Origin of the sequence: Nonomuraea roseola, assembly GCF_039535395.1 — a bacterium.
GTDB classification, from domain to species: domain Bacteria; phylum Actinomycetota; class Actinomycetes; order Streptosporangiales; family Streptosporangiaceae; genus Nonomuraea; species Nonomuraea roseola.
The window spans coordinates 54,872-166,614 of record NZ_BAAAXC010000012.1 but is presented as its reverse complement, the minus strand read 5'-3'; the positions used below and the strand labels follow the sequence as shown (position 1 = coordinate 166,614).

The following is a 111,743-nucleotide window of genomic DNA, read 5'->3' as shown; positions in this document are numbered from 1 at the left end:
CACATGAGCGGCTCGTCGAGCGCCTTGCGGACGGGCAGCTCGGCCTCGGGGCCCAGCTCCTCCAGGATGGTGCCGACCGCGCCGCGCTGCCCCGCGGTGCCCGAGGCGGCGACCTGGACCAGCTCGTGGGCGGCCGACTCGGGTGAACGGCGCTCCAACCAGTAGGCGACCACGCTGGGCGTGACCGCACCCGTGATCATCGCCTCGACCAGCTCGCCGGCGGCGTAGTCGGAGTAGACCTCGACCTCGGCGGCCGTCGGCGCGTCGTGTCCCTCGCGCAGCAGGTCGCGCCTGACCGCCCAGACACCGAGCGGGGTGAGCCTGAAGTGGCCCGTGGCGGTCTGCTCGACCAGGCCGCAGTACTCGAGCACCGCCAGCGCCTCGTAGAGCTCGGCGGGCAGCACGGCGGCCAGGCGGCGCAGCTCCACCACGCCGGGGGCGCAGGCCACCTCGTGGGAGTGCAGGATGCCCTTGGCCAGGGTGGCGGCGGCCACGCCCGTGCGGACGGAGTAGATGGTGGCCAGCGTCTCGGCCAGGTGCTCGTCGATCACCTTCGACCCGGTCAGGCCAGGCTCCTCGGCGTTGGCGTCGGCCCTGTCGAGGACGTCCATCACCACGCCGTCCCAGAACTCCAGCGTCGCCTCGACCGGCAGCTGCGACGAGAGCGGGCCGCGGCCGGCCGTGCCCCTCATGATCTGCAGCAGCCCCGTGTTGACCGCGACGATCCACAGCAGGCGCAGGCGCGAGGGCGCCAGGCCGAGCTCGGCGACGGCGGCCTCGGCGTCAGCCGCGCGCAGCAGGCCGTGCTCGGTGACCGGACGGGTGCCCGTCCACGCGGTCAGACGCATGGCGTCGGCGACCAGCGGCACCCGTGGCACCGCCCTGGCCAGGTCGGCGTCGGGCGCGAGCGCGACCGGCGGGAAGACCAGGCCTTCGACGTGCTTGTCCTCGAGCGGAGGAGGCTTACGCAGCTCGGTGAGGTCGAAGACGTTGTTTGCCACCCACGAAACTTACTGCACACGCGTCACAGGGACGTACCGATCGCGCGGGAGCGTGCCTTGAACGCGGCTTTCCTGGCGGCCTTCGCCAGGGTGCCGTCGGGGATGGATCTGCCGAGAAGTTCGAGGACGTCGACCACGTCGGGGTGGTCGACCCGCCACATCTCCTCGATCAGGTAGGCGGGCGGTCCCGAGGCGGCGATGTTCTCGGCGAAGATCTCCGGGTCCTCCTCGGCCGCGGGCATCGCGAGGGCGAGCATGTCGACGCTCACCCAGAGCAGCTCCTCCTGCGTCAGGGGAGGCGCAGGCAGGCCACGGGAGGTCAGCCAGTGGATGGCGTGCGGGCGCAGCTCCTGGTCGTCCAGGCAGGCGCGTACCGCGCTCTCGGCGGCCGAGTCGAGTCTGTCGACGATGGTGACCGCGATGCCGCGCGCCACGGCGGGCGCGCCGCCCGCCGCCGACAGCAGTTCGGCGGCTGCCTCGGCGGCGCTCCTGCGCTCCAGCCAGCGCTGGATGTCCTCCTCGGCCAGCTCCGTCGGCATGCCCGACAGCAGCCCTTCGATCAGGCCCATGGCGTCGGCGGCGGCCAGGTCCTCGGCTTCCGGAGCCTCCAGGCCGTGACCGAGGTAGAGGCGGCGCAGGCCGTAGCAGGCCAGCGGGGTCAGCGTGACGGTGTCGCCCGAGCGCGACACCAGGCCGCAGTGGGCCAGGCGGCCGAGCGCGGCGTCGACGTCGGGCCGCTCGTACTCGAGCAGCTCGTCGAGGTACTCGCCGACCACGGTCACGGGAACGGGCGACTGCAGGCGGTAGAGCATGTCGAACAGGTCGTAGAGCTCCTCGTCGAGCTCGGCGCAGCCGGTGACCTGACCGGCGGTGTCCTTCTCGACGAGGAACTCGACCATCGAGGCCCACGCGTCCATGGGCGCGCCCCGCTCGCGCAGGCGGCCGAGGTCCCACAGCAGGCTCGGGGTCGGCAGCGGCGCGGCCGCCGCGTCCTTGACGCGCAGGCGTCCCCTGGCGGTGGGCGTGGAGCCGCGCTCGGCCAGCCACTCGCGCAGCGCGCTCGCCTCGCCGAGGACGGGGACGGCCTCGAGCGCCGCCTCCAGCTCGTGCTCGGGCGCCAGCCGTACGGCCGGCAGCGGCGCGCAGGCGGGGCAGTCGCACGGCGCCTCCCCCAGGTCGGGCACCTCGCCCGCCGGAATGGCGATCGACTGCTCGAGCGACTCGGGCCCGATCGAGCTGAACAGGCTCTTGGCCATGCCGAAGTTGGCCGGGTCGGCCAGCGCGGTGGCCATCTCCGGTTCGATCTCGGTGAGCGCGCCGCGCATCAGCGCGGCCCGCTCCTCGGAGATCTCACCCAGGTCGAGGAGGAAGTCGACCAGCGTGCGTGCGGCCGCGACGGTCTCGGACGCGCTCTCGGGTGGCGCGATGACCTTGCGGGGATAGATCGACAGGAGCAGCTCTTCGAAGGTGGCAGGGGTGAACTCGCCGAGCTCGGTCACGTTCAGGTAGTCACTGGCGTAGTCGCAGAGCAGCCGGACCTCGTCCGCGTCCACGTCGACTTCGTGCGCCCGCCCCCAGGCGCGCAGATCGTCGATGGCTCGGTTCACCCATTCGATCGACACAGGGTGACGCTAACGGAGTACTTACGCCCGCGCGAATCGGGGAAAGGGGCTATATCAGGTCGAGAGGGTCAACACTTACCCTCACGACATCCTGCGCCTTACGCGCCGCACGCACCCCCGTGGCCCCTTTCAGCGCCAGAGCCAACTCCGGCCCCACCGACCTGGGCACGCGGATCATGGCACGTTCCTGCTCGCCGTCGCTCCTTCTCGTCTCCACGGGGACGGGCCCGAGCACCTGCGCCTCCGAGGGCAGCCTGACCTCCCCGAGCATCTCCCTGACGGCCGAGGGCGAGCCGGTCAGCGTCGCCATCCGCACCGCGGGAGGGAAGCCCAGCTCCCTCCTGTCGGCCAGCTCGCGCTCGGCGTGCGTGATCGGGTCCCAGCGCAGCAGCGCCTGGACGGCGGGCATCGCGGCGTCGGCCAGCACCACCAGCTCGGCCGAGGGCCTGAGTAGGGCGGCGGCGTTCATCCAGCGGCGCACCGCCTCCTCCCCCGCCCTCAGATCGGCCCTGCCCAGCATCGCCCACCCGTCGAGCAGCACCGCCGCCGTGTAGCCTCCCGCCGCGACAGGCTCGGCGCCGGGCGTGGCCACCACCAGCGCCCGCCCCTCCCCGACCGTGGCCAGCACGCCGTCGCGGCCCGAGGTCTTCACGGGCACCGAAGGGAAGGCGCGCCCCAGTTCCTCCGCCGTACGGCGGGCGCCCACCACGGAGGCGCGGATCCTTCCGTCGCCGCAGGACGGGCAGCGCCAGTCGCCCGCGATGCGCCCGCACCACCGGCAGTAGGGGGCGGCGTGCCCGCCCCTCAGCGCCAGCGGCCCGTGACACAGCACCTGCTCGGTGAGCGTCGCGCGTGTCGGCGGGTGCGCGCACCGCGCCGGAGCCCTGCACGTACGGCAGGCGAGCGAAGGCAGGTAGCCGCGGCGCGGGACCTGCACGAGCACCGGCCCGTCCTCCAGGCCCAGCCTCAGCGCCCGCCAGGCCACACTGGGCAGCCGGGCGGCGCGGGCCGCCTGGTCCTTGGCGAGCTCGCCGTCCTCTCCCGCGGGTTTCACCCTCGGCGCGACGGCTCTGACGGTCGCCCTGTCGGCCACGATCGGGCCCGCCCAGCCGGAGGCCAGCAGCTGCGTGGCCTCGGCCGTACGGGAGTAGCCGCCGATCAGCATGCCCGCGCCCGCCCTGTGCGCGCGCAGGGCCAGCACCTCCCTGGCGTGCGGGTAGGGGGAGAGGCGTTCGGCGTGCAGATCGTCGCCGTCGTCCCAGATGACGACCAGGCCCAGCTTCTCGACGGGGGCGAACATCGCCGCCCTCGTGCCCACGACCGCCCGCACCTGACCGCGCAGCGCCCGCAGCCACCTGCGGTAGCGCTCGGCGGGCCCGAGGTCGGCCGTGATGGCCACATGCCTGCCCTCGCCCAGCGCCCCGGTCAGCGCCTCGTCCACCATGACGACGTCCTTGCCGTCCGGCACGACGACCACCGCCGCCCTGCCGCCCTCGAGCGTCGCGCGCACGGCCTCGGCGACGGGGACCGCCCAGCCGGTGTTGCCCGGCAGCGCGCTCCACACGGCTCTCGGGTGCCTGCCGTCTCTCAGCGCCTCGAGGAAGGAGGGCCCCATGGGGTAGGCCTTCCACGCGCCTGAGTCCTCGCCGGTCCGCCCTGGCCGGCCCTCGTCCGCCTCCGCGCCGCCCCGCTCCGCGCCGCCCTGCTCCGTACTGCCGGGCTCGGTACTGCCGGGCTCGGTACTGCCGGGCTCGGTCTGGGCGGGCTCCGTCTGGGCGGGCTCCGTCTGGGCGAGGGCGCTCTTGTCCGACTCGGCGCGGGCGTGCCTGGGGGGCACCGCCAGCCGCAGGACGTCGGCCATGGTCCCCGCGTAGCGGTCGGCGACCGCGCGGGTCAGCCCCGCGATCTCGGGGGTGAGCACGGGCTCGGGCGAGACCACCCGCTCCAGCGCCGCCAGCCTGCCGCCGTGGTCGCTGCCCGCCACCCGCTCCAGCAGGAAGCCGTCGACGAGCTTGCCTGCGAAGCGGACCCTCACCCGCACGCCAGGACGCGCCTCCGCGTCCATCCGCTCGGGCACCAGATAGTCGAAGGGCCTGTCGAGGTGCGGGAGGGGGTTGTCGACGACGACCCTGGCCACCGGCAGGTCGGCGGCGGCCACGGGGGCGCCGAGGGTCTTGGCCTTCTCCGCGGGCCTTACGGCCTCCAGTGGCAGCAGGGCATCGTCGGAGTCGGTCACAGACTACGTCTACCAGATGCCGGGCACCGGCCGGTCAGGCCAGAGCCGCCGGGCACGTTCTCTGACGGGCAGCCGGTGCGTGGTGATGCCGGCCATGTCGCGCGGCCCGCTGACGTGGACCTCCGTCAGGTGTGGAGCTCTTCCCTCCACGGTGGACCAGCGGGCGGCCTCGAGCGGCGGGACGCACGGCAAGCGCTTCCGCCTGCCGGGCGACGCAGGGATTGCCGCCGCGGACCGCTCGGCCGCCCGCCGGCATCACCAGCATGGACAGCGTCGGCGGGCGCCGCATCGGGAGAAGTGCCTAGAGCCGCACCGAGGTGCCCTCGGTGATCACCCAGGCGGCCACGTGGGTGCGGGAGGCCAGGTTGCTCTTGGCGAGGATGTTGCGAACATGGGCGTCCACCGTGCGCTTGGAGATCACGAGCCTGTTGGCGATCTGCAGATTGGTCAGCCCCTCGGCGATGAGGGTGGCGACCTGCGCCTCCCTCGGGCTGAGCGGGGCCGCGCGCGGCGCGGGAGCCGTCCGCGGGGGTGGCGGCGGAGGAGGCGTCCAGTCGAGGGGGGCTCGCTCCCTGCTGTCGAGGCGGGCCAGGCCCACGCGCCGGTAGAGGCCGAGCAGCCGGTAGCGCATGCCGTCGGCCGTGGGCTCCCTCAGCACGACCGAGTGGTCGACCAGGTCGCACAGCACGGCGGCGACGTCCGCCTCCGGCAGGCCTGCCGCCGCGCCCGCCGCCTCGGCGACCTCCAGGGGGAAGCTCCCGCTGAGCACCGACAGCGCCTCCCACAGCACCCGCTGCTCCGCGCCGCACAGGACGTGGCTCCACTCCACCAGCGAGCGCAGGTCGCGCTGGCGGGCCAGGACGTTCGTGCTGGAGCCCGCCAGATCGGGCCAGCGGTCGTCCATCCGCTCCAGCAGTTCGGCCAGCGGCAGCGAGCGCAGGCAGCCGGCGGCCAGCTCGATGGCCAGGGGCACCCCCTCCAGGCTTCTGCAGATCTCCTCTGCGAAGGGGCGGGTGGCCTCGGTCAGCTCGAACCCCTGGTCGACGGCGCGTGCCCGTTCGACGAACAGCGCGAGCGCCTCGTGTTCCGGCAGCGGGCCGACGGTCAGGACCCGCTGGCCCGGCACGGTCAACAGCAGGCGGCTGACGGCCAGCACCTTCGTCCTGCCCGTCCCCCGCAGCACCGCCTCGACCAGCCTCGACACCGGGCCCATCAGGTGCTCGCAGGTGTCGAGGACCAGCAGGGCCCGCCATCCCGCGAAGGCGTCGGCCACCTCCTCCGCCGTCGTCAGCTCCGGCCTGCCCATGGTCGCCGCCACCGCGGCGACCAAGGAGCGCTCGTCGGCCACGTGGGAGAGCTCGGCGTACCACACCCCGTCGGGAAAGCGCCTGCGCGCCCCGTGGGCGATCCTGGTCGCCACCCTGGTCTTGCCGACCCCGCCAGGCCCTGTCACGGTGAGCAGCCGCGAGTCAGACAGGCCGAGCAACCCCTCGGCGATCTCCTCCGCCCGCCCTGCGAGGCTGGTGTACTCGACAGGCAGGTTCCCCTTCCCCGCTGTGGTCATCTCGGTCACTCCTTCGGCGAACCCTGGGGCCCGGCAGGCCGGCACCCCCGTAGCCGCCCGCCGGGCCGTCCGTCTCGCGAACGTCCTGGTTCGCGATCGACGCGAACCGCCCCCGCGGCCCCGAGGTACGGACACGACGAGTATTCAGGGCATCACGCTTGGCAACATCGGGAGAAGTGCCTATTCCCATCACGATGTTCGGGCTCATGACCGCCCGCGCTCCTTGATCACCCAGGCGGCGATCTGGCTGCGCCCTGCGAAGCCGAGCTTCTTGAGGATGTTCTCCACGTGGGTGTCGACGGTCCTGGTGGCGATCACCAGGCGCTGGGAGATGGCGCGGTTGGTCAGCCCGTCGGCCACCAGCCTGGCCACGTCGGTCTCCCGCGGCGTGAGCAGCGCCTGCCCATGGCCCTTCTCCTGCCGGGAGGAGCCGTGGCACAGCGTCAGGGCGCACGCGACCACCTCCGCCGCCGACATGGCCTTCCCCGCGGCCGCCGCCCTGTCGTAGTGCGGTCCGAGCGCGGCGCGCAGCCGCTCCTCACAGGCCGAGTGCTCCCTGGCCAGCTGGCGCGAGCCGAAGAAGGCGCTCACCTCGATCTTCCACAGGCCGCCTGTGGCGCTCAGCAGCATGGCGGCGCGGGTGTGCTCGTCGAGGTCGGTGGCCAGCCAGCCCACCACCTCGACGGCGAAGGCGGTGGCGTGGTTGGTGCGCATGCGCGCGTGGGCGCGCACCGCGGAGGTGGCCAGGCGCATGGCCTCGGCGTACTCGCCCCTGCCACGCAGCGCGAGCGCCAGGATGAGGTCGGCCCAGGCGCCGATGACGTCCTCGCGCTGCTCGGCGCAGAGCCGGCGGGCCCTGCGCAGCACGTCCACGGCCTCGTCGAAGCGCAGCTGCGCCACGTGGACCAGCCCGAGGGTGACGATCCCCTCGGCCGCGGCGACGCTGCGGCTGCCCGTCATGGTCTTCAGCGCCCGTCTCAGCCCCTGCTCCGCCGTGTCGAGCTCGCCCATCACGAAGTGGTACATCCCTCGCACGATCTCCAGGTAACGGCTGCCGGGGTGCTCCCATGGCTCGTCGGCTCCCTCGAGGGCGGCGACCAGGTCGTCGGCCTCGACCAGGCTGAGCCGCGCGGCTTCGAGGTCGCCCTGCCCGACCCTGATGTGGGTGAGCGTCATCAGGGCCGCGAGCCGGAGGAAACCCTCGATGCCGCTGGTGGCCAGGAAGCGTTCGAGATAGCTCCTGCCCTCCCTCGACATCCCCGCGTACAGCCAGAGGAACCACAGCCCCACCAGCATCCGCGCGCAGTTGTCCACCTGTCCTTCGGCGGCGGCGTACGACTCGATCGCCGCGCGGAAGTTGGGCCACTCCCCGCGGGCCGTGCTCCAGGTCGCCAGACGGCTGACGGAGTTCTGCTCGCACCCGAGCCTGACGGCCATGGCCAGGTAGTGCTCCCTGTGCCGGCGCCGCAGCTCCCCGAGCTCGCCGGCCGACATCCTGGCCAGCGCGAACTGCCTGACACCGCCGAGCATCCTGTAGGCGACGCGGCCCTCGTCCCGCTCGGTGATGACGACCGACCTGTCGACCAGCGCGGCGAGCGCGGGGTAGACCTCCTCCTCGGCCAGCCCCTCGCCCGAGCACACCGCCTCCGCCGCCGCGAGGTCGAAGGGCCCGGCGAAGACGGCGAGCCGCCGCCACAGCAGCCGCTCCTCGGGTCCGCACAGATCGTGGCTCCAGCCGACGGCCGCCTCCATGACCGAGCCGCCGGGCTGCCCTCCCATCGTGCGCAGGATCTCCTCCAGCGGCATGGCCCGCGCCCGCACCGCGGCCAGCTCGATGGCCAGCGGGACGCCCTCCAGCCTGCGGCACAGCCCCGAGACCAGCGCCGTGTTCTGCTCGGTCAGCCTGAAGGAGGGATCGGCCGTCCGCTCGACGAGCAGCGCGTACGACTCGGTGGCCGCCACCTCCGCCAGCGAGGCGCCCGCGCAGGGCACGCTCATCGGGCGCACCTCCACGGTGTGCTCGCCCGGCGCGCGCAGCACCTGCCTGCTGGTGAGCAGCATGTGCAGCCCTGGCGCCGCCGCCAGCAGCGCCTGGGCCAGCGCGGACACCTCCTCCGGCAGGTGCTCGCAGCCGTCGAGCACCAGCAGTGTCCTGCGCGGCCGCAGGTGGCCCGCCAGCAGGCGCACCCCGCTGTGCGAGAGCAGCTCGTGGATCCCCATCGCCTGGGCGAGCGCGTGCTCAAGGCTCTCGGCCGAGGTGAGGCCCGACAGGCTGACGAAGACGACGCCGTCGGCGAAGGCCCTGCGCGTCAGTCTGGCCGCCCTGATCGCCACCCTGGTCTTGCCCACGCCCGCGACGCCCGTCAGCGTGACGAGCCTGCCGCGCTGCAGGGCGCGCCGTACGGCCCCGACCTCCGCCCTGCGTCCGACGAGGGTGGTGGTCTCCTGTGGCAGGGCGGGCCTGAACGTCACGGACCCGTCCCCGCTCGGCGTGACGACGGCACACCCGTGCCGTCGACGAGTAAAAGGCTCACGGTCAAAGATCTTGCCCATCCGGCGAGCTGCCTATACGCGATCTCACCTACGGGCGGCCTCCCCGGCTGGCTGGAGACCGCCTGGAAGCCACGCTATAGAGATCACCGCGATTCCTCCCGCCGAACGCGACAATGCCGCACTCCACAGGAGTGCGGCATCGTCGTGGACGCGAAGGGGTCAGAGACCGGCGGCGGTGCGCAGCGCCTCGGCGCGGTCGGTCGACTCCCACGAGAAGCCCTCACGGCCGAAGTGGCCGTAGGCGGCGGTCTCGGAGTAGATCGGGCGCAGCAGGTCGAGGTCGCGGATGATCGCGGCGGGACGCAGGTCGAACACCTGGGTCACGGCCTCCTGGATCTTCTCCACGGTGACCTTCTCGGTGCCGAAGGTCTCGACGAACACGCCGACAGGGTGCGCCTTGCCGATGGCGTAGGCGACCTGGACCTCGGCGCGGTCGGCCAGACCGGCGGCGACGATGTTCTTGGCGACCCAGCGCATCGCGTAGGCGGCCGAGCGGTCGACCTTGGACGGGTCCTTGCCGGAGAAGGCGCCGCCACCGTGGCGGGCCATGCCGCCGTAGGTGTCGACGATGATCTTGCGTCCGGTGAGGCCGGCGTCGCCCATGGGGCCGCCGATCTCGAAGCGGCCCGTCGGGTTGACCAGCAGGCGGTAGCCGTCGGTGTCGATGTCGAGCCCGGCGAGCACGTGGTCGACCACGTGCTCCTTGATGTCGGGGGTCAGCATCTCCTTGAGGTCGATCTCCGCGGCGTGCTGCGTGGAGACGACGACCGTGTCGAGGCGGACGGGCTGGTCACCGTCGTACTCGATGGTGACCTGGGTCTTGCCGTCGGGACGCAGGTAGGGCACCAGGCCCGACTTGCGCACCTCGGACAGGCGGCGGGCCAGCCGGTGCGCCAGCGTGATCGGCAGCGGCATCAGCTCGGGCGTCTCGCGGCAGGCGTAGCCGAACATCAGGCCCTGGTCGCCCGCGCCCTGACGGTCAAGCTCGTCGATGTCACCGTCGACGCGGTGCTCGTAGGCGTCGTCGACGCCCTGGGCGATGTCGGGCGACTGCGCGCCGATGGAGGCCGACACGCCGCAGGAGGCGCCGTCGAACCCCTTGTGGGAGGCGTCGTAGCCGATCTCAAGGATCTTCTCGCGGATGACGCCGGCGATGTCGACGTAGGTCTCGGTCGTCACCTCGCCTGCGACGTGGACCTGGCCGGTAGTGATCAGCGTCTCGACGGCGACCCTGCTCTTGGGGTCGTCCTTGAGCATGGCGTCGAGAATCGCGTCACTGATCTGGTCGGCGATCTTGTCCGGGTGGCCTTCTGTGACCGACTCGGAGGTGAACAGGCGACGTGACAACTCAGTGGCTCCTCATGCAGCGGCTGCTGACGGATGTGCGGCTCGGGCGGGTAGGACACGCCAGGGCCATCGCCGAAGTGTAGCCCTACATGCCTGCGCGCCGCGAAACTGCTCTCATTGTGCCCCTTGTCAGAGCTCAGGGAGCGGATCCAGGGGCAGCGACTCGGGGTCGAACACCTCCGTGTCGGCCGCGGCCACGACGGCCGCGTACTCCTCGTCGAACTCGAAGAACATCTCCCCCACCTGGATGACGGGGCTCGGCGCCATGGTGATCGGGCCCAGCCTGGTCGCCCTGGGAAAGGCGGCGTAGAGCGAGACGGGACGGTCGTTCCTCAGCATCCTGGTGGCCAGGACGGAGACGGACCTGTCGGTCACGACGATCAAAAAGTTCGCCACGCCCGGCGGGCCTATCGACAGCGCGGGAAAGACATAGCGGATCTCCTCCCCCCGACGCAACAGAGCCCGGCAGCGATCTCTGACAGCCGACGTCACCGGCATCGCATCCCCCCTCGCCGACCCTCAGTATCCGCAGGCAGACGGGGTGCCGCAACGGTTGATCAGGTAACCGCCCATGCCGAAAGCGCGCTTGCCGGAACGGTCGCGGCGGGCGCCTCAGGCGAGGCGGGCGGCCACCAGGCCCCACACGATGTCGGCGAGATCCTCCTTGGGACCGCGCGGCACCTCCACAGGGGAGCCGCCCGCGACGAGCACGGTGGCGGCGTTGTCGGGCGTGCCGAACGCGAGCCCCTCGCCGACCTGGTTGACGACCAGCAGGTCGCATCCCTTTCGGGCCAGCTTGGCCTGGCCGTTGGCCAGCACGTCGTCGGTCTCGGCCGCGAACCCCACGATCACCGACGGGTACGGCCCTCCGCCCGAGGAGGCGCCAGGGCCCGAGGCGGGGCCCACGCCCGCCGCCTGCCTGGCCGCGCGCCTGCGCTCGCCGAGCTCGGCGAGGATGTCGGGGTTCTTGACCAGCTCGATCGGCTCGGGCTCGCCGTCGCGCTTCTTGATCTTGGACTCACGCCGCACCGCGGGCCTGAAGTCGGCCACGGCCGCCGCCATGACGACGGTGTCGGCGTCAGCCGAGGCGGCCAGCACGGCCTCGCGCAGTTCGAGCGCGGACTCGACCCTGACGACCTTGGCGCCCGCCGGATCGGGCAGCGACACGTTGGCGGCGACGAGGGTGACCTCGGCCCCCCGCGCGACGGCCGTGCGGGCGAGGGCGTAGCCCTGCAGCCCCGAGGAGCGGTTGCCGAGGAAGCGGACCGGGTCGAGGGCCTCGCGAGTGCCGCCGGCCGAGATGACGACCTTGCGCCCCTCGAGGTCGCGCGGACGGCCCGCCATGACGGTGCGGCAGATCTCGAAGATCTCCGCGGGGTCGGGCAGCCGTCCTGGCCCCGTGTCGGCGCCCGTGAGGCGCCCGACCGCGGGGTCGATGACGATGGAGCCCCGCTCGCGGAGGGTGGCCACGTTGGCCACGGTCGCGGGGTGCTCCCACATCTCGGTGTGCATCGCGGGCGCGAACACCACGGGGCACCGAGCGGTGAGCAGGGTGGTGGTCAGCAGGTCGCCGGCGAGCCCGTGGGCCGCCTTGGCCAGCACGTCGGCGGTCGCGGGCGCCACCACGACGAGGTCGGCCTGCTGGCCGAGCCGCACATGGGGCACCTCGTGCACGCCGTCCCAGACGTCGACGGTCACCGGGTTGCCCGACAGCGCCGCCCACGTGGGCTCGCCCACGAACCGCAGCGCGTCGCGGGTCGGAACGACCCGCACCTCGTGACCCGACTCGGTGAACAGGCGCAGGAGCTCGCAGGCCTTGTAGGCGGCGATGCCCGCGCTGACGCCCAGGACGACCCTCATGGAAGGGTCAGACCGCGCCTTCGATGGGCTCGGCGTTGAGCAGGCCCTCGGAGACCTCGCGAAGCGCGATGGACAGGGGCTTCTCCTGGGCGTGGGTCTCGACCAGGGGACCGACGTACTCCAGCAGGCCCTCGCCGAGCTGGGAGTAGTAGGCGTTGATCTGGCGGGCCCGCTTGGCGCCCATGATCACCAGTGAGTACTTGCTGTCGACGATGTCGAGCAGCGAGTCGATCGAGGGGTTGGTGATGCCCTCGGTCGTGGGGGCGATGCCTGCCACGTTGTCAGACCTCTCGTCGGAATGCTATGCAGTCATCAAGGCTATCAGCCTGTGGCATACGTCCTGGACGTTCGTGTTGACCAGCGTGGTATCGAACTCCTTCTCGGCCGCCATCTCGACCCTGCCCGCCTCGAGGCGGCGGGCGATGACGTCCTCGGGTTCGGTTCCGCGGCCTCGCAGGCGCTTCTCCAGCTCCTCCCACGAGGGAGGGGCGAGGAAGACCAGCAACGCCTCGGGCATGCTCTCCCGCACCTGCCTGGCGCCCTGGAGGTCGATCTCCAGCACCGTGGGCACGTTCTGGGCGAGCTTGTCGATGACGGCCTGCCGTGGTGTGCCGTACCTGTTCCCCGCGAACTCGGCCCACTCCAGCAGTTCGCCGGAGGAGATGAGCCTGTCGAAGCCCTCGTCGTCGACGAAGAAGTACTCAACGCCGTGGCTCTCGCCCGGACGGGGCTTCCTGGTGGTCACCGAGACCGACAGCCACACCTCTGGGTGTGCCCGCCGGAGCTCGGCGACGACCGTGGACTTGCCGACGCCCGACGGCCCCGAAAGGACCGTCAGCCGCCGGGTGGCGCGCTCGTGAGAGCCGCCACCCGGGGGAACGAAACCACCGCGATCCGTGCCATCACCATCGGACCAGGACCTGTCGGTCACTTCGTTACCCCCGTCGAACCTGCGCTTTTCTGTGGTACCGAGGTTAGCCCTCGTTGCCACCGAACTCGCGCTCGAGGGCAGCCCTCTGGTTCGCACCGAGACCCCGCACGCGGCGGGACTCGGCAATAGCGTGCCGCTCCATCAGCTGCTTGGCGCGGACCTTGCCCACGCCGGGGAGCGACTCCAACAGAGCCGACACCTTCATCTTGCCGATGACGTCGTCTGTCTGCCCATCCTTGAGCACCTCAGCCAGAGAAACCGCGCCGTGCTTGAGCCGGTTCTTGACCTCGGCACGCTCCTTACGGGCCTTGGCAGCCTTCTCCAGGGCTGCGGCGCGCTGCTCAGGGGTCAGGGGAGGAAGAGCCACGCCGGGTCACCTCGAATTTCTGTCGATGTACTCGGACGGGAAGGGAAACTAGCTGGTCAACGCGTCCTTAGCAACGTCAAGCGCAGTTTCTGTGGTGACAAAGTCCTGTTCAGCACTTTCCGTGATCACAAAACCACTCTGTGTAGATCAAATTGCCCTCACTTCCCGGTTCTCGCCGTTCGTCAAGCGAGATCACCGGAATGCGATCATGATCACAGAACTGCGTCCGAAGGGGTGGGAACGGGCGGCCGAAAGCCTGCTGGGGAGGGGCTTCGAGCGCGCCCGCCGTACCGGACGAACGGTCACGAACGCCGTAGAGAGGCGGCAATGGAGGCAGCGGTCGCACCGGGGTCGGGAGAGGCCGTGATGGGGCGGCCGATGACGAGCAGGTCCGCGCCGTCGGCAAGCGCCTGCTCGGGTGTGGCCACCCGCGCCTGGTCCTGGCTGTCGGCCCCCGCGGGGCGCACTCCCGGAGTGATCAGAGTGATGGAGGGCCCCACGGCCGCCCGCACCGCGGCGACCTCGTGGGGCGAGCACACCAGAGCCGTCGCGCCCGCCTCGACCGACATCGCCGCCATCCGCCGCACGGCGTCCTCGGGGGAGCCCTCGACGCCGATGGCGGCCAGATCGGCCGCCGACAGCGACGTGAGGACGGTCACCGCCGCGATCTTGGTGTGTGGAGCGGCCTCCACGGCCGCCTGGATCATCGCGGGGCCCCCCGCCGCGTGCACGGTCAGGATGGCCGGCCGCAGGCGCGCTACGGCCCTTGTGGCCCCTGCGACGGTGTTCGGGATGTCGTGCAGCTTGAGGTCGAGGAAGACCTGCACCCCGCTGGCACCGCGCACGGAGGCGATCACGTCGGGTCCGTAGCGCAGGTACAGCTCCAGGCCGACCTTGACGGTGCTCACGTGCGGGGTCACCAGCGAAGCCCAGCGGGCCGCGGTCTCCAGATCAGGTGCGTCCAGGGCGACGGCGATGGGTGCGGGCGTCACAGGGAACTCTCCTCCGAGTCGACGAGCAGATGTCTTGCGGTGGGCCGGTGGGCCAGGCCGACGGCGTCGGCCAGGCGGTGGAAGCCCTTGGCCTGCAGCAGCTCCTCGAGCTCGCGCTCGATGCGCAGGCAGGCGTAGGGGTCGTGGAAGAGCGCGGTGCCCACCCCGACGACGCAGGCGCCCGCCAGGATGAGCTGGAGCGCGTCGTGCCCGCTCATCACGCCGCCGACGCCCACGATGGGCACGCCGGGGATGGCGGCGTGGACCTGCCAGACGCACCTGACCGCCAGCGGCAGGATGGCGGGCCCTGACAGGCCGCCGGTGCCCGCGGCGAGGGTGGGCCTGAGCGCGTCCACGTCGATGCTCATGCCGAGCGGATTGTTGATCATGGACAGGGCGTCGGCTCCCGCGTCCACGCAGGCGCGGGCGACGGCCACGACGTCGGCCACGTCGGGTGAGAGCTTGGCGACGACAGGCACGTCGTAGCGCATGACCGAGCGCACCGAGGCGATCACCTCGGCCGCCGCTCCCCCGTCGCGGGCGAAGACGCGGCCTCTGTCCTCGATGTTGGGGCAGGCGAGGTTGACCTCGACGGCGGTCACGCCCGGCGCGTCGGTCAGACGGCGGGCCAGCGCGGAGTACTCGGCGACGGTGCCGCCGCCGACGGAGACGACGGTCCTGATGCCGCGCTGGGCCAGCCACGGCAGCTCGCGTTCGAGGAAGGCGTCGATGCCGGGCCCCTGGAGGCCGACCGCGTTGAGCATCCCCGAGGGCGTCTCGGCCATCCTGGGCGTCGGCCTGCCCGCGCGCGGGGCCATGGTGATCGACCTGGTCACCAGCGCGCCGAGGCGGTGCAGGTCGAAGAACTGGGCCAGCTCGCGTCCCGAGCCCGCGCACCCGGCCGCCGTGGTGACGGGGTTGGCCAGCTCGACATGGGCGAGGAAGGTGCGCATGTCAACCGACATTGCGCGCTCCGCCGCCCGGGGCCCCGAGCGCGTCGAACGGGATCGTTCCGACGTCCTCGAACCGCACTCGTTCCCCCCTGAAGACAGGACCCTCCGCGCAGGCGCGCACCATCCTGGTCACGCCGTCGTCGCCGATGACGGGCAGCACGCAGGTCATGCAGACCCCGATGCCGCAGGCCATCGACTCCTCCACCGCCACCTGGACGGGGATGTCGAACTCGATCGCCACCGCGGTGACCGCGCGCAGCGTTTCCATCGGCCCACAGGCGTAGATGACGTCGGCGCGCGTGTCGGCGATGACGGAGGGCAGCACGTCGGTCACGCTGCCGCGCAGGCCGAGCGAGCCGTCCTCGGTGGTGAGCGTGGTCGTCTCGGCCATCCTGCGGGCCCGCATCGCGCCGAAGACCCTGTCGGCCGAGGCCGCGCCGAGTGCGAAGTCGATGCGGCAGCCGCGTTCCATCAGCGCGTCGGCGAGAGGGAACAGGGCGGCCGCGCCGTACTCGGCGCCGACCAGGACGCAGCTGGCCGGGTCGCGGGGCAGCGGGAAGGGCCGCCCCAGCGGCCCCACCAGGTCGAGGGTGTCGCGGGCGCGCCGCTCGGCCAGCCATGACGTGCCGGGGCCCTTGGCGGTGAAGACCAGCTCCACCGTGCCGCCGTAGTCGGGCTTGACGTCATGGATGGACAGGGCGCGCCTGGTCACCATCGAGGTGCGCGGGCCCCCGACGGCGACCGAGACGAAGTGGCCTGGCCTGAACCTCTCGGCGACGCCGGGCGCCACGACGGTCAGCGCATGGTAGGCGTCGACCCGGCGCGTCGTCAGCACCGTGCCCGTCACCTGCACCGGAGTCCCGGCCAGACTCGATCACCCCCGCAGGGCTCGTGCGTGCTCCTGAAGGGACCGTACGCCCACATCGCCCCGCACGATGGCCTGGATGCCCGCCGCCGCCGCGGCGAGTCCCTGGACCGTCGTGATGCACGGGATGCCGCGCAGCACGGCCGCGGTGCGGATGTCGTAGCCGTCGAGGCGCGGCCCGGACTGGCCGGGGCTGCCGAACGGCGTGTTGACGATCAGGTCCACCTCGCCGTCCAGGATGCGCTGCACGATCGTCGGCTCACCGTCGGGTCCCGTTCCCTCGCTCTGCTTTCGCACGATCTTGGCATGGACTCCGTTGCGGCGCAGCACCTCCGCGGTGCCCTCCGTGGCGAGAATCTCGAAGCCGAGATCGGCGAGCGCGCGCACCGGGAAGATCATCGAGCGTTTGTCCCTGTTGGCCACCGAGACGAAGGCCCTGCCCTTGGTGGGCAGTTCGCCGTAGGCGCCCGCCTGGGACTTGGCGTAGGCGATGCCGAAGAACTCGTCGATGCCCATGACCTCGCCCGTCGAGCGCATCTCGGGGCCGAGCACGATGTCGACGCCGCGGAAGCGGTTGAACGGCAGCACCGCCTCCTTGACCGCGATCGAGGCGTCGAGCGGCAGCGTGCCGCCGTCGCCCGTCGCGGGCAGCATGCCCTCCGCCCTCAGCTCGGCGACCGTGGCGCCCATCATGACGCGGGCCGCCGCCTTCGCCAGCGGCACCGCCGTCGCCTTGGAGACGAAGGGCACCGTACGGCTGGCCCTCGGGTTGGCCTCCAGGACGTACAGCACGCCCGCCGCCATCGCGTACTGCACGTTGAGCAGGCCGCGGACGCCGACGCCCCTGGCGATGCCCTCGGTGGCGGCGCGGATGCGCTTGATGTCGTTGCCGCCGAGGGTGATCGGCGGCAGCGCGCAGGCCGAGTCGCCCGAGTGGATGCCCGCCTCCTCGATGTGCTCCATCACGCCGCCGAGGTAGAGCTCCTCGCCGTCGAACAGGGCGTCGACGTCGATCTCGATGGCCTCGTCGAGGAACTTGTCGACCAGGACGGGGTGCCCGCCCACCTGGGCCGCCATGTAGGTGGTGAGCGTCTCGTCGTCGTAGACGATGGCCATGCCGGCGCCGCCGAGGACGTAGGAGGGGCGCACCAGGACCGGGTAGCCGATCTCGTCGGCGATGGCCAGCGCCTCGGCGACGGTCAGCGCCGTGCCGTGCTTGGGCGCGGGCAGCCCGGCCTCCGCCAGCACGCGGCCGAACGCGCCGCGCTCCTCCGCGAGGTGGATGGACTCGGGCGAGGTGCCGACCACGGGCACCCCCGCGTCCTTCAGCGCCTGGGCCAGGCCGAGGGGCGTCTGGCCGCCGAGCTGCACGATGACGCCCGCGATGGGGCCCGTCTGCTGCTCGGCGTGGACAACCTCGAGGACGTCCTCGAGCGTGAGCGGCTCGAAGTAGAGCCGGTCGGAGGTGTCGTAGTCGGTCGAGACCGTCTCGGGGTTGCAGTTGACCATGACGGTCTCGAACCCGGCCCTGGACAGCTCGAAGGAGGCGTGCACGCAGGCGTAGTCGAACTCGATGCCCTGGCCGATGCGGTTGGGCCCGCTGCCGAGGATGAGGACCTTGGGCCTGTCGCCGTAGGGGACCTCGCTCTCCTCGTCGTAGGTGGAGTAGAGGTAGGGCGTCTTGGCCGCGAACTCCGCCGCGCAGGTGTCGACGGTGTTGTAGACGGGGCGCAGGCCGAGCGCGTGGCGCAGGTCGCGCACCCGGGTCTCGTCCATGCTGCGGATCTCGCCGATCTGGGCGTCGGAGAAGCCGAGGTGCTTGGCCCGCTCCAGCGCCTCGCGGGTCAGCTCGGGCGCCTCGCCGAGCGCGCGGGCCTCCTCGTCGAGCAGCATGAGCTGGTCGATGAACCACGGGTCGATGTTGGTCGAGTCGAACAGCTCCTCGGCCGTGGCGCCCGCCCTGATGGCCTGCTGCATCGTGCGCAGCCTGCCGTCGTGGGGGGTGCGGCAGTCGTCGAGCAGCTCCTGCTTGGGCGCGACGTGCCCTGCCCACGAGAAGGACGAGCCCTTCTTCTCCAGCGACCGCAGTGCCTTCTGCAGCGCCTCGGGGAAGGAGCGGCCGATCGCCATGGCCTCGCCCACCGACTTCATGTGCGTGGTGAGCGTCTGGTCGGCGCCGCGGAACTTCTCGAAGGCGAACCTCGGCACCTTGACCACGATGTAGTCGAGGGTCGGCTCGAAGGAGGCGGGGGTCTCCTTCGTGATGTCGTTCGGGATCTCGTCGAGCGTGTAGCCGATCGCCAGCTTGGCCGCGATCTTGGCGATGGGGAAGCCCGTCGCCTTGGAGGCCAGCGCCGAGGAGCGCGACACGCGCGGGTTCATCTCGATGACGATCATGCGGCCCGAGCTCGGGTTGACCGCGAACTGGATGTTGCAGCCGCCGGTGTCGACTCCGACCTCGCGGATGACCGCGATGGCCACGTCGCGCATGTTCTGGTACTCGCGGTCGGTCAGGGTGAGCGCGGGGGCCACGGTCACGCTGTCGCCGGTGTGCACGCCCATCGGGTCGATGTTCTCGATGGAGCAGACGATGACGACGTTGTCGGCCTTGTCGCGCATGACCTCGAGCTCGTACTCCTTCCAGCCGAGGATCGACTCCTCGAGGAGCACCTCGGTGGTCGGCGAGGCGTCGAGGCCGGCGCCCGCGATGCGGCGCAGGTCGTCCTCGTCGTACGCGAAGCCCGAGCCGACGCCGCCCATGGTGAAGGAGGGGCGCACGACCAGCGGGTAGCCCAGCTCGCCGGCCGCCGCCACGCACTCGTCCATGGTGTGGCACACCACGGACCTGGCCGACTCGGCGTTGAGGCCCTGCTCGCGCGCGACCTTGGCGACGATCTCCTTGAAGCGCTCGCGGTTCTCGCCCGCCTGGATGGCGTCGAAGTCGGCGCCGATCAGCTCGACGTCGTAGCGCTCGAGCACGCCCGCCTCGTGCAGGGCGACCGCGGTGTTCAGCGCGGTCTGCCCGCCCAGGGTGGGCAGCAGCGCGTCGGGGCGCTCCTTGGCGATGATCTTCTCGACGAACTCGGGGGTGATCGGCTCGACGTAGGTGGCGTCGGCGAACTCGGGGTCGGTCATGATCGTGGCAGGGTTGCTGTTGACCAGGATCACCTTGAAGCCCTCGGCACGCAGCACGCGGCAGGCCTGGGTGCCCGAGTAGTCGAACTCGCACGCCTGCCCGATGACGATCGGTCCTGAGCCGATGACCAGGATCGACCTGATGTCCTCACGCTTGGGCACGGCTCATGACCTCACAGAACTCGTCAAAAAGGTAGGCGGCGTCGTGCGGGCCGGCGGCCGCCTCGGGGTGGTACTGCACGCTGAAGGCGCGCCCGTCGAGCAGCCGCAGCCCCTCGACGCACTGGTCGTTGAGGTTGACGTGGCTGACCTCCGCACGGCCGTACGGCGTGTCGAAGGGCTCGCCGAGCGGCGCCTGGACGGCGAAGCCGTGGTTGTGCGCCGAGATCTCGACCTTGCCCGTGCGGACGTCCTGGACGGGCTGGTTGACGCCGCGGTGGCCGTAGCGCAGCTTGTAGGTCGGCAGGCCGAGGGCGCGGCCGAACAGCTGGTTGCCGAAGCAGATGCCGAAGAACGGGATCCCCGCCCCGAGCACCTCGCGCAGCGTCGTGACGTCGGCGGTGGCGGGGTCGCCCGGGCCGTTGGAGAAGAAGACGCCGTCGGGCGCGACGGCCATGACGTCCTCGAAGCTCGCGGTGGCGGGCAGGACGTGCACCTCGCAGCCGCGCTCGGCCATGCGGTGCGGGGTCATGCCCTTGATGCCCAGGTCGACCGCGGCGACGGTGAAGCGCTTCTCGCCGATCGCGGGCACCACGTAGGGCTCACGCGTGGCGACCTCGGCGGCCAGGTCGGCTCCCTCCATGGCCGGTGAGCGCCGCACGCGCTCGACGAGGGCCTCCACCGGCTCGGAGGGAGCGGTGAAGATGCCCGCGCGCATGGCGCCACGCTCGCGCAGGTGGCGGGTCAGCGCGCGGGTGCCGGTGATCGCGATGCCGACGACCCCCTGCTCCTTGAGGTAGTCGTCAAGGGAGCGGTTGGCCCGCCAGTTGGAGACCACCCTGGACGGCTCGCGCACGACGTATCCGGCGACCCAGACCTTCGAGGACTCGGGGTCCTCGTCGTTGACGCCGGTGTTGCCGATGTGCGGGGCGGTCATGGCGACGATCTGGCGATGGTAGGACGGGTCGGTGAGGGTCTCCTGGTAGCCGGTCATGCCGGTGTTGAAGACCATCTCACCGAACGTCTCGCCCTCGGCGCCGTACGGGATTCCGTGGAAGACACGGCCGTCTTCCAAGACAAGGACGGCGTTACTCAAGCGAGCTTCCCTTCGAGAACGGTTGGCCTGCCACGCAGGAACGTCGCCAACACCCTGCCGGGGAGGGTCATGCCCTCGTAGGGGGTGTTGCGGCTCTTGGAGGCGAAGGAGGAGGGATCCACCTCGGCGCGCGCGGTGGGGTCGTAGAGCACGATGTTGGCGGGGGCGCCGACCTCGAGCGGCCGGCCGTGCCCCGGCAGGCGGCCGATGCGCGCGGGGGCGGCGGACATGCGCTCGGCGACGCCCGCCCAGTCGAGCAGGCCGGTGTCGACCATGGCCTCCTGGACGACGCTGAGCGCGGTCTCGAGGCCGACCATGCCCATGGCCGCCGCGGCCCACTCGGTCTCCTTGTCCTCGACCGGGTGCGGCGCGTGGTCGGTGGCCACCACGTCGATCGTGCCGTCGGCCAGGGCCGAGCGCAGCGCCTCGACGTCGGCGCGGGTGCGCAGCGGCGGGTTGACCTTGTAGATCGGGTTGTAGGAGCCGTTGGGCGACTCCTCGACGAGCTCGTCGGTGAGCAGCAGGTGGTGAGGAGTCACCTCGGCGGTGACGTTCCAGCCCTTGGACTTGGCCCAGCGGATGATCTCCACCGAGCCCGCCGTGGAGACGTGGCAGACGTGCAGGCGCGAGCCGACGTGCGCGGCCAGCAGGCAGTCGCGGGCGATGATCGCCTCCTCGGCCACCGCGGGCCAGCCGGACAGGCCGAGCCTGCCGGAGATGACGCCCTCGTTCATCTGGGCGTCCTTGGTGAGCTTGGGCTCCTGGGCGTGCTGGGCGACGACGCCGTCGAAGGCCTTGACGTACTCGAGCGCCCTGCGCATGAGCACGGCGTCGTCGACGCACCTGCCGTCGTCGGAGAAGACGCGCACGCGGGCAGCCGAGTCGGCCATCGCGCCGAGCTCGGCCAGCTGCTTGCCCTCCAGCCCGACGGTGACGGCGCCGACCGGCTGCACGTCGCAGTGGCCGAACTCCTGGCCGAGCCGCCAGACCTGCTCGACGACGCCCGCGGTGTCGGCGACCGGCATGGTGTTGGCCATGGCGTGGACGGCGGTGTAGCCGCCGCGGGCGGCCGACTGGGTGCCGGTCTGCACGGTCTCGGCGTCTTCGCGGCCCGGCTCGCGCAGGTGGGTGTGCAGGTCGACCAGGCCGGGCAGGGCGATCGCGCCCCGCCCTTCGACGACCTCGGGAAGCCCCGCCTCGGCCGCGCCTTCGCCGTCCTGCCGGGGGCCCGCGGACCCGGCGGGACGGATCTCCGCGATGAGGCCGTTGACCACGGCGATGTCGACGGGCTCGCCGCCCAGGATGCGAACGTTCTTGATCAGCATCAGATCTCTCCCCCGAGCAGCAGGTACAGGACGGCCATGCGGATGGTCACACCGTTGGCGACCTGCTCGACGATCGTCGAGCGCGGCGAGTCCGCCACCTCGGCGGCGATCTCCATGCCCCTGTTCATCGGGCCCGGGTGCATGACGATGGCGTCGTCGGGCATCTTGGCGAACCTGTCGCGGTCGAGCCCGTAGCGGCGGGAGTACTCGCGCTCGCTGGGGAAGTAGGCGGCGTTCATCCGCTCCTTCTGCACCCGCAGCATCATCACGACGTCGGACTTGGGCAGCACCGAGTCGAGGTCGTAGGAGACCTCGCACGGCCAGGTGCCGATCGAGACCGGCAGCAGCGTCGGCGGCGCGACCAGGGTCACGTCGGCGCCGAGCGTGGCCAGCAGCAGCACGTTGGACCGGGCGACGCGGCTGTGCAGCACGTCGCCGACGATGGTGACCTTGCGCCCCTCGAGGTTGCCCAGGCGGCGGCGCATGGAGAAGGCGTCGAGCAGCGCCTGCGTGGGGTGCTCGTGGGTGCCGTCGCCCGCGTTGACGACGCTGCCGCGCACCCAGTTGGCCAGGCGGTGCGGAGCGCCCGAGGCGCCGTGGCGGATGACGACGGCGTCGGCGCCCATCGCCTCGAGGGTCAGGGCGGTGTCCTTGAGCGACTCGCCCTTGGAGACGCTCGAGCCCTTGGCGGAGAAGTTGATGACGTCGGCCGACAGGCGCTTGGCCGCGGCCTCGAAGGAGATGCGGGTGCGGGTGGAGTCCTCGAAGAACAGGTTGACCACCGTACGGCCGCGCAGCGTCGGCAGCTTCTTGATGGAGCGTTCCGAGACGCGGGCCAGTTCCTCGGCGGTGTCGAGGATCAGCAGCGCGTCGTCCTTGGTGAGGTCGGCCGCCGAGATGAGATGCCTGTTCACTTGATCAGCTCCACTGCGTCGCGCCCGTCGGTCTCCTCCAGGTAGACCTTGACCTTCTCGCTCTTGGAGGTCGGGAGGTTCTTGCCCACGTAGTCGGCCCTGATGGGCAGCTCACGGTGGCCCCTGTCGACCAGGATGGCCAGTTGCACGGCCGTGGGCCTGCCGAGGTCGTTGAGCGCGTCGAGCGCGGCGCGGACCGAGCGTCCCGAGAAGAGCACGTCGTCGACGAGGACGACGGTCCTGCCGTCGACGCCGTCGGCCGGCAGGTCTGTACGGCCGAGCGGGCGCGCGGGGCGCAGCCTGAGGTCGTCGCGGTACATCGTGATGTCGATCGAGCCGACGGGGACCTTCACGTCTTCGAACTGCTCGATCCGCTCGGCGAGCCTGGCGGCGAGAGTGGCGCCGCGGGTCGGGATGCCGAGGAGGACGACGCCGTCGGCGCCCTTGGTGCGCTCGAGGATCTCGTGCGCGATGCGGGTCAGCGCCCGGTGGATGTCCGGGCCTTCGAGAACGGCCCTTGGTTCGGACATGGGTGTAGCTCACCACCTTTCCCGCCTCACAGGACGGGTCTTAAAGGGTGTTGGGTCGCAGTCACATTACCAGCAGCTACCAGCAGCGATATGCCGGGGGCACTCCGGCGTCACGCTGGACGGAGCGGTCTCCGCGCTCGTCAGCCACCACCTGCGGATGAACCACGCGCTGCACCCGCGAGGGCGGCGTGGCGAGGTACACGTGGTCTCCACGCACTTCCTGTCGAAGCACGGCTGAGCGATTTTGAAAAAGCGGACAAAGGAGATAAAAACTCCTCCAAGTCTTTTTTGGGGAGGTTTGCAGCATGGCCCTGTCCGAGCGCGAGCACCAGGTCCTCGACAGCATCGCGCGCCAGTTCGCCGCGGACGATCCGGCGCTCGCGCGCAGCTTCTCCGAGCACGGCACGGGGCCTGTGACAGCCGAGCGCATCGCGGGTCGATGGGACGCGTGGCCCGCGGCTCTGATCGCGGTCTGCCTCGCGCTGTTCGCCGTCGTGCTGATCCTCTCCGGCTCGCCACAGGCCTGAACGGCGTTTTGGCACTCTCCGCGTAGGGGAAGTCACCCGATGTCGTATGACTCGGGGGATTTCTGCGTCGGGGGGCGCTATGGGGGAACCGCGACGGCCGGCTGACGTCGGCCTCGACAGCGCCGAATCCGAAATCGCGGGGGTCGTCCCCGTCCAGGGCCGCAGCCTCGGCCTCGGCTCGGCCATCGCGCTCGTCATCGGCAACGTCGTCGGCACGGGCATCTTCCTGCTGCCCGCCTCGCTCGCCGCGTTCGGCACGGTCAGCCTGGTGGCGATGGCGGCGGTGACCGTCGGCGCCATCGCGATGGCGATGGTCTTCGGCAAGCTGGGCGCCAGGATCCCCGCCGGCGGCGGACCCTACGCCTACGCCCGCAACGCCTTCGGCGAGTTCGCCGGCTTCTGGAACGCCTGGTCGTTCTGGCTGACGGCGTGGATCGGCAACGCCGCCATCGCGGTGGCGTGGGTCGGCTACGTGCAGTACTTCGCCCAGCAGGTCTTCGGCCTCGACTGGCGCAGCACCGCCGCCGCGATCGTCATCGCGCTGATCGGCCTCTGGATCCCCGCAGTGGTCAACATGCTCGGCGCCAGGAACATGGCGGCCTTCCAGCTGGTCACCACGATCCTGAAGTTCGCGCCGCTGCTGTTCGTCGCCGTGGTGGGCCTGTTCTTCGTCCAGAGCGCCAACTTCGGCCCCTTCAACGCCACCGACGGCAACTGGGTCGGGGCGCTCTCCCTGGCCGGCGCGGTCGCGCTGTTCATCTACTCCGGCGTGGAGAGCGTCTCCATCGCCGCCGAGAAGATCAAGGACCCGGCCCGCAACATCGGCAGGGCCAGCATCATCGGCGTCCTCGCCTGCGCGGCCCTGTACATGCTGAGCACCGTCGCGGTCATGGGCACCGTCCCGCACGCGCGGCTGCTGGAGTCCTCGGCGCCGTTCGCCGACGCGCTCAACAACATGTTCGGCGGCTCGGCTGGGGGCGTGCTCATGGCCGCCTGCGCCATCGTCTCCGGCATCGGCGCGCTCAACGGCTGGACCATGCTGGTGGCCGAGATGCCGATGGCCGCGGCCAGGGACGGGATGTTCCCCGCGATGTTCGCCAGGGAGTCGCGGCGCGGCGCGCCCCTCGCGGGCATCCTCGCCGGGACGATCCTGACCTCGGTGATGCTGCTGGTGGCCTACGCCTCGGAGAACGCCTTCAACACGATCGTGCTGCTGGCCTCCTTCACCACCGTCATCCCCTACTTCTTCTCCGCCGCCGCCCAGCTGTACTGGCTGGTCACGGGGGCTCGCGCGGTCGACAGGAGGCGGCTGACGCGCGACATCGTCATCAGCGTGATCGCGCTGGTGTTCGCGTTCTGGATGGCATACGGCTCCGGCGCCGACGCGGTGCTCGGAGGCACCCTGATGCTCCTGGTGGGCGTGCCCGTCTACATCTGGGTGAAGGCCAAGCGAGGCGAGTACGGCCCGCAGGTCTAGGAAAGGAAGACTGGTTATGACCTTTCATGTCGATTCCGAAGTGGGCAAGCTCTCCAAGGTCCTGCTGCACAAGCCCGAACTGGCGCTGAAGCGGCTCACGCCGACGAACAAGGACGACTTCCTCTTCGACGACGTGCTGTGGGTGCAGCGCGCGGTGGAGGAGCACGAGGAGTGGCAGCAGACCCTCAGGGACCGGGGCATCACCGTCTACATGCTGGCCGACCTGCTGCGTGAGACGCTCGACATCCCCGAGGCGCGCAAGCACATCCTCGACCACGTCGTCGACGAGCGCTGGCACGGCCCGCTGGCCACCGACGCCGTCCGCAACACGCTCGACGCGCTCCCTTCCAGGGACCTGCAGCAGTTCCTCACCGGCGGCATCACCAAGGCCGAGATCATGGAGCGGGGCGCCGACCCCAAGAGCGTCGCCTTCCACGTGCTCGACGACCACGACTTCGTCCTGCCGCCGCTGCCCAACCACCTGTTCACCCGCGACACCTCCTGCTGGATCTACGGCGGGGTGTCCATCAACGCGATGAAGAAGAAGGCCAGGCAGGCCGAGACGGTCAACTTCGAGGCGATCTACACCTACCACCCGATGTTCGCGGCCGAGGCCGGCAGATTCGAGGTGTGGCTGCCCGGCACCAAGGTCGCGCCCGCCACCATGGAGGGCGGCGACGTCCTGGTCATCGGGCGCGGCTCGGTGCTGATCGGGATGAGCGAGCGCACCCAGCCGCAGGCGGTGGAGATGCTCGCGCGCAACCTGTTCGCCAAGGGCGCGGCCAAGAAGATCGTGGCGCTCAACATGCCGAAGGCGCGCGCCTTCATGCACCTCGACACCGTCATGACCATGGTCGACGTCGGCGTGTTCACCAAGTACGCGGGCCTCGGCATGCTGCCCTCGTACACCATCGAGCCAGGTGACAACGAGAAGGAGCTCAAGGTCACCGACCACCCCGCCGAGGACATGCACAAGGCGATCGCCAGGTCACTCGACCTCGACGACATCAAGGTGCTGACCGCCACGCAGGACGTCTACGCCGCCGAGCGGGAGCAGTGGGACGACGGCTGCAACGTGCTGGCCGTCGAGCCCGGCGTCGTCGTCGCCTACGAGCGCAACACCACCACGAACAACTTCCTGCGCGACAACGGCATCGAGGTCATCACCATCCGCGGCAGCGAGCTCGGCCGCGGCAGGGGCGGCCCTCGCTGCATGAGCTGCCCGTTCGAGAGAGAGGGCATCTGAGCATGGGCTTCAACCTCCGCAACAGGAGCTTCCTGAAGGAGCTCGACTTCACGCCCGAGGAGTTCGCCTTCCTGCTCAAGCTGTCGGCCGACCTCAAGCAGGCCAAGTACGCCGGCGTCGAGCGGCAGCGGCTCAAGGGCAAGAACATCGCGCTCATCTTCGAGAAGACCTCCACGCGCACCCGCTGCGCCTTCGAGGTGGCCGCCCACGACCAGGGCGCGCACGTCACCTACCTCGACCCGAGCGGCTCACAGATGGGCCACAAGGAGTCGGTCAAGGACACCGCGCGCGTGCTCGGCAGGATGTTCGACGGCATCGAGTACCGCGGCTCCAAGCAGGAGTACGTCGAGGAGCTGGCCGCCTACTCGGGCGTGCCGGTGTGGAACGGCCTGACCGACGAGTGGCACCCGACCCAGATGCTCGCCGACATGCTCACCATGCAGGAGCACAGCGACAAGCCGCTGCACGAGATCTCCTTCGCCTACCTCGGCGACGCCCGCAACAACATGGGCAACTCACTGCTGGTCACGGGGGCGATGTTCGGCATGGACGTACGCCTGGTGGCGCCCAAGGCGCTGCAGCCCGACCCCAAGCTGGTCGTCAAGCCCGCCAAGGACCTGGCCAAGCAGACCGGCGCGACGGTGACGATCACCGACGACGTGGGCAAGGGGGTCAGGGGCGTCGACTACCTCTACACCGACGTGTGGGTGTCGATGGGCGAGCCGAAGGAGGTCTGGGACGAGCGGATCAGGCTGCTGAAGCCGTACCAGATCAACGACAAGGTCGTGAAGGCGACGGGGAACGCCAAGGTCAAGGTGATGCACTGCCTGCCCGCCTTCCACAACAGGGAGACGAAGGTCGGCGAGGACATCTACGAGAAGACCGGGCTGGACGCGCTGGAGATCACCGAGAGCGTCTTCGAGTCGCCACGCTCCATCGTCTTCGACGAGGCCGAGAACCGCCTGCACACCATCAAGGCCATCATGGTCGCAACCCTCGGAGACTGACATGCGCACATTCCGCGCCCTCCGGGCGAACACCAACAAGGCACCTGCACACTTCGCAACCCCCCGGAGACTGACATGCGCACATTCCGCGCCCTCCGGGCGAACACCATCAAGGCACCTGCACACTTCGCAACCCCCGGAGACTGAGCGATGCGGGTACTGGTCGCCCTCGGGGGAAACGCGCTCATGAAGCGCGGCGAGAAGCCGGACGCCGACACGCAGCGGGCGAACGTGGCCGTGGCGCTCAAGACGCTGTCGAAGGTCGCCGAGCGGCACGAGCTGATCATCACGCACGGGAACGGCCCGCAAGTGGGCGTGCTGGCGCTGGAGAGCACGTCGGACCCCAACCTGACCAAGCCCTACCCGTTCGACACCCTGGTCGCCGAGACGCAGGGCATGATCGGCTACTGGATGCTGCAGGCGCTGCAGAACGCTCTGCCGGGCCGTCAGGTGATCTCGATCATCTCCCAGACCCTGGTGTCGGCGGTCGACCCCGCCTTCGACGACCCGACCAAGTTCGTCGGCGAGGTCTACGACGAGGAGGAGGCGCGGAAGCTGGCCGAGGAGTACGGCTGGACGATCAAGCCCGACGGCCAGTACTGGCGCCGCGTCGTCCCCTCGCCCAAGCCGCAGCGCGTCGTCGAGACCAGGCTGATCCGCAAGCTGGTGCGTGACGGCGTCACGGTGGTGTGCGCGGGAGGCGGCGGCATCCCCGTCATCCGCGACGAGAACGGCCGGCTGTCGGGCGTGGAGGCCGTCATCGACAAGGACCTGACCGGCTCGTTGCTGGCCGAGTCGCTGGAGTGCGACGCGTTCCTGATCCTGACCGACGTCCCGCGCGTCATGAGGGACTTCGGCACGCCCCGGCAGAGCGAGATCAGTCACACCACTCCGCACGAACTGCGCTCGATCGACTTCCCCGCGGGCTCCATGGGGCCGAAGGTGGAGGCGGTCTGCAGGTTCGTGGAGACCACGGGCGACATGGCCGCGATCGGCAAGCTCGACGAGGCCATGTCGATCCTGGAGGGCACGGCGGGGACGATCATCACTCCGAACGCCACCTGGCCGTTGTCCAGCACCCTGTAAGGAGGCTCCGCGTGGCGCTCGTCGAACGGCTGTTCCGCACCAAGCCCACCGACCAGATCGTGGCGGAGGGCGGACACGGAGAGGGCGGCGAACTGCGCCGCACCATGTCCCTGTGGCAGCTGACGCTGTTCAGCGTCGGCGCCACGCTGGGCACGGGGATCTTCGTCATCCTCGGCCAGGCCGTCCCGAAGGCGGGGCCCGCGGTCGTGCTGGCCTTCGTGCTGGCCGCCATCACCGCGCTGTTCTCCGCGCTGTCCTACGCCGAGCTTGCGGGGACGATCCCGGTGTCCGGCTCGTCCTACTCCTACGCCTACGCCACGCTCGGCGAGATCGTCGCGTGGGTGTGCGGGTGGTGCCTCATGCTGGAGTACGCGGTCTCGGTGGCGGCCGTCGCCGTGGGCTGGGGCGAGTACCTCAACACCTTCCTCCAGGGCGCCTTCGGCTGGACGCTGCCTGCGGCGATCACCCACTCCCCCGGCGACCAGGGCGGCGTGGTCAACCTGACCGCCATCCTGATCGTGGTGCTGGCCACCTGGCTGCTGCTGCGCGGCACCTCGGAGTCGGCCACGGCCAACTCGATCTTCGTGCTGATCAAGGTCGCGGTGCTCGCCTTCTTCTGCGTGGTGGCCTTCACCGCCTTCGAGTCGGGCAACTTCGCCGACTTCGCTCCCATGGGCGCCGCCGGCATCACCGCCGCCGCCGCCCAGGTCTTCTTCTCCTACATCGGCTTCGACGCCGCGTCCACGGCGGGCGAGGAGGCCAAGAACCCGAGGCGCGACCTGCCGCTGGCGATCATCCTCTCGCTCGCCATCGTCACGGTGATCTACGTCCTGGTCGCGCTGGCGGCGATCGGCGCCATGCCGTGGACCGACTTCGACCCCGACTCCACCGAGGCCAGCCTCGCGCTCATCGTCGACCTGGCCACCGGCGCCACCTGGGCCGGGCTCATCGTCTCCTTCGGCGCGGTCATCGCGATCGCCAGCGTGGTCATCACGGTCCTGTACGGCCAGACCCGCATCCTGTTCGCGATGTCGCGCGACGGGCTGATCCCCAAGGTCTTCCAGAAGGTCAACCCGCACCGCCAGGTGCCGGTCGCCAACACGCTCATCGTGTGCGTGTTCGTCGCCGTGCTGGCCGGGCTCGTACCGCTCGGGCAGCTGGCCGAGGCCACCAGCATCGGCACGCTGTTCGCCTTCACCATCGTCAACATCGGGGTGCTCGTGCTCCGCCGTACCAGGCCCGACCTGCCGCGCACCTTCCGCACGCCGCTGTTCCCTGTCACACCGATCCTTGGCGTGATCTTCTGTGTGCTCCTCATGTACGAGCTGGCCTGGGTCACCTGGGTGGCCTTCCTGCTGTGGACCGCCGTGGGCCTGGTGGCCTACTTCCTGTACGGCTTCGGCCACTCGCGCCTCAACGAAGGGAGCGTCCGATGAAGATCGAGCATGTCCTCGCCGGCTTTCTGCCCGACTCCCGCGGCCATGACGGGCTGGCGCTCGCCGTCCTGCTGGCACGCCAGGCGGAGGCGAAGCTGACGGTCGCGACCATCCAGCCCCCTCCGTGGGCCTCGCCCGGCCCCGGCAGGGCCGACGAGAGCGCGTGGCGGGCCTATCTCAAGGAGCAGGCCACCGTGGGGTTCGACCAGGCGCGCCGGGTGGCGGGCGAGCAGGCGGACTACATCACCCGCTTCAACAGGGGCAGCGGACGCGGTCTCGTGGAGCTGGCCCGCACCTCCGACGTCGACGCCGTGGTGATCGGCTCGGGCCCGCGCGGGTCGAAGGGGCGCATCTCGCTGGGCAGCACGGCCGACCAGTTGCTGCACGCCTCACCCGTGCCGGTGCTGCTGACGCCCAAGGGCTACGCCGAGGACCTGCCCTCGCGCGTCGACAGGCTGACCGTCGCCTACCGGCGAGGGCCCGGCTGCGACTCCGCGGTCAGCGTCGCTGCCGGCGTGGCCTCCGTGCTGGACGTGCCGCTGCGCCTGGTCACGCTGGTGGTGGGCGCGAACAGGGCCAGGATCGAGCAGCAGATGCTCGGGAACCTGCGCGAGCAGGCCACGGCCGACCTCGAACGGGCCGTCGAGGGCCGCCGCCGCGAGGTCGAGGTGGAGACGCTCGAGGGCAGGAACGTCACGGCCGCGTTGGCGGAGACCGAATGGCGGCAGGGCGAACTGATCATCCTCGCCTCCAGCGAGTCGGGGCCGCTGCGGCGGGTCTTCCTCGGCGACACATCGGTCAAGATCATACGGGCGGCGCCGCGTCCGGTGTTCGTCCTCACCCGAGAGCCGTTCGGCTCTCGGCAAACACTGACGAAGTAGTGTTACTCACGGGACAACAGTGACGTTTGAGGCGGACCCCCCCGGACCGGATTCGGCATCTTTTTTCCAATCAGCTTGACCTTCGGCTCCCACAGCTTTACCGTCACTGTCCGTAACCACACCTCGCGGCGTTCTGGGGTAAAACCCCAAAGCCACGGCTACCGAAGGTGCCCGTTCGGGCGTCAACCCCCCGGTGGTCCAGGCACAAGCCGCAAGGGAGCACAATCTACTGAGAGCTGTACATAACGAGCCGGGGGGCCACACGATGCCGTCTGAGTACGCCAAGTCGCTGGGTGCACGACTCCGCGCCATCCGCACCCAGCAGGGGCTGTCCCTGCACGGAGTCGAAGAGAAGTCGCGCGGACGCTGGAAGGCGGTCGTCGTGGGTTCCTACGAACGCGGCGACAGAGCGGTCACGGTGCAGAAGCTTGCCGAGCTTGCCGACTTCTACGGCGTGCCGGTCTCCGAACTGCTGCCCGGCGGCGCGGCGCCCAGCCCGCTCGGGCCGACGCCGAAGCTTGTGATCGACCTTGAGCGCCTGGCGACGCTGCCCAAGGAGAAGGCCGGGGCGCTGGCGCGCTACGCGGCCACCATCCAGAGCCAGCGTGGCGACTACAACGGCAAGGTGCTGTCCATCCGCCAGGAGGACCTGCGCTCGCTTGCCGTCATCTACGACAAGTCGCCCAGTGAGCTGACCGAGGAGCTGATCAGCTGGGGCGTGCTCGACGCGGAGGCCCGCCGCGCCGTCGAGTCCTTCTGACCCCTCACGCCCGGACGAAGGGGCGCCTCCGGAACCTCCGGGGCGCCCCTTCGCCGTCCCCCGCCCTTCACCGTCCACCCCGCGTCGCAGGGGCCCCTGTCGAGGGCCTGCCCCAGAGTTCAGGCCCGTGCCTGGTTCAGTCCTGCCCCGGGGCTCAGGCCCGCTGAGTGAATCGGGCGAACTCCCACGGGTCGTGCGCGGAGAAGACGCTCACCTCGTCCGCGTGCTCGCTCGCCAGCTCCCGCAGCCTGCCCTGGTTGGCGATGCGCAGCTCGGCGTCCACCTGCGAGTCGAGCTGCACGATGTCCAGCAGCGGGTGCGACTCGGGGCCGCCCGCGTCCAGTTCCCGGTGGTAGAAGTAGGCGTCGCCCGCGTGCACGAGCCACTCCTTCCCCGCCCGTACGGCGACCGCCGCGTGGCCGACCGTGTGCCCGCCCAGCGGCACCAGCAGGAACTCCTCAGGTAGCCCGCGCAGCGCCTGGACGCCCGCGAAGCCGTACCACTCCTGGCCATGGCCCGTGCCGTACGTCTCCCAGCGCGGCCCGTGCGCCCAGTGCGCGGGACGGTAGCGGCGGCTCGGCCCCTCGGCCATCGCCGCCTCGTACTCCGCCGCCATGACGTGCACCCGCGCCTCGGGGAAGTCGGGAAGCCCGCCCGCGTGATCGACGTCGAGATGGGTCAGCACGATGTGCCGGACGTCGGCGGGGTCGTAGCCCAGCTCGGCCACCCGGCTCAGCGCGGTCTCGCCCCTGTCGAGCCGCGGCGAGACCAGCTCCACCCACTCGGGGTCGAGGACCTCTCCTGGCCTGTCCACGGAGTCGAGGCCCAGACCGCTCTCGACCAGCACCAGCCCGTGCGCGTCGGTCTCGACCAGCAGCGCGTGGCACACAGCGGCCGCGGACTCGAGGCCTTCGTAGGTGGGGTCGAGGACGCGCATGGACCCCAGGTTCAAATGGTGAACTCTTGTCATGCGCCCTACACTGCTACTTGAAGCGCGGTTCAAGTCAAGGAGGCTCCCAGATGCTGCTCGACATCGGCGAGGTGGCGCAGCGGTCCGGGCTGGCCGCCTCCGCGCTGCGGTTCTACGAGCGCAAGGGGTTGATCAGCGCCGTCGGCCGCAACGGGATCAGAAGGGCCTACGAGCCTGAGACGCTCAGCCGCCTGGCGCTGATCGCCTGCGCCAGGAGCGCGGGGTTCACCCTGACCGAGATCGCCACCCTGCTGCACGCCAGGCCGTCCGACGAGGCGCTGCGCGAGCGCGTGGCGCAGAAGGCCGACGAGCTCGACGGGCGCATCGCCCAGCTGACCCGCATGCGCGACAGCCTGCGCCACGCGGCCTCCTGCACCCATGACCCGCTCGTGTCCTGCCCCGAGTTCAAACAGGTCGTGCGCGGCGAGACACCCGACCCCGCGACCTGACCTCTTCGGAAGCCTTTCCGTTCGAGCCCCCTGCGCCCCTCCTGCCTGATCGCCCTCCGGCGTCAGGCTTCCGGGGCAGCGTCCTCAGGGGCCGTCGCGAGGGCCCGCAGGGCGCGGGTCAGACTCCGCGCGCCCTCCTCCCCCAGTGGGGCCAGGAAGCGCCGCTCCAGCTCGTCGCGCGCCCTCTCAGCCTTCTCCAGCCGGTCGCGCCCCTCGTCGGTGAGCTCCACGATGTTCTTGCGGCGGTCCTCGGAGCTGCGGCGGCGCGCGACGAGCCCCTTGGCCTCCAGCGTGTCGAGGATCGCCACCATCGAGGTGCGGTCGACGCCGAGCCGTCCGGCCGCCTCCAGTTGCGAGAGCGGGTACGCGGCCGACAGGACGGCCAGCACGGCCAGCTCCCTGCCGTCGATGCCGTACGGCTCGAGCGCCGCCGCCGACTCCTCGGCGAAACGCAGGTAGGCGTGCTTGAGCAGGTAGCCCAGACGCTCGCCCAGTGGCTCCGAAGACTGCTCCATACCGTTACCGTATCGTAGACTGATCGTCAGCTTGCTAAATCATCAGTCGCGCTGATTATATGTGCCCGAAGGCGAAAGAGGAGATCAGCCATGCGGGTGCGTTTCGGCATCAAGACCACTCCGATGCACGTCGACTACGCAGACATCCTCCGCGTCTGGAAGGAGGCCGACGCGATCGAGGAGATCGAGGACGCCTGGCTCTGGGACCACCTCCTGCCACTGGCGGGGCCCAGGAACGGGCCCGTCCACGAGGGCTGGACACTGCTGAGCGCTCTGGCCGCCCAGACCCGGCGGCTGCGCCTCGGGCTGCTCGTGACCGGCAACAGGATCCGCGAGCCGCCGTCCTCGGGAAGATCGCCACCACCGTGGACGTGATCGCGGAGGGGCGGCTCTGCGCGGGACCGTGAACTCCCCCAAACCCGCGCAGCGGCCCGGTCCGCCGATCCTGATCGGCGGATGGGGCGACAGGATGCTCAGGCTGGTGGCCGAGCAGGCCGACATCTGGAACGTCCCAGGGCCGCCGCACAACTCGGTCGAGTGGATCGCCGAGCGAGGCAAGGTGCTGGACGATCACTGCGCGGCGATCGGACGCGATCCGCGCGAGATCGTCAGGTCGGTCCAGACGATCGTGTCGTACGACGACGCCGCGCGGTGCCGGGAGACGGTGTGGCAGTTGGTGGAGGCGGGGATGACGCACATCGTGCTGAGCCTGCCCACGCCGTACCCGGAGGGCGTGGCCCGCCGGCTCACCGACGAGATCATCGCCCCGGTGCGGGCGGAGCTCTGAACGCCGGCCTCCTCGGTGGGTCCGGCGGGTGCGGGGTCAGCCGGCGAGGGGGATGGTGACCGGCAGCACGGGCTGGCCGGGGACGCCGAGGATCTGCTCGACCGTGGAGACGAATGTCTCGGCCTCGGCCAGCAGCTCGTCGGCGTCGGCGAGGGTCACGCCGCGCACCATGCCGGCCTCGGCCGCGGCACGCTTGGCGGCGCTGATCGAGAAGTAGCCTGCCCACTCGGCGAGCTCGGGCTCGGCCTCGGGCAGCAGCTCCCACGCGCTGCGCAGGCGGCGCCTGCGGCCCTCCATCGGACGGGGACGGGCGGCGAGGATCGCCGCCGCCGCACGCAGTGCCGCCAGGTGGGCGGCCACATATCGGGACGCGGGGGTGCGGGCCGTCGCGGCCTCGGCCAGGCAGCCGCGTGAATCGGTGAGATGTGCCCTGACCGCAGGCGACAGCCTGGGCCCGTGCGTGTCACTGAGCCGTGTCGTCATGCCAGCCTCCTTTGAGGGGTCTTGGCGGCTCCCGGCGTTCGCGCCGATGAAGTCAACAGTTGCAGACCCCACCGACATTTCCGCCGGGCGGCCGGACGAGGAGCTTCCCCTCTCCCCGTCCGGCCAGGGCACGCCCACTCGTCTCCGCCGACGACGAGGACGAGCCCTTCGCCCGGGGACCCGACCGCGGGCTCCGCCTGGGGGTGGCGACGCCCGCGACCAGGTCCTTCGACGTGAGCCGCGAGCCTCACGTCGTCATCGAACATAATTTCGATGACGGAGGATGTCAACCGATTCCGCGAACACAGGTTCGATCAAAGAGCCGCCAGCGCGCCCGAGGGACAGAGGGTGAGCGCCCGCCTGACCGACTGCTCCAGACCCGCGGGCACCTCGCTCCTGAGCACCACGACCACGCCCTCCTCCTCGCTCTGGTCGAACACGGCCGGCACGGTCAGCGCGCACATGCCGGCCCCGACGCACACCCCCGTGTCGGCCGTGACCCTCACCAGGTCACCCGCAGGCTGTGCACGCCGTAGATGCTCATGTCCGCCCGCATCGGCACCTCCTCGGCGGGGACCGCCAGCCGCAGCGAGGGGAAGCGTCGCAGCAGCGCGGGGTAGGCGACCCGCATCTCGATCCTGGCCAGCTGCTGGCCGAGGCACTGATGGATCCCGTGGCCGAAGGACAGGTGGCTGCCCGCGGGCTGCCGTACGTCCAGCGCGGAGGGGTCGGCGAAGCGGGAGGGGTCGCGGTTGGCGGCCGGGATGGACAGCGCGACGCACTCCCCTGCCCTGATGGTCGTGCCCTCGATGACGACGTCCTCGACGGCGGTCCTCGTGGGGCCGACATGGATGATCGACAGGTAACGGAGCAGCTCCTCCACCGCGTTGTCGATCACGGTGGGGTCGTCGCGGACGAGCGCGAGCTGCTCGGGGTGCTCCAGCAGCGCGAACGTGCCGAGCGCGAGCATGTTGGCGGTCGTCTCGTGCCCTGCCACCAGCAGCAGGAAGCCCATGCCCGCGATCTCGTCGTCCTCCAGCTCTCCGCCTCCGATCAGCGCGGTGAGCAGGTCGTTGCCGGGCTCGACGCGCTTGCGGGCGATGAGCGTGTAGAAGTACTTGATCAAATCGTTGATCGCCGACTCCATCTCTCCAGGAGAGCTGTCCAGGCGCAGCAGCCTGGCCGACTCGTTCTGGAAGTTCTCCCTGTCCTCGTACGGCACGCCGAGCAGCTCGCAGATGACCAGCGAAGGGATCGGCAGCGCGAAGTCGCGTACCAGGTCGGCGGGCGGCCCCGCGCGCTCCATGTCGTCGAGGCAGCTCGCGGCGATCTCCTCGATGCGCGGCTGGAGCTGGTTCATCCTGCGCACGGTGAAGTGCCCGGTGAGCAGCCGCCGGTAGCGCGTGTGATCGGGCGCGTCCATGCGGAGGAAGAACCCCGGCGGCACGCGCCCCTTCGGCAGGTGCCTGGAGGCGACGAGCGGATGCTGGCGATCCGGCTCGGCGCTGAACCTCGGATCGGCCAGCACGGCACGGCCGGCCGCGTGCCCGCGCACCAGCCAGCCGACGTGCCCGTCGGCGAACGTCAGCGGCCGCACGGGCGCCGGATCGCCGAACAACTCGTCCGGCGGATCGAGCCTGCGCTGCCGGCTCATCGGGTAGGTCATACCGCACTCCTTCGTGAGATCGACTCCCTCCCAGAAAACATCATCGGATGCAAAGTTTCAATCAGTGCAGTATCTTGGTTGCATGAAGGTCGAAACGGGACTTCGAGCGCGTAAGAAGGCCCGCACCAGACGCGCGCTGGTGGAGGGCGCGATGCGGCTGTTCACGCAGAAGGGCTACGAGCAGACCACGCTGGCCGAGATCGCCGCCTCGGCGGACGTCTCGACGCGCACGTTCTTCAGCTACTTCGCGGGCAAGGAGGACGTGGTCTTCTTCGACGCCGAGGACCGCCTGCGCGAGGCCCTGGCCATGATCGGCGGACGACTGCCGGGCGAGTCGGTCGCCGCCCTGCTGGCCCGGGTGGTGGAGGCGGGCGCACGGTGGGAGGACGACCTCACGGGCAGGCTCGCCACCGAGCGCTTCCACCTGATGATGGCCGTGCCCGTGCTCCAGGCGAGAGCGCTCCACCTGCTGTTCGACAGCCAGCGGCGGCTTGCCGAGGCGCTGTGCTCGGCCTACCCCGACGAGGTGGATCCCGTGACGGCCGCGGCCGCCGTCGGCTCCTTGGTGGGAGCGGCGAAGCTGGCGGCCGTCATGAGCCTGACGAGGGGCGAGACTCACGAGCAGGCGTGGACGGCGGCGCGCAGGGCGGCGGAGATCGCCGCGGGAGGTCTCCAGTCGCTCGGCCGCACGCCCTGACAGACCGGCCAGAAGCCCCCAGGGCTTCCTGGAGCTCCTGATACGGCCCCCGGCCACTTGGAATGACCGGGCCGCCCGGTGAGTGCCCTGCGTGGACGTGAAGGCCCACTGGACCCACGACAGCGGCCGGCGCGACCGCCCACGGCCTCCCTCGGGAGAAGGGCGGCCTCGTGAAAGCCGAAGAAGTCACGGTGCGCGACGACGCGAGGTGGTCAGGCCGGTCCAGACGCCCGCCGAGCCCCCAGATCTCGACAGGGGCACAGGCCCCCATGCCGCCGATCGTGATCCTCTACCTCGTGGTGTAAGACACCTTTGTCCGCGATGTCACCCCTGACCCGCATCGCGGAAGGCAACCGACCCGGATAGGAACGATGTGAACCACGATCGCCAGCCGTACCGCAGATGTGGCCGCAGCGGGCTGCTGCTGCCCGCGATCTCCCTCGGGCTGTGGCACAACTTCGGCGACGGCAGAACTCTGGAGAGCCAGCGGGAGATCCTGCACAAGGCGCTCGACCTCGGCATCACCCACTTCGACCTGGCCGACCGCTACGGCCCGCCGTTCGGCGCGGCCGAGCACACCTTCGGCGCGGTCTACCGGCGCGACCTGCGCCCGCTGCGCGACCACATCGTGGTCACGACCAAGGGCAGCAACCCCATGTGGGACGGCCCGTACGGCAAGGGCAACTCCCGCAAGCACCTGCTGGCCACGCTCGACCGCTCCCTCGACAGGCTCGGCCTCGACTTCGTCGACATCTTCTACCTGCACAGGCAGGACCCCGAGACACCGCTGGAGGAGCAGGCGGCCACGCTCGACCACATGGTCCGCACCGGCAGGACGCTCTACGTCGGCGTCTCCAACTTCAGCCCCGAGGCCACGACCGAGATCGCCGCCCTGCTGCGCGGGATGGGCACGCCGCTCCTGGTCCACCAGCCCCGCTACTCGATGATCAGGCGCGGCATCGAGGCGGAGCTGCTGCCCGTGCTGGAGCGCGAAGGGGTCGGCTGCGTCGTCTACTCGCCGCTGGCGCAGGGCCTGCTGACCGACCGCTACCTCGACGGCATCCCCGACGACTCGCGCGCCGCCGAGGGCCGCTTCCTCGGCAGGAGCGACGTCACGCCCGAGGTGGTCGGCTTCGTCCGCGCGATCGGCTCCATCGCCGCCGAGCGGGGGCAGACGGTGGCGCAGATGTCGCTGGCATGGGCGCTGCGCGATCCGCGCGTGACCTCGGTGCTGGTGGGCGCCTCCAGCGCCGCCCAGCTGGAGTCGAACGTCGCGGCCGTCGACAGGCTCGACTTCACCGAGGACGAGCTGGCCGCGCTCGACCGGGCCGCGAAGGAGGCGAACGTCCTCGCGTAGGAGCACCGGCCTGCTCCACCCAGACGGGCGCTCGCAGGGCCTTGCCCTTCGGGCGCCCGCCGGTGCGCTCGATCGTGGCCGGCGCCCGCACGCCCTGCCAGGTCACGTCCGGCCCCGCCGGCTTCCACCCTCACATGGCGGCGGGGCGCCCGAGGCGTGATGGCGTGGCCTGGAGTGCCGGCCTCATCGCTGGAAGCGGCCGCGGACGTGCACGGGAACCCCCTTGCCGAGGAGCCCGGGGAGCACCCCCGCCACGTTCATCGGCAGCCGCACGCACCCGTGCGAGGCGGGGTACAGCGGCACCGACAGCGCGCCGTGGAAGGCGATGCCGCCGTTGAAGAAGATCGGGTTGTAGAGCTGGCCCAGGTAGGACCTGTGCCAGCCGGAGGCGCGCCAGGTCGTCTTGAAGTTGCCCGTCGGCGTGGTCGCCGAGCCGCAGAAGCGCTGCGACTTGCCCTGCCACACGGCCGTCTCGCAGTACGGCACGCCGCTGCCCGAGGAGATGTGGGTGATGAGCTTCACCTGGCCGTCGACGTAGAGGACCATGACCTGCTTGGCCAGGTTGACCTCCGCCCTGGTGGGCTTTCCGCCGGGAACCAGGATCTTCGGGCTCTTCGGGCTCTCCAGCGCCGCCCACGTCCGCTTGCCGACGGTGCTGCTCGGCCTGATGCCGTTGACCTTCTGGAAGGCCCACACCGCGGCGAGCGTGCTGCCGCCGTACCTGCCGTCGACCCTGCCTGGCAGGTAACGCAGGTCCTTGAGGCGCTGCTGGAGCCACTTGACCGCCGAGCCCTTGGAGCCGAGCTTGAGCGGCTTGTCAGGCGCGGTGACCGCGCCCGCCTTCACCGCCGCGCCCGCCTTCACCGCCGGGCCGGCCTGCACGGGCGCGACCTGCGTGGCCCCCGCCACGGGTCGCACTTCCACGGCGGCGGCCGCCGAGGCGCCCGCTGAGAGAATGACGGTCCCAGCCGTCATGAGCGCGGCCAGACCGAGCTGACGTCGTGCCCACATGCCAACCATCCCCTCATATCATTAACAATTGAATCAACGGACCCTAGCGCACCACCATGCGTCGGCAATCCGTTGGTCAATCTGTTTAGAGTGGGCGCATGCCCGAAAAGTTGCACCCCAACGCCGTCCGCGTGGCATCGGCCCTGCGTGAGCTGGGTGCCACAGGTGAGATCGTGGTCCTGCCCGACTCGGCGCGCACCGCCGCCGAGGCGGCCGCCGCGGTGGGCGTGGACGTCGGCGCCATCGTCAAGAGCATGCTCTTCGACGCCGACGGCGCTCCCCTGCTGGTGCTGACCAGCGGCGCGCACAACGTGGACGTGAACCTGATCGCCCGCACGGTCGGCGCCGAGAAGGTGCGCAGGGCCGCGCCCGAGTTCGTCCGCGCGGCCACGGGGCAGCCCATCGGCGGCGTCGGCCCCGTCGGCCACCCCGCGCCCATCCGCACGCTGGTCGACAGCTGGCTGGGCAAGCACGAGGCGATCTGGGCCGCGGGCGGCCACCCGCACGCGGTCTTCCCGACCACCTTCGACGAACTGCTGCGCATCACCGGCGGCACGGTGGTCGAGGTCGAGTGATCGAGATCCGCGGCACGGGACCTGCGGAGTTCACCGACCGTCTCGAGACGGTGATGAGCATCTACACCGCCGCCATGCACCCTCCTGCGGAGCAGATCACCGGGCGGCAGGCGATCATGCGTGGGCACGGCGCCCACCCTGACTTCCGCTGCCTGTTCGCCGAGCTGCCCGACGGCAGGACGGCGGGCTTCGCCTACGGCTTCCACGGCCTGCCGGGACAGTGGTGGCACGACGTGGTCTACCAGGCGCTCCAGGAGAGGTCGGGCACGGAGGTGGCCGAGGCGTGGCTGGGCGACTCACTGGAGCTGGCCGAGGTCCACGTGCACCCCGACTACCAGGGCAAGGGCATCGGCAGGGCGCTGGTCCACGCACTGTGCGAGGGACGTCCCGAGCGCTCGGCGGTGCTGTCGACCCACGACCACCCGACCGCGGCCCGCCACCTCTACCGCAGCCTCGGCTTCACCGACCTGCTCACGCAGTTCGTCTTCCCCGGCGGCTACGAGCACTACGCCATCGCGGGCGCGGTCCTGCCGCTCCGCTGAGCGCCGTACGGCACGCCTGCCAGGGCCTGCCGGGGGGCGTGCGTCCCGTACGGGACGCACGCCGGGGTCTGCCGGCGGGCGGACGTGCCGTACGGGACGCTCTCGCGGGTCAGGCGGTCAGCGCGGCGGGGTGCAGGAGCTGGAAGACCTCGCGCGTCGCGCTGGAGCGGTTGAAGGTGATGAAGTGGATGCCGGGCGCGCCTTCGTCGAGCAGCCGCTGGCACAGCTCGGCGCCGTGGTCGATGCCCAGGCGGCGCACCGCGGCGGGGTCGTCGGCGACGGCCTCGAAGCGGGCGGCGACGTCGGGAGGGAACGGCGCCCCCGACAGCTGCTCCGACCTGGCGATCGTGCTCATCCTGGTGACCGGCATGATGCACGGGATGATCGGCGTCTCGCAGCCCTGGGCCGCCACCCTGTCGCGCAGGCGGAGGTAGTCGTCGGCCTGGAAGAACATCTGGGTGATCGCGTAGTCGGCGCCCGCCCTGCACTTCCTGACGAAGTAGTCGGTGTCGGCCTCGATGGAGGGCGAGCGCGGGTGCTTGTAGGGGAAGGCGGCGACGCCGACGCAGAAGTCGCCCGCCTGCCTGATCAGCTTGACCAGGTCCTCGGCGTAGAGGACGCCCTCGGGGTGCTTGACCCACTCGCCGTTGGGGTCGCCGGGCGGGTCGCCGCGCACGGCCAGGATGTTGCGCACGCCCGCGTCGGCGAAGCGGCCGACCAGGTGGCGCAGCTCGCGGATGGAGTGGTTGACCGCGGTGAAGTGGGCCACGGGCGTGAGCGTGGTCTCGTGCGCGATCCGCTCGACGATGTCGACGGTGCGGTCACGGGTGGATCCGCCCGCACCGTAGGTGACGGAGACGAAGGTCGGGCGCAGCGCCTCGAGCTCCCTGATGGATCGCCAGAGCTGGCGCTCACCCTCCTCGTTCTTCGGAGGGAAGAACTCGAAGGAGAAGGAGCGGCCGCCGGAGGCGAGCAGATCGCGGACGGTGGGGACGCGATCGGGAAGGACGGAGGGTCGACCCAGAGCCATAATCCAAGGCTACCGGTACGAAGGCGGGCGGTGCGGCCACGTCCATATGACGGAGCCGGGAGATCGAAACCCCAGCTACAGCCCGTTACTCTCATTGACATGAGCATGGACACCCTCCGCACCGAGGTGGATCGGTCCCTCGGGGAGTTCCTCGACCGGCAACGCCCCATCGTCAACGGCCCGGATCTCGCACCGTTGCTCAACGCGGCCGGAGAACTGCTCTCGGGTGGCAAGCGACTGCGTCCCGCCTTCTGCTACTGGGGCTGGCGAGCGGCGGGAGGCGGCGACGAGCCCGGCATCTTCGTGGCCGCGGCCTCGCTCGAGCTGCTGCAGGCCAGCGCGCTGGTGCACGACGACGTGATGGACAAGAGCGACCTGCGCAGGGGCATGCCCTCCGCGCACCGCCGCTTCCAGCGCCTGCACGAGAAGAGCGACTGGTACGGCTCGGCCGAGCAGTTCGGCGAGGGCGCCGCGGTCCTGCTGGGCAACCTGCTGCTGATCTGGTCCGGTGAGATGTGGCGCTCGAGCGGCCTGCCGAACCTGGAGGCCACCCAGCCCTTCCACGACCACATGCGCACCGAGCTGATGTGCGGGCAGTACCTCGACCTGCTGGAGCAGGCGCACGGCGAGAACACCTTCGAGTCCGCGCTGCGGGTGGCGCTCTACAAGAGCGGCAAGTACTCCGTGGAGCAGCCCCTCAGGCTCGGCCTCACGCTGGCCGCCGGCGGCGGCGCGCCGTGGATCGAGGAGTTGTGCGTCGAGTACGGCAACCGCGTCGGCATCGCCTTCCAGCTGCGCGACGACATCCTCGGGGTGTTCGGCGACCCGGTGGAGACCGGCAAGCCCGCGGGCGACGACCTGCGCGAGGGCAAGCGCACGATGCTCATCGCCCGCACCCTGGCCGCGGCCACCCCCGAGGACGCGGCGACCGTGCGGCGGCTGCTCGGCGACCCCGACCTCGACGCGGAGGGGGTGGACAAGCTGCGCGGCGTCATCGAGGCGAGCGGCGCGCTGGACGAGTGCGAGGAGATGATCGCCAGGTATCTGGAGGAGTCGCTCGCCTCGCTGGACGACGCGCCGATCACCACCGAGGCGCGCTCCGCGCTGGCCGACCTCGCGGTGGCCGCCACCTCCCGCAAGACCTGACCCGCGGCTGAGTCCTCGGCCCCTCCCCTGGACACGACCGCCCGCCCGGGCCCCTCCCCCGGACGCGGCTCGCACGCGGGTCGGCGGCGCATGCCCCGGCCGTGAGTCCTCCGGCCGCCCACGCGTGATCGCCGGCGCGGCCCGCACGCCCGTGACGGGCGTCAGCCGGCCAGGCGCTTGGCGAACTCCGCCGCCGCCGCGCCTGGATCCTCCGCCTCGGTGATCGCCCTGACGACCACGACGCGGCTCACGCCGTACGACCTGACCTCGTCGAGGTTGTCGAGGTCGATGCCGCCGATGCCGAACCACGGCCTGGCCTCTCCGAGCCCCGCCGCGTGCCTGAGCAGGTCGGGGCCCGGCGCGTGCCGTCCCGGCTTGGTCGGGGTCGGCCAGATCGGGCCGCAGCAGAAGTAGTCGACGCCCTCCTCCACGGCGGCCGCCGAGGCCTCCGCCGCCGAGTGGGTGGACCTGCCGATGAGGATGTCGTCGCCGAGTATCTCTCGCGCGACGCGCACAGGCAGGTCGTCCTGGCCGAGGTGGAGCACGTCGGGACGGGCCGCGAAGGCGAGGTCCGCCCTGTCGTTGACCGCCAGCAGCGCGCCGTGGCGGTCGCAGGCGTCGCGGAAGACCTCGAGCAGCGCGAGCTCCTCGCGCGCCTCCAGGCCCTTCTCCCTCAGCTGGACGATGTCGACGCCGTTGCTGAGCACCGCGTCGAGGAAGTCGGCCAGGTCACCCCTGGCACGACGGCCGTCGGTGCAGAGGTAGAGGCGGGCCTCAGAAACCGAGCGCTTGGGCACGCCGCTTGACCTCGGTGTGGCGACCTGCCTTGATCGCGTCGATGGGCGAGCCCGGCAGGGACTCGTCAGGAGTGAACAGCCAGCGCAACGACTCGACGTCGTCGTAGCCGGCGTCGAGCAGGAGCGTGAGCGTGCCCGGCAGGCCCTTCACGACGTCCTTGCCCTCGAGGAAGGCCGCGGGCACCTGCGGGCCCCCGCCGCCTCGCCGTACGCCGACGAGCTTGCGGTCCTTGAGGAGCTGCTTGGCCCTGCCGATCGTCAGGTCGAGGCGCTCGGCCACCTGGGGGAGAGTGAGCCACTCGCCGACGAGCTGGTCGGTCTCCCGATCTATCTGTGCAACAGAAAGCGTCACGAATCCACCACTACCACATCGCGTCCTTGCTCAAACAACACAATCACGGAGAGCCACCTCGGGATCGGCCAGGCGCCCTGGGTCCAGCCGCTGGCCGGCCTCGATGAGCCTACGGCCCTGGACGAGGTCTCGAGGCCTGTTGACGGTCAGCACGGCGGCCAGCCTGTCGTCGTCGTGCAGCCAGCAGACCGACCACCTGCTCACGGGAGCCGCGGCCGACGGGTCGCCACGGCGCACCAGGCGGGCCCCGGGGTGGTGACCCGCGTACTGCACCATGTGGCCGAACTGCTCCGACCAGAAGTACGGAACGGGATCGTACACGGACTCGTCGCCCAGCAGGCTGGCCACGGCGACCTCGGGGGCGTTGAGCGCGGTGTCCCAGTGCTCCACGCGCAGCCTGGTGTGGAAGCGGCGCGACCACCAGGCCGCGCAGTCGCCGACGGCGACGACGTTCGGCAGGGAGGCGCGCAGGTGCTCGTCGGTGACCACGCCGTTGTGCAGGTCGATGTCGGAGCCGGCCAGCCACTCGACCGTGGGCCGCACGCCGATGCCGGTCACCACCACGTCGGCCTCCAGGCTCCCGCCGCCGACCAGGCTCACCCCGCCTGGGTCCACGGAGCCGACCATGGTGTTCAGCCGCAGGTCGATGCCGTCGTACCAGGGGATCGTGCGCGCGCCCACCTCGGCGCCGACCACGTGCGCGAGCGGAGCGGGGCCCGCCTCGAGCACCGTGACCGCGCAGCCCGCCTTCATGGCGGCCGTGGCCACCTCCGCGCCGATCCAGCCCGCGCCGATGATCACCACCCTGGCCCCCTGGACGAGCTCGGCGCGCAGGGCCAGCGCGTCGTCGAGGGTGCGCAGGACGCGCTGGCGGCCCTCGCCAGGCAGCCTGATCGGCTCCGCGCCGGTGGCGATCACCAGGCCGTCGTAGGCCATCTCGCCCTCGGTGGTCTCCACCACGCCCTCGGCCAGGCCCTTGGCCGACACCCCTGCCCTGTGCTCCACCCCCATGCCCTCGAGGTCGGAGTCGACGAAGCTGGAGTCGGCGTCACCCAGCAACACCGCCTTCGACAGGGGTGGCCGGTCGTAGGGCCGGTGCCGCTCCTCCCCCAGCAACGTGATCGTGCCGCCGAATCCGCGCGCCCTGAGAGCTTCGGCGCTGCGTACCCCAGCCAGTCCCGCACCTACCACCACGACATGATTCACGGTCAAGACCATAACCAATGGTTCAAGGGGGACGTCGTGCGTGAGTAGGCTGGTCGGTGGAAGACGCGCGGGAGTCCGGCCACACCGGGCTGAGAGGAAGGCTTGACGGGCCTTCGACCGCAAGACACCTGATCCGGATCATGCCGGCGAAGGGAGCGAGATGAACCTGATCGTGGGCGGCGGCGTGGTGGGCCTGTCCATCGCCTGGCGCCTGGCCCGCGCGGGCCAGGACGTCACGGTGATCGACCCGGCCCCCGCCTCCGGCGCCTCCCATGCGGCCGCGGGCATGCTGGCCCCCGTCAGCGAGGTCGCCTACACCGAGGAGCCGCTGCTCAGGCTGGGCCTGGCCGCACTGGAGCGCTGGCCTGCCTTCGCCGCCGAGTTGGAGGCCGACAGCGGCCTTTCCGTCGACTACCGCGCCCACGGCACGCTCGACGTGGCCTTCGGCGCCGACGACCTGGCGGCGCTCGAGGAGCTCGCGGCCTTCATGGACAAGCTGGGGCTGCCCGTCGAGCGGCTGACGGGGCGCGAGTGCCGCCGCCTGGAGCCGATGCTCTCGCCGTCCGTGCGGGGTGGGGTGCTGGCGGGCGGCGACGCGTGGGTGGATCCCCGCCGCGTCACCGCGGCGCTGCTGGCCGCGCTGGAGACGATGAGGGTCCCCGTCGTCCTGCGCCGCGCCACCGACCTGCTCGACGGCGCGGTACGGCTGGCCGACGGCGAGATCCTGACCGGCGAGCGCGTCGTCCTGGCGGCGGGGGCGTGGAGCGGTGAGCTCGCCGACGTGCCCGTGCGCCCGGTGAAGGGCCAGATCATGCGCCTGCGCTCCCCCCACCCGCTGCTCGGCAGGTGCGTGCGCGGCATGGTGCACGGCTCGCCCGTGTACCTAGTCCCGCGCGGCGACGGCGAGGTGGTGGTCGGCGCGACCCAGGAGGAACTGGGCTTCGACACCAGGGTGACGGCGGGCGGCCTGTACGAGCTGCTGCGCGACGCCAGGGAGCTGGTGCCGGGCGTCACCGAGCTGGAGCTGGCCGACGTGGTGGCGGGCCTGCGCCCCTGCACCCCCGACAACCTGCCGCTGGTCGGCACGGTGCGTCAGGGGCTCGCGCTGGCGACCGGACACCACAGGGGCGGAGTCCTGCTGGCTCCGCTCACCACCGCCCTGCTCCAGGGCGAGGAGCCCGAACTGGCCGCCCTGTGCTCGCCACAGCGGTTCTAGACAAGGAAGTGCTGATGGAAGTGACGATCAACGGGGCCGCGCACGAGGTGCCCGACGGCACCACGGTGGCGCAGGCCGTCCAGCGGCTGACCGAGCAGACGACGGGTGTGGCCGTCGCGGTCAACGACGAGGTGGTCACCAGGGGCACGTGGGCGACCACGGCGCTGGCCGACCGCGACAGGATCGAGATTCTCACGGCGGTGCAGGGTGGATGAACTGATCATCGCGGGAGAGAAGTTCTCCTCGCGGCTCATCATGGGCACAGGGGGCGCACCCTCGCTGGAGGTGCTCGACCAGGCGCTGGCCGCCTCGGGCACCGAGCTGACCACGGTGGCGATGCGCCGTCTCGACCCCGCTGCTCGCGGCAGCGTGCTCGACGTGCTGCGCGAGCGGCGGATCAAGGTGCTGCCCAACACCGCGGGCTGCTTCACCGCGGGCGAGGCGGTGCTGACCGCCAGGCTGGCCCGTGAGGCGCTCGGCACCGCATGGGTGAAGCTCGAGGTCATCAACGACGAGCGGACCCTGCTGCCCGACCCGATCGAGACCTTCGACGCGGCCGAGCGGCTGGTCGCCGAGGGGTTCGTGGTCCTGCCGTACATCGGCGACGACCCGGCGCTGGCACGCCGCCTGGAGCAGACCGGGTGCGCGGCGGTGATGCCGCTCGGCGCGCCGATCGGCTCGGGCCTCGGCATCCGCAACCCGCACAACATCGAGCTGATCGTGGAGTCGGCCTCGGTGCCGGTGATCCTCGACGCCGGCATCGGCACCGCGAGCGACGCGGCGCTGGCGATGGAGCTGGGGTGCGACGCCGTCCTGCTGGCCACGGCGGTGACCAGGGCGCAGCGTCCCGACCTGATGGCCTCGGCGATGCGCCTCGCGGTCCAGGCGGGACGGCTGGCGCGCCAGGCGGGCCGCATCCCCAGGCGGCGCTACGCGGAGGCCTCCTCGCCGATGACCCCGTGACACCCCCCGCACACCATGAGAGTCTTTTCCCCGCCTTGGTGAGCGCGGGCCTGAAGTGGCCGTGGTTCACGTCGAGACCTTCTGGGGCGCCGGCGCGCTTGCCGAGCGGGGGCCGCCCTTCAAGATCATGGAACAAACGGGCATCGGTTTCGGATTGTGCGGCCCTGCCGGTGGCAAATCGCCCGTAAACTCGGCCAGGTGGACACGACGATTGCGGACCCCCTGGTCGGGAGACTCCTCGACGGGCGCTATCGCATCGAGTCCCGGATCGCCCGGGGCGGGATGGCGACGGTCTACCTGGCACTCGACATCAGGCTCGACCGCACGGTCGCGCTCAAGGTGATGCACCGCTCCCTCGCCGAGGATCCCGCGTTCGTGCGCAGGTTCATCGGCGAGGCGAAGTCGGTGGCCAGCCTGTCACACCCCAACGTGGTGCACGTCTTCGACCAGGGCACCGACGGCGACGTGGTGTACCTGTCGATGGAGTACGTACCGGGCAAGACGCTGCGCGACGTGCTGCGCGCGCGGGGCAGGCTGCCCGCCCGCGAGGCTCTCGAGATCATGATCCCGGTGCTGGCCGCGCTCGGCGCCGCCCACCAGCAGGGCATGGTCCACCGCGACATGAAGCCCGAGAACGTCCTGCTGACCGACGACGGCAGGGTCAAGGTCGTCGACTTCGGCCTGGCCAGGGCGATCGAGGCGACCAACCAGACCCGCACCGGCGTGATGATCGGCACGATCGGCTACATGTCGCCCGAGCAGGTCATGACCGGCGGCGCCGACGTGCGCAGCGACGTCTACGCCGCGGGCATCATGCTGTTCGAGCTGGTCACAGGGCAGCAGCCGTACGACGGCGAGACGCCGATGTCGGTCGCCTACCGGCACGTCCACGACACGGTGCCGCCGCCCTCGTCGCTGGTGGACGCCCCACCGCTCATCGACACGCTGGTGGCGCAGGCCACCGCCCGTGAGCCCGACGACCGTCCTGCCGACGCCACGGCGATGCTGGTGGCCGCGGTCGACGCGCACAGGATGCTGCCGAGGGAGTCGAGCCCGCCCTACACCACGGGCCAGCACCACGCCCCTTCGGGCGAGCATCCGCGCTCACGCGTCGCGCCGGCCAACCCGACGCTGATCGCGCCGCGCACCGAGGTGCTGACCGCTCCCGCGGGTCCGGGTGAGCCGCCCGCGCGCAGGCGCGGCTTCAGGCCCAACTGGTTCCTGGTGACGCTGGCCGCACTGATGGTGGTGGCGGTCGGCCTGACCGGCTGGTACTTCTCGCAGACCCAGTACGTCCTGGTGCCCGAGCTGGTCGGCAAGAACGTCGCGAGCGCCAAGAGCGAGGCGGCCAAGATCGGGCTCGTCGTGAAGGTGACCGAGGGCCAGTACGACGAGAAGGTCGGGCAGGGCAAGGTGCTGAGCACCGACCCCGTGGGCCGGAGCGAGGTGGAGGCGGGCGCGACGATCACGATCGTGCCCTCGCTGGGCGCCAAGCGGGTGACGGTCCCCAACATCGAGGGCCTCGACCAGAACGACGCGGCGATCAAGCTGTCGGAGGCGGGCCTCGAGCTGGGCAAGGTGAGCAAGGTCGCCAACCCGAAGGTGCCGCGCGGCCTCGTGACGCAGACCAGGCCGAGCATCGGCGACAAGGTCAAGGAGGGCACCAGCGTCAACCTGGTGCTGAGCGCGGGCCTGGTGATGCCCGACGTCAACGGCATGTCCAAGGACGAGGCCGCGCAGTTCCTGACCGAGCAGGGCTTCCAGGTGCAGGTCAACGAGGTCGACGACGACGCCGAGCCGTGCACGGTCATCGCGCAGAATCCCAGGGCCAGGGCCGAGGTCGATCCGGGGACGATGACCAGCATCACGGTCTCGCGCTGTGGCGGCGGCTGGGAGGACTGGTTCGGCAGGAACAACGGCCAGGACGCCAACGACCAGGACGACTTCAGGATCGTCCCGAACGTGGTGTTCAAGAGCGTGCAGGACGCCACGACCGAGCTGCAGCAGCAGGGCTACAAGGTGAAGGTGCGCAACATCTCGAACGGGGCGCAGGTTCGTTTCCAGAGCCCGCGTGGCGGCGAGGAGCGGCCCGCGAACACCATGGTGACGATCTGGCGCTGACCGCCCGGAACGTGACAGCGCCCGGCGCGGTAGTACGGATGTGAGACTCTTCCTGGCGGTCGCGGCCCTGCTGGCCGCCTCAGCCTGCGCCTCGGCGGAACCTGCCACCGCACCCGCTCCCGTCACGAGCGCCCCTGACACTGTGGGCGGGCGGGGCTCGCGACCCGCGAGCCGCGATCAGCCCATGCCGCCGATCTCGGGCCGGCGGCTCCCCCCGGGCAGCGGGCTGCGGCTGCTGGTCACCGGTGACGGCGGCGCGTTCAGGCTCGACGTCGGCACCGGTGCCCGCACCCCGGTGACCGGTCCGCCGGGCGACCCGCTCGTATGGGGCATGCGCGGGGGCTCGCGCGAGCTGCTCGTGGCGACCCGGCCGGACTCCTCGGCCGCAGGCGGCCTCTACGTGCTGCGTGGCGCGACCGCGCGGCGGCTCGGCGACGCGCTGTTCGCCTTCGCCGCGGCCGACGGCAGGGGCGTGTGGGCGCTGCAGCGGGTGAAGGGCGAGCGGTGCCGCCTGCGCCTGCTCGACTTCGAGGGCGAGGCGCTCCGTCCCGCCCTGCCCTTCGCCTGCGCGGCCGCCCCCTCCCAGGACACGCCGCGCGGCCTGCTGGCACGGGACGACGGAGCGGGGCTGACCAGGCTGCTCGACGGGACCACGGGCGAGGAGGTGTTCAGCGCACGTGACCTGCACGCCGTGACGCGCGACCTGGCACTCGTCTCCGACGCGGAAGGCCCCGCTCTGGTGGACGTCGGCTCGGGGAGCTCCGTGCACCTGGACTGGCCCGCGACCGAGGGGCAGCCGTCCAGGACGGCGGTCAGCCCCGACGGCAGGCGGATCGCGATGTGGTTCGCCGACCCCGCCTGGCCAGGGCCGCGCCAGTATCTCGACGTGCAGGTGCTCGACCTGGCCACGCGGGCGTGGACCAGGCTGCCGTCGATGCCGGTGCCCGCCTCGCTCAAGACCACCTCGATGGCGTGGACCGGCGACGGACGGCTGGTCCTCGCGGGCCGCTTCGTCACCACAAGCGGTGTGCTGCCGGCGGAGTCGGACTACGCCGCTCACCTGGTGGCCTGGCGTCCGGGCGAGGCCGAGCTCTCGCCGACGAGGATCGAGCTGCCACCCGGCGCCCTGGCCACGCTCAGCCCGTGAGCCGCGCGGACTCGGTGGACGCCGGCCGGGGTGCGCGCCCGGCCGGACGCTCCCCCTAGGCCAGCGTGCCGAACAGGCGGACGCGGGCCAGCCCTCCGTCGGGGTAGATGTCGACGCGGACGTAGGCGGCGGCCCGGTCGTCGTCCACGCGGAAGCGGTGCGGTGTGTCGGGCTGCAGGCGGGTCTTCGGCAGCAGCTCGAACCACGTCTCGCCGTCCGCGCTCGCCCGCATGGAGAGCGCGCCCGGCGCGTTGAACAGCAGGTTGGTGGTGTCGACCTCGATCAGCCTGATGACCCCGAGCGCGGCGAGGCGGATCACCAGCCAGTCGTTGCCCCCGTCGCGGCGGCGCGCGGTCTCCCAGCCCTCCGCCTGGTGCCTGGCCAGCCCTGGCGCGAGCGCGTTGTTGGGCGAGGAGTAGAACTCGTTGGAGCAGGAGGTGACGACCGCGCCGTTGGCCAGCGCCGCCAGGTCGAGGCCGAGCCCCTCGTAGACCGACAGGTCGGGGCGCACCTCCCCGTGCACGCGCAGGCGGGCGATGCCGCCGTCGGGGAACATGTTGAGGCGCACGTGGGTGTAGCGGCGCTCGTCGGCCACCTCGAAGTGGTGCTCGGCGTCGCCCTTGAGCTCGCTCTTCGGCACGATCTCCACCCACTCGGCCGCCTCGAGCTCGGCGACGCTCGGGTGGCCCTCCACGGCGCAGGCCTCGACGGAGGCGTGCGGCGGGTAGTTGCCCTTGAACCAGGCGGTGTCGATCACGACGCCGCGGACCACACCGGGCAGGCCGAGCCTGACGATCGCCCAGTCGTGGCCGGGCTCGCGGCGGCGGCGCGTCTCCCAGCCGTCGTAGACCTGGCCCTTGTTGCCGAACGTCTCGGCCTGGAAGCCGGGACGGCCGGGGCGGATCAGGCTCTCCTTCTCGGCGAAGGACTCGTCGTTGGCGGCGACGACCGAGCCGCCGAGCGTGCGGAGGGCCAGGTCGGGAAGGGTGATGAAGCTGGGCATTCGGTGTGCTCTCTCCTGTCAGAGGAAGGTGCCGCGAGGCGGGGCGGTGAGGTCGACGGTCGTGCCGCGCAGCCAGGTGGTGCGAACGACGCCCTTCAGCACGCGGCCGTGGTAGGGCGTGACGGGGTTCTTGTGGTGCAGTCCCGCGGCGTCGACGGGGTTGGCGGCGTCCGGGTCGAAGGCGACGAGGTCGGCGTCGTTGCCTGGGGCCAGGCCGCCCTTGCGCGGGATCCCCGCCAGGGCCGCGGGGTTGGCCGACATCCAGCGCACGACGTCGGGCAGGCCGTGCCCGCGCTTCGACGCCTCGGTCCAGATCGCCGGCAGGCCGAGCTGGAGCGAGGCGATGCCGCCCCACGCGGCGGCGAAGTCGGGGATCTTGAGGTCGGAGGGCGAGGGCGAGTGGTCGGAGACGACGCAGCTCAGCACCCCGCCGGCCAGGCCCTCCCAGAGCAGGTCGCGGTTGGCCTCCGAGCGGATCGGCGGGCAGCACTTGAAGGCGGTGTCGCCCTCGGGCACCTGCTCGGCGGCGAGCGTGAGGTAGTGCGGGCAGGTCTCCGCGGAGACGCGCAGGCCGTCGCGCCTGGCGGCGGCGAGGGGCTCCAGGCAGTCGGCGCTGGAGACGTGCAGGATGTGGACGCGGGCCCCGGTCTGCCTCGCCAGCTCGATCACCTGCTCGACCGCGCGCCGTTCGGAGGCGCCCGGCCTCGACTCCAGGAACTCGGGGTAGGTCGGGCCCGTGGGGTCGAGCAGCAGCGAGGGGTCCTCCGCGTGGACGACCATCAGCCCGTCGAACTCGGCGATGACCTCGAGCGCCTGCCGTACCTCGTCGGGGGTCAGCGGGGGGAACTCCTCCACGCCCGAAGGGGACAGGAAGCACTTGAAACCGTAGACGCCGCGCTCGTGCAGGGGGCGCAGCTCGGCCAGGTTGCCGGGGATCGCGCCGCCCCAGAAGCCGACGTCCACGTGGCACTGGCCGCGCGCGGCCTCCTGCTTGGCGGTGAGGGCGCCGGGATCGACCGTGGGAGGCAGGGAGTTGAGCGGCATGTCGACGATGGTCGTCACGCCGCCCGCCGCGGCGGCGCGGGTGGCCGAGGCGAAGCCCTCCCAGTGCGTACGGCCGGGCTCGTTGACGTGCACGTGGGTGTCGACCAGGCCTGGCAGCAGCGCCAGGTCGCCGAGGTCGGTGTCGAGCGAGGCGTCGAGGGGGGCGTCGTGGGGGTGGATCGCGGCGATCCTGCCGTCCCGCACGGCGACCGCCGCCGGACGCTCGCCGTCGGGGGTGACGGCCCTGCGGGACCGGACCACGAGGTCGTACTCGGTCATCTCCTGCCTTCTCACGGTGGACGATCGGTGACGGTCAGAGGCGTTCCGCGGCGACGCGGGCGGCGAGGCGTTCGAGCAGCGGCCCCGCCTCTGCCATGCAGCGCTCGGTGTCGGGTTCGAGGTCGGTGAGGGCGTAGGCGGCCTCGATGCCGGCCGCGCGCAGCTCCTCGTCCGACAGCGTGCGGCGTCCGCAGACCGCGACCACGGGGACGCCCGCCCTGGCCGCGGCCTGGGCGACGCCGACGGGGGCCTTGCCGCGCAGCGACTGCTCGTCGAGCGAGCCCTCGCCGGTGACGACCAGGCGCGCCCCCTTGACCTGCTCGTCGAAGCCGAGCAGGTCGAGCAGGTAGTCGATGCCCGGGCGGATGTCGGCGTGCAGGAAGGCGAGGGCGGCGAAGCCGACTCCTCCCGCCGCGCCCGCGCCGGGGGCTCCCGCCACGCCCATGGGGCGCGGGGTCCCGTCGTGCTCGACGGCGCCCAGCAGGCCATGGGTCTGGGTGGCGACGGCGGCCAGACGGCCGAGCGCGGAGTCGAGGAGGACGACGTCCTCGGGGGTGGCGCCCTTCTGCGGGCCGTAGACGGCCGCGGCGCCGTGCGGGCCCAGCAGCGGGTTGTCGACGTCGCTCGCGACGACCACCTCGACCCCCGAGACGTCGATGAATCCTGAGATGTCAATCTTGGCGAGCTCGCGCAGGGCCGCCCCTCCCCTGGGCAGCTCCTCGCCGGTGGCGGTCAGCAGCCGCGCACCGAGCGCCTGGACCATGCCGGCCCCTCCGTCGGTGGAGGCGCTGCCACCGAGGCCGAGGACGACCCGGCGGGCGCCGCGCCTTACGGCGTCGGCGATGAGCTCGCCCGTGCCGTGACTGGTGGCGGTCAGCGGCTCGGGGCCGCCTGGAAGGCGGCGCAGACCCGAGGCCTCGGCCAGCTCGACGACGGCGGTGCGCTGCTCGTCGAGCCAGGCGTAGGAGGCCGTGACCGGCAGGCCCGTCGGCCCCGTCACCTCCAGGGTGACGCGGGTGAAGCCGCAGGCCACAGCGGCGTCCACGGTGCCGTCGCCGCCGTCGGCGACGGGCAGCTCGACGGTCGGGACGCCGAGGCCCGCCGACACCCTGCCCGCGACCTCGGCCGCGGACAACGACCCCTTGAACTTGTCCGGCGCGACGAGAACATGTTCAACCACTGCGAAACTCCCCAGCCGATGATGAAGAATGGGCGGACGCGCCTTCCTGCCCGGTGCGAGCGGGCAGGAAGGCGTGCCTGCGATGACCCATCATCACACCTCGGTGGGAAGCGGCTCGAACTCGCGTACCGCGTCGATGGACAGCCCGTGCGGGGTGTTGGCCTCGCGCTCGATCATGACCTCCACGAGCACCGGCCTCGACGTGCGCGCCGCCTCCTTGGTCGCCCACTCCAGCGAGGGGCGGATCTCGGCGGGATCGAAGACGCGCACGCCCGCGCAGCCGTACGCCTCCATGATCTTGACGTTGTCCGTCCCGTACTCGTCGAAGTGGATGTCCACCTGGTAGTTCATCTCGTACGGCAGCGACGCCTGCCTGATCAGCCCCAGGTACTCGTTGTTGAGCATGATGAGCACGAACGGCACGTCGTACTGCGCGGCGACGGCCAGCTCCTCGACCAGGTACTGGAAGCCGTAGTCGCCGACCACCCCCACCACCTGCGCCTCGGGGGCGGCCTTCTTCACCCCGATCGCGGCGGGGATCTCCCACCCGAGCGGCCCCGCCTGGCCGCACACCTGGTAGCGGCGCGGCTTGAAGGCCTTCTGGTGCTGCCCGCCCCAGATCTGGTAGAGCCCGATGGCGGTGACGAAGTAGGTGTCCTCGTCGAAGAAGTCGTTGATCTCCTTGTAGACGCGGGGCGCCTTGACGGGGATGTCGTCGAAGTCCTCGCGCCTGGTGAGCGTGCTGCGCAGCCGCGCCACGCGGGCCGGCCACGCCCCCGCCGTACGGCTGATGCCACGCGCCCTGGCCAGGTCCAGCATCGCCCGCAGGAAGAGCCTGGTGTCGGAGACGATGCCGAGGTCGGGCTCGAAGACCCTGCCGAGCTGGGTGGGCTCGATGTCGACGTGGATGAAGGTGCGCTCGCCCCTGTAGACGTCGAGCGCGCCGGTGTGGCGGTCGCCGAAGCGGGCGCCGAGGGCCAGCACGAGGTCCGACTCGAGGAAGGAGGCGTTGCCGTACCGCTGGGAGGTCTGGATGCCCGTCATGCCGGAGAACAGCGGGTGCCCCTCGTCGATGGAGCCCTTGCCCATGAGCGTGACCTGCACGGGGACCTGCAGCAGTTCGGCCAGCTCGACCAGCTCGGCCGAGGCGTCGGCGATGACGACCCCGCCGCCCGACAGCAGCAGCGGGCGCTCGGCGGCCAGGAGCAGGTCGAGCGCGCGCTCGACGCGCGGCAGGTGCGGCTCGACCCTGGCCACGGGCAGCGGGACGTCGATCGAGGGGTCGTACTCGATGACCTGCTTGGCGATGTCGACGGGGATGTCGATGAGGACGGGACCAGGACGGCCGCTCCTGGCGGTTCTGAACGCCTCGCGGAAGATCCACGGCGCCTGCGCGGCCTCCTTCACCTGCACGGCCCACTTGGTGACCGGCTTGGCGATCTCGACGATGTCGACCGCCTGGAAGGCCTCCTGGTGCAGCTTGGTGGAGGCGGCCTGGCCGGTGACGCAGACGATCGGGATCGAGTCGGCGAAGGCGGTGTAGAGGCCGGTGATCATGTTGGTTCCCGCGGGGCCGCTCGTCCCGATGGCCAGGCCGACCCTGCCGTTGGTGCGGGCCCAGCCGTCGGCCATGTGGGTGGCGCCCTCCTCGTGCCTGACGACGAGGTGCTCGATGCCACCGAGCTCCTCCATCGCCTTGTAGAGGGGCAGGATCGCGGCGCCTGGACAGCCGAAGGCCACGTCGACGCCCTCGGACTTGAGGACCTCCACGACCGCGTTCATCGCCGGCATCTTCATCGGCTGACCCTTTCGTTGGCGGAGAGCCCCTCGACCACCAGCAGGAGCGCGGAGTGGTCGAGCGAGCCGTGCCCCTGGGCGCGGGCGGCGGCGACGAGCTGCGCGGTGAGCGCGGACATGGGCAGCGCGACCTCGGCGGTGCGAGCGGCGTCGAGGATGATGCCCATGTCCTTGTGGTGCAGGTCGATGCGGAAGCCCGGCTGGAAGCTCCTGGCCAGCATCGACTCCCTCTTGAGGTCGAGGATCCTGCTGGCGGCCAGCCCGCCGGCGAGCACGTCGAGCCCCGCTGCGGCGTCCACGCCCGCGGCCTCCATCAGCACGATGGCCTCGGCCACCAGCGCGTAGGTGCCGCCGACGACCAGCTGGTTGGCGGCCTTGACGAACTGTCCCGAGCCGGGCCCGCCGACGAGTTCGTAAGTCTTCCCGACCGCCTCGAAGATCGGCCTGGCGGCCTCGAAGTCGGCCTCGGAACCGCCGACCATGATGGAGAGGACCCCGTCGACCGCCCCCTTCTCGCCGCCGGAGACGGGCGCGTCGAGCGTCCGCTTCCACTGGTCGGCCAGCCTGCGGGAGGTCTGGGGGGTGATGGTGGAGAAGTCGATGTAGAGCGCGTCCTGGGGCGCGTTGGCCGTGATCTCCGGGAACACGGCCTCCACCTGCGGATCGGCGGGCAGCATCGTGATGACGACCTCCGCCTCGCGCACCGCCTCCGCGACGCTCCCCGCGGTGCGGAAGGGCCTGTCGACCACGTCGTGACCGACGACCTCGTGCCCCGCCCTGACCAGGTGCTCGGCCATGGGCAACCCCATGATCCCGAGCCCGATGAAACCGATCCTCACGTCACGAACTCCTGCCTCTTGGTGATCCAGTCGAAGTCGAGCTCCGGGTCCTTGTACTCCAGCCCCACCCACCCCTCGTAGCCGTCGAGCAGTTCGGCCAGCGGCAGCGAGCCGGTTCCCGGGCGTCCGCGGCCGGGGTTGTCGGCGATCTGCACGTGTCCCGTCAGCGGATGCGCGAGCGCGGCGGGCAGGTCCTCCCCCATCCGGGCCAGGTGGTAGAGATCGCACAGGAAGCGCACGTTCGGCTCGCCCACCGCCTCGATCACGTCCGTGGCCGCCTTGACCGACACCAGCGGGTAGGACGGCGACTCGTAGGCGTTGAGCGCCTCGACGAGCACGACCGCGTCGATCGCCGCGGCCTTGCGCGCCGCGAGAGCGAGGTTCTCCAGGGCGAGCTCAGGCTCGCCGTTGTTGCCGTAGAGGGCGTTGAGCGCCCGGCAGCCTAGCCGTCCTGCGATCCCCACCGCGACGTCGAGGTTGTCCCTGAACCTCTTCACGTCGCCAGGGCGCCCGACGAGCCCGCGCCCTCCTTCGGGGATGTCGTCGACGAAGTTGAGACCGACGAGCCGTACGCCCGCGTTCCCGATCGCGTCGACGAAGGCGTCCACCTCCCTGTCTCCGGGAACGGCCGTGTCGAAGGGCCACCAGAACTCCACCGCGTCGAACCCCGCGGCCCTGGCCGCGGCGGGACGTTCGAGCAGCGGGAGCCGGGTGAACAGGATCGAACAGTTCACGTCGAATCTCACGAGAGCCACCTTCCTTGCGCGGTGATGTCGACCAGCGGCACGTGCGAGGTGAGCGGCCTGCGCAGCAGCATGGCCAGCGACGACCCGCCGTCGGCCAGCTCGATCACGCCGAGCTCCAGCTCGGGTGGCTCGGCCGGCAGCAGGCTGTCCCGCAGGAGGTCGAGGTCGAGGTCGTAGAGCTCGCCCGCGATGGCGGCGCCGCCGTGGGCGACGGGCGCCAGCGCCGGGCAGCGCCCGCCGACGGAGTAGAAGCGGTATTTCGGCGCGGTACGCGTCTCGGCCATGAGCGGCGCCCCGCCGAGCAGGTGGTGCAGCGGCCCGCCTCGCATCGCGCCGCCGTTGAGGAACATCAGGGCCATCGCAGGCTCCTCTCGTGGGAGAGGCCCGTAGGTCTGCCGGAGGCAGCGCGGTACCTGGTGTGCCACCCAGTACACACAGCCGCCGCCCGCCCGGTCTACCGGCAGGAAGTCCGAAGCCGGTGACCCGGCCGGAGCGAACGGTTGTGGGTTGGTCCAAAGTGATTTCCGTCGGTGGGAGCGGTTAGCCTCACCCTGTGAGCCGGCCCCCTCGTCCCCAGCGCCCCGTGACACCGCGACCCGAAGGCGGTCGCCGATGAGCGGGTCCCGCCTGGTCACCACGGACGAGCGGCGGGCCAGGCTCGGCCTGCGCCAGGCCCTCGCCGTCCGCGCGGGGTGCGTCGAGGAGGCCGTCGAGTCGGTCGTGGCGCTGCACGGCACCGACCCCGCCACGGTGTTCCTGTCGGCGGGCGCGCGCACCGGCACGCGGGGGCCAGAGCCTGTCGAGAAGGCGCTGTACGAGGACAGGACCCTCGTCAGGATGACGGGGATGCGCCGCACGATCTTCGTGGTGCCGCGTGAGCTGGCCCCCGTCGTCCACCATTCCAGCGCGCTGGCCATCGCGGTGCGCGAGCGCAAGCGGCTCACCCAGCACTTCATGGACGGCGCGGGCTTCGACGAGCGGTGGATCTCCAGGGTCGAGGGTGAGGTGCTCGCCGCGCTGCGCGAGCACGGCGAGCTCACCGCGACGCGGCTCGGCGAGGTGGTGCCCGACCTGCGCACGCAGATCGTCTACGCGCCGGGCACGGCGCACGAGGTCAAGCAGGGCGTGAGCACCAGGCTGCTGTTCGTCATGGCGGCCGAGGGGCTGATCGTCAGGCAGGGCCGCCCCTCCGGCTCGTGGATCAGCGGGCAGCACCGGTGGGCGCCGGCGCCCGAGATGCCGGTGCTGACGGCGGGCGAGGCGCAGGCCGAGCTGGTGCGCAGGTGGCTGGCCGCCTACGGCCCCGGCACCGAGGCCGACCTGAAGTGGTGGACGGGCTGGACCCTCGGCGAGGTCCGCAGGGCCCTGCAGGCGGTGAAGGCGGTGACGGTCGAGCTGGAGGAGAGCGCGCCCGGCTACGTGCTGCCCGCGGACTTCGAGCCCGCCGCGCCCGCCGAGCCGTGGGCGGCGCTGCTGCCCGCGCTCGACCCGACGCCGATGGGCTGGCAGCAGCGCGACTGGTACCTCCCGCAGGCGCACAGGGCCGAGCTGTTCGACAGGTCGGGCAACGTCGGCCCCACGGTCTGGTGGAACGGCGCGGTGGTGGGCGGCTGGGGACAGCGCGCCGACGGCGAGGTGGTGTGGCGGCTGCTGGAGGACGTGGGGGCCGACGCGGTCGCGGCGGTGGAGCGCGAGGCCGCCAGGCTCACGGCGTGGCTGGACGGCGTGACGGTGACCCCCCGCTTCCGCACCCCTCTCGAACGCTCACTCCGCTAGCGACCCACCGCCTCGGGGTGGATCTCGTGGTGGATGGGGCCGCGCGTCTCCGACAGCGGCAGCCCGCAGGCCCCCCGCCGGGAAGCGATGATCTCCGCGACGATCGACACGGCGGTCTCCTCGGGCGTGCGTGCTCCCAGGTCCAGCCCGATGGGCGAGCGGAGCCTGCTCAGCTCCTCCTCGGTGAGCCCCGCCTCCCGCAGCCGCCGCGTCCTGTCCTCGTGCGTACGGCGGGAGCCCATCGCCCCCACGTAGCCCGCGCCGGTCCTCAGCGCCACCTCCAGCAGCGGCACGTCGAACTTGGCGTCGTGGGTGAGGACCGCGACGACCGTGCGGGAGTCCACCTCGGTGCGTGAGAGGTAGCGGTGCGGCCAGTCCACGACCACCTCGTGGGCGTCGGGGAAGCGGCGGCGGGTGGCGAAGACCGGGCGGGCGTCGCACACGGTGACGTGGTAGCCGAGCAGGCGGCCCGCCCTGGTGAGCGCCGCCGCGAAGTCGACGGCGCCGAAGACGAGCATGCGCGGCGCGGAGGCGTGCGACTCGACGAACAACTCGACGCCGCACAGCTCCCGCAGCCCCGTCGTCCCCGATTCGAGCATCGCCCTGGTCTCCGCCACCACGACCGCGTCGAGCGCGCCGTCCCCCATGCTGCCCTCGTGCCGGTCGGGCCACACGAGGACGGCGCCCACCGAGGGCCCGAGCCCCCTGGCGAGTGCCACGGGCTCGCCAGGCCGTACGGACCGGAGGAGACCCTGGCCGGGCCAGACCAGCACCTCGATGACGCCGCCGCAGGTGAGGCCCACGGCGAACGCGTCGTCGTCGCTGTAGCCGAAGGTTCGGCGCGTGGGCACGCCGGTCTCGATGACCTCCATGCACAGCTCGTAGACCGCGCCCTCGACGCATCCGCCCGACACGCTGCCGACGGCCTCCCCTTCGGCCGACACCGCCAGCGCCGCGCCGGCCTGGCGGGGGGCGCTGCCGGTGGTCGAGATGACGGAGGCGACGGCGAACCGCCTGCCCTCGGCGGCCCAGGCCGTCACCTCCTCCAGAAGGTCGAACATCAGCCGATCAGGCCCTCGATGAAACCGATGCCGAAGTACCCGACGAAGATCGCGCTGATGACCCAGAGCAGCCAGTGGATCTCGTCGAACCGGCCCCTGGCCGCCTTGATCACCGTGTAGGCGATGATGCCCGCCCCCACGCCATTGGTGATGGAGTAGGTGAACGGCATCAGCGAGATGGTCAGGAAGGCCGGGATCGCCAAGTCGAGCGAGTCCCATTCGATCTTGCGGACCGCGGTCATCATCAGCGCGCCCACCAGCACCAGCGCGGGCGCGGCCGCCTGGGCGGGCACGACGGCCGCCAGCGGGGTGAGGAACATCGCGGCGGCGAACAGCCCTCCGGTGACCAGGCTGGCGAGGCCGGTGCGAGCGCCCTCCCCCACCCCCGCGGCCGACTCGACGACGACGGTGTTGGCCGAGGCCCCCGTGCCGCCGCCGATGACCGCGCCGAGGCCGTCGATGGTCAGGATCTTGCCGATGCCCTGGATGCGCCCGTCGGAGTCGGTCATGCCCGCCTCCTCGCCGACGCCGAGGATGGTGCCCATCGCGTCGAAGAAGCCGGACAGCACCAGCGTGAACAGCACCACGGTCGCGGTGAGGAAGCCCGCCGAGGCGAAGCCGCCGAACAGGTCCACGTCGAACAGCAGCCCGAAGTCCGGCGTGGCGATGATCTGCGAGGGCATCTCCGGGGTCACGACGCCCCACTTCAGGCCCGGCACCACCGCGTTGACCACGACGGCCAGGACGGTCGCCGCGACGATGCCGATGAGCAGCGCCCCTGGCACCTTCCTGACGAACAGGGCGAAGGTGAGCAGCAGCCCGGCGCAGAACACCACGATCGGCCAGCCCACCAGGTGCCCGCCGACGCCGAGGGTGACGGGCGTGCCCGCGCCCTTGCCGACGAACCCGGCGTCCACCAGGCCGATCAGCGCGATGAACATGCCGATCCCGACCCCGATGGCGTGTTTGACGGGGGTCGGGATGGCGTCCATGATGAGCTGCCTGATGCCGGTCAGGGCGAAGATCACGATGACCACGCCCTCCAGCACGACCAGGCCCATGGCTTGCGCCCAGGTCATGTAGGGCGCGGCCTGGAAGGCGACGACGGGCGCGACCCCGAGACCGGAGGCGAGCGCGAAGGGCGCGTTGCCCACCAGGCCCATGAGGATCGTGGTCAGCGCCGCCGACAGGGTCACGGCGGTGGTGAGCTGCGGGATGCTCATCTGGGCGCCCGTGACGTCCTTGGCGCCGCTCAGGATGATCGGGATGAGCAGGATGATGTAGGCGACCGCGACGAACGTCGTGATTCCGCCGCGCACCTCCCTGCCTACCGTGCTCCCCCTTCCCGCGATGTCGAAGAGGTCGCCGGTGGTGGGTCTGGGCTTCAGCTGGGTCATGGTCGGGCCCTCCTCAGGGCGTGATCGACCTGCGGCGGGGCATGACGGACCCGTCGCGGGGGGGTGTGTGCTCGTCCCTTACTGGCCGGTGATGTGCTCCGGCCGTACCGGCACCCTGGTCAGTGCCAGGCCCGTGGCGTCGCGGATGGCCGCGACGATCGCGGGCGTGGAGGAGAGCGTGGGTGGCTCTCCCGCCCCGCGCAGCCCGTACGGCGCGCGCGGGTCGGCGTTCTCGAGGATCTCCAGCCGCATCGGCGGCATGTCCTGGATGGTGGGGATGAGGTAGTCGGTGAACGACGGGTTGCGCACCACGCCGTCGCGCACCACGATCTCCTCCATCACGGCCAGGCCGAGCCCCTGCGCGCTGCCGCCGTGGATCTGGCCCTCCAGCGAGAGCCTGTTGATGATCCGCCCGACGTCCTGCACCGCCGCGAGCTCGACGACCTTCACCAGGCCGAGCTCCACGTCCACGTCCACGACCGCGCGGTGGACGCACAGGGCGAGCTGGGTGTGCGAGTCGCCCTGCCCGCTCTCCTTGTCCATGCCGGTGGTCGGCTCGTGGTGGTACTCCCTTGTCTCCTCGATGACGTCCTCGCCGAGGACCTCCTCGATCGAGGCGATCACCCCCACGGAGGCGGAGACGATCTTGCCGCCGACGAGCGAGAGGTCGTCGTGGTCGAGGCGCTCGAACAGCCGCTCCCTGACGGCCTCGCATGCCGCCTTGACCGCGCCTCCCGTCATGTACGTCTGGCGGGAGGCCGAGCTCGACCCCGCGTCTCCCACCTGGTTGTCGGCGGGGTGGATGACCACGCGCTCGATGCCCAGCTCGGTGCGAGCGATCTGGGCCTCGACGGTCTCCAGCCCCTGGCCGACCTCGGCCGCCGCGGTGTGGACCAGCGCGGTGGCCTCTCCCCCGATGACCTCCAGGCTGACCCTGGCGGTGGAGTAGTCGTCGTACCCCTCGGAGAAGCAGATGTTCTTCAGCCCCACTCCGTAACCGACACCCCGCCTGACGCCCTCGCCGTGCGTGGTCTGCGACGCGCCACCGGGCAGGTTCCTGATGTCGGTGGCGTCGAGCGGGGCGGGAAGCGGCAGCGTGCGGGCCTGCTCCAGCATCTCGGCCATCGGCAGCGGGGCCCACAGCACCTGACCCGTCGCGAGCCTGGTGCCCTGGGAGGCGGCGTTGATCTGGCGGATCCTCACGGGGTCGATCCCGCAGGCGGCGGCCAGCTTGTCCATCATCGACTCGTAGGCGAAGCACGCCTGCACCGCGCCGAAGCCGCGCATCGCGCCGCACGGCGGGTTGTTGGTGTAGACGCCGTAGGCGTCGATGCTGACGTTGGGGATCTCGTAGGGTCCGACGCCGAGCGAGGCGGCGTTGCCGACCACGTTGAGCGTCGCGGAGGTGTAGGCCCCGCCGTCGAGCAGGATCTCGACGTCGGCGTAGAGGATCTCGCCGGTGCTCAGCGCGCCGTACTCGTAGCGCATCTCGGCGGGGTGCCTGTGCACGTGACCGAAGAACGACTCGCGCCGGTCGTAGACCATCTTGACCGGCCTGCCCGTGCGCATGGCCAGCATCGCCGCGTGGATCTGCATCGACAGGTCCTCGCGCCCGCCGAAGGCGCCGCCGACGCCCGACAGCGTCATCCTGATCTTCTCCTCGGGCAGCCCGAGGCAGGGACCGATCTGCTTGAGGTCGTTGTGCATCCACTGGGTGGCGACGTAGAGGTCCACGCCGCCGTCCTCGGCCGGTACGGCCAGCCCCGACTCGGGACCGAGGAAGGCCTGGTCCTGGATGCCGACCTCGAAGGTGCCGCTGACCACGACCTCGGCCAGCCGCCTGGCCGCCTCGACGTCCCCCACGCGGACGGGCTGGTGCCTGGCCGGGTTCGGCCGCTCCTGCACCTGCGGGTAGGAGGGGTCGAACGCGGCGCGGCGGGCGTCGGTCAGGGGCTCGAGCACCTCCCACTCGATCGCGATCCTCGCCAGCGCCCTGCGGGCCGTCTCCGGGTGGTCGGCGGCGACCAGCGCGATCGGCTCGCCCTGGTGGCGGACCTCGCCGATGGCCAGGACCGGCTGGTCCCATGTGTGGTCGAGCCCGTAGTGCCTGCGTCCTGGCACGTCCTCGTGGGTCAGGACGGCGTGCACGCCCGGCTGGGCGAGCGCCTCGGCGGTGTCGATGGCGACGATGCGCGCCCTGGGGTGCGGGCTGCGCAGCGTGGCGCCCCACAGCATGCCGTCGATCCACAGGTCGGAGGCGTAGGCGAACTCTCCCGTCACCTTCAGGGTGCCGTCGGGCCGCGGCGGGCTGTCGCCCACCCCGCCGGCTCCCCGCACCGTGATGACCTCGGGTGTCCCCCTCATGAGTGAACCTCCTTCGCCGCGCTGAATCCCTGCTCCGCCGCCGTGCGCAGCAGACGGTCGCGGGCGCTCGCGCCCGCCCTGCCCACGGCGTCCTGCGACACCGTGCGCAGCTCGTCGTCCTCGACGACCGTCTCGCCGCCGACCAGCAGCCTGGCCAGCGGCGGCTGCCTGGTGCCGAACACCAGCTGGCACACCGGGTCGGCGACGGCCGAGCCGAAGGCTCCGTCCACCCGCCACAGCGCGAGGTCGGCCAGCTTGCCCGGCTCGATCGAGCCGAGCTCCTCCTGCCTGCCGAGGTTGCGCGCCCCGCCGAGCGTGGCGATCTCCAGCGCCTGCCTGGCGGTGAGCGCGGTGGGGCCGTAGCGGGCGCGCTGGAACAGCAGCGCCTGCCGCATCTCGCCGGCCAGCGTGGTGAGCTCGGAGGAGGCGTTGCCGTCGACGCCGAGCCCGACGTTGGCGCCGCGCTCGAGCATCTCCGACACCCTTGCGATGCCGGCGCCCAGCCGCCCGTTGGAGGAGGGGCAGTGCGCCGAGCCCGTGCCGGTGGCCGCGAACTTCGCGATGTCGCCGTCGCTCAGGTGCACGGCGTGCGCGAACCACACGTCGGGCCCGAGCCAGCCGAGCTTGTCCATGTAGTCGACGGGCCGCATGCCGAACTGCTCGACGCAGTGCTCGTCCTCGTCCAGCGTCTCGGCCAGGTGGGTGTGCAGGCGCACGTTCTCCGCCCTGGCCAGGGCGGCGGCCTCGGTCATGAGCTCGGCGCTCACCGAGAACGGCGAGCACGGCGCGACCGCGACGCGCAGCTTGGAGGAGAAGGAGGGGTCGTGGTAGGCGCGGATGGCCTCGTGGGTGGCGGTGAGGATCTCCTCCAGCGGCTCGACCACCACGTCCGGCGGCAGCCCGCCCTGCGACTCGCCCCTGTCCATCGACCCGCGCGCGGGGTGGAACCTGAGGCCGATCTCGCGGGCCGCCTCGATCTCGGCGGCGAACAGGTCGCCGCGGCCCTTCGGGAAGACGTAGTGGTGGTCGGAGGAGGTCGTGCAGCCCGAGAGTGCCAGCCAGCCGAGCCCTGCCGAGGCCGCGCCGTGCACCACCTCGGCGTCCATCGCCGCCCACACCTGGTAGAGCGACACCAGCCACTCGAACAGCGTGGCGTCCTGGGCCAGGCCCTGGGAGGCCCACTGGTAGAGGTGGTGATGGGTGTTGACCAGTCCAGGCGTGGCCAGGCAGCCGGTGCCGTCGATCCTTTCGCCGCCGCCCTCGGGCGCGGGCCCCGCTCCCAGCGAGACGATCCGGTCCCCTTCGATCCGGATGTATCCGGAGTCGATCTCGGGGCCCACGACCGGAGCGATGTGGACGTTCTCGATGATCACTTCAGGGCCGCCTTGCGGGTGGCCGCCAGCCGTACGGCGTCGAGGATCTTCTCGTAGCCGGTGCACCGGCACAGGTTGCCCGCAAGCGCCTCCCGGATCTCCACGTCGGAGGGGTGCTCGTTGCGCTGGATGAGGTCGTGCGCCTGCACGATCAGACCGGGCGTGCAGAAGCCGCACTGCACGGCGCCCGCCTCGACGAACGCCTCCTGCACGGGGTCGAGCCCCCCGCCGTCGGCCAGTCCCTCGACCGTGCGGACCTCGCGTCCCTCGACCTGGCCCGCCGCCACCAGGCACGAGCAGACCGGCGTGCCGTCCAGGTAGACCGTGCAGGAGCCGCACTCGCCCTGCTCGCAGGCGTTCTTCGAGCCCGGCAGGCCCACCCGCTCGCGCAGCACGTACAGAAGGCTCTCGCCCTCCCACACGTCGTCGACGGCCTCGCTCCTGCCGTTGACGGTGAAGTTGACCCGCATCACGCGGCCCTCGCCTTCCTGTAGTCGTTCCAGGCCCAGGTCAGGGTCCTGCGGGCCATGACCGCGAGCGCGTGCCTGCGGTAGTCGGCCGTGCCGCGCACGTCGTCGATCGGCGAGGCCGCCTGCGCGCACAGCTCCCCGAACCGCTTCAGAACCGCGGGGTCGAGCCGCGCGTCCCAGTCGAGCTCGGCGGCCATGAACGCCTCGGCCTCCAGCGCCCTGCGCGGTGTGGGGGCGGCCGAGCCGATCCCCGTGCCGACCCTGCGCTCGGACGGATGCAGCGCGACCGCGAACGAGCACACGGCGATCACCATCGCGTTGCGGGTGCCGACCTTGGAGAAGTACTGCGGCCCCTCGGCGGGCTTCATGCGGAAGGCCCTGATCAGCTCGTCAGGCTCCAGCGCGCTGCGCTTCACGCCCAGGTAGAACTCGGCGGCGGGGATCAGCCGCACGCCCCTGTCCCGCGACTCCACCTCGATGACCGCGTCACCGGCCAGCAGCGGCGGGTGGCTGTCTCCGGCGGGCGAGGCCGCGCCGAGGTTGCCGCCCACCGAGGCGCGGTTGCGGATCTGCGGCGAGCCGACCGTCCTCGACGCCTGCGCGAGGCCGGGCAGCGCGCCGCCCAGCTCCTCGATGACCCGCACGTACGGCACGCCCGCGCCGACCCGCTGCACCCCGTCGACCAGTTCCACGTCGTGCAGCTCGCGCACCTGGTTGAGGTCGAGCAGCGCGACGGGCCTGCGCACGTCGAAGTTGATCTCCACCATCACGTCGGTGCCGCCCTGGATGGGCACCGCCTCGGGCTGGTCCGCCTTGGCGGCCAGCGCCTCCTCCCACGTCGTGGGCCGAAGAAAGTCCATCGTCACTCCCAAGCGAACGCCGCGTCGGGCGCGTCCTCGCGCAGCACACTGCCCTCGATCAGGCCGTAGGGCCGGTCGGCGGCGTAGAAGACCTCGTTGTCGTTGTCCAGGCCGAACGGCTCCAGATCCACCAGGAAGTGGTGCTTGTTCGGCATCCGCATGCGAACCTCGCACACCTCGGGCCTGCTCTCCAGCACCCGTGTGCCCATGGCGTAGAGCGTCTGCTGCAGCGACAGGCTGTAGGTGCCCGCGAAGGCGTCGAGCAGGCTCTGGCGCACCTCGGCGTACGACTTGCCGAAGTCGGCCTCCGGCGAGGTGTGCCGCCAGTGGGCGGTCACGGCCGTGGCCAGGATGCGGTCGGTGGTGGGCCTGAGCGTCGTGTACTCGTCGACGATGTAGCCGTGGAACTCCGAGTCGGTGGAGTTCAGCACGACCAGGTCCTTCAGGCCCGAGACCACGCTGGTCCGCCCGTCGCGGTCGTGGTGGACCACGCAGGTGCGCACCTCCCTGCCACCGCGCACGAAGGAGTGCCCGCCGCCGATGCGCTCCCAGCCGTACTCGTCGATCTCCACCCTCGCGTGGTGGATCGTGGGCTGGGACTGCACGAAGTGCCTGGCCAGCAGGAGCGCGAAGTCCTCGATCTGGTCGACGCCGTGCTTGCGCGCGAAGGCGTAGGCGGTGTTCTTCTGGGTGTCGGTCGGCAGCACGGCGGCGTTGCTCCCCGTGAGGTGGACCGCCTCCATCTCGCCCGACAGGGAGCTGCTGACGTTGATGTCCTTGAGGTGGTGGACCCCGCCGTCCCGCACGACGCGGACGAGTCTCGTCTCCGCCTTGCCGTAGCGGTTGGGTCCGAGGATGACTGACATCTAGCTCCCTCTGTAGGTGGAGTAGGCGAACGGGCTGAGCAGCAGGGGAACGTGGTGGTGCTCGGCCGGGTCGGCGACGGTGAAGGTGATGACGACCTCGGGATAGAAGGTCTGCTCGAGGTAGGCGCCGGTGTCGAAGACCACCCTGTGCACGCCCGCGCCCGGGTTCCAGCCCTTGATCCTGCCGTCGTCGTCGGTACGGCCCTGCGCCACGACCTGCCCCTCGTGCTCAAGCCGTACCGCGACTCCCACGGCGGGCCTGCCGGTGACCGCGTCCAGCACGTGCGTCGAGAAGCTCATATCCTCGCCAGCCTCAGTCTCGTGATCTTGGCCAGTTCGTCGCGCACCACCGCGCGCTCGGTGGCCTCGTCGTTGTCCAGGCGCCCCTTCAGCCGGGCGAGCATCTCCTCGCCCGACAGCCCGGTGGCGCAGATCAGGTAGACGTGGCCGAAGCGCTCCTCGTAGACGCGGTTGCCCTCGGCCAGCTCCGCGCGCACGTGGTCCTCCACGCCCGACTGCTCCTGCCTGCTCCACTCCGACTCGCGCCCGGCGCCCGCGGCGCGCTCGCCGATCCTCGGGTGGGCGGCCAGCGCCTCCTCGACGTCGGGCCAGGCCAGGGCGCGCACCGCGGCCTCGGCCGCCGCGCCGAGCTCGGCCGGCCCCGCGTACGGCCGGCCCGCCGCCACCTCGCGGGTGAAGGCGCGGGAGGCGCAACAGGCCAGCAGCTCCTTCTCCGCCTCTTCGGGGCTGAGGGCGTTGAGGTTCACCATGTCATGAGTACACACAGCCCTGATGTCCCCGGTCCAGCAGCAAGAACTCCGAAGTGGGAGGGGGGTTGGCCAGGTCTTTTCGTGTCAACCTCCAATGCTCGGGCTGTTCACACTTCGGTTACCCTCCGAGTGCATGCGACTCAACGCGTTGGCGGGCATGCCGGAGCTGGGGCTGTCGGTCGTCACCGGGCACGACGAGCTCGAGCGGCCTGTCCGGTGGGTCGTCACCACCGACCTGCTCGACCCTGGCCGCTACCTCACCGGCGGCGAGCTCGTCCTGACCGGGCTGATCTGGCGGCGCTCTGCCGACGACAGCGAGACCTTCGTCAGAGCGCTGGCCAGGGCGGGGGTGTCGGGGCTCGGCGCCTGCGAGGCGCGCAGCGGCGACCTGCCGCCCGACCTGGTCGAGGCCTGCCGCAGGCACCGGGTGCCGCTGTTCCACGTGCCGCCCGAGCTGTCGTTCGCCGAGGTCACCGAGCACATCGTGCGGCACCTGTCGACGGCTCGCGCCTCCGACGTGACCGCCGTGCTCGACCGGCACCGCCAGCTCGTCGCGGGCGCGGGGCTCGATCCTGTGCTGGAGATGATCGGACGCGACCTCGGCATGCGCTGCTGGGTGCTCACACCCTCGGGCCGCCTGGTGTCGGGCTCCAGCCCGCTCGACCCCGGCACGGCCACCGCCCTGGCCACGACCTTCCTGACCGCCAGGCGGCTGCCGTGCACGCGTGCGGGCTACTCGGTCTTCCCCGTGGACGAGCAGACCACCTCCAGGGTGGCCGACTGGTTCGTCGCCTTCGAGGGCCGCTACTCCGACTGGCCGGAGGAGCGGCGGGCGCTGGCAGGCGAGCTCGCGGCCGTGGCCGCGGTCGAGCGCGTCCGGCTCGACGACAGGCTCAGCCCCGAGGGGCGCATCGCCCAGGAGCTCGTCCGCCTGGTCGTCACCGAGGGCAAGGCCAGCGACATCCTGCCCAGGCTGGAGGTCACGGGACTGGCGGGAGCGCCCGGCTATGTCGCGCTCGCCGCCGCGGCCCACGGCGCCCTGCGCCCCGCCGAGCTGCGCAGCGTCATCAAGGAGCTCCTGCAGGGGCCCGCCGCTCCCGCCGTGGGGGTCGTCGACGACGAGGCGATCGCCCTGGTGCCCGCCGACGACACGGATGTGACCGCCCGGGTGCGCGCCGCCGTCCAGCACCTGTCCCCCGCGCTCACCGACACCCGCCTGACCGTCGGCGTCAGCGGCGCGGCGCCCGTCGAGGGGCTGCGCGGCGCGGTCGAGGAGGCGCGCTTCGCCAGGCGGCTGGCCGAGGGCAGGCCGGGTCAGGGCGCGGTGGTCGGCCACGAGGAGCTGGCCACGCACGTGCTGCTGCTGGCCTCGGTGCCCGACGACGTGCGGCACGTCTTCAAGGTGCGCCTGCTCGACCCGCTGCGCTCCTACGACCAGGTGCACAAGGCCGACCTGGTCCGCACCCTGGAGGCCTTCCTGCAGTGTTCGGGGTCGTGGACGAAGTGCTCGGAGCTGCTCCACGTCCACGTCAACACCCTGCGCTACCGCATCCAGCGCATCCAGGACCTCACGGGCAGGGACCTGTCGCGGCTGGAGGACAGGGTGGACTTCTTCCTGGCGCTGCGCCTGGGCTGAGGGTCTGTGGTATATGTAAAGAAACCTTACTATTGGGAGCGTCCGTTGCCGCACCGCCGCCTTGCCGCGCTCATGACGGTCTCCGCCCTCGCCACCTCGTGCGCCCCCTCCTCCCCCGAGTCGGACGGCCCCGCCCTGGTGCCTGTTCCCGCCTCGCTGCGCGTGACGGAGGGCTCCTTCACCCTGGCCTCGGACGCCAGGATCGGCGTGCGCTCGGCCGAGGGCGCGCCGGTGGCCGAGGAGCTGGCCAGGATGCTGCGCCGCTCCACCGGCTACGCCCTGCCCGTCGTGCGCGAGCCCGCCGAGATCACTCTGGAGGTCTCCGGCGGCCAGGAACTCGGCCGCGAGGGCTACACCCTTGACGTCACCCCCGGCGGCGTACGGCTAGCGGCGGGCACCGCCGAGGGCGTCTTCCGCGGGGTGCAGACGCTGCGCCAGCTCCTGCCCGCCGCGATCGAGAACCCCGCGCCGCAGCCAGGCCCGTGGACCATCGGCGGGGTGAGCATCGAGGACAGGCCGCGCTTCTCCTACCGCGGCGTGATGCTCGACGTGGCGCGCCACTTCTTCACCGTCGAGCAGGTCAAGCGCTACATCGACCTGGCCGCCTCCTACAAGGTCAACGTGCTGCACCTGCACCTGACCGACGACCAGGGCTGGCGCATCGAGATCAAGAGCTGGCCCGAGCTGGCGGGCGACGACTCCTACAGCCAGGAGGACTACCGCGAGATCGTCCGCTACGCCGCCGAGCGCTTCGTCACCGTCGTGCCCGAGATCGACACTCCCGGCCACACCAACGCCGCCCTCGCCGCCTACGCCGAGCTGAACTGCGACGGGGTGGCGCGCGAGCCGTACGAGGGGACCGAGGTGGGGTTCAGCTCCCTGTGCGTGGACAAGGAGGTGACCTACCGCTTCCTCGACGACGTGGTGCGGGAGGTGGCCGCGCTCACGCCCGGGCCGTACCTCAACCTGGGCGGGGACGAGGCGCACAGCACCGACCCCGAGGACTACGAGAAGTTCGTCGCCCGCGCCCAGCAGATCGTCGACACCCACGGCAAGCGGCTCATGGGCTGGGCGGAGATCACCTCCGGCTCGGTCGCCCAGCACTGGAACCCCCGCGAGCCCGACCGCGCCCGCGCCGCCGTGGCGCGCGGGGCCAGGCTCGTCATGTCGCCCGCCGACCACGCCTACCTCGACATGAAGTACACCGACTCCACCGAGTACGGCCTGGACTGGGCCGGACTGGTCGAGGTCAGCGACAGCTACGAGTGGGACCCTGCCACCGTCGTCGAGGGCGTCGGCGAGCGGGACATCCTCGGCGTCGAGGCCCCGCTGTGGACGGAGACGCTGGCGACCTCTGGCGCGCTGGAGTTCATGGCCTATCCGCGCCTGCCCGGGATCGCCGAGATCGGCTGGTCGCCCGCCGCCGCCCGCTCGTGGGAGGGCTACAGGACCAGGCTCGCCGCGCATGGTCCTCGATGGAGCGCCCGCTCGGTGACCTTCTACCGCTCGCCGGAGATCCCGTGGAACTGAGACGCCGAACTCCCTGGTGAACGCCCTCCCGCGCCGGACGGCCTGGCCCGCGGACATCCGGCTCGGACTGTCGGTCAACCGGCCTACACTGGCGGCATCATGAGCCCTACCTCTCTCATCGGCGGACACGTCTCCGTCACCGGCGGCCTGGCGACGGGCGGCCTGAAGTACATGGCCGAGATCGGCGCCGAGATGGCGCAGGTCTTCGTCACCAACCCCAGGGGCTGGGCCCTGGCCGCGGGCAGGCCCGAAGAGGACGCCAAGCTCGCCGAGTCGGGCGTCGTCTCCTTCATCCACACGCCCTACCTGGTGAACTTCGGCTCGCCCAACCCCGAGACGCTCGCCAACTCGATCGCCATCACGCGTCACACGCTGCTGCGCGGAGTGGCCACGGGCAGCAAGGGCGTGGTCGTCCACACCGGCTCCGCGGTCAGTCAGTCCCGCGACGACGCCCTCCGCCAGCTGCACGAGCACCTGCTCCCTTTGCTGGAGGAGATCCCCGACGACGGCCCCGACCTGCTGCTCGAGCCAATGGCGGGGCAGGGCGCGATGCTGTGCGCCACCGTCCAGGACCTCGAGCCCTACCTGGCCGCCCTCGACTGGCACCCCAAGGCCGGCGTCTGCCTCGACACCTGCCACGCCTTCGCCGCCGGCCACGACCTCGCCTCGCCCGACGGGGTGCGCGAGACCTTCGACGCGCTGCACGCCATCGCCCCTGGGCGGCTGAAGCTCGTGCACGCCAACGACTCCAAGGACGTGTGCGGGTCCAAGAAGGACAGGCACGAGAACATCGGCGCGGGTCACATCGGGGCGCAGCCGTTCGGTGAGCTGATGCGGCACCCGGCCGTGGCGGGCGTGCCGATCTGCATCGAGACCCCCGGCAAGGCCGAGCAGAACAGGGCCGACATCGAGCTGCTGAAGAAGCTGCGCGACAGCTGAGCCGCCGCTACCGGTCAGAAGGCCTGGCGGCGGCCCGGCCGTGGCGGCCGCCCCAGGTGTCGGCCGCCCTGTTGGCCACGACGTAGACGAGGTTGACGGTCAGGATGGCGGGAGCGATCACCGCCACGAATCCGGGGAAGTCCCGCTCGAAGGCCAGGGCGAGGATCACCGCCGTGATGCCGTTCTGCTGGGCCAGCCCGAGGTGGATCCGGTCGATCACCGGCAGACCGTGGGTGAGCACCAGCGCGGCGAGCATCTGGGCGGCGAAGGCCGACAGTCCGAGCAGCACCCCCATCATCAGGTTCGCCCCGCCGACCAGCAGCAGCCCCATCAGGAAGGCCGACAGCGCGAACGCCGCGCTGACCGACCTGTTCAGCCAGCGGGCGTCGGGCAGCCGCAGGTACAGTCCCGCCGCTGCGATGCCCAGCATGAGCGAGCTCCACGCGGCGGTGGCGACCGCCCCCGCAGCCGCCAGGTAGCTCAGCACCGGCGGGGCCTTCCTGACCAGCCGCCACACCGCGTAGACGGCGATCGCGAACAGCGCGTTCAGTCCCAGATCGGCCAGGTACGACACCGACAGGCCGCCCTCGACCGGCCGGGTGAGCGACACGGCGTAGAAGGCGAGGATCACCGTCACGGGATCGTCGAAGGAGGACCACGCGCCCAGGATCGTCCTGGCCCTGTCCGACAGCCTGTTGTCGGACATCACCGAGGCCACGGAGAGCGGGTCGATCTGGGCCACCGCCACCGCGAGGATCACCGCGCGCGGATCGCCTGAGACGAGGTAGACCACCCCCGCGACGAAGGCGGCCTTGAGCAGCACGCCGACGGTCACGGCCAGCAGGATCAGCCTGCGGTGCTGCCTGGCCTCGGCTCTGTCGATGCCGTGCGTGCTGCCGTACAGGCCGACCGCCAGCAACAGGCTGCTGAGCAGCAGGTAGGCGCCTGAGTACTGCAGGCCCTCGACGTGACCCAGATCGGCGGTCAGCCAGCCGATCCCGACGAGCAGGATCAGGAGCCCGATTCGGACCAACGTTCACTCCCTGAGATGGGGCGCAGGTGCCCTTTCGGTTCCGGAGGCTTCTCCCGCTGGTTGATCGGCGGCAGCGTGAAGTGCCCGCGGATGGTGTCGACCAGCTTGGCCATCTTGTCGTCGGCGACGTCGACCTTGCGCTGGTCGAGCGTCACCCCGACCAGGTAGCGGCCCGAGTCGATCCAGTAGAGGTAGAGCGCGCCACGCTCGACGTCCAGCACGGTCCTGATGAGGATCCCGCTCTCGATCCTGGCCAGCTGCCTGTCCAGGCGGGTGGTCAGCCACTGCAGCTGCTGTCCGGCCTCCAGGTAGACCCGCCTGCGCTCTTCCTGGCTGGTGTCGTGGAAGAAGTGGGCCAGGTCGGCGTCGTCGAGCACGTCGGTGTAGAACACGCACCGGTCGCCGGTGAAGTAGCCGACGAAGTGGAGGTCCTCCTGATCCAGCATGGCCACGCAGCTGGCGAGCGCCTTCTCGATCGAGGCGCCGGGCTCGGGCGTGGTCCTGATGAGGATTTCCGACTCGCCGATGACCTTCCGTTTGGTGGCGGTGGGCGCGATGCCCGAAGGGGCCGTCATGTGCGGGAGGTACAGGCCCCTGTTGTACAGGTAGAGCAGGTAGCCGCAGGTCGCGACGGTGAAGGCGCTGACGCCCGCGGTGATCAGCCCGAGCAGCTCCGCCGCGACGCCGCCGCCCCACCACACCGGACCGAAGGCGGCGACGAAGCCGAGCAGGCCGCTGCCCGCCGCGGCGACGGTCAGCGCGACGACCAGCAGCACGGGTAAGCGGGCGCGGATCCTGCCGAGCACGAGCGCCATGACGGTCAGCGCGACGATCACCGTCAGCACCGTCATTGCGCGGGAGAAGCTGTAGTCCTCCCTCTCGATGTACCAGGAGAGCATTTCAAGGATCAGCGGGAGCAGGACGAGAGAGGCGATGACGACGGCGAACCTGCCATAACGATCCCTGTCCACGTGGGTACCGGCCTTTCGGTGGGTGACCTCAGGCTCCAGGACGGCCGGTGATCGCGTCAATAACCGGCAACAGGCGCATCCCGTGACAGGAGACGCAAAGGGGCGCCGCTCGCGCGATCCGGCCGCCCCCGTAGGGCCGGATCGCGGTCCAGCTCGCGGCCACAGCGGGCGCCCCTTCACGTCGTCGGTGGGCGGGCCCTACCCCCCGGTAAAGGGCCCGACCACCGTTTCGGTGACCAGATGGTCACCGGAGGATCCGCGCATCAGGCCTGTGAGCCTGGCGGCTCGTCCCCCCCGATGCGACGGAGTGGCTCTCCGATGCGGAAACACTACGGTTGCGATCTTGGACGTGAAACCCCGTTGACGAACAGCTCGCCGAACGGTCAGTAGTCATCGCTATACGGAGCGTGTTCAACCTATGAGCGGTCGTCCACGGGCGACGAGCGGTCTTCCGAGGGGCTCGCGAGATCGTCGGGCAGGTGCATCATGGCCATCATCCGATCCACCTTCAAGGGCACCCGACCTGGCGTGAGCAGAGAAATCACCACCATCACCGCGAAGGAGAGCGGGACGGCGAACGGGGCGGGATACTGCGACACGACCCCCACCTTCACGCCCACCAGGTCGCCCGCGACGAGCGCGACCGTCAGGCCGCCTCCCACGGCGAAGCCGGCCGCGACGCCCGCCGAGGTGAGCCGGCGCCACCAGATGCCGAGCAGCAGCAGCGGGCAGAAGGTGGCCGCCGACAGGCTGAAGCCGAGCAGCACCAGCAGCACGGAGCTGCCCGCCGTGGTGAGCGAGGTCAACGTCAGTGCCGCCCCCGCCGTCCCCGCGACGGCGATCCTGAAGGCCCCCACGCTCGGCCGCGTCACGCAGGCCGACACCGCGCCTCCGACGGCCGCCAGCACCCCGCAGGAGGTCGCGAGGAAGGCGGCGAAGGCCCCGGCGGCCAGCAGCCCCGTCAGCGCGTCGCCGACAGGGCCCGGCAGCATCTTGCCCGGCAGCAGGAGCACGACCTGGTCCGCGTGGGCGCCGGGCGCGTGCACGCGGCCCAGGATCCCGTACAGCGGCGGCAGCAGGAAGAACAGGCCGAGCAGGACCTGACTGGCCACGATCGAGTGGCGCGCGCTGCGCCCGTCGGGGTTGGTGTAGACGCGCACGACGATGTGCGGCAGCCCCATCGTGCCGAGCGCGCACGCCAGCAGCACGGTCAGCACGCCGGGCAGCGACGGGTCGCCCGCCCCAGCGAGGCTGCCGCCCGTGGCGGGCGCGGCGGCCCCCGCCACCTCCGGCGGCCCCCCGACGGCCCCGTAGCGCCACGTGTACCACAGCACCAGCCCGACCCCGGCGAAGACGATGAGCTTGAGCCAGTACTGCACCGCCTGCACGCTCGTCACGCTGCACATGCCGCCGGCGAGGGCGACCACCACGGAGACCAGCGACACGGTCAGCCAGCCGGTCCACGGCGGCAGCCCGGTGAGCAGGTGGAGCACCACCCCCGCCGCGTGCAGCTGCGAGACGAGGTAGAGCAGCCCGATCGCCAGGACGTGGCAGGTGGCGTAGCGCCGCAGGGCGGCCGAGCCGAGCCTCCACTGGGCGAAGTCGGGCAGCGTGTAGGTGCCCGAGCGGCGCAGCGGCGCCACCACCAGCGCCAGGATCACGACATATCCGGCGGCCGATCCCACCGGATACCACAGCATCGGCGCGCCGTGCGTGGCGATCAACCCCGCCAGGCCCAGGCAGGCCGCGGCCGAGGTGAACTCCGAGCTGATCGCCGCCCCGTTCCACCACGGCCGCACCGCCCTGGCCGCCACGTAGAACTCGGCCACCGTGACGTATCGGCGGGGCCTGACCGTGCCGACCGTCACGGCGAGGATGATCACGAAGGCGATACCCGCGGCCGACGCGCCGACGGTGGCGTTCACGGCCGGCGTTCCGCGCGTTCCGCCCGTCTCAGCTGGACCACGGCCAGCGCCACCCACACCGGCTGGAGCGCCAGCGTCACCCAGAGCCAGTCGCCGGGCGCGGTCAGCAGCGGCAGCCCCACGAGCAGGGCCACCACCATCGCGACCGTGGACAGCGCGATCCTGGCCTGCCTGGCCATGAGTTTTCGGGTCTCGTCGGCGCCGTCGGCGTCGTCGAGGCCCAACGCCCTGGCCGCCCGGTGGACGGCGACGGGCCTCCTGGTCACCACCACCCGCCTGCCGTTCACGCGAGCGCCTTGAACTGGCGCACCAGCTGCTCCCTTACCTGTCTGGTGTGGCGGCGGCTGACCGGCAGCGTCTCGGTGCCGACGGTGAGCAGCACCCTGCCGCCGTCGAAGCGCAGCTCGCTGACGTGGCGGGCGGAGACCAGCGTGCTGCGGTGCACGCGGATGAAGCCCGCGCTCGACCAGCGCCGCTCCAGCGCGGCCAGCGACATGCGCACGAGGTAGCTGCCGTCGACGGTGTGCAGGCGGACGTAGTCGCCCTTGGCCTCGGCGAACCAGACCGCCTGCTGCGGCACGAACCTGGTGACCCCGCCCAGCTCCACCGGGATGACGTCGTCGGGGCCCTGCTCGCCCGCCGGCGTGGCCACGGCGCTGAGCCTGCGCACCGCCTCGGCCAGCCGTTCGGCGCGCACCGGCTTGAGAAGGTAGTCGACCGCCTGGAGGTCGAAGGCCTGCACCGCGCAGTCGTCGTGCGCGGTCACGAACACCAGCTTCGGCGGGCTGGGAAAGCCGCCGATCAGCCTGGCCAGGTCGAGGCCGTCGAGACCTGGCATGCGGATGTCGAGGAAGACGCCGTCGAGGCGCTCTCCCGCTCCGATCATCTGGACCATGTCCTGCAGGGCCGAGACACCGTCGGAGGCGGTCGCCACGTGCTCGACCCTGGTGTCCTGGCGGAGCAGGTAGGCCAGCTCCTCCAAGGCGGGCACCTCGTCGTCGACAGCCAGAACGCGTAGCATCCCCCTACGCTGCCTCATGACGCCCCAGGTCACAAGCGACACGCCAGCAGACAGTAAAGATTTGACTACAAAGAGCTATGGCGGGCCTTCGGGACGCGGAGCCGCACCTTGGTGCCCGCGCCCACCGCCGTCTCGACCACCAGGCCGTAGGCCTCGCCGTAGATCTGGCGCATCCTGACGTCCACGTTGGCCAGCCCGATGCCGTTGCCCTGGTTGCGCGGGTCGTCGTCGAGCACCTGGCGCGCCCGCTCGGGCTCCATGCCCATGCCGTCGTCCTCCACCGAGATGTGCGCCTCGGGGCCGGCGTCGCGGACCACCACCCTGACCTCGCCCTTGCCGTCGTGACCGCGCATGCCGTGCTTGATGGCGTTCTCCACCAGCGGCTGCAGGCACAGGAACGGCACGGGCACCGGCAGCACCTCGGGCGCGACCTGCACGCTGAAGCGCAGCCTGTCGCCGAAGCGGGCCCTCTCGAGCAGCAGGTAGCGGTCGACACAGGTGAGCTCGTCGGCCAGGGTGGTGAAGTCGCGGGCCTTGCGCAGCGCGTAGCGGGAGAAGTCGGCGAAGTCGAGGATCAGCTCGCGCGCCCTGTCGGGGTCGGTCCTGACGAACGAGGCGATCGTGGTGAGCGCGTTGTAGACGAAGTGCGGCGAGATCTGCGCGCGCAGCGCCCGCATCTCCGCCTCCATGGCCCGCTTCCTCGAGGAGTCGAGCTCGGCCAGCTCCAGCTGCCCCGACACCCATCTGGCCACCTCGGTGACCGTGCGCACCAGCGCGGCGCTCAGCTCCTCGTCGTAGGCGGCGAGCGCGCCGACCACCGTGCCCTCGACGGTCAGCGGCACCACCACCGCGCCGTACGGCTCGCCGGCGAACACGTGCGGGCGGCCGGAGGCCAAGGCGGCGCGCGCGTGCGTCAGCACCTCGTCGGTGCAGGCGCCGTCCCACGCCAGCGCCGCGTCGGTGGAGGTGATCGCCAGCGCCGAGGTGCCGAGCAGGGCGCGCAGATGCCGTACGGCCCTGCGCGCCGACTCCTTCGTCAGCCCCGCGCGCAGGGACGGCGCCGCCATCGCCGCGATGTGCAGGGTCGTGAAGGTGGCCTCGTCCTTCCAGCCACCCTCGGGTAGCGCGGGACGCCGTCTGGCCAGGACGAACCCTGCGGCGAACGCCACAGCGGCCAGCACCACGCAGGCGGTGGTCGACATGCGCGCAACGGTAGCCAATAACGCGCCGTGTCCGGGCGGGAACGCTAAGGTGGCCCCTCGCCTGGCTCCTCCTGGTAGGAGTAGCGCTGTTCCCTCCACGGATCGGCCACGTTGTGGTAGCCGCGCTCCTCCCAGAAGCCCCGCCTGTCCTCCACCAGGTACTCCACCGCGCGCACCCACTTGACGCTCTTCCACGCGTACAGGTGCGGGACCACGATGCGCAGCGGGAAGCCGCGCTCGGGCGAGAGGGGCTTCTCGTCCAGGTCCGTGGCGAACAGGGTCTCGGGGGCCGAGAAGTCCGACATCCTGATGTTGGCGCTGTAGCCGTACTCGGCCCAGATCATCACGTGGCCGACCCCGTCCGCTGGCGGGGCGGCGGCCATGAGGGCCTGCGCGCTCACCCCCGCCCACTCGTTCCCCATGAGGGAGAACTTCGTGACGCAGTGGAAGTCGGCGATGACCGACGTCCTCGGCAGGCCGCCGAAGTCGGGCCAGGTGAAGCGGTGCTCCTCACCCGAGGCCGTCGCGCCGAAGACGCGGAAGTCCCAGGTGTCCTGCTTGAAGCGCGGAACCCTGCCGTAGTGGATGACGGGTCGGCCGCGTGGAACGTACTGGCCTGGGGGCAGGCGCGACTCCTCCACGATCACTCCCTCGCCGACGGTGTTCATGACCATCCTCCCATCACCCCCACGGCGGCCGGGACCCGGTGCCCGGTTGCCGCGCCTCAGGCATGCGCTACTATTGGCGCACTATGCACATCACGTTCCTGTTTTGGTATGGCGACGGACCCGGTCGGACCGTTCGCCATCTGGTGATGCGCTAGCACACACAGGCGAATCGAAGGCCCCGGGTCCACTGGACCCGGGGCCTTCGTCATTTTCAAGGAGAGAACATGGTCATCGTGATGGGCCCCGAGGCGACGCAGGGCGACATCGAGGCGATCGTCGGCCTCGTGCAGGCGGCAGGGGTGGAGGCGTTCGTCAGCCGTGGCGTGCAGCGCACGATCGTCGGGCTGGTGGGCGATGTGACCCAGCTCAGCGCCGTCAATCTGCGCGGGATGGGCGGGGTGCGCGATGTCATGCGCATAACCGCCCCCTACAAGCTTGTGAGCAGGGAGAACCACCCCGATCGCTCGACGGTGCACGTCGGCGGGGTGCCGATCGGTCCCGACACCGTGACGCTGATCGCGGGGCCGTGCGCGGTGGAGACCCCGCAGCAGACGCTGGAGGCGGCCCAGATGGCCAAGGCGGCGGGCGCGACGCTGCTGCGCGGTGGCGCCTACAAGCCGCGCACCTCGCCGTACGCGTTCCAGGGTCTCGGCGAGGCGGGCCTGCGCATCCTGGCCGACGTGCGCGAGGAGACAGGGCTGCCGATCGTGACCGAGGTCGTGGACGCCCACGACGTGGACCTGGTCGCCTCCTACGCCGACATGCTCCAGGTCGGCACCCGCAACGCGCAGAACTTCGCGCTGCTGCAGGCGGTGGGCGCCGCGGGCAAGCCGGTCATGCTCAAGCGCGGCATGAACGCCACCATCGAGGAGTGGCTGATGGCGGCCGAGTACATCGCCCAGCGCGGCAACCTCGACATCGTGCTGTGCGAGCGCGGCATCCGCACCTTCGAGACCGCCACCCGCAACACGCTCGACGTGTCGGCCGTGCCGGTCGCCCAGCGCCTGTCGCACCTGCCGGTCATCATCGACCCGTCCCACTCGGGCGGCCGCCGCGACCTGGTGCTGCCGCTGACCCGCGCGGCCATCGCGGTCGGCGCCGACGGCGTGATCATCGATGTCCACCCGCACCCCGAGCAGGCGCTCTGCGACGGTCCCCAGGCGCTGGTGAACGGTGACCTGCGGGAGCTCGCCAAGATCATGCACACCTTCCCGCAGCTGATGGGCAAGGGCGTGGTCGGCGACGCGCTGACGGTCTGACCCCTTGGGCCATGGGCTGGTACGGCCGGCGTGTCACGAACCCGCCTGCCGTACTCACGAGTAACTAAGTATTTCTCCGCATGTGTCGGAGTTCGTGGCGATCCATCATCAAGCCATGAACAAACCGATCCAGCCCACCCAGACAGCCGCCTTCTACATCCAGTCGATCCTGTCCTTCGGCCTGTCCCTGTCCGCCGTGGCGATCGGGGTCGCCTACCTGCCGGTCTCCGGCTGGATCAGGGCCTTCCTCACCGTCGGCGTCCTGTACGTGGTCACCTCGGCGTTCACGCTGGCCAAGGTGGTGCGCGACCGCCAGGAGTTCAGCGCGGTCACCACCCGTGTCGACCAGGCCAGGCTGGACAAGCTCCTGGCCGAGCACGACCCCTTCAAGGTCGACGCCTGATCCGCGCGCCGCGGCGCGCGGAGAGCTAGAGCGTGTACTCCTGGATGGAGTCGGCCAGCTGGACCGCCAGCTCCTCGGCGTCGAGGCGCTTCTCGATCAGCTTGAGGTCCTCGATCTTGGCCCTGGTCTCGGCCCGCTTGGGCGCGAGCAGCGTGCAGCAGTCCTCGTCGGGCAGCTCGGAGATCTCCAGCGTGCCGATGCGCCGCGCCTCGGCCATGATCTCCGTCTTGTCCCAGCCGATCAGCGGGCGCAGGATCGGCAGCTCGACCGCGTGGTCCTGGGCGGTGATGTTCTGCAGCGTCTGCGAGGAGACCTGCCCGAGCGCGTCGCCGGTGATGAGCGCGCCCGCCCTGATGCGATGGGCGACCTCCTCGGCCGTCTTCAGCATCAGGCGCCGCTGCGCGATCACCGCGAGCCGGTCCTGGCCGGAGTTCCTGATCGACTGCTGGGCCTTGCCGAACGGCACGACCCACAGCCGCGACCTGCCCTGGAAGCGGTCGAGCCTGCGCACGAGGGCGTAGGCCTTGTAGATCGACTCGGAGGTCGTGAAGGGGATGCCGGAGAAGTGCAGGAAGTCGACGTGGAGACCCCTGCGCATCATCCGGTAGGCGGCCACGGGCGAGTCGATGCCGCCTGACATCAGCACCAGCGCCCTGCCGCTGCTGCCGACCGGCAGCCCGCCCTGGCCCGGCAGGCCGTCGGTGAAGACGAACACCTCGTCGCGGTCGACCTCGACGAAGACGGTCAGCTCGGGACGCTTCAGGTTGACCGGCAGGCCGTAGACGTCGTTGATGTGACCGCCGACCAGGCGGTCGAGCTCGTTGGACTTCAGCGGGAAGCGCTTGTCACGACGGCGGGAGCGCACCGCGAAGGTGGCGCCGCGCTTGACCTCGTCGCGGTCCTTGATCAGCTCGATGGCGGCCTTGACCACGGTGTCGGGGTCCTTGGCCACCCGCCACGCGCGGTGGATCCAGACCAGGCCTGGCACGTCGGTCACCCGCTGGGCGACCTGGTCGGCCATCTCGACACCGGTGCCCGCGGGCAGGAAGATCGCGATCACGCCGTGGCGCTGCCGTACGTCGATCTTGAGGTCGAAGTCCTTCAGGGCGGCGCGGATGTTGCCGACGAGCCTGCGCTCGAACAGCTCGCGGTTCTTGCCTTTCAGGACGATCTCGCCCAGCTTGAGCAGAACGCATGGCTCGCCCAGGGCGGACATCGTCATGGCGGGAACCTCCGGAGGGATGCGGGAACGCGGCGCTGTCTGCAACGCCGCGACCCACCGAGTTTAGTCCGCTCCCGCGCCCGAAAACCCCGCGCGGGGTGGGTCGTCGTCCAGGCCCTGTTCGATGGCGTAGCGGACGAGTTCGACCCGGTTGTGCAGCTGCAGCTTGTTCAGCGTGTTCTGGACGTGGTTCTGCACCGTCCGATGGCTGAGCACGAGCCGGTCGGCGATCTGCCGGTACGACAGCCCCTTGGCCACCAGCCGCAGCACCTCCGTCTCCCTGTCGGTCAGCCGCGGCCCCTCGGGCTGCGCCGCGGGCCTGGCCGCCAGCCTGCGGTACTCCCCCAGCACCAGCCCGGCGAGACCGGGCGTGAAGACCGCGTCGCCCGAGGCGGTGCGCGCCACCGCGTCGAGGAACTCCTCCCTGCTGGCCGACTTCACCAGGTAGCCCGACGCCCCGGCCTTCACCGCCTCCAGCACGTCCTCCTGCTCGGCGCTCGCCGAGAGCACGAGGATCTTGGCGCCGCCGAGCCCCCTGGCCACCTCGGCCCCCGACAGGTCGGGCAGCTGGAGGTCGAGGACGACCACGTCGGGCCTGACCGCCTCCGCCACCCGCAGGGCCTGCCGTCCCTCTCCGACGGCGGCGACCACCTCGTAGCCGGCCTCGGTCAGGTCCCTCGCCACCCCGTCGCGCCACATCGGGTGGTCGTCGACCACCATCACCCGCACCATGCCGCAACTCTAAGCACAGTCACCCGCAAGTACGGCAGGGCAGACTCGCCCCGTGCCCGACCTCCTCGACGCCCTTCCGCCCTCCCCTCGCGGCGCCCCGCCCGGCACGACAGGCAGGGTCATCCTCGTCCTGCTCTGGCTCGGCCTGTGCGCGGCGACGGTTCCCGCCGCCATGACCGACCTCAGGCTCGCGACCGGCGCCATCGGTGTTCCCGGCACGCTCACCGTCGTCTCCTGCGCCGACCTCGGCAGCGGGCGTTACGACTGCAGGGGCCGTTTCGTCCCCGACTCGGGCGACCCCGCCCTTCCGGTGGCCGCCTCGCCCGACTCCAGGGCGGGTCAGGTCTTCCGCGCGCAGCTCGTTCCCGGTGGCGAGCGCGCGGTCAGGACGGGCAGGGACGGCCTGCTGGTCGCGCTGCTGCTGCCCGCGACGGGACTGACAGGCATCGCCTTCCTGCCCTATGTGATCGTCTACTGGCTGGGATGGCGCCGCCGCCGGCTCGCCGTGCTCGGGGGGTGCGTGGTCACGCTGGCCGGTCTCGTTCTGATGGCCCTGGGCTTCGCCGCCCTCTGACAGCTCTCTCGACAGGCGCGGGCGGAGGGGCGGAGGGGACGGTGATCTCGACCTCGGTGCCCTCGCCGGGCGAGGAGATGATCGACACGCGGCCGCCCAGGTCCGCCACCCTGCCCTCGATCGACTGCGCCACGCCGAGCCGTCCCTCCGCGCGGGCCCGCTCCAGCCGTCCCTCCTCGATCCCCTCGCCCTCGTCGCGCACGCTCACCGTCACCTCGCCCTCCCCCTCCTCCGCGAAGACCCACGCCCTCGCCTCCGGCCCGCAGTGCGCCCGCACGTTGTCCAGCGCCGCCCGCACGGCCGCCGCCACCTCCTCGGCCACGCAGCCGGGCAGGACGATGGGGGTGGCGGGGGTGGAGACCGTGACCTGGGCGGAGCCGTGCCTCATGAGCAGCGCCCGCAGATCGGCCGAGCCCGTGGGCGCGGGGCGGACGGCGAGCAGCTCGCGCAGCGCCGCCTCCTGCTGCCCCGCGAGCCTGCCGAGCTCGGCCGCCTCGCCGCCGATCTCCTGTCCTCGCCGCTGCACCAGCGCCAGCACCTGCAGCACCGAGTCGTGGATGCCGCGCGCCAGCCGCTCCCTCTCGCGCTGGGCGGCCTCCATCTCGGCGGCGCGCTGCATACGCTCCTCCGCCTGCTTGGCCAGGCGCGCCACGTGGCCGACGACGATGCCCGCCATGAACAGCAGCACCGCGCCGTTGAGGAGGATGGGCGAGTCTGGCCCGTTCGCGCGCACCCAGAGGTCGGCTCCCGCGACGATGGCGGCCGCGACCGCGCCCAGGCGGCGCCCGCCGTACACCGCCCAGGCCAGCACGGGGCTCGCGACCCAGATCGCGGGCACCGGCATGCTGCCCACCTGGCCCTGGAACTGGCCCTGCACGTACGGCGTGGCCAGCAGGCACGCGAGAGCCACCAGCATGTCGATCACCAGCAGCGGCCTGCCGCGCAGCGCCCTGACGGAGTAGGCGAAGGTCGAGGCGGCCGTCCAGAGCGCCATGACAGCGATGACGACCCAGCCCGTCAAGGGCTCGGCGAAGCCCTCGTGCTGGGCCATCAGAACGGCCGCGTACACGAGCGAGGCGACCCTGAAGACGGCGATCGCCCGCCAGAACGGTCCCTCGATTGTCATGAGCATTTCTCGCGTTTCCGACACGCCAGTTGACAGATAGTGATGCTATCCATGCAAATTGGACGTTCCGCCTGTCACAATCCGGTAGATCCCTATGGCAAGGAATCTCACAACATGTCCGCTGTTAATCATTTCACCCAGGGCCCACTCACGCCGATCCTCGCGTACGTGATGTCGGCGATCGGGTCAATGCTCGGACTGCGGCTCACGGCCCAGGCCAACGCCTCGACAGGCTCTTCGCGTGCCCGCTGGCTCGTCGCCGCCGCCATCTCCATCGGCGGCACCGGCATCTGGGTGATGCACTTCATCGCCATGATGGGCTTCGACGTGGAGGGCACGCAGATCAGATATGACGTGCCGCTCACCGTGGCCTCCGCGCTCGTGGCCATCGTGGTCGTCGGCGCCGGTCTGTTCCTCGTCTCCTACGGCCGGGCCAGAGTGCTCTCGCTGCTGGGCGGCGGCCTGCTGACCGGCCTCGGCGTGGCAGGCATGCACTACATGGGCATGTACGCCATGAACATGTCCGCGCACGTCTCCTACGATCCGCTGATCGTGGGCGCCTCCGTCGCCATCGCGGTCGTCGCGGCGACGGTGGCGCTGTGGTTCACGGTGCAGGTCAAGCGTCCGCTCGCCATCACGGGCGCGGCGCTGATCATGGGTGTGGCCGTCTGCGGCATGCACTACACCGGCATGTTCGCGATGATGGTGCAGGTCCACCCCGAGCCCGGGCACGTGGGCGGCGCCGACGCGCTGTCGTTCCTGGTGCCGCTGATGACCGTGGTCAGCCTCATCACGCTGACCATGCTGCTGATGGTCATCCTGTCGCCGTCGGAGCAGGAGCTCCAGGAGGACGCCGAGCTGATGGCCCGCCTGGAGATGCGCCGTCAGGCCGCTGCCCACGCCCAGACCCTGCGCTCGCCCGGCCCCTACTCCCGCACATGACCTCTAAGGCACGGCCCGCACGCTTCTAGCGGGCCGTGACAGACGCGGCGGCGGGCCGTACCTGGAAGGATGGAGCGCAGAACCGCTCTGCCCCTCAAGGTACGGCCCGCCGCTCGCCAACCGACTAACCGAAGAAGACCTCGGCCTCCTCGTAGCGTTCGACCGGCACGGTCTTCAGCTCGGAGGTGGCCTCGTCGAGCCCGACGCGCACGATGTCGGTGCCGCGCAGCGCCACCATCGTCCCGAAGTCGCCCGCGTGGACGGCGTCGATCGCCTGCAGCCCGAACCTGGTGGCCAGGACCCTGTCGAACGCGGTGGGCGTGCCGCCGCGCTGGATGTGGCCGAGCACGGTCGTGCGGGCCTCCTTGCCCGTGCGCTTCTCGATCTCCTTGGCCAGCACCTCGCCGATGCCGCCGAGCCGTACGTGGCCGAAGGAGTCGAGCTCGCCAGCCTGCAGCGCCATCTGCCCCTCGACCGGGTGCGCGCCCTCGGCGACCACGATGATCGGCGAGTAGCGGGTGCGGAAGCGCGACTCGACGTACTCGCAGACCCTGTCGATGTCGAAGGGCTTCTCGGGGATGAGGATGACGTTCGCGCCCCCCGCCATGCCCGCGTGCAGCGCGATCCAGCCCGCGTGCCGCCCCATGACCTCGCAGATGAGCGCGCGGTGATGGGACTCGGCCGTGGTGTGCAGCCTGTCGATCGCCTCGGTGGCGATGTTGACCGCCGTGTCGAAGCCGAAGGTGTAGTCGGTGCCCGACAGGTCGTTGTCGATGGTCTTGGGCACGCCGACCACCTTGACCCCGCGATCGAACAGCTGACGGGCGACGCCGAGGGTGTCCTCGCCGCCGATCGCGATCAGCGCGTCGACCCCGCCTGCGGCCAGATTGTCCTTGATACGGTCGACGCCACCTTCAATCTTGATGGGGTTGGTGCGGGACGAGCCGAGGATCGTGCCGCCACGCGGCAGGATGCCCCGTACGGCCTGGATGTCCAGCGGCATCGTGTCGCCCTCGAGGGGGCCACGCCAGCCATCCTTGAATCCGACGAACTCATGCCCGTAGACGCTGACACCCTTGCGGACAACAGCCCTGATCACAGCGTTGAGACCGGGGCAGTCTCCGCCTCCGGTGAGCACTCCAATACGCATGGCGGGTTCCTCCCGATGGGATTCACGACCAAACTAATGGGGCGGTGCGATCGGCGCATCGCCGACGCAACGCATTGTGCCCCTTGGCACGACAATGGTCTAGACCAAAAGGTGAGGCGCCGTGAGCGTTTTGGCGATAGACGCAGGCACAACAGGCGTGACCGCGCTGATCGTCACCGAGGAGGGGCGGATCGAATCGCGGGGGTATGAGGAGTTCGCCCAGCATTTCCCGCAGCCCGGGTGGGTGGAGCACGCGCCCGAGGAGATCTGGCAGGCGACGCTCGCGGCCTGCCGTACGGCTCTGGACGGGGCGTCGGCGGCCCCCACCTGTGTCGGCCTCACCAACCAGAGGGAGACGGCGGTCCTGTGGGACCGGCGCACGCTGGCCGCGCCGCGCCGCGCGGTCGTCTGGCAGGACAGGCGCACCTCGGGCATCTGCGCGCGCCTGCGCGAGGAGGGTCACGAGCCTCGCGTCTCGGAGCTGACGGGCCTGCGCCTCGACCCCTACTTCACCGCGACCAAGCTGACCTGGCTGCGCGAGAACGACCCCAGGGCGTGGGCGGACGGCGTCGTGGCGGGCACCGTCGACTCCTATCTGATCGCCAGGCTGACCGCGGGCGCCAGGCACGTGACGGATCCCTCCAACGCCTCCCGCACCCTGCTGTACGGCCTTGCCTCCGGCGGGTGGGAGCCCGAGCTGTGCGAGCTGTTCGGCGTCCCCGAGCGGGCCCTTCCCGAGATCGTGCCGAACTACGGCGAGATCGGCAGGACGGCCCCCGAGGCCTTCCTCGGGCTCGACCTGCCGATCACCGGCATGGCGGGCGACCAGCAGGCCGCGCTGTTCGGCCAGACCTGCTTCTCCGCGGGCGACGTCAAATGCACCTACGGCACGGGCTCCTTCCTGCTGGTCAACACCGGCGACGAGATCGTCCGCTCCGAGGCGGGGCTGCTGACCACGGTGGCGTGGCAGACCCCCTCGGGCGAGCGCACCTACGCGCTGGAGGGCGCGATCTTCGTGACAGGGGCCGCGGTGCAGTGGCTGCGCGACGGGCTCGGCCTGATCAACACCGCGCCCGAGTCGGAGGCGGTGGCCCGGACGGTCCCCGACAGCGGCGGCGTGGTGTTCGTCCCCGCGCTGACCGGCCTCGGCGCGCCGCACTGGGACCCCGAGGCGCGCGGCACGATCACGGGCATCACCCGCGGCACCACCAGGGCCCACCTGGTGCGCGCGACGCTGGAGGCCATCGCCTTCGAGGTGCGCGACGTCGTGGAGACGATGCCGCCGGTGGCCGCGCTGAAGGCCGACGGCGGCGCCAGCTCCAACGACCTGCTCATGCAGTTCCAGGCCGACCAGCTGGGCATCGCGGTGGAGCGCCCCGTGATCCAGGAGACGACGGCGCTGGGCGCGGCCTTCCTCGCGGGCCTCGGCTCGGGGCTGTGGTCCTCCACCGAGCAGCTGCGCAAGACCTGGCAGCTCGAACGCCGCTTCGAGCCCGGCGCGCGCGACGACGCGGCCTACGAGCGGTGGCAGGGCGCGGTGCGGCGTTCGCGAGCGTGAGCCGATCGTCAACTCAGGGTTGACGGCCCATGGCCGTCAACCTATGGTTGACGTATGGAGACGAACGTCAAGCTCGACGACCTCATCAGCGCCGTCAAGACCAGCGGCCCCGACCCGCTGACCCGGCTGTCCAACGCGGTCGTGCTCGGCGAGCACCTCGGCGAGGTCGCCGACCACCTCATCGGCCACTTCGTCGACCAGGCCCGCCACGCGGGAGCGTCGTGGACCGACATCGGCAGGAGCATGGGCGTGACCAAGCAGGCCGCCCAGAAGCGGTTCGTGCCCAAGGACGGGGCGAATCTGATCGAGGAGATGCGCAACTACACGCGCTTCACCGACCGCGCCCGCCACGTGGTCGTCGCGGCGCAGGAGGAGGCCCGCACCGCCGCCAGGGACCACATCGAGCCCGAGCACCTGGCCCTCGGCCTGCTGCACGAGCCCGAGGGCCTGGCCGTCAAGATCATGGAGCTGCTCGGCGCCTCGCCCGACGCGGTGCGGGAGGCCATGACGACCACCTCCGAGGGGCAGCAGGCGGCTCCCGAGAAGATCCCCTTCTCCGGCCAGTCGAAGAAGGTGCTCGAACTCACGCTGCGCGAGGCGCTGCGCCTGGGCCACAACTACGTGGGCACCGAGCACATCCTGCTCGGGCTGCTCTCACTGGAGGAGGGACCCGTGGCGGACGGCTTCGCCCGCCTCGGCGTCGCCAAGCAGGCGGTGGAGGAGCGGCTCGAGCAGCTGCTCAAGGGGATCAGGGGCGAGGCCTGAGTCACGTCCGGCGGGCGACGCCCCGCACGCCGCCCGCACGGGACCCCTGATCGGCTCTACCAGGGCAGCACGCACGCGGGCGCGGCGACCTCGAACGTCTCCTCGACAGGGCCCGGCAGGCCGTTGACCAGCGGGAGCAGCGCGACGGTGTTGCTCGTCTGGTTGGCGACGTACATCGTGTCGCCGTCGATGGCGAAGTGCCTGGGCCAGCTGCCCCCGCTGGGCACCTCCGCGACCTTGCCCAGGTCGTCGGCGCGCAGCACGGAGACGGTGTCGGGGCCCCTGTTGCCGACGTAGAGGTAGGCGCCCGCCGCCTCGATGTGCGAGGGGTAGTTGGTGCCCGGCTCGTCGCTGGCGGGAACGGCGGCCACATCGTTCCACTCGGCGTCGTAGGTGCGCACCATGGCGTCGAGCTCGCCGGCAACGTGGCAGCGACCGCCCTCGAAGACCAGGTGACGCGGGCCCGTCCCCGGGGGCAGCTTCACCGGCGCCAGCTCGGCTCCCGCGAGGGTGTAGCGGCGGATCTCGTCCGTGCCGAGATCGGCCACGTGCAGCAGGTCGTCGTGGAAGGTCGCCTGGTGGGCGTGCGAGCACTCCTGCCGCTCGGCCACAGGCCCCGAGCCCGCGTGCCTGAGCACCACCGGCTCCCCGGCGAAGTCGCCGGACTCGTCGAGCCTGTGCAGGCTCACCGTGCCGTCGGCGTAGTTGGCCACGGCCAGCACCTCGCCGTCCGGATGCACGGCCAGGTGGCACGGCTGCGAGCCCTCGCTGGAGCGCTCGGCCAGCGGCGTGAGCACGCCGTCGGCCACGGTGTAGGCGCTGACGAGCCCGCTGTCGGCCTCGCCCACCGCGTAGAGCACCGCGAGCGTGGGATGCGGGGCCAGGAAGGAGGCCTTCTGCGCGGCGACGCCCGCGATCACTGCCAGGTCGGGATTGACGGTCACGAGGTCGGGGCCATATCCGCCGACGAAGAGGTGCTTCACAGCGCACATCCTTTCATGCTTGACTGTGTCAATGAACTCGTTGACAGAAGCAAGGATTGAAGAGATCAGGGCCTTCAATCGCTTCTACACCAAGGTGATCGGCGTCCTGCAGTCCGGCATGCTCGACTCGCCCTACTCCCTGACGGAGGTGAGGGTGCTGTTCGAACTCGCCCAGGCCGAGGGACTCGCGATGGAGGCGGGAGAGCTGCGCAGGATACTCGACCTCGACGCCGGCTACCTGAGCAGGATCCTGACCAGGTTCGACAACGACGGGCTGATCGTGAGGGAGCGCTCGGCGACCGACGCGCGCAGGCAGATCGTCAGCCTCACCGAGGCGGGTTCGCTCACCTTCGCCAGGCTCGACCAGCGGCAGGCCGAGGAGATCGCCACGCTGCTCGAAGGGCTGAGCGAGGAGGATCGAGGGCGGCTGGGCGCGGGCATGGCGACGATCCGCTCGGTGCTCGACCGCTCGCCCGCCCCGCGCGGGCCGTACATCATCAGAGCCCCCCGCTCGGGCGACCTCGGCTGGGTCGTCTGGCGGCACGGGTCGTTGTACAGCCAGGAGTACGGCTGGGGCCTCGACTTCGAGAAGCTGGTGGCGGGCATCGTCAGCGCCTACGACCCCGCGCGCGACGCGGGCTGGATCGCCGAGATCGACGGCACGCCCGTCGGCTCGGTGTTCTGCATGCACAAGGACGACACCACGGCCCAGCTGCGGATGCTCATGGTCGAGCCGTCGGCGAGAGGGCTCGGGCTCGGCGGCAGGCTGGTCGAGGAGTGCCTGCGCCACGCCAGGGAGTCGGGCTACAAGCGGATCATGCTCTGGACCCGCGACTGCCTCGTCAGCGCGCGCAGGATCTACCAGGCGGCGGGCTTCGCTCTCGAGTCGGAGGAGAAGGCCGTCGAGAACGGCGTCGAGGTGGTCGAGCAGGTCTGGGCGCGCGACCTATGAGCGGGCGCGGACGGCGGCGGCGCGCGACCTGAGGTAGCGGCGTTCGGGGTCGCTCAGCGTCGCCTCCGCGGCCAGCTCGTAGCCGGCCGTGGCGCCCTCCCCGTCACCCGCCAGCTCCAGCAGGTGGGCCCGCACCGCGTGCACCCTGTGGTGTCCTGCGAGGGCGGGCTCGGACTCGGCCCTCGCCAGCTCCTCCAGCCCCGCCGAGGGCCCCGAGACCATCGCCAGCGCCACGATCCTGTTGAGCGTGACCATGGGGCCGGGCGCGAGCGCCCGCAGCAGGTCGTACAGGCCGAGGATCTGCCGCCAGTCGGTCTCCTCCGCCGTCGCGGCCCCGTCGTGCACCGCCGCGATCGCGGCCTGCACCTGGTAGGGCCCGATGGGGGCGGTGGCCAGCGTCCTGGTCAGCAGCGCGTCGCCCTCGGCTATCGCCGCCGCGTCCCACAGGCCGCGCTCCTGCTCGGCCAGCGGCACCAGCGCGCCGTCGTCCCGCACTCTCGCGGGACGGCGGGCGTCGGTGAGCAGCATCAGCGCGAGCAGTCCCGCCACCTCGCCCTCCGAGGGCAGGCGGGCGTGCAACTGCCTGGTCAGCCTGATCGCCTCCCCGCTCAGCTCGACCCTGTTCAGCGAGGGCCCCGAGCTCGCCGTGTAGCCCTCGTTGAAGATCAGGTAGAGGACCTCCAGGACGGCCGGCAGCCGCCCTGAGGGCGGCAGGGAGAAGGAGGACCCGCTGGCCCTGATGCGCTGCTTGGCCCTGCTGATGCGCTGCGCCACGGTCGCCTCCTGCACCAGGAAGGCCCTGGCGATCTCGGCCGTGGTCAGCCCGCCCACCGCGCGCAGCGTCAACGCCACCTGCGAGTCGGGCGTCAGCGCGGGATGGCAGCACATCTGCAGCAGGGTCAGCGTGTCGTCGTCCGCGGGGACGGCGCCCGCGGGCGGCTCCATCGCCGCCGCGCTCTCCTCCCTGCGCCGCCGCGCCGTCTCGTTGCGCCACAGCTCGATCCTGCGCCTGGAGGCGACCGTGATCAGCCAGCCCTTGGGATCGCGGGGAAGGCCCTCCTGCTTCCACTGCACGGCGGCGGCCAGCAGCGCCTCCTGCACCGCGTCCTCGCAGGAGTCGAAGTCGCCGTAGCGCCGCACGAGCGCCCCGAGCACCTGCGGAGTCAGCTCACGCAGCAGCCCCTCGACGCTCAAGGCAGCTCCGTCACCGGCCGCACCTCGACCAGGCCGAAGGCGGCCTCGGGGATGCGGGAGGCCCGCTCGACCGCGCGCTCGAAGCTCTCGCACTCCAGCAGGTAGAAGCCCGCCAGATGCTCCTTGACCTCGGCGAACGGCCCGTCGGTCGTGGTGGTCACGCCCTCGCGGGCCAGCACTCTCCTGCCCTGCGAGGGGTCGGCCAGCGCCTCCGACACGATCAGCTCGCCCGAGGCGGCGAACTCCTCGTCGAGCGCGGCGTAGGCCCTCCAGCCCTCGGCGCGCTGCTCGTCGGAGAACTCGCTCCACAGCCTCCGGGTGGCCGGATTGCTGTAGATCAGGATCAGATACTTCATCTGCCGACCCTATGGGAGGACGCACATGACGCTGGAGGACTTTCTCGTCCGCGCGGCCGAGGGCAGGCCGCCGGCCGCCGACGGCACGGTGACGATCGTGGCGCAGCCCAGCCCACGCGACATGGGCGTCATCGCCTTCACCGGGCACAGCGTGGTCTTCGCCGACCTCGACATCCAGTGGCTGCGCGACCGGCTGCCCGAGGGCGACCTGTCCGCGCCGCTGAACCCGCCGTTCCTGCGAGCCCTGGAGCTGGAGACGGGCCGCGCGGTCGACAACGTGGACGTGCTCGCCCTCGGCCTGCCGGAACCGGGGCCACTCCCCTCCTCGCTGACCGAGGTCACCGGCCACGACCACCCGAGGGTCGCGCGCGCGATGCGGCACCGCTCGGCCGTACGGGTGTGGGTGTGCGAGGAGGGCGTGCTGACGATCGGCAGGGGCGTCGCGGGGCGGTGGGAGGTGGCGGTCGAGGTCACGCCCGAGCACAGGGGGCGCGGCGCGGGCAGGAGGCTCGCGCTGGCGGCCCGCCGGCTGTGCGAGGCGCCGCTGTGGGCGCAGATCGCGCCGGGCAACGCCGCGAGCCTGCGCGCCTTCCTGGCGGCGGGGTTCGCGCCCATGGGCGCGGAGGCGCTCCTCGTCGCAGCGGAAAGTCGGTAAACTGCTCGCATGTCCGACCGTCCGGTACGCCGCCAGGCGCGCGGCCTCAGGCGCATGGCCGAGATCCTCGACGCCGCCGAACTGGTCATCGCCGAGGTGGGCTACCCCGACCTCACGACCAACCAGGTGGCGACCAGGGCGGGCATGTCCCCGGGCTCCCTCTACCAGTTCTTCCGCCACAAGGACGAGATCCTCGACGGCCTGGTCGCCCGCTACACCGACGAGCGGCGCGAGTTCTGGGCCGAGCGCATGGCCTCCGTCACCCCCGACATCCCGCTCGAGGCGCTGGTCAGCTCCTTCGTCGACGAGAGCGTGGCCTTCAAGGGCAGCTCGCCCGCCTACTGGGCGCTGCTGTACGGCTCGGCCACGGGCGACAGGCTCGCGGAGGCCTCCCAGCGGCTGCACGCCGCGATCGCCGAGCAGGTCGCCGAGATGCTCGTGCGCCGCTCCCCCGCTCTCGACAAGGACAGGGCGCTGCTCATGGGCACGATGGCGGTCTCCATGGTGAAGGCCGTCATCCCGCAGAACTCACCGGAGCTGGTCGAGGAGCTCAAGACCATGCTGGTGGGCTACCTGTCGGCCGCGTGAGCGAAGGGCCCCTCCACCTCGAAGGTGTGCCCGTCGACTCCCGCGGCGTCGCCGCCGCCTCGCAGGGCGGTGAAGTAGAGCCGCCGCCCGTCGGGTGAGAACGCGGGCCCGACCAGCTCACGGCGGTCGTCGCCCGCCAGCCGCAGGAACGGCGAGACCTCTCCCCCCTGACCGACCAGGGCGATCTCCCCTTCGCCCGCGACGAACAGCTCACCGTGCGCGGGCCTGACGCCGCTCACCGTGTCGAGACGCCCCGTCTCGGCCTCGTACGCCCACAGGCGGCCGTCGCCCTTGGTGGCGAAGTGGCAGACGCCGCCGAGGTAGTGGCAGCCGCCGCCCCTGTCGAAGTGCGCGGCGTCCTCCACCTGATGGCGGGTGGCCATGGTCAGCGCGGCGGGCGAGGGCACGGCCCGCCACGCGCCCGAGGTGGTCAGCACCTCCAGCGCGCCCTCGGTCAGGTCGCCCCAGTCGAGCGGCCTGAACCGGTAGAAGCAGCCGTCGGGCTCGTCCTCCGTGAGGTAGACGACCTGCCTGTCGGGGTCGAAGGCTGCGGCCTCGTGCCTGAACCTGCCCATGGCCAGGCGGGGACGGGCGGAGCGGGAGCCGTCGGGGTCGCACTCGAAGACGCGCCCGCGCGTGATCTCCTCGCACGACAGCCACGTGTGCCAGGGCGTGGCCCCGCCCGCGCGGTTGAGGCTGGTGCCCGACAGGATGCGGTAGGCGTCGCGCACGTCGCCCCCTGCGCCGAAGCGCAGCGCGGAGACGCCGCCGAGCAGCGGCAGCCCCGAGTTGGACACGTAGATCCAGCCGTCGCCGTCGGGGAAGCACGCGCCATCGCCTGGAGCCGAGTGCCAGGTCAGGCCCGCGACCCTGCGGCCCGAGCGGGCGAGGACGCGGCCCGTGAAGCCCTCGGGCAGGGCCAGCCCTTCGGCGTCAGGCCCCTGGAGCGGGCCGTACGGGCCTACCGTCACGCGCGCCTGCGGCGAGCCGAGCCACACCGACCCGGCGAACACGGCGCTCGTGCGGAGGAGAGTTCTGCGCAACATGAGGGCCTCCTGTAGACCTGGCCCAGTCGATCGCAACGACGTGAATGAATAGGGAACCCGACTTCAAACACTACGCAAACCCTGCGCCGTCCCGGGCTGGGAGTCCCAGCATTCTCACCATGGCACCCGTGCGGCTCGCGCCGAGGATCAAGGCGCGCAGGGCGCTGGTCTTCCTCGACGGCGAACCTTCCCGCAGGCTCGCGCACGCCCTGCGCCTGTGCGGTTTCGACGTGCGCACAGGCGAGGCGGACGCGCCCGCTCCCGCGCTGACGCTGTTCCTGACCTCGGCGGAGCCCGGCGAGCTGCTGCTGGTCAGATGGCCTTCAGGCGCGACCTGGACCCCCACCGCCTTCACCGCGCTGATCACGGAGTTCGCCCGCAGGCTCGGCGACTCGGCCGCCGCGGCGCTGCTGCTGGTGGTCGACTTCGGGTGGGTGCTGCACAGCGGCCCCGACGAGCCTGACGAGGCCGTGCTCAACGTGCCTGGCGATCCGCCGGTGGCCGCCGCCGCGCTCACCGCCTCCCTCACGGGCGGCGCGGCCCGCCCCGGGTCCGCGCCGTCGCTGACCTCGCTGCTGGCCGAGGGGTTGCTGTCCAGGCGCGAGAGCGTGACCGTCGCCGACCTGTACGGCCTGGCGAAGGCGAGCTACGAGGAGCTGGGCTCGGGCCTTCGCGCGATCATGTTCAGGCACGGCGACATCGAGGACGTGGCCGTCAGCGCGGGCCGTACCGCGGGAGAGGCCGCGCTGGCCGAGACGGCGGCGCGGCTCAGGGCCTCGGGCGAGCGCGAGGTGCCCGAGTCGGCGGCAGAGATCGTCTCCCGCGTCCACGACCTCCATCTCGGCGAGCCCGCCAAGCGGCTGCTGCGCCTGACCGGACTGCTGGGCGAGGACGAGCGGCTGAGCGAGGAGCACGCCGAACTGCTCGACGCCCGCGCAGGGCTGGAGGAGCTGCGCGCGTGGGGGCTCGCGCCCGACCCGCACCGCGCGGTGCGCGAGTTCGGCAGGTCGCTGCTGTCGCCGGACGAGGCCGAACGGCTCGCGTGGCGCCTGCGCCGCCTGCGTGCGGGGCGGGCCGCCGTCCAGCCCAGGGCGCGGCTCACGCCCGACAGGTGGACGCTCGACGACCGGCTCGGGCACGGCGTCTACGCCGAGGCGATGGCGGCCTTCATCCGCCACCCCGACACCCAGCCGCCGCTGACGATCGGCATCAAGGGCCCATGGGGCGTCGGCAAGACCTCGCTGATGCGGATGGTGCAGGAGCTGCTCGACCCGGGAGCGGCGGGCGAGCGCCCGATCGGGCTGCGCCTGCTGCGCCAGGGGCGCAGGACGCGCGGCGTCACCAACGCCGAGGTGATGAGGCGGGTACGGCGGCCGCCGTCCGTCTCGGCCGACGAGGCGGTGCCCTACGCCGACGCCGACTGGCGGCCGACGGTCTGGTTCAACCCGTGGATGTACCAGAACGACGAGCAGGTGTGGGCAGGACTCGCCCACGAGATCATCAGCCAGATCACCCATCGCCTGCCCCGCGCCGAGCGTGAGCGCTTCTGGCTGGAGCTGAACCTCAGCAGGATCGACAGGGAGTCGGTCAGGCGGCAGGCCTACCATCTGGCGCTCACCAGGCTCGTGCCCGTCGCGCTCGGCCTGACCGGCACGCTGGTGCTGTCGTCCGCCTCGCTGGCCGCCGAGTCGCTGCTGCCCGAGCTGAGCGGCACCGCCGCCGCCATCGCCTCCACCGGAGCGCTGGCCTCGGTCGTGGCGGGGACGCTGCGGATCTCCAGGTTCCTCGGGGAGTCGGCCGGCGGCAGCTTCAGCGGCCTCGTGCGCCCGCCCGACCCCCTCGGCCTCGGCTCGGACCAGGGCTACAGGGGCAAGACAGGCTTCCTCCACCTCGTGCAGGCCGACATGCGCAACGTGCTCGGCCTGGTCGCCACGCCCAGCCGGCCCCTCGTGGTGTTCGTCGACGACCTGGACAGGTGCTCGTCCGCGACCGTCTCGCAGGTCATCGAGGCGATCAACCTGTTCCTCGCGGGCGAGTTCCCCAACTGCGTGTTCGTGCTGGCGATGGAGCCCGACGTGGTGGCCGCGCACGTCGAGCACTCCTACAAGGGCCTCAGCCTGCCCGAGGGCGTCGGCTGGCGCTTCCTCGAGAAGATCGTGCAGCTCCCGCTGAGCGTCCCCAGGCTGGACGAGGGCGACCGCCTGCCCGACTACCTGCGGGCGCTGCTCGGTCTCTCCTCGGACGGCACGCCGCCGCAGCCGCCGCGCTGGGCGCCGCCGCCGCGGCCGCGCCCTCCCAGGGAGGCCGCGGTCGACATGGTGGAGGCGGCGATCAGGGAGCTCGCCCCGACGCCCGCCACGTTGGAGGAGAGCGTCAGGCGCGCCCAGCTCGCGATCGGCGCCAGGCCCGAGGAGGTACGGCGGGCCGCCGACCGCGTCTTCGGCGACCTCTACAGCGACGAGAACGCCTTCCTCGCGATCGAGGCGGCGCTGCCGGGGCTGGACCTGCGCAACCCGCGCGAGGTCAAGCGCTATCTCAACGTGTTCAGGTTCTACTCGTTCATCACCTACAGGCGGCAGCTGGCCGGGGCGCCGCGCACGTCGGACGCGGCCGTGGCCAAGCTGGCGGCGCTCACGGTCAGGTGGCCGCATCTGCTCTCGACCCTGACCAGCGAGGCGCACAGGGGCGCCACCGTGCTCGAACGGCTGGAGCGGGCGGCGCTGCGTTGCGACGGCGACGCCTGGCTGCGGGCGCTCACGGAGGCGGAGCTGGCGGGCTCGGGGGCCTCGGAGAAGGCGCTGCGCCAGCTCCTGGCCACCCGTCCCGCCATCGCCTCACTGGCGGAGGACCTGCTGTGATCAGCGCTGGGCCTGGAACATCCAGTGCTGCTTCTCGACGTCCTGCGTCACCGCGATCAGGATGTCCTGGGTGACGGGATCGGGCTCGTCCGTGGCGGCCACCCGCTCGCGCATGCGCCTGATGACCCCTTCGAGGATGTCCGTGAACGTGGCGACGACCTTTCCGTCATCGATCCACCCGTGCTCGGGCTGCTGCACCTTCGTCGCCCCCGCTACGGTGCCCGAACGCCCGTCAGGGTTGATCCCGAGGGCCACGGCCCGCTCGGCGACGGTGTCGGTGTGCTGCCTGGCCACGTCGACCAGCTCGTCGAGCTGGAGATGCAGCGGCCTGAAGTGAGGGCCGACGATGTTCCAGTGCGCCTGCTTGGCCACCAGCGAAAGGTCGATCAGATCGACGAGCGCTCCCTGCAGGGCGTCCGCGACGACCTTCTGCGCGTCGCCCGAGAGCGGTCCTGTGATCCTTGCCATGAGCTGCGCTTCCTCTCGTCGTTTCGACAATCGGTCTCACCTGAATGAACCCGGCAAGCGGGCCGATTCTTCCCGCCCTTGACACTGTAATGATGACACTGTCACTATGACAGCATGAGCGAGACCTGGACGATCGCCGAGCTGGCCGACCGCGCGGCAGGTCTGCTGCGCGACTCGGGGCAGCGGGCGAACGGGCGGGTGCGCGAGGTGCCCAGCGAGCGCCTGATCAGGTGGTATGCCACGATCGGGCTCCTCGACCCGCCGCTGACCAGGCGCGGAAGGGTGGCCCTCTACGGACGCCGGCATCTGTTGCAGCTGGTGGCCGTCAAGCGGATGCAGGCGGAGGGGTCCTCGATCGCCGAGATCCAGATCGCCCTCGCCGGCGCCACCGACACCATGCTCGCCCAGGCCGCCGGCCTCCCCCTCGACCCGCCCACGACCCCTGTCCCATCGCCACCCGCTCCACCCGCTTCACCCGTTCACCCGCTCCCCGCCCCTCCTCCCCCTGCCGCGCCGCTCTCGGCGGCTCCACCACCGGCAGCCGCGCGGCCGTCGCACGCCGCGCCGCCGTCGCCACCAGCCCCCGAACTGCGGCCATCGCCGCCGGCCCACCCCGCCCGCGGCCCCCAGGAGCCGGGCGTCGCCGAGAGCCCCAGGCCGAGGTTCTGGGCCAGACGGGCCGAGTCCTCGTCATGGCCGGTGCACGGCGTGCGGCTGGCGCAGGGCGTCACCCTGCTCATCGACGGCGCAGGCCGTCCCCCCACCGAAGACGATCTCGAGGCAGTCCTCGCCGCCGCCGGACCGCTGCTCGCGGTGCTCGAAGAGCGCCGCCTCCACGAAGGGAGCGCGACATGAAGATCATTTCGCTGGACCCCGCCCAGTGCCTGCCCCAGCCGGACGCCGGTATGGGGGCGCTGCGGACCGAGCGCGGCAACCTCCCGCTGGAGAGCGTCGACGTCGCCGCGCGCATCTCGGGCCTGATCGCGGGCGTGGAGGTGGCGGAGGGCTTCCGCAACCCGTTCGACGTCACGCTCGAGGCGACCTACGTCTTCCCGCTGCCGGACAGGGCGGCCGTGACCGCGTTCACCATGGAGGCCGACGGCCGGGTCGTCGAGGGCCTGCTGAAGGAGCGCGGCCAGGCCAGAGCCGACTACGACAGGGCGCTGAGCGAGGGCAGGAGGGCGGCGCTGGCAGAGGAGGACAGGCCCGACGTCTTCACGATCACCGTCGGCAACATCCTTCCGGGCGAGCGCGTCACGGTGCGCCTCACGCTGAGCCAGCCCCTGCCGTACGAGGACGGCGCGGCCACCTTCCGCTTCCCGCTCGTCGTCGCCCCCCGCTACATCCCCGGCTCTCCCCTCGACGGCTCCCCCGTGGGCGGGGGCGCGGCCCCCGACACCGACGCGGTTCCCGACGCCTCCCGCATCACCCCGCCTGTGCTCCTGCCCGGCTTCCCCCATCCGGTACGGCTCTCGCTGCGCGCCGACGTCGACCCCGCGGGTCTCGAGCTGAAGGAGATGGCCTCCAGCCTGCACCTCGTCCAGCGAGAGGGCACCACGGTCGAGCTGCGGCCCGGCGAGCGCCTCGACCGCGACTTCATCCTCCGGCTGGCCTTCGAGGCCTCGACGGCGCTGCTGCTCGACGGCGAGGGCGCCTTCCACCTGACAGTCGTGCCGCCCGCCGTGGAGGAGACCCGCGTGCCACGCGACGTGGTGCTGCTGCTCGACCGCTCGGGCAGCATGACGGGCTGGAAGATGGTCGCCGCGCGGAGGGCCGCCGCGCGCATCGTCGACACCCTCACCTCTGGCGACAGGTTCGCGGTGCTGACCTTCGACTCGGTGGTGGAGCAGGCGTTCGAGGGGCTGCGCCCCGCCTCCGACCGCAACCGCTTCCGCGCCGTCGAGCACCTGTCCCGCGTGGACGCCCGAGGGGGCACCGAACTGCTCACCCCTCTCCACCAGGCCATCGCGCTGCTCACCACCTCCTCCGCCGCCGAGGAGCAGCAGGCGCCGGGCGCCGCCGCGCGTGGCGGCCCGAGGGATCGCGTCGTGGTGCTGGTCACCGACGGCCAGGTCGGCAACGAGGACCAGATCCTCGAACAGGCGGGCGGCGCGCTGTCGGCGATGCGCGTGCACGTCGTGGGCATCGACAGGGCGGTCAACGCGGGCTTCCTCGGCAGGCTGGCGGGGCTCGGCGCGGGTCGGTGCGAGCTGGTCGAGTCGGAGGACCGTCTCGACGCCGCCATGGAGCAGATCCACCGCCGCATCGGCGCTCCGCTGGTGACCGATCTGTCGCTCAAGGGCCTCGACCTCGAGCCCGGCACGGTCAGCCACCTGGGCTCGATCTTCCCCGGCGTCCCGCTGACGGTGTCCGGCCGCTACCGCGACGCCGCCCCTGCTCAGGGCACGGAGGCGGTCACGATCCATGGGCTGGCCGGTGGCAGGCCGTGGGAGCAGACCGTTCCCGGCACCGTCGTCCGCGACCCCGCCATCGGCGCCGTCTGGGCGCGCGCCCAGCTGCGCGCTCTCGAGGACCGCTACGCGATGGGCGAGCACGACCTCGAACAGGAGATCGTGCGGACCTCGACCACCTACGGCGTACTGTGCCGCTTCACCGCCTACGTCGCCGTCGACACCCGGCAGGTCGCCGACGGCGCTCCCGAGCATCGGGTGATCCAGCCGGTCGAGCCGCCGAGCGGCTGGGAGCTGCCCGCCATGCCCGCCGCCGCCTCCGGCATGATGTTCACGACCATGGCCGCCGCCGCGCCGCAGGCGCCGGGTGGCTTCGCGCCCGAGGCCTCGGCGCTCGAAGGGTTCGGCGGCTCCGGCGCCGTCCGCGCCGCCGGCCCTGCGCCGCGCTCCGGGGGCATGCCCAAGCTGGGCTTCGGCAAGGCGGTGCCGCCGCCGACGCCCATCAGGCACCGGCTCGACGCCATCCTGCCGCAGCTGGTCGCCGAGCTCGAGCGGCTGAGGACGGTGACCACCGGCCGCCTGGAGTACCTGGCCGATCTCGGCAGCAGGCTCGCCGCCCCCGCCTCCTACCTGGGCGGCCACGACGAGTTGTCCGCCCTGGCCCGGGAGCTGGAGGCGGCCGAGCGTCCCGGCGCCGACGCGGACGCGCTGTGGGCGCGCGCGGTCGAGGTCCTGACCCGGCTCACGGGCGGCGCCCCGGAGGCGACCGAACGACGCCCCTTCTGGAAACGCGGCTGACCGGACAGCACGGAGGCGGGCCGGCCGCGCGTCCACGGGGCGCGCGGCCGGCCCGCCTGACCCGTTGAAATCCGGGCCAAGGGAGGGCCAAACACAGCCGTTCTTTTCCACCAGCCACGTCACTCAGTTCCCGTCCACCTCAAGCCCGACATCACACCGCAGAAGCCATCAAAGACACCGAATAAGGTGGCATGGTGAGCACACTTGTCCTGGATGGCGGCCTTGCCACCCACCTCGAAGCCCTCGGCGCCGACCTGCGCGACGAGCTCTGGTCGGCCCGCCTCCTGCTCGAAGACCCCGACCTCATCCGTCAGGTCCACGCCGACTACTTCGCGGCCGGCGCGCAAGTGGCCACCACCGCCAGCTACCAGGCCTCCCTGCCGGCGTTCGTCCGCCGTGGCATGACCCGGCAGGAGGCGGCCCGCCTCATCGCCCTGTCCGTCGATCTGGCCGCCCAGGCGAGGGACGAGGCAGGTGGCGGCCTGGTGGCCGCCAGCGTCGGCCCCTACGGCGCCTACCTGGCCAACGGCGCGGAGTACACCGGCGACTACGACCTCGACGAGGACGGCCTGCTCGACTGGCACCGTCCCCGCTGGGAGATCCTCGCCGAGGCCGGAGCCGACCTGCTGGCCTGCGAGACCATCCCCTCCTTCGCCGAGGCCAGGGCGATCAGCCGCCTGCTGAAGGAGACGCCCGAGGTCAAGGCGTGGGTCGCCTTCTCCTGCCGCGACGCGCAGCACCTCAACGACGGCACGCCCATCAGGCAGGCCGTGTCCGTGCTGGCCGACAGCCCGCAGGTGATCGCCGTGGGCGTCAACTGCACCTCGCCGTCGTACATCCCCGGCCTCATCACCGAGCTGACCGGGTTCACGGTCGTCGTCTACCCCAACTCGGGCGAGACGTGGGACGCGGAGGCGCAGCGCTGGCGTGGCGTGGCCGACGCCACGGAGTACGGCGAGGCCGCCAGGCGGTGGCAGGACATGGGAGCCGCGCTCATCGGCGGCTGCTGCCGTACGACGCCCGCGCACATCAGGAGGGTGCGCGCCGCGATCGCCGCGTGAGCCCGGCGGTCAGCCGACCGACTCGCGCCTGGCCCGCTCCATCTCGATCCTGGCGCTGGCGGCGTACTTGTCGACGTACTCCTGGCCTGACAGCTCCATCAGCGCGTACATGATCTCGTCGGTGACGGCTCTGAGGACGAGCCTGTCGTCCTCCATCCCGTAGTAGCGGGAGAAGTCGAGCGGCTTGCCGAACCGCACGCCCGGCCTGATGCCGAACTTGGGCAGCGGACGCCCTGGGGGCATCATCTCGAAGGTGTTGACCATCGCCCAGGGGATGACAGGGGCCCGTGACTCCAGCGCGAGCCTGGCCACGCCGGTCTTGCCCTTGTAGAGGCGGCCGTCGGGCGAGCGGGTGCCCTCGGGGTAGATGCCGAGCACGTTGCCGTCGGCCAGGATGCGCTTGCCCGTGCGGAGCGCCGCCTCGCTGGCCTTGCCGCCCGAGCGGTCGATCGGGACGGTGCCCACCCCGCTGAAGAACAGCCGGGTGAAGAAGCCCTTGAGCCCGCGCCCGGTGAAGTAGTCGGACTTGCCGAGCGAGATGACCTTGCGCGGCAGGTGGAGCGCGCCGAAGAAGTGGTCGGCGAATGACAGGTGGTTGCCCGCCAGGATGACCGGGCCGTGACGCGGCACGTTGTCGAGGCCCTCGGCCCACGGCCTGAAGACCAGATGCAGGAACGGCGCCAAGATGGCCTTGACCACCCAATAGAACACCTGGCCACCCCTCCTTAGAATAGGTCGTTCATCATCTTCGCATCTCGGGGGCGAACCTCCTACACCACCACTCGCGCAACTCCCCCATATCATGCGACGATCGGGCAAATCGGGGATGATTTCCCAACAAGGAGCGGTTATGCCGGTCATGCCAGGTGCTGAGCCGTACCGTCACGAGGCCGGACAGGTCGGCGTGCTGCTCTGCCACGGCTTCACCGGCACGCCGCAGTCGCTGCGTCCGTGGGGCGAGCATCTCGCCGCGCACGGGCTCAGCGTGTCGCTGCCCAGGCTGCCAGGACACGGCACCACCTGGCAGGAGATGAGCCGCACCCGCTGGGAGGACTGGTACGCCGAGCTGGAGAAGGCCTTCGAGGACCTTCGCGGCCAGTGTGCCGAGGTGTTCGTGGCGGGGCTCTCGCTGGGCGGCTGCATGGCCTTACGGCTGGCCGAGGTGCACGGGGCGGGCGTCAAGGGCGTGATCGTGGTGAACCCCTCGATCGCCAACGACGTGCCGCTGCTGCGTCTCGCGCCGGTGCTGAAATGGTTCGTCTCGTCGGTCCCGGGCGTGGCCAACGACATCAAGAAGCCGGGAGCGGTCGAACTGGCCTACACGCGCACCCCCGTCAAGGCGGCGGCGACGCTGCCGTGGCTGTGGTCGAAGGTGCAGGCCGATCTCGACACGCTCGTCTCTCCGGTGCTGGTGTTCCACAGCCCCGAGGATCACGTGGTCAAACCCACAAGCGTGGCGATCCTGCGCGAGCGGGTCGCCGGAGTGACGGTCGAGGAGCTCCCCGATAGCTATCATGTTGCGACTCTCGACAACGATGCCGACAGGATCTTTGCCGGGAGCCTGGACTTCATCAGGACACACGCCTCGGTACCCTTGCAGAGGGACTGATCGCTCCCAGGGGGAAAGTGCGATCTTCGTGAAGGATGTGACGTGACGCCACAGAGTGACGAGGACGAGGTCTGGCGTCAGATCGTCGCGTCCTACAACCAGCCGGACTCGGCCGAGCAGCCGTGGCCCGACAGCGAGAACCTCTCGCTGGAGGAGCCCGAGCCCGAGCCGACCCGCAGGGTGGTCAAGGCCTCCGAGTTCGAGGACGACGAGCCCGAGCCCGAACAGGAAGAGGACGAAGAGGGCCACTACGTGCCCGAGCCTCCTCCGCCGCTGCCCAAGGTCGACCTGACCACCAAGCTGGCGTGGGTGGCGCTGTTCGGCGGCCCCGCCTACCTGCTGGTGGCGGCCATGAGCGGATGGGACATGCAGGGGTGGGCGCTGTTCACCGCGGTGGCCGCCTTCATCGGCGGCTTCGTCGCGCTGGTGGTGCGCATGGGCGACGGCCCGCCCAACGACTCGGGCTGGGACGACGGCGCGGTCATTTAGCCGACGACCGCGCGAAGGCCTCGACGACGTCGGTGTAGCGGTCGTTCGCGTCCATGATGTGGCCGACCGCCCACACCCCACCCGTGCCCGGCAGGTAGGTCACCGCCTGCAGCCGTACACTGCCCCTCGCGGCGTCGGGGCCGCCCCTGATGATCTCCCAGCGCCGCTTCTCGTAGCGCAGCAGGTAGGCCTCCGCCTCGTGGTCGGGGTCGTAGCCCGAGACCCAGAAGCGGCCCTTGCCGTCGCCCGTCACGCCGTAGAGCCTGGCGCGCGACCTGGGGAGCTCGGCGCGGGTCCACCGCTTGCCGTTCCAGGTGAGCACCAGCGGCGTGACCACGCCTGACTGGCTGTAGACGCCGCCCACGGCCATCGCCCGCTTGCCGTCGACGTGGACGTCGCGCAGGTAGCCGCCTGGGATCGACGGCAGCGCCATCGATTTCCACTCGCCGTCGGACTGGCGCATGATCAGCGGCGCCTTGCCGGTGTCGCCGACCGCGAAGGAGCCGGAGACCGCGTAGAGCGCGCCCGCCTCCTCGGTCTCCTGGAAGGTCCACTTGCCGTCCTGCCCGGTGAGGATCAGGCCCCTGCCCTCGCGGCTGTCGTCGCGTCTGTCGTCGCGGACGACACGGCTGCCGACCGCGACGACCTTGTCCGTGCGCGCCTCGAGGCCGCCGAGCCAGTCGCCGGCCCGCATGCCCGGCACCCTGACCCTGTCGAGCCCGCTCGCGTCGCCCCTGCCCAGGTACGGCAGGCCGTCGTGACCGTCGCCCAGCGCCCACACCTGTGAGGCTGAGACCGCCGACACGGCGCGCAGCGGGCCTGCCCCCGCGACGTCGCGGATCGGCACCTCGGTCCAGGCGGTGCCGTTCCAGCGGCCGACGGCGCCGCGGTTCTCCCACACGTCCCAGATCTGCTGCTGCCCCACGGCCCACACCTCGTCGGCCGACAGGGCGTCGACGTCGGTCAGCGAGCTGTCGGCGCTGAGGCGCACGCTGGTCGAGCGCTGCCACGCCTCGATCGGCGGGCGGGCTGGCTCGGCGTGCGCGACACCGACGACGGGCAGGCCGGAGATGATGGTTGCCACGCACAGGGACAGCGCACGCCGCCGAAGGCGACGGGTCATGACCAAATGGTACGGCCCAGCGGCGCCTACCCGCGGCTTACCCCCGAACTAGCCGTGCCACCACGGGCAGGTGGTCGGTGGCCGCCACAAGGTCGGCGGGGTCGGCCTCGACGCCACCGCACCAGGCCACCTGGAGGCCCTGAGCAGCGAAGATCGCGTCGATGCGCTTGCCTGGGCTCCTGGCGGTGAAGGTCATCCCATTACCTTTGGGCGCCCTCGGATAGCAGTCGCTCAGCCGGGCGGCGATGTAGCGCCAGGTGGTCCTGTCGTCCTGCTCGTTGATGTCGCCCGCGAGCACGATCGCGGCGTCGAACCTGGCCGCGACCTGCTCGATCATGGCGACGGCCTCGGTGGCGTGGCGCAGCCGAGCCGCCTCGTCGAGATCGAGGTGGATCGAGCCGATGGCGAAGCGCGCCCCTTCGACCTCGACGACCGCGATGGCGACGGCCCTGATCTCCAAACCTAGGAAGATCTTCAACAACCTGCTCTCGGTGTGCAGGACTCGCACGCCGGGAGCGACGAAGACGGCCACGCTGCCGAGCCTGCGGCCCGCGGCGACGCGCAGCCCCGCCGCAGCGGCCAGCCTCATGCGGTCGCGCCGCCAGCCGAGGAAGCGCGGCGCCTCCTGCACGCACACGACGTCGGCGCGCATGGCGCTGAGCACCCTGGTGAGCGCGGCCACGTCGTCCTTCATCCCGCGGACGTTGTAGGTGCCGACCGTGATGGTCACCCCGCGAATTTAACGCCTTCTGGCCAGATCCGCAGCGCCTACGAGGCCGGCGGACGCGCCGAGTTCGGCGAGCCTGATGTCGGCGACGGGCCGGTGGCCCCTGCCGGTCAGCACGCGCTCGAACGTCTCGCGGGTCCTGTCGATGAACAGGTCGGCAGCCCTCGACACGCCGCCGCCCACGATGAAGCGGCCGGGGTCGAGGATCGCGGCGAGGTCGGCCATGCCCTGGGCCAGCCAGTCGGCCATGGAGGCGAAGGCGGCCAGCGCCGCCTCGTCGCCCTGCCTGGCCGCCTCGGTGACCTCTTCGCCCTCGATCGTCTCGCCCGCCAGCCCGAGCAGGGTGGCGGCGCGCTCCGGCTGGTTGGCCACGATCTCCCTGATCTCGCGGACCAGGGCGTTGCCGCTGGCGTACTGCTCCCAGCAGCCGAGGTTGCCGCAGCCGCACAGCCTGCCCTCCGGCACGACCTGCATGTGGCCGAGCTCGGCGCCCATGCCCCAGCGGCCGCGGTAGAGGTGGCCGTCGATGACGATGCCGCCGCCGATGCCGGTGCCGATGGTGACGCACACGAGGTGGCTCTCGCCCCTGCCCGCGCCGAAGCGGGCCTCGGCCCACGCCATCGCGTTGGCGTCGTTCTCCACCACGACGGGCAGGCCGATCAGCTCAGTGATCTTCTTCTGCAGGGGCTCCTCGCGCCAGGCGAGGTTGGGCGCGAAACGGACGATGGAGCGGGTCTCGTCGACGAAGCCCGCCGCGCCGACGCCGACGGCCTCGATGTCCTTGCCGCGCGACAGCTCCTTGACGACGTCCGCGACCGTCTCCGCCACCAGGTCAGGCCGGTCGGCGGGGGTGGGCCGCAGGGCGTTCTCGACGATGGCGCCGTTCTCGTCCACCACACCCGCGGCGACCTTGGTCCCGCCGATGTCCACACCGATCGTCAACATGTCCGTCCCAGCCTTTCCTTCCGGGCCCCTCAGCCCAGGTCGATGTGCTCCACGTCCTCGCGCCGCTCCTCGCGGGGCGCTCGGGGGGAGCTCGGACGGCTCAGCGCGTCCAGTGCCTGCCGGAAGGCGGCGAACAGCTCGCCGCCCGCGGCCATCAGGTGCCCTGTCACGTCGGCGCCCGACTCCTTCTGCGCGGCGATCGCCCTGCAGACGGGACAGGCGCGGCAGATGTACTCGCCCTCGGGGTGCTCGGCGACGGCCTCGCCCCACACGTCCCCGTCCTGACGGCCGCCACCGGTGAACGAGTTGAACACCGTCCTGCCGACCTGGCGGGTGGCCCGCCCCTGCAGCGTGTCGAACAGCTTGCGCGCCTCGTCGGCGACGGTGCCGATCGGGTCTCTTTCGTTGCTCTCAGTCATCTCGCCCTCCTGCCACGAACCGTACCCGCAGGCGGCCGTCGCGGAGCACCGCACCGCTGATCTTCCTGCGTGCCAGCGCCGCGGGCAAGGCCAGAATCCTGCGGTACGGCCCGGCGGTCACGATCAGCTCGTCGCCCTTGCGCGCCAGATCGACGTCGTCCTTGTCGGCGCAGGGGAGGGCGAGGGTGAGCTCGTGCCTGTCGAAGGTCAGCGGCGCCTCGACGGAGGGCTTGGCGAAGGGATCGCCGTCGCCGTAGAGGCTCTCCCCCACCGCTGCGAGCGCGTCGCCGCCGACGGGCTCGCCCCGCAGGTAGGGCACGACGTGGACGGGCAGCGGCGCGAACGACTCCTCCGCCTCCGCCAGCAGCCTGCCCTGCGCCTCGACCCACTGGGCCCGCCACTCGTCGGCGCCCTCCGAGGGGAAGACCCGGTTGGCGATCACCGCGTCGACGCGGTAGCCGTACAGGTTGAGCGAGGTGAGGGTGCGCCTGGCCTCGGCGAGCACCACGGACTCGGGCGTCAGCACGAGGCGGACGGAGGCGGAGTCGCCGGTCAGCAGCTCGCGCACCTCCATGAGGCCGCGGTGGAAGCGCTCACCCGCGCTCATCACCTCCTCGCCGGGCGTGCTGACATGGGCGACGCTCCGCACGAACGGGGAGACGATCTTCATCAGCCTGCGGCCGACGGGCAGCAGGCGGGAGACGTGCCAGTCGAGCGCCTCGGGCAGCGCCAGCAGGCGCAGCGTCTCCGCGGTGGGCGCGCAGTCGACCACGATCACGTCCCAGCGGCCCGAGCGCGCCTGCTCGCGCAGTTCGAGCAGGGCGATGACCTCCTCGGCCCCCGGCAGGACGGTGATCTCCTCGGAGGTGATCTCGTCGAGGCCGAGCTCGGCGAACAGCCCCCTGGCGTAGTCCTGGAGCTCTCCCCAGTGGCGTTCGAGGGATCGCTGGGTGTCGACCTGGTGCAGGTGCAGCCCCGGCTCGATCTCCACGGGCCGGTCGTCGACGCTGACGCCGAGCGCGTCGGCAAGGGAGTGCGCGGTGTCGGTGGAGACGACCAGCGTCTTCAGCCCCCTGCGCGCGGCCAGCGTCGCCGTCGCCGCGGCCACCGTGGTCTTGCCGACGCCGCCCTTGCCGGTGAACAGCAGGACCCTCATCGGCGTTCGACGCGCTTCTTCAGGCCCTTGAGGGCGGTGTCGACGATCACCTTCTCGGCCTTGCGCTTGATCATGCCGATCATCGGGACCTTCAGGTCGACCGCCAGCTCGTAGGTCACCTCCGTGCCGCCGCTCCGCTCGGAGAGGGTGTAGCTCCCCCTCAGCTCGCGCACCATCGTGCCCGCCTCGACGACCTGCCAGCTGACGCTCTCGTCGTCGTTCCAGTCGTAGCCGAGGGTGTAGGTGTCGCTGATGACGCCCGCGTCGAGCACGAAGCGCACGGTCTGCGGGCGGCCCTCAGGACCGCTGGAGAGGACCTCGGCGGACTTCACCTGACCGGCCCATTCGGGGTAGGAGCCGAAGTCGGCGATGACCGTCATCACGTGGGAGCGGTCGGCGTCGACGGTGATGCTCGAAGTGGTGCGATCAGCCATGCGTCAACGGTACCGGTCGGGCTACCACTGGAGGACGTAGGGAACGCCCTTTCCGCGGAAATGGCCGACGTTCACGCACTCGGTCCTGCCGATCCTCGTGCGGGCGTGGAGCGGCTGGTGGACGTGGCCGAACAGCGCGTAGCGCGGCTGGGTCCTCCTGATGGCGGCCAGGGTCGCCTCGCTGCCGCGCTCGTAGCGCCTGGCCACCACGTCGTAGAGCAGTTCGGGCACGGCAGGGGGGATGTGGCAGCACAGCACGTCCACCTCGCCGACCGCCTCCACCTTGGCGGCGAACTCCTCGTCGCTGATCTCGTAGGGCGTGCGGTACTGCGTGCGCAGGCCGCCTCCGACGAAGCCGAACCGCAGCCCGCCGAGCTCGACCGTCTGCCCGTCGAGCACGTGGAGACCGGGCCTGAGGTAGTCGCCCCACAGTCTCGGCAGGTCGACGTTGCCGTAGGTCAGGTAGGCCGGCGTCGGCATGGCGGCGAACAGGCTCTCGTACTGCCGCCTGACGATGCGCTCGATGTGCTCGCGCGGATCGCCTTCGAGGCTCGCCCACAGCCGTGCCGACATGGCCCTGGCCTCGTCGAACCGCTTGGCGGTGCGCAGCGCGATGAACCGCTCGGCCTGGTCGGCGCCGAACAGCTCGGGGAAGATCCCCTGCGCGTGGTCGTCGTAGTCGATGAAGAGGATCAGGTCGCCCAGGCAGATCAGCGCGTCCGCGCCGTCGCCCGCGCGCGCCAGCGCCTCGACGCTTCCGTGGACATCGCTCACGACATGGACCCGCATGCCCGCAGCCTAGAAGATCGGGTGAGCGGAGTAGCGCCCGGCGACTGCTAGCGTGATGAAAGCCCTTGATAACGCCTCTGTGACGAAGCTACCCACGCGTAACTTAACCCTGTAGCGTCCTCGGTCGTCCCAGAAGCGTGCACCCGGAGGAGTGATCCGTGCGCGAGTACAGCGTTCCCGTCCTGGTGGATGTCCCGCATACCGCCAGCTGCGCCGACACGGTGTTCAGGCGTGGCGAGCAGGAACCAGGGGCGATCGTGATGCGCAGGAAGGACGGCGACAGCTGGCCCGCCGTCACCGCTCGCGAGTTCCGCGACGAGGTCGCCGCGCTGGCCAAGGGCCTCATCGCCGCGGGGGTCGAGCCTGGCGACAGGGTCGCGCTCATGTCGCGCACGCGCTACGAGTGGACCGTCATCGACTACGCCATCTGGGCCGCGGGCGCGGTCAGCGTGCCGATCTACGAGACCTCCGCCACCGAGCAGGTCGCCTGGATCCTGACCGACAGCGGCGCCAAGGCCGCCTTCGTCGAGCTCGACGCGCACGAGGAGACGGTCAAGGCGGCGCACCCGGGTCTCGAGCACCTGTGGCGGGTCGACGAGATCGCCTCGCTCACCGGGCCCGGCGTCTCCGACGAGGAGCTCGACGCGCGCCGTACCAGCAGGTCGGGCGCCGACCTCGCGACGATCATCTACACCTCGGGCACCACGGGCAGGCCGAAGGGCTGTCGCCTCACCCACGACAACCTGCTGTTCACCTCCATCAACGTGGCGCGAGGCCCGCTGGACCGCCTCTTCGACAGCCCGGGCAGGGCGGCGCTGCTGTTCCTGCCGCTGGCGCACGTCTTCGCCAGGGTGATCCAGATCGTGCTGGTCGAGACCGGCACGATCATGGCCCACACGCCGAACATGAAGAACGTCGCGCCCGACCTGGCCGCCTTCCAGCCGACCTTCCTGCTCGGCGTGCCGCGCGTGTTCGAGAAGGTCTACAACGGCGCCGAGCAGAAGGCCGTCGCCGGCGGCAAGGGCAAGATCTTCGCCCGCGCCGCCGACGTGGCCATCGCCTACAGCAGGGCCCAGGCCTCCGGCGGCGCGCCGCTCGGCCTGCGCCTGCGGCACGCCCTGTTCGACAGGCTCGTCTACGCCAAGCTCCGCCAGGCCACCGGCGGCCGCCTGTCCGCGGCGGTCTCCGGCGGCGGCGCGCTCGGCGAGCGCCTCGGTCACTTCTTCACCGGCGTCGGCATCGAGGTCTTCGAGGGCTACGGCCTGACCGAGACCACGGCCCCGGTCTCGGTCAACCTGCCG

The 111,743-nt window shown here is 71.3% G+C and carries 110 protein-coding genes and 1 riboswitch (2 of these 111 running past the window's edge); of the genes, 41 read left to right on the top strand and 69 right to left on the bottom strand.

Going from position 1 to position 111,743, the window contains the following annotated elements; all coding sequences use genetic code 11:
* From ABFX55_RS12875 to pyrR, 19 genes are all read right to left on the bottom strand, one after another.
* Positions 1-1,001 carry the 5' portion of a hypothetical protein gene (locus ABFX55_RS12875; RefSeq protein ID WP_346120719.1) on the bottom strand. It extends 334 nt beyond the left edge of the window, so the window shows 1,001 of its 1,335 coding nt (coding positions 1-1,001); its start codon is at positions 999-1,001; the stop codon falls past the left edge of the window.
* Between the two features lie 23 nt (positions 1,002-1,024).
* Positions 1,025-2,623: a hypothetical protein gene (locus ABFX55_RS12870; protein WP_346120717.1), complete on the bottom strand. Its 1,599-nt coding sequence runs from the start codon at positions 2,621-2,623 to the stop codon at positions 1,025-1,027.
* Positions 2,624-2,672: 49 nt separating this feature from the next.
* Entirely contained in the window at positions 2,673-4,859 is a 2,187-nt protein-coding gene (locus ABFX55_RS12865) for a primosomal protein N' (protein ID WP_346120715.1), read from the bottom strand.
* Between the two features lie 301 nt (positions 4,860-5,160).
* Positions 5,161-6,423 carry an ATP-binding protein gene (locus tag ABFX55_RS12860; RefSeq protein ID WP_346120714.1) on the bottom strand — a complete coding sequence of 421 codons (1,263 nt, stop codon included), beginning with the start codon at positions 6,421-6,423 and terminating at the stop codon, positions 5,161-5,163.
* 204 nt (positions 6,424-6,627) lie between these two features.
* Positions 6,628-8,895 carry an ATP-binding protein gene (locus ABFX55_RS12855; RefSeq protein ID WP_346120712.1) on the bottom strand — a complete coding sequence of 756 codons (2,268 nt, stop codon included), beginning with the start codon at positions 8,893-8,895 and terminating at the stop codon, positions 6,628-6,630.
* Positions 8,896-9,135: 240 nt separating this feature from the next.
* Entirely contained in the window at positions 9,136-10,323 is a 1,188-nt protein-coding gene (gene metK, locus ABFX55_RS12850; RefSeq protein ID WP_346120710.1) for a methionine adenosyltransferase, read from the bottom strand.
* Between the two features lie 129 nt (positions 10,324-10,452).
* A complete protein-coding gene (locus ABFX55_RS12845; RefSeq protein ID WP_346120708.1) occupies positions 10,453-10,719 on the bottom strand; it encodes a hypothetical protein in 267 nt (88 codons plus the stop codon).
* Positions 10,720-10,935: 216 nt separating this feature from the next.
* A complete protein-coding gene (gene coaBC, locus ABFX55_RS12840; RefSeq protein ID WP_346120706.1) occupies positions 10,936-12,183 on the bottom strand; it encodes a bifunctional phosphopantothenoylcysteine decarboxylase/phosphopantothenate--cysteine ligase CoaBC in 1,248 nt (415 codons plus the stop codon).
* A 7-nt stretch (positions 12,184-12,190) separates the two neighbouring features.
* Positions 12,191-12,460 (bottom strand): DNA-directed RNA polymerase subunit omega, encoded by a 270-nt coding sequence (rpoZ, locus tag ABFX55_RS12835; protein WP_183658975.1) that lies wholly within the window; start codon positions 12,458-12,460, stop codon positions 12,191-12,193.
* Positions 12,461-12,484: 24 nt separating this feature from the next.
* On the bottom strand, positions 12,485-13,021 hold the full coding sequence (gene gmk, locus ABFX55_RS12830) for a guanylate kinase (RefSeq protein ID WP_346121971.1): 537 nt from the start codon (positions 13,019-13,021) through the stop codon (positions 12,485-12,487).
* Between the two features lie 136 nt (positions 13,022-13,157).
* Positions 13,158-13,481 (bottom strand): integration host factor, actinobacterial type, encoded by a 324-nt coding sequence (mihF, locus tag ABFX55_RS12825; protein WP_183658973.1) that lies wholly within the window; start codon positions 13,479-13,481, stop codon positions 13,158-13,160.
* Positions 13,482-13,783: 302 nt separating this feature from the next.
* The gene (gene pyrF, locus ABFX55_RS12820) at positions 13,784-14,473 is read right to left on the bottom strand and encodes an orotidine-5'-phosphate decarboxylase (protein ID WP_346120704.1); all 690 of its coding nucleotides are present in this window, start codon (positions 14,471-14,473) and stop codon (positions 13,784-13,786) included.
* Positions 14,470-15,438 (bottom strand): dihydroorotate dehydrogenase, encoded by a 969-nt coding sequence (locus tag ABFX55_RS12815; RefSeq protein WP_346120702.1) that lies wholly within the window; start codon positions 15,436-15,438, stop codon positions 14,470-14,472. The genes pyrF and ABFX55_RS12815 overlap by 4 nt, the downstream gene beginning before the upstream one ends.
* The gene (locus tag ABFX55_RS12810; RefSeq protein WP_379479134.1) at positions 15,428-16,294 is read right to left on the bottom strand and encodes a dihydroorotate dehydrogenase electron transfer subunit; all 867 of its coding nucleotides are present in this window, start codon (positions 16,292-16,294) and stop codon (positions 15,428-15,430) included. Before ABFX55_RS12810 ends, ABFX55_RS12815 begins: the two co-directional genes overlap by 11 nt.
* Before the next feature lie 6 nt (positions 16,295-16,300).
* Positions 16,301-19,588, bottom strand: coding sequence for a carbamoyl-phosphate synthase large subunit (gene carB / locus ABFX55_RS12805; protein WP_346120698.1), 3,288 nt, complete (start codon positions 19,586-19,588; stop codon positions 16,301-16,303).
* Positions 19,575-20,681, bottom strand: a complete 1,107-nt coding sequence (gene carA / locus ABFX55_RS12800) for a glutamine-hydrolyzing carbamoyl-phosphate synthase small subunit (RefSeq protein ID WP_183658963.1) — start codon at positions 20,679-20,681, stop codon at positions 19,575-19,577. The genes carB and carA overlap by 14 nt, the downstream gene beginning before the upstream one ends.
* The gene (locus ABFX55_RS12795; RefSeq protein ID WP_346120696.1) at positions 20,678-22,006 is read right to left on the bottom strand and encodes a dihydroorotase; all 1,329 of its coding nucleotides are present in this window, start codon (positions 22,004-22,006) and stop codon (positions 20,678-20,680) included. Before ABFX55_RS12795 ends, carA begins: the two co-directional genes overlap by 4 nt.
* Positions 22,006-22,920 (bottom strand): aspartate carbamoyltransferase catalytic subunit, encoded by a 915-nt coding sequence (locus tag ABFX55_RS12790; protein ID WP_183658959.1) that lies wholly within the window; start codon positions 22,918-22,920, stop codon positions 22,006-22,008. The genes ABFX55_RS12795 and ABFX55_RS12790 overlap by 1 nt, the downstream gene beginning before the upstream one ends.
* On the bottom strand, positions 22,917-23,450 hold the full coding sequence (pyrR, locus tag ABFX55_RS12785) for a bifunctional pyr operon transcriptional regulator/uracil phosphoribosyltransferase PyrR (RefSeq protein ID WP_346120694.1): 534 nt from the start codon (positions 23,448-23,450) through the stop codon (positions 22,917-22,919). The genes ABFX55_RS12790 and pyrR overlap by 4 nt, the downstream gene beginning before the upstream one ends.
* Positions 23,451-23,755: 305 nt before the next feature.
* On the opposite strand from pyrR, the gene ABFX55_RS12780 reads away from it, so the two are divergent.
* From ABFX55_RS12780 to bldD, 8 genes are all read left to right on the top strand, one after another.
* On the top strand, positions 23,756-23,977 hold the full coding sequence (locus tag ABFX55_RS12780; protein ID WP_346120692.1) for a DUF3040 domain-containing protein: 222 nt from the start codon (positions 23,756-23,758) through the stop codon (positions 23,975-23,977).
* A gap of 79 nt (positions 23,978-24,056) precedes the next feature.
* Positions 24,057-25,454, top strand: a complete 1,398-nt coding sequence (locus ABFX55_RS12775) for an amino acid permease (RefSeq protein WP_346120690.1) — start codon at positions 24,057-24,059, stop codon at positions 25,452-25,454.
* Between the two features lie 16 nt (positions 25,455-25,470).
* Complete coding sequence (locus ABFX55_RS12770; protein WP_346120688.1) at positions 25,471-26,700, top strand: arginine deiminase; 1,230 nt, start codon at positions 25,471-25,473, stop codon at positions 26,698-26,700.
* A 2-nt stretch (positions 26,701-26,702) separates the two neighbouring features.
* Positions 26,703-27,707: an ornithine carbamoyltransferase gene (gene argF / locus ABFX55_RS12765; protein WP_346120686.1), complete on the top strand. Its 1,005-nt coding sequence runs from the start codon at positions 26,703-26,705 to the stop codon at positions 27,705-27,707.
* Positions 27,708-27,857: 150 nt separating this feature from the next.
* Positions 27,858-28,793 (top strand): carbamate kinase, encoded by a 936-nt coding sequence (gene arcC, locus ABFX55_RS12760; RefSeq protein WP_346120684.1) that lies wholly within the window; start codon positions 27,858-27,860, stop codon positions 28,791-28,793.
* Between the two features lie 11 nt (positions 28,794-28,804).
* Positions 28,805-30,229, top strand: a complete 1,425-nt coding sequence (locus tag ABFX55_RS12755; RefSeq protein WP_346120682.1) for an amino acid permease — start codon at positions 28,805-28,807, stop codon at positions 30,227-30,229.
* Positions 30,226-31,110 carry a universal stress protein gene (locus ABFX55_RS12750; protein ID WP_346120680.1) on the top strand — a complete coding sequence of 295 codons (885 nt, stop codon included), beginning with the start codon at positions 30,226-30,228 and terminating at the stop codon, positions 31,108-31,110. Before ABFX55_RS12755 ends, ABFX55_RS12750 begins: the two co-directional genes overlap by 4 nt.
* 265 nt (positions 31,111-31,375) lie before the next feature.
* Positions 31,376-31,870: a transcriptional regulator BldD gene (gene bldD / locus ABFX55_RS12745; protein ID WP_026214021.1), complete on the top strand. Its 495-nt coding sequence runs from the start codon at positions 31,376-31,378 to the stop codon at positions 31,868-31,870.
* Between the two features lie 154 nt (positions 31,871-32,024).
* On the opposite strand, the gene ABFX55_RS12740 is transcribed toward bldD, so the two are convergent.
* Positions 32,025-32,807: an MBL fold metallo-hydrolase gene (locus tag ABFX55_RS12740; RefSeq protein ID WP_346120678.1), complete on the bottom strand. Its 783-nt coding sequence runs from the start codon at positions 32,805-32,807 to the stop codon at positions 32,025-32,027.
* An 83-nt stretch (positions 32,808-32,890) separates the two neighbouring features.
* Between ABFX55_RS12740 and ABFX55_RS12735 the strand changes: the two genes are divergently transcribed.
* Positions 32,891-33,289 carry a MerR family DNA-binding protein gene (locus tag ABFX55_RS12735; protein WP_346120677.1) on the top strand — a complete coding sequence of 133 codons (399 nt, stop codon included), beginning with the start codon at positions 32,891-32,893 and terminating at the stop codon, positions 33,287-33,289.
* Between the two features lie 62 nt (positions 33,290-33,351).
* On the opposite strand, the gene ABFX55_RS12730 is transcribed toward ABFX55_RS12735, so the two are convergent.
* Positions 33,352-33,804 (bottom strand): MarR family winged helix-turn-helix transcriptional regulator, encoded by a 453-nt coding sequence (locus ABFX55_RS12730; protein ID WP_346120675.1) that lies wholly within the window; start codon positions 33,802-33,804, stop codon positions 33,352-33,354.
* A gap of 90 nt (positions 33,805-33,894) precedes the next feature.
* Here ABFX55_RS12730 and ABFX55_RS12725 point away from each other — a divergent pair, with 90 nt between their 5' ends.
* Both ABFX55_RS12725 and ABFX55_RS12720 read left to right on the top strand, forming a co-directional pair.
* Positions 33,895-34,179 carry an LLM class oxidoreductase gene (locus ABFX55_RS12725; protein WP_346120673.1) on the top strand — a complete coding sequence of 95 codons (285 nt, stop codon included), beginning with the start codon at positions 33,895-33,897 and terminating at the stop codon, positions 34,177-34,179.
* 28 nt (positions 34,180-34,207) lie between these two features.
* Positions 34,208-34,591, top strand: a complete 384-nt coding sequence (locus ABFX55_RS12720; RefSeq protein ID WP_346120671.1) for an LLM class flavin-dependent oxidoreductase — start codon at positions 34,208-34,210, stop codon at positions 34,589-34,591.
* Between the two features lie 36 nt (positions 34,592-34,627).
* On the opposite strand, the gene ABFX55_RS12715 is transcribed toward ABFX55_RS12720, so the two are convergent.
* From ABFX55_RS12715 to ABFX55_RS12705, 3 genes are all read right to left on the bottom strand, one after another.
* Complete coding sequence (locus tag ABFX55_RS12715; RefSeq protein WP_183658939.1) at positions 34,628-35,074, bottom strand: SAV_6107 family HEPN domain-containing protein; 447 nt, start codon at positions 35,072-35,074, stop codon at positions 34,628-34,630.
* A gap of 314 nt (positions 35,075-35,388) precedes the next feature.
* Positions 35,389-35,580, bottom strand: coding sequence for a ferredoxin (locus tag ABFX55_RS12710; protein WP_346120669.1), 192 nt, complete (start codon positions 35,578-35,580; stop codon positions 35,389-35,391).
* Positions 35,577-36,740: a cytochrome P450 gene (locus ABFX55_RS12705; RefSeq protein ID WP_346120667.1), complete on the bottom strand. Its 1,164-nt coding sequence runs from the start codon at positions 36,738-36,740 to the stop codon at positions 35,577-35,579. The genes ABFX55_RS12710 and ABFX55_RS12705 overlap by 4 nt, the downstream gene beginning before the upstream one ends.
* Positions 36,741-36,822: 82 nt before the next feature.
* Here ABFX55_RS12705 and ABFX55_RS12700 point away from each other — a divergent pair, with 82 nt between their 5' ends.
* Together ABFX55_RS12700 and ABFX55_RS12695 are read left to right on the top strand one after the other, a co-directional pair.
* On the top strand, positions 36,823-37,437 hold the full coding sequence (locus ABFX55_RS12700; RefSeq protein ID WP_346120665.1) for a TetR/AcrR family transcriptional regulator: 615 nt from the start codon (positions 36,823-36,825) through the stop codon (positions 37,435-37,437).
* A 373-nt stretch (positions 37,438-37,810) separates the two neighbouring features.
* Entirely contained in the window at positions 37,811-38,794 is a 984-nt protein-coding gene (locus ABFX55_RS12695) for an aldo/keto reductase (protein ID WP_346120663.1), read from the top strand.
* 183 nt (positions 38,795-38,977) lie between these two features.
* Here the strand turns inward: ABFX55_RS12695 and ABFX55_RS12690 are convergent, their stop codons facing one another.
* The gene (locus tag ABFX55_RS12690) at positions 38,978-39,805 is read right to left on the bottom strand and encodes a L,D-transpeptidase family protein (protein ID WP_346120662.1); all 828 of its coding nucleotides are present in this window, start codon (positions 39,803-39,805) and stop codon (positions 38,978-38,980) included.
* Between the two features lie 98 nt (positions 39,806-39,903).
* Between ABFX55_RS12690 and ABFX55_RS12685 the strand changes: the two genes are divergently transcribed.
* Together ABFX55_RS12685 and ABFX55_RS12680 are read left to right on the top strand one after the other, a co-directional pair.
* Positions 39,904-40,380 (top strand): YbaK/EbsC family protein, encoded by a 477-nt coding sequence (locus ABFX55_RS12685; RefSeq protein WP_346120660.1) that lies wholly within the window; start codon positions 39,904-39,906, stop codon positions 40,378-40,380.
* Positions 40,377-40,922, top strand: a complete 546-nt coding sequence (locus tag ABFX55_RS12680; RefSeq protein ID WP_346120658.1) for a GNAT family N-acetyltransferase — start codon at positions 40,377-40,379, stop codon at positions 40,920-40,922. Before ABFX55_RS12685 ends, ABFX55_RS12680 begins: the two co-directional genes overlap by 4 nt.
* A 109-nt stretch (positions 40,923-41,031) precedes the next feature.
* Here the strand turns inward: ABFX55_RS12680 and metF are convergent, their stop codons facing one another.
* On the bottom strand, positions 41,032-41,952 hold the full coding sequence (metF, locus tag ABFX55_RS12675; RefSeq protein WP_346120656.1) for a methylenetetrahydrofolate reductase [NAD(P)H]: 921 nt from the start codon (positions 41,950-41,952) through the stop codon (positions 41,032-41,034).
* Positions 41,953-42,051: 99 nt separating this feature from the next.
* On the opposite strand from metF, the gene ABFX55_RS12670 reads away from it, so the two are divergent.
* Positions 42,052-43,098, top strand: coding sequence for a polyprenyl synthetase family protein (locus ABFX55_RS12670; RefSeq protein WP_346120654.1), 1,047 nt, complete (start codon positions 42,052-42,054; stop codon positions 43,096-43,098).
* Between the two features lie 161 nt (positions 43,099-43,259).
* On the opposite strand, the gene thiE is transcribed toward ABFX55_RS12670, so the two are convergent.
* The 3 genes from thiE to ABFX55_RS12655 are packed head-to-tail and all read right to left on the bottom strand — an operon-like array spanning position 43,260 to position 45,453.
* Entirely contained in the window at positions 43,260-43,895 is a 636-nt protein-coding gene (thiE, locus tag ABFX55_RS12665; protein WP_346120652.1) for a thiamine phosphate synthase, read from the bottom strand.
* On the bottom strand, positions 43,873-44,247 hold the full coding sequence (locus tag ABFX55_RS12660) for an Rv2175c family DNA-binding protein (RefSeq protein ID WP_183658916.1): 375 nt from the start codon (positions 44,245-44,247) through the stop codon (positions 43,873-43,875). The genes thiE and ABFX55_RS12660 overlap by 23 nt, the downstream gene beginning before the upstream one ends.
* Before the next feature lie 30 nt (positions 44,248-44,277).
* A complete protein-coding gene (locus ABFX55_RS12655; protein ID WP_346120650.1) occupies positions 44,278-45,453 on the bottom strand; it encodes an NAD(P)/FAD-dependent oxidoreductase in 1,176 nt (391 codons plus the stop codon).
* A gap of 57 nt (positions 45,454-45,510) precedes the next feature.
* Positions 45,511-45,625, top strand: a riboswitch (TPP riboswitch).
* Here ABFX55_RS12655 and thiO point away from each other — a divergent pair.
* The 5 genes from thiO to ABFX55_RS12630 all read left to right on the top strand — a co-directional run bounded on the left by thiO (position 45,614) and on the right by ABFX55_RS12630 (position 50,900).
* Positions 45,614-46,669 (top strand): glycine oxidase ThiO, encoded by a 1,056-nt coding sequence (gene thiO / locus ABFX55_RS12650; RefSeq protein WP_346120648.1) that lies wholly within the window; start codon positions 45,614-45,616, stop codon positions 46,667-46,669. (Overlaps the previous riboswitch by 12 nt.)
* A 14-nt stretch (positions 46,670-46,683) precedes the next feature.
* Positions 46,684-46,884, top strand: coding sequence for a sulfur carrier protein ThiS (gene thiS / locus ABFX55_RS12645; protein WP_183658910.1), 201 nt, complete (start codon positions 46,684-46,686; stop codon positions 46,882-46,884).
* Entirely contained in the window at positions 46,877-47,632 is a 756-nt protein-coding gene (locus tag ABFX55_RS12640) for a thiazole synthase (RefSeq protein WP_346120646.1), read from the top strand. Before thiS ends, ABFX55_RS12640 begins: the two co-directional genes overlap by 8 nt.
* 198 nt (positions 47,633-47,830) lie before the next feature.
* Positions 47,831-49,753, top strand: coding sequence for a Stk1 family PASTA domain-containing Ser/Thr kinase (pknB, locus tag ABFX55_RS12635; protein WP_346120645.1), 1,923 nt, complete (start codon positions 47,831-47,833; stop codon positions 49,751-49,753).
* A 184-nt stretch (positions 49,754-49,937) separates the two neighbouring features.
* Positions 49,938-50,900 carry a hypothetical protein gene (locus ABFX55_RS12630; protein ID WP_346120644.1) on the top strand — a complete coding sequence of 321 codons (963 nt, stop codon included), beginning with the start codon at positions 49,938-49,940 and terminating at the stop codon, positions 50,898-50,900.
* A gap of 55 nt (positions 50,901-50,955) precedes the next feature.
* Here ABFX55_RS12630 and alc read toward each other — a convergent pair whose 3' ends face one another.
* The 7 genes from alc to ABFX55_RS12595 form a co-directional block, all read right to left on the bottom strand.
* A complete protein-coding gene (alc, locus tag ABFX55_RS12625) occupies positions 50,956-51,903 on the bottom strand; it encodes an allantoicase (RefSeq protein ID WP_346120643.1) in 948 nt (315 codons plus the stop codon).
* A gap of 18 nt (positions 51,904-51,921) precedes the next feature.
* The gene (allB, locus tag ABFX55_RS12620; RefSeq protein ID WP_346120641.1) at positions 51,922-53,226 is read right to left on the bottom strand and encodes an allantoinase AllB; all 1,305 of its coding nucleotides are present in this window, start codon (positions 53,224-53,226) and stop codon (positions 51,922-51,924) included.
* Between the two features lie 34 nt (positions 53,227-53,260).
* Positions 53,261-54,406 (bottom strand): glycerate kinase, encoded by a 1,146-nt coding sequence (locus ABFX55_RS12615; RefSeq protein ID WP_346120639.1) that lies wholly within the window; start codon positions 54,404-54,406, stop codon positions 53,261-53,263.
* Positions 54,407-54,499: 93 nt separating this feature from the next.
* Positions 54,500-56,197: a glyoxylate carboligase gene (gcl, locus tag ABFX55_RS12610; protein ID WP_346121969.1), complete on the bottom strand. Its 1,698-nt coding sequence runs from the start codon at positions 56,195-56,197 to the stop codon at positions 54,500-54,502.
* A gap of 2 nt (positions 56,198-56,199) precedes the next feature.
* Entirely contained in the window at positions 56,200-57,042 is an 843-nt protein-coding gene (locus tag ABFX55_RS12605; protein ID WP_346120637.1) for an NAD(P)-dependent oxidoreductase, read from the bottom strand.
* On the bottom strand, positions 57,039-57,788 hold the full coding sequence (locus ABFX55_RS12600; RefSeq protein ID WP_346120635.1) for a TIM barrel protein: 750 nt from the start codon (positions 57,786-57,788) through the stop codon (positions 57,039-57,041). Before ABFX55_RS12600 ends, ABFX55_RS12605 begins: the two co-directional genes overlap by 4 nt.
* Positions 57,785-58,147: an allophanate hydrolase-related protein gene (locus ABFX55_RS12595; RefSeq protein WP_346120633.1), complete on the bottom strand. Its 363-nt coding sequence runs from the start codon at positions 58,145-58,147 to the stop codon at positions 57,785-57,787. The genes ABFX55_RS12600 and ABFX55_RS12595 overlap by 4 nt, the downstream gene beginning before the upstream one ends.
* 253 nt (positions 58,148-58,400) lie before the next feature.
* Between ABFX55_RS12595 and ABFX55_RS12590 the strand changes: the two genes are divergently transcribed.
* Entirely contained in the window at positions 58,401-59,564 is a 1,164-nt protein-coding gene (locus tag ABFX55_RS12590; RefSeq protein ID WP_346120631.1) for a winged helix DNA-binding domain-containing protein, read from the top strand.
* Here the strand turns inward: ABFX55_RS12590 and ABFX55_RS12585 are convergent.
* The 9 genes from ABFX55_RS12585 to uraD all read right to left on the bottom strand — a co-directional run bounded on the left by ABFX55_RS12585 (position 59,561) and on the right by uraD (position 68,725).
* Complete coding sequence (locus tag ABFX55_RS12585) at positions 59,561-60,625, bottom strand: XdhC family protein (RefSeq protein WP_346120629.1); 1,065 nt, start codon at positions 60,623-60,625, stop codon at positions 59,561-59,563. The two genes, ABFX55_RS12590 and ABFX55_RS12585, sit on opposite strands and share 4 nt — an antisense overlap.
* Positions 60,625-62,022 carry an NCS2 family permease gene (locus ABFX55_RS12580; protein ID WP_346120627.1) on the bottom strand — a complete coding sequence of 466 codons (1,398 nt, stop codon included), beginning with the start codon at positions 62,020-62,022 and terminating at the stop codon, positions 60,625-60,627. The genes ABFX55_RS12585 and ABFX55_RS12580 overlap by 1 nt, the downstream gene beginning before the upstream one ends.
* Positions 62,023-62,100: 78 nt before the next feature.
* Positions 62,101-64,386 carry a xanthine dehydrogenase family protein molybdopterin-binding subunit gene (locus tag ABFX55_RS12575; RefSeq protein WP_346120625.1) on the bottom strand — a complete coding sequence of 762 codons (2,286 nt, stop codon included), beginning with the start codon at positions 64,384-64,386 and terminating at the stop codon, positions 62,101-62,103.
* Complete coding sequence (locus tag ABFX55_RS12570; RefSeq protein ID WP_346121967.1) at positions 64,383-65,753, bottom strand: 8-oxoguanine deaminase; 1,371 nt, start codon at positions 65,751-65,753, stop codon at positions 64,383-64,385. The genes ABFX55_RS12575 and ABFX55_RS12570 overlap by 4 nt, the downstream gene beginning before the upstream one ends.
* Before the next feature lie 2 nt (positions 65,754-65,755).
* Positions 65,756-66,229 (bottom strand): (2Fe-2S)-binding protein, encoded by a 474-nt coding sequence (locus ABFX55_RS12565; protein WP_346121965.1) that lies wholly within the window; start codon positions 66,227-66,229, stop codon positions 65,756-65,758.
* The gene (locus ABFX55_RS12560; RefSeq protein ID WP_346120623.1) at positions 66,229-67,089 is read right to left on the bottom strand and encodes an FAD binding domain-containing protein; all 861 of its coding nucleotides are present in this window, start codon (positions 67,087-67,089) and stop codon (positions 66,229-66,231) included. The genes ABFX55_RS12565 and ABFX55_RS12560 overlap by 1 nt, the downstream gene beginning before the upstream one ends.
* Before the next feature lie 2 nt (positions 67,090-67,091).
* Positions 67,092-67,955 carry a factor-independent urate hydroxylase gene (pucL, locus tag ABFX55_RS12555; RefSeq protein WP_346120621.1) on the bottom strand — a complete coding sequence of 288 codons (864 nt, stop codon included), beginning with the start codon at positions 67,953-67,955 and terminating at the stop codon, positions 67,092-67,094.
* The gene (uraH, locus tag ABFX55_RS12550) at positions 67,956-68,255 is read right to left on the bottom strand and encodes a hydroxyisourate hydrolase (RefSeq protein WP_346120619.1); all 300 of its coding nucleotides are present in this window, start codon (positions 68,253-68,255) and stop codon (positions 67,956-67,958) included.
* Positions 68,252-68,725, bottom strand: a complete 474-nt coding sequence (gene uraD, locus ABFX55_RS12545) for a 2-oxo-4-hydroxy-4-carboxy-5-ureidoimidazoline decarboxylase (RefSeq protein WP_346120617.1) — start codon at positions 68,723-68,725, stop codon at positions 68,252-68,254. Before uraD ends, uraH begins: the two co-directional genes overlap by 4 nt.
* A gap of 133 nt (positions 68,726-68,858) precedes the next feature.
* Here uraD and ABFX55_RS12540 point away from each other — a divergent pair, with 133 nt between their 5' ends.
* The 3 genes from ABFX55_RS12540 (at position 68,859) to ABFX55_RS12530 (ending at position 72,830) form a co-directional block, all read left to right on the top strand.
* Positions 68,859-70,361, top strand: a complete 1,503-nt coding sequence (locus ABFX55_RS12540) for a PucR family transcriptional regulator (RefSeq protein WP_346120615.1) — start codon at positions 68,859-68,861, stop codon at positions 70,359-70,361.
* A gap of 45 nt (positions 70,362-70,406) precedes the next feature.
* Positions 70,407-71,891: a beta-N-acetylhexosaminidase gene (locus ABFX55_RS12535; RefSeq protein ID WP_346120613.1), complete on the top strand. Its 1,485-nt coding sequence runs from the start codon at positions 70,407-70,409 to the stop codon at positions 71,889-71,891.
* A 99-nt stretch (positions 71,892-71,990) separates the two neighbouring features.
* A complete protein-coding gene (locus ABFX55_RS12530) occupies positions 71,991-72,830 on the top strand; it encodes a deoxyribonuclease IV (RefSeq protein ID WP_183658875.1) in 840 nt (279 codons plus the stop codon).
* Between the two features lie 7 nt (positions 72,831-72,837).
* On the opposite strand, the gene ABFX55_RS12525 is transcribed toward ABFX55_RS12530, so the two are convergent.
* The 7 genes from ABFX55_RS12525 to ABFX55_RS12495 all read right to left on the bottom strand — a co-directional run bounded on the left by ABFX55_RS12525 (position 72,838) and on the right by ABFX55_RS12495 (position 79,650).
* Positions 72,838-73,863: a cation:proton antiporter gene (locus tag ABFX55_RS12525; protein WP_346120611.1), complete on the bottom strand. Its 1,026-nt coding sequence runs from the start codon at positions 73,861-73,863 to the stop codon at positions 72,838-72,840.
* On the bottom strand, positions 73,842-74,834 hold the full coding sequence (locus tag ABFX55_RS12520; protein ID WP_346120609.1) for a hypothetical protein: 993 nt from the start codon (positions 74,832-74,834) through the stop codon (positions 73,842-73,844). The genes ABFX55_RS12525 and ABFX55_RS12520 overlap by 22 nt, the downstream gene beginning before the upstream one ends.
* A gap of 416 nt (positions 74,835-75,250) precedes the next feature.
* Complete coding sequence (locus ABFX55_RS12515) at positions 75,251-76,759, bottom strand: sodium:solute symporter family transporter (RefSeq protein ID WP_346120607.1); 1,509 nt, start codon at positions 76,757-76,759, stop codon at positions 75,251-75,253.
* Entirely contained in the window at positions 76,756-77,046 is a 291-nt protein-coding gene (locus ABFX55_RS12510) for a hypothetical protein (RefSeq protein WP_346120605.1), read from the bottom strand. The genes ABFX55_RS12515 and ABFX55_RS12510 overlap by 4 nt, the downstream gene beginning before the upstream one ends.
* Positions 77,043-77,780, bottom strand: coding sequence for a LytR/AlgR family response regulator transcription factor (locus ABFX55_RS12505; protein ID WP_346120604.1), 738 nt, complete (start codon positions 77,778-77,780; stop codon positions 77,043-77,045). Before ABFX55_RS12505 ends, ABFX55_RS12510 begins: the two co-directional genes overlap by 4 nt.
* 65 nt (positions 77,781-77,845) lie before the next feature.
* Positions 77,846-78,982, bottom strand: coding sequence for a sensor histidine kinase (locus ABFX55_RS12500; RefSeq protein WP_346120602.1), 1,137 nt, complete (start codon positions 78,980-78,982; stop codon positions 77,846-77,848).
* 44 nt (positions 78,983-79,026) lie between these two features.
* Complete coding sequence (locus tag ABFX55_RS12495) at positions 79,027-79,650, bottom strand: molybdopterin-dependent oxidoreductase (RefSeq protein ID WP_183658866.1); 624 nt, start codon at positions 79,648-79,650, stop codon at positions 79,027-79,029.
* Positions 79,651-79,874: 224 nt separating this feature from the next.
* Between ABFX55_RS12495 and aroF the strand changes: the two genes are divergently transcribed.
* The gene (aroF, locus tag ABFX55_RS12490; protein ID WP_346120599.1) at positions 79,875-80,909 is read left to right on the top strand and encodes a 3-deoxy-7-phosphoheptulonate synthase; all 1,035 of its coding nucleotides are present in this window, start codon (positions 79,875-79,877) and stop codon (positions 80,907-80,909) included.
* A 115-nt stretch (positions 80,910-81,024) separates the two neighbouring features.
* Positions 81,025-81,312, top strand: a complete 288-nt coding sequence (locus ABFX55_RS12485) for a YiaA/YiaB family inner membrane protein (protein WP_183658862.1) — start codon at positions 81,025-81,027, stop codon at positions 81,310-81,312.
* 25 nt (positions 81,313-81,337) lie between these two features.
* Here the strand turns inward: ABFX55_RS12485 and thiI are convergent, their stop codons facing one another.
* Positions 81,338-82,534 (bottom strand): tRNA uracil 4-sulfurtransferase ThiI, encoded by a 1,197-nt coding sequence (gene thiI / locus ABFX55_RS12480; RefSeq protein WP_346120597.1) that lies wholly within the window; start codon positions 82,532-82,534, stop codon positions 81,338-81,340.
* A gap of 63 nt (positions 82,535-82,597) precedes the next feature.
* Complete coding sequence (locus tag ABFX55_RS12475) at positions 82,598-83,266, bottom strand: response regulator (protein WP_346120595.1); 669 nt, start codon at positions 83,264-83,266, stop codon at positions 82,598-82,600.
* A gap of 52 nt (positions 83,267-83,318) precedes the next feature.
* On the opposite strand from ABFX55_RS12475, the gene ABFX55_RS12470 reads away from it, so the two are divergent.
* Positions 83,319-83,840, top strand: a complete 522-nt coding sequence (locus tag ABFX55_RS12470) for a hypothetical protein (protein WP_346120593.1) — start codon at positions 83,319-83,321, stop codon at positions 83,838-83,840.
* Here ABFX55_RS12470 and macS read toward each other — a convergent pair.
* Positions 83,791-84,966: a MacS family sensor histidine kinase gene (gene macS / locus ABFX55_RS12465; RefSeq protein WP_346120591.1), complete on the bottom strand. Its 1,176-nt coding sequence runs from the start codon at positions 84,964-84,966 to the stop codon at positions 83,791-83,793. The two genes, ABFX55_RS12470 and macS, sit on opposite strands and share 50 nt — an antisense overlap.
* 114 nt (positions 84,967-85,080) lie before the next feature.
* Here macS and ABFX55_RS12460 point away from each other — a divergent pair, with 114 nt between their 5' ends.
* Complete coding sequence (locus tag ABFX55_RS12460) at positions 85,081-85,908, top strand: MHYT domain-containing protein (RefSeq protein WP_346120589.1); 828 nt, start codon at positions 85,081-85,083, stop codon at positions 85,906-85,908.
* 124 nt (positions 85,909-86,032) lie between these two features.
* On the opposite strand, the gene ABFX55_RS12455 is transcribed toward ABFX55_RS12460, so the two are convergent.
* Positions 86,033-87,058 (bottom strand): 6-phosphofructokinase, encoded by a 1,026-nt coding sequence (locus tag ABFX55_RS12455; protein ID WP_183658853.1) that lies wholly within the window; start codon positions 87,056-87,058, stop codon positions 86,033-86,035.
* Positions 87,059-87,179: 121 nt separating this feature from the next.
* On the opposite strand from ABFX55_RS12455, the gene ABFX55_RS12450 reads away from it, so the two are divergent.
* On the top strand, positions 87,180-88,616 hold the full coding sequence (locus tag ABFX55_RS12450; protein WP_346120587.1) for an FGGY family carbohydrate kinase: 1,437 nt from the start codon (positions 87,180-87,182) through the stop codon (positions 88,614-88,616).
* 54 nt (positions 88,617-88,670) lie between these two features.
* Positions 88,671-89,381 carry a Clp protease N-terminal domain-containing protein gene (locus ABFX55_RS12445; protein WP_346120585.1) on the top strand — a complete coding sequence of 237 codons (711 nt, stop codon included), beginning with the start codon at positions 88,671-88,673 and terminating at the stop codon, positions 89,379-89,381.
* A gap of 56 nt (positions 89,382-89,437) precedes the next feature.
* Here ABFX55_RS12445 and ABFX55_RS12440 read toward each other — a convergent pair whose 3' ends face one another.
* On the bottom strand, positions 89,438-90,364 hold the full coding sequence (locus ABFX55_RS12440; RefSeq protein WP_346120584.1) for a lactonase family protein: 927 nt from the start codon (positions 90,362-90,364) through the stop codon (positions 89,438-89,440).
* Between the two features lie 31 nt (positions 90,365-90,395).
* Here ABFX55_RS12440 and ABFX55_RS12435 point away from each other — a divergent pair, with 31 nt between their 5' ends.
* Positions 90,396-91,316: a bifunctional helix-turn-helix transcriptional regulator/GNAT family N-acetyltransferase gene (locus tag ABFX55_RS12435; protein ID WP_346120582.1), complete on the top strand. Its 921-nt coding sequence runs from the start codon at positions 90,396-90,398 to the stop codon at positions 91,314-91,316.
* Here ABFX55_RS12435 and ABFX55_RS12430 read toward each other — a convergent pair.
* Together ABFX55_RS12430 and ABFX55_RS12425 are read right to left on the bottom strand one after the other, a co-directional pair.
* Complete coding sequence (locus tag ABFX55_RS12430) at positions 91,311-92,510, bottom strand: RNA polymerase sigma factor (protein ID WP_346120580.1); 1,200 nt, start codon at positions 92,508-92,510, stop codon at positions 91,311-91,313. The two genes, ABFX55_RS12435 and ABFX55_RS12430, sit on opposite strands and share 6 nt — an antisense overlap.
* A complete protein-coding gene (locus tag ABFX55_RS12425) occupies positions 92,507-92,866 on the bottom strand; it encodes a YciI family protein (RefSeq protein ID WP_346120578.1) in 360 nt (119 codons plus the stop codon). The genes ABFX55_RS12430 and ABFX55_RS12425 overlap by 4 nt, the downstream gene beginning before the upstream one ends.
* Positions 92,867-92,891: 25 nt before the next feature.
* Between ABFX55_RS12425 and ABFX55_RS12420 the strand changes: the two genes are divergently transcribed.
* Both ABFX55_RS12420 and ABFX55_RS12415 read left to right on the top strand, forming a co-directional pair.
* Positions 92,892-93,521, top strand: a complete 630-nt coding sequence (locus tag ABFX55_RS12420) for a GNAT family N-acetyltransferase (RefSeq protein ID WP_346120576.1) — start codon at positions 92,892-92,894, stop codon at positions 93,519-93,521.
* A 9-nt stretch (positions 93,522-93,530) separates the two neighbouring features.
* Positions 93,531-94,109: a TetR/AcrR family transcriptional regulator gene (locus tag ABFX55_RS12415; RefSeq protein ID WP_346120574.1), complete on the top strand. Its 579-nt coding sequence runs from the start codon at positions 93,531-93,533 to the stop codon at positions 94,107-94,109.
* On the opposite strand, the gene ABFX55_RS12410 is transcribed toward ABFX55_RS12415, so the two are convergent.
* Entirely contained in the window at positions 94,091-95,155 is a 1,065-nt protein-coding gene (locus ABFX55_RS12410; protein ID WP_346120572.1) for an alkaline phosphatase PhoX, read from the bottom strand. The two genes, ABFX55_RS12415 and ABFX55_RS12410, sit on opposite strands and share 19 nt — an antisense overlap.
* Positions 95,156-95,274: 119 nt before the next feature.
* Between ABFX55_RS12410 and ABFX55_RS12405 the strand changes: the two genes are divergently transcribed.
* Positions 95,275-98,013 (top strand): P-loop NTPase fold protein, encoded by a 2,739-nt coding sequence (locus tag ABFX55_RS12405; protein WP_346120570.1) that lies wholly within the window; start codon positions 95,275-95,277, stop codon positions 98,011-98,013.
* On the opposite strand, the gene ABFX55_RS12400 is transcribed toward ABFX55_RS12405, so the two are convergent.
* Complete coding sequence (locus ABFX55_RS12400) at positions 98,014-98,481, bottom strand: Dps family protein (RefSeq protein WP_183658832.1); 468 nt, start codon at positions 98,479-98,481, stop codon at positions 98,014-98,016.
* A gap of 114 nt (positions 98,482-98,595) precedes the next feature.
* Between ABFX55_RS12400 and ABFX55_RS12395 the strand changes: the two genes are divergently transcribed.
* The 3 genes from ABFX55_RS12395 to mmuM all read left to right on the top strand — a co-directional run bounded on the left by ABFX55_RS12395 (position 98,596) and on the right by mmuM (position 102,751).
* On the top strand, positions 98,596-99,336 hold the full coding sequence (locus ABFX55_RS12395) for a helix-turn-helix domain-containing protein (RefSeq protein ID WP_346120568.1): 741 nt from the start codon (positions 98,596-98,598) through the stop codon (positions 99,334-99,336).
* Entirely contained in the window at positions 99,333-101,690 is a 2,358-nt protein-coding gene (locus tag ABFX55_RS12390; protein ID WP_346120566.1) for a VIT domain-containing protein, read from the top strand. The genes ABFX55_RS12395 and ABFX55_RS12390 overlap by 4 nt, the downstream gene beginning before the upstream one ends.
* Before the next feature lie 191 nt (positions 101,691-101,881).
* Entirely contained in the window at positions 101,882-102,751 is an 870-nt protein-coding gene (gene mmuM / locus ABFX55_RS12385; RefSeq protein WP_346120564.1) for a homocysteine S-methyltransferase, read from the top strand.
* Positions 102,752-102,760: 9 nt separating this feature from the next.
* Here mmuM and ABFX55_RS12380 read toward each other — a convergent pair whose 3' ends face one another.
* On the bottom strand, positions 102,761-103,462 hold the full coding sequence (locus ABFX55_RS12380) for a lysophospholipid acyltransferase family protein (RefSeq protein ID WP_346120562.1): 702 nt from the start codon (positions 103,460-103,462) through the stop codon (positions 102,761-102,763).
* A gap of 139 nt (positions 103,463-103,601) precedes the next feature.
* Between ABFX55_RS12380 and ABFX55_RS12375 the strand changes: the two genes are divergently transcribed.
* Entirely contained in the window at positions 103,602-104,360 is a 759-nt protein-coding gene (locus tag ABFX55_RS12375) for an alpha/beta hydrolase (protein WP_346120560.1), read from the top strand.
* Positions 104,361-104,402: 42 nt separating this feature from the next.
* Positions 104,403-104,849 carry a hypothetical protein gene (locus ABFX55_RS12370; protein WP_346120558.1) on the top strand — a complete coding sequence of 149 codons (447 nt, stop codon included), beginning with the start codon at positions 104,403-104,405 and terminating at the stop codon, positions 104,847-104,849.
* On the opposite strand, the gene ABFX55_RS12365 is transcribed toward ABFX55_RS12370, so the two are convergent.
* The 7 genes from ABFX55_RS12365 to ABFX55_RS12335 are packed head-to-tail and all read right to left on the bottom strand — an operon-like array spanning position 104,842 to position 110,442.
* Entirely contained in the window at positions 104,842-105,972 is a 1,131-nt protein-coding gene (locus tag ABFX55_RS12365; protein ID WP_346120556.1) for a hypothetical protein, read from the bottom strand. The genes ABFX55_RS12370 and ABFX55_RS12365 overlap by 8 nt on opposite strands.
* Positions 105,973-106,009: 37 nt before the next feature.
* Positions 106,010-106,702, bottom strand: a complete 693-nt coding sequence (locus ABFX55_RS12360) for an endonuclease/exonuclease/phosphatase family protein (protein WP_346120555.1) — start codon at positions 106,700-106,702, stop codon at positions 106,010-106,012.
* A gap of 9 nt (positions 106,703-106,711) precedes the next feature.
* Positions 106,712-107,644 carry an ROK family glucokinase gene (locus tag ABFX55_RS12355; RefSeq protein WP_346120553.1) on the bottom strand — a complete coding sequence of 311 codons (933 nt, stop codon included), beginning with the start codon at positions 107,642-107,644 and terminating at the stop codon, positions 106,712-106,714.
* A gap of 29 nt (positions 107,645-107,673) precedes the next feature.
* A complete protein-coding gene (locus tag ABFX55_RS12350) occupies positions 107,674-108,063 on the bottom strand; it encodes a DUF5304 family protein (protein ID WP_183658817.1) in 390 nt (129 codons plus the stop codon).
* Entirely contained in the window at positions 108,056-109,219 is a 1,164-nt protein-coding gene (locus ABFX55_RS12345; RefSeq protein WP_346120551.1) for an ArsA family ATPase, read from the bottom strand. Before ABFX55_RS12345 ends, ABFX55_RS12350 begins: the two co-directional genes overlap by 8 nt.
* Entirely contained in the window at positions 109,216-109,653 is a 438-nt protein-coding gene (locus ABFX55_RS12340) for an SRPBCC family protein (protein WP_346120549.1), read from the bottom strand. Before ABFX55_RS12340 ends, ABFX55_RS12345 begins: the two co-directional genes overlap by 4 nt.
* 21 nt (positions 109,654-109,674) lie before the next feature.
* Entirely contained in the window at positions 109,675-110,442 is a 768-nt protein-coding gene (locus tag ABFX55_RS12335; protein ID WP_183658811.1) for a metallophosphoesterase family protein, read from the bottom strand.
* Positions 110,443-110,600: 158 nt separating this feature from the next.
* Here ABFX55_RS12335 and ABFX55_RS12330 point away from each other — a divergent pair, with 158 nt between their 5' ends.
* Positions 110,601-111,743 carry the 5' portion of an AMP-dependent synthetase/ligase gene (locus ABFX55_RS12330; RefSeq protein WP_346120547.1) on the top strand. Its footprint extends 612 nt past the window's final position, so 1,143 of the gene's 1,755 nt are visible here — the first part of the coding sequence; its start codon is at positions 110,601-110,603; its stop codon lies off the right edge, out of view.

Coding starts and splice junctions, on each gene's coding strand:
- ABFX55_RS12860 (WP_346120714.1), bottom strand. CDS start 6,423: ATGACCACAGCGGGGAAGGGGAACCTGCCTGTCGAGTACACCAGCCTC.
- coaBC (WP_346120706.1), bottom strand. CDS start 12,183: ATGAGGGTCGTCCTGGGCGTCAGCGCGGGCATCGCCGCCTACAAGGCC.
- ABFX55_RS12815 (WP_346120702.1), bottom strand. CDS start 15,438: ATGTCGGTTGACATGCGCACCTTCCTCGCCCATGTCGAGCTGGCCAAC.
- ABFX55_RS12795 (WP_346120696.1), bottom strand. CDS start 22,006: ATGCTGATCAAGAACGTTCGCATCCTGGGCGGCGAGCCCGTCGACATC.
- pyrR (WP_346120694.1), bottom strand. CDS start 23,450: ATGTCCGAACCAAGGGCCGTTCTCGAAGGCCCGGACATCCACCGGGCG.
- ABFX55_RS12780 (WP_346120692.1), top strand. CDS start 23,756: ATGGCCCTGTCCGAGCGCGAGCACCAGGTCCTCGACAGCATCGCGCGC.
- ABFX55_RS12775 (WP_346120690.1), top strand. CDS start 24,057: ATGGGGGAACCGCGACGGCCGGCTGACGTCGGCCTCGACAGCGCCGAA.
- ABFX55_RS12770 (WP_346120688.1), top strand. CDS start 25,471: ATGACCTTTCATGTCGATTCCGAAGTGGGCAAGCTCTCCAAGGTCCTG.
- argF (WP_346120686.1), top strand. CDS start 26,703: ATGGGCTTCAACCTCCGCAACAGGAGCTTCCTGAAGGAGCTCGACTTC.
- arcC (WP_346120684.1), top strand. CDS start 27,858: ATGCGGGTACTGGTCGCCCTCGGGGGAAACGCGCTCATGAAGCGCGGC.
- ABFX55_RS12750 (WP_346120680.1), top strand. CDS start 30,226: ATGAAGATCGAGCATGTCCTCGCCGGCTTTCTGCCCGACTCCCGCGGC.
- bldD (WP_026214021.1), top strand. CDS start 31,376: ATGCCGTCTGAGTACGCCAAGTCGCTGGGTGCACGACTCCGCGCCATC.
- ABFX55_RS12740 (WP_346120678.1), bottom strand. CDS start 32,807: ATGCGCGTCCTCGACCCCACCTACGAAGGCCTCGAGTCCGCGGCCGCT.
- ABFX55_RS12735 (WP_346120677.1), top strand. CDS start 32,891: ATGCTGCTCGACATCGGCGAGGTGGCGCAGCGGTCCGGGCTGGCCGCC.
- ABFX55_RS12730 (WP_346120675.1), bottom strand. CDS start 33,804: ATGGAGCAGTCTTCGGAGCCACTGGGCGAGCGTCTGGGCTACCTGCTC.
- ABFX55_RS12725 (WP_346120673.1), top strand. CDS start 33,895: ATGCGGGTGCGTTTCGGCATCAAGACCACTCCGATGCACGTCGACTAC.
- ABFX55_RS12715 (WP_183658939.1), bottom strand. CDS start 35,074: ATGACGACACGGCTCAGTGACACGCACGGGCCCAGGCTGTCGCCTGCG.
- ABFX55_RS12705 (WP_346120667.1), bottom strand. CDS start 36,740: ATGACCTACCCGATGAGCCGGCAGCGCAGGCTCGATCCGCCGGACGAG.
- ABFX55_RS12700 (WP_346120665.1), top strand. CDS start 36,823: ATGAAGGTCGAAACGGGACTTCGAGCGCGTAAGAAGGCCCGCACCAGA.
- ABFX55_RS12690 (WP_346120662.1), bottom strand. CDS start 39,805: ATGTGGGCACGACGTCAGCTCGGTCTGGCCGCGCTCATGACGGCTGGG.
- ABFX55_RS12685 (WP_346120660.1), top strand. CDS start 39,904: ATGCCCGAAAAGTTGCACCCCAACGCCGTCCGCGTGGCATCGGCCCTG.
- metF (WP_346120656.1), bottom strand. CDS start 41,952: ATGGCTCTGGGTCGACCCTCCGTCCTTCCCGATCGCGTCCCCACCGTC.
- ABFX55_RS12670 (WP_346120654.1), top strand. CDS start 42,052: ATGAGCATGGACACCCTCCGCACCGAGGTGGATCGGTCCCTCGGGGAG.
- thiO (WP_346120648.1), top strand. CDS start 45,614: ATGAACCTGATCGTGGGCGGCGGCGTGGTGGGCCTGTCCATCGCCTGG.
- thiS (WP_183658910.1), top strand. CDS start 46,684: ATGGAAGTGACGATCAACGGGGCCGCGCACGAGGTGCCCGACGGCACC.
- ABFX55_RS12630 (WP_346120644.1), top strand. CDS start 49,938: ATGCCGCCGATCTCGGGCCGGCGGCTCCCCCCGGGCAGCGGGCTGCGG.
- alc (WP_346120643.1), bottom strand. CDS start 51,903: ATGCCCAGCTTCATCACCCTTCCCGACCTGGCCCTCCGCACGCTCGGC.
- allB (WP_346120641.1), bottom strand. CDS start 53,226: ATGACCGAGTACGACCTCGTGGTCCGGTCCCGCAGGGCCGTCACCCCC.
- gcl (WP_346121969.1), bottom strand. CDS start 56,197: ATGCCGGCGATGAACGCGGTCGTGGAGGTCCTCAAGTCCGAGGGCGTC.
- ABFX55_RS12595 (WP_346120633.1), bottom strand. CDS start 58,147: ATGGCCCTGATGTTCCTCAACGGCGGCGCGATGCGAGGCGGGCCGCTG.
- ABFX55_RS12590 (WP_346120631.1), top strand. CDS start 58,401: ATGAGCGGGTCCCGCCTGGTCACCACGGACGAGCGGCGGGCCAGGCTC.
- ABFX55_RS12585 (WP_346120629.1), bottom strand. CDS start 60,625: ATGTTCGACCTTCTGGAGGAGGTGACGGCCTGGGCCGCCGAGGGCAGG.
- ABFX55_RS12580 (WP_346120627.1), bottom strand. CDS start 62,022: ATGACCCAGCTGAAGCCCAGACCCACCACCGGCGACCTCTTCGACATC.
- ABFX55_RS12575 (WP_346120625.1), bottom strand. CDS start 64,386: ATGAGGGGGACACCCGAGGTCATCACGGTGCGGGGAGCCGGCGGGGTG.
- ABFX55_RS12565 (WP_346121965.1), bottom strand. CDS start 66,229: ATGCGGGTCAACTTCACCGTCAACGGCAGGAGCGAGGCCGTCGACGAC.
- ABFX55_RS12560 (WP_346120623.1), bottom strand. CDS start 67,089: ATGGACTTTCTTCGGCCCACGACGTGGGAGGAGGCGCTGGCCGCCAAG.
- pucL (WP_346120621.1), bottom strand. CDS start 67,955: ATGTCAGTCATCCTCGGACCCAACCGCTACGGCAAGGCGGAGACGAGA.
- uraH (WP_346120619.1), bottom strand. CDS start 68,255: ATGAGCTTCTCGACGCACGTGCTGGACGCGGTCACCGGCAGGCCCGCC.
- uraD (WP_346120617.1), bottom strand. CDS start 68,725: ATGGTGAACCTCAACGCCCTCAGCCCCGAAGAGGCGGAGAAGGAGCTG.
- ABFX55_RS12540 (WP_346120615.1), top strand. CDS start 68,859: ATGCGACTCAACGCGTTGGCGGGCATGCCGGAGCTGGGGCTGTCGGTC.
- ABFX55_RS12530 (WP_183658875.1), top strand. CDS start 71,991: ATGAGCCCTACCTCTCTCATCGGCGGACACGTCTCCGTCACCGGCGGC.
- ABFX55_RS12505 (WP_346120604.1), bottom strand. CDS start 77,780: ATGCTACGCGTTCTGGCTGTCGACGACGAGGTGCCCGCCTTGGAGGAG.
- ABFX55_RS12500 (WP_346120602.1), bottom strand. CDS start 78,982: ATGTCGACCACCGCCTGCGTGGTGCTGGCCGCTGTGGCGTTCGCCGCA.
- ABFX55_RS12495 (WP_183658866.1), bottom strand. CDS start 79,650: ATGAACACCGTCGGCGAGGGAGTGATCGTGGAGGAGTCGCGCCTGCCC.
- aroF (WP_346120599.1), top strand. CDS start 79,875: ATGGTCATCGTGATGGGCCCCGAGGCGACGCAGGGCGACATCGAGGCG.
- ABFX55_RS12485 (WP_183658862.1), top strand. CDS start 81,025: ATGAACAAACCGATCCAGCCCACCCAGACAGCCGCCTTCTACATCCAG.
- thiI (WP_346120597.1), bottom strand. CDS start 82,534: ATGACGATGTCCGCCCTGGGCGAGCCATGCGTTCTGCTCAAGCTGGGC.
- ABFX55_RS12475 (WP_346120595.1), bottom strand. CDS start 83,266: ATGGTGCGGGTGATGGTGGTCGACGACCACCCGATGTGGCGCGACGGG.
- macS (WP_346120591.1), bottom strand. CDS start 84,966: ATGACAATCGAGGGACCGTTCTGGCGGGCGATCGCCGTCTTCAGGGTC.
- ABFX55_RS12460 (WP_346120589.1), top strand. CDS start 85,081: ATGTCCGCTGTTAATCATTTCACCCAGGGCCCACTCACGCCGATCCTC.
- ABFX55_RS12455 (WP_183658853.1), bottom strand. CDS start 87,058: ATGCGTATTGGAGTGCTCACCGGAGGCGGAGACTGCCCCGGTCTCAAC.
- ABFX55_RS12445 (WP_346120585.1), top strand. CDS start 88,671: ATGGAGACGAACGTCAAGCTCGACGACCTCATCAGCGCCGTCAAGACC.
- ABFX55_RS12435 (WP_346120582.1), top strand. CDS start 90,396: ATGAACTCGTTGACAGAAGCAAGGATTGAAGAGATCAGGGCCTTCAAT.
- ABFX55_RS12425 (WP_346120578.1), bottom strand. CDS start 92,866: ATGAAGTATCTGATCCTGATCTACAGCAATCCGGCCACCCGGAGGCTG.
- ABFX55_RS12420 (WP_346120576.1), top strand. CDS start 92,892: ATGACGCTGGAGGACTTTCTCGTCCGCGCGGCCGAGGGCAGGCCGCCG.
- ABFX55_RS12415 (WP_346120574.1), top strand. CDS start 93,531: ATGTCCGACCGTCCGGTACGCCGCCAGGCGCGCGGCCTCAGGCGCATG.
- ABFX55_RS12410 (WP_346120572.1), bottom strand. CDS start 95,155: ATGTTGCGCAGAACTCTCCTCCGCACGAGCGCCGTGTTCGCCGGGTCG.
- ABFX55_RS12405 (WP_346120570.1), top strand. CDS start 95,275: ATGGCACCCGTGCGGCTCGCGCCGAGGATCAAGGCGCGCAGGGCGCTG.
- ABFX55_RS12400 (WP_183658832.1), bottom strand. CDS start 98,481: ATGGCAAGGATCACAGGACCGCTCTCGGGCGACGCGCAGAAGGTCGTC.
- ABFX55_RS12395 (WP_346120568.1), top strand. CDS start 98,596: ATGAGCGAGACCTGGACGATCGCCGAGCTGGCCGACCGCGCGGCAGGT.
- ABFX55_RS12390 (WP_346120566.1), top strand. CDS start 99,333: ATGAAGATCATTTCGCTGGACCCCGCCCAGTGCCTGCCCCAGCCGGAC.
- mmuM (WP_346120564.1), top strand. CDS start 101,882: ATGGTGAGCACACTTGTCCTGGATGGCGGCCTTGCCACCCACCTCGAA.
- ABFX55_RS12375 (WP_346120560.1), top strand. CDS start 103,602: ATGCCGGTCATGCCAGGTGCTGAGCCGTACCGTCACGAGGCCGGACAG.
- ABFX55_RS12365 (WP_346120556.1), bottom strand. CDS start 105,972: ATGACCCGTCGCCTTCGGCGGCGTGCGCTGTCCCTGTGCGTGGCAACC.
- ABFX55_RS12355 (WP_346120553.1), bottom strand. CDS start 107,644: ATGTTGACGATCGGTGTGGACATCGGCGGGACCAAGGTCGCCGCGGGT.
- ABFX55_RS12350 (WP_183658817.1), bottom strand. CDS start 108,063: ATGACTGAGAGCAACGAAAGAGACCCGATCGGCACCGTCGCCGACGAG.
- ABFX55_RS12345 (WP_346120551.1), bottom strand. CDS start 109,219: ATGAGGGTCCTGCTGTTCACCGGCAAGGGCGGCGTCGGCAAGACCACG.
- ABFX55_RS12340 (WP_346120549.1), bottom strand. CDS start 109,653: ATGGCTGATCGCACCACTTCGAGCATCACCGTCGACGCCGACCGCTCC.
- ABFX55_RS12335 (WP_183658811.1), bottom strand. CDS start 110,442: ATGCGGGTCCATGTCGTGAGCGATGTCCACGGAAGCGTCGAGGCGCTG.